Consider the following 112,788-nt stretch of genomic DNA (forward strand, 5'->3'; position numbering starts at 1 on the left):
GGACGCCGGACGCCGGACGCCAAAAAGATTGAAAACCGGCCCCGCCGACCTTGCAAGCGTTAAAAGCGCTTATTTAATATCCGCCGCGCTCCACGGCACGGTGTTCTAAAGCGTCCGGCGTCTAGCGTCCGGCTTCCGGCGTTTTCCTGATCAACCGCTCAACCGCGCCAGCGGCGGGCCGGTCCGATGGGGCAGCACCCGCTGCACCGCCAGCCATGGCAACACCACTGCCCAGGGCAGCAGCATCCATGGCGACAGCGGCAGGTCACCGTCAAACATGCGCTGCCCCAGGGGCCATAACGCCAGAAAATGCAGTACCAGTGCGAACACGGCGGCACCGCCCATCAGCCACAACTGCTCGATGACGGCCACCCGCCGCAACAGTGAGCGGCTGCCGCCGAGCACGCGCAACAGGGCATCGTCCTTCCGCCGCTGACCGCTGCCGGCGAGCCAGGCCGCGGCCATGACCAGGACACTGCTGGCCAGCAGCAACGCGGCGAGGGCGAGAGCGGCGCGGCTGGCCTGGGCAATCAGCGTCTGCGCCTGACCCAGCAGCGCGTTCACATCCAGCAAGGTGATCTGAGGAAAAGCGCGAATCAGATCGGGCAGGGCGCCACTGCCGGCTTCGTCCAGATAGAAGCTGGTCAGCCAGTAGCGGTCCTCGCCGTCCAGGGTGCCGGGGCTGAACATGAAGTAAAAATTAGGTTGGAAGCTTTCCCAATCCACCTCCCGCAGGCCAACGATGGTGGCGCTCAATTCGCCGGAGACACCGGTGAAGCGCAACTGGTCACCCACCCGCAGCCCCAGGGAGGCGGCCAGTTCCGATTCCACCGAGACTTCGCCGGGCCGCTCCGGATCGAGCCAGCGCCCGGAAGCGATCTGGTTGCTGGCGGGCAGCGTGTCGCCCTCGGTCAGGGACAGATCCCGGTTCAGCGCCCGCTCGCCTCGTTCCCGGTCATCGCTTTCCTTGGTCACCGCCTCGCTTACTGGTTGCCCGTTGACCTCCACCAGTCGGCCGCGCACCACCGGGTACAATTGCGGCGTTTCCGCGCCGTGACGATCCAGCCATTGGCGAAACGCAGGCAGGTCCGGTTCGAACAGGTTCAGCACGAAATAGTTGGGGGCTTTTTCCGGCAAGGTGGCGCGCCATTGGCTCAGTAATTGCTGACCCACGTGACTGGACATGGACATGATCGCCAGCGCCAACACCAACGCGGAGAGCATCGGAAGGGTAGTCAGCGGACGCCGGGACAGGCGCCGCAGCGCCAGTCTGGGCGCCAATGGCCAGCGGTCGCCAAGGCGGTCGGCCAGGCGTAGCGGTGCCCAGAGCAGCAATGGCAGCCCCACCGCCACCGCCACCATCAGCCCCAGCAACTGCAGCAACTCCATCAGCGAACCGGACAGCACCATGGCCACCAGCACCGGCGCCGCCAACGCGCCAACCAGATTGAGCCCGGTGCGGGCTACCGGCGCGGACGGTTCCGGTTGCAGGATCTGACGTGGAGGCAGATCCGCCAGCCGCCATAGACGGGGCAACGCGAACCCGGCCCAGATCACCAGCGGTGCCAGCGCCAGAAGCAACCAGCTACCTGGTCCGGGGCGCCAGCTCAGAGCATCACCGAGCCATTGTTGCAAGGCCAGAAACGCCGCTACCGCCAGCGCCAGCCCGGTAAGCATGGCCGGCAGCAGCGCGGTCAACTCGCGCGACAAGATCCAGCGCAGCACCTTGGCCCGGGAGGCGCCGAAGGTTTTCATCACCGCGCTGCGCCGGGCCTGCTCAAGGCTGCGCACGCCGGCGGCGAGATAGACCGCGCCGCCGCACAACAGCACCACCATCATCACCGCCAGTTGTCCCCACAGGGTCAGTTGGCGCAGTGGCCCCATGGAACGCAAGCCGGCGTTGTCGCGGGTTTCCAGTTCCTGGTTGGCGGCCAGTGTCGGCGTCAGTTGTTCGATCAGCGGCGCCATCGTCTCACCCGGCGCGCGCAGGTGCAGTTTGTAACGGGCGCGGGTGCCGGGGCCGATAATACCGGTACCCGGCACGTCGGCGAGATTCATCAGCACGCGCGGATTCATGCTGTAGAAACCGGCACCCTGGTCCGGCTCCTGTTCCAACACGGCGGTGACCCGCAATGGCAGGTCGCCAATGGTGACGGTATCACCGACCTGTTGTTCCAGCCGATCGAGAGCCGTACCGGCGAACCACACCTCACCGGGGGCGGGGCCATGATCGACCCTTCGCGGGTCACTGAAACGCTCTCCAGCCACCGCCACGGAACCATACAGAGGGTAGCCCTGGTCCACCGCCTTGACGCTGGCCAGAACGAAGGTGTCGTCACGCACCAGTACGCTGCTGAAGGTCAGGGTGTTGGCGCTGGCAAGATTACTGACCATGGCTTTTTGCCGGGCACTGGGCGGGGCACTGCCTTCCAGCACCAGATCGCCGCCAATGGCCTCGGCGGTGCGGGTGGCGAAGCGGTGTTCCAGCTCGCCCCGCAACAGCACCACGGTGGCGATGGCGAGCGTGGCCACCATCAGCGCCAGCGCCTGAATCCGGAACGCCGGGGAGCGCCAGGGACGCAGCAGTTGCTCAGTCACCGAGACGTCCCTCCACCAGTTGCCGGTGGCTGGCGCAATGGGCCGCCAGTTCCGGGTCGTGGGTGACCAGCACCAGGGCGGTGCCGTGATCGCGATTCAGACTGAACAGCAATTCGGCGATCTGGTCCCCGTTGGCCCGGTCCAGGCTGCCGGTGGGTTCGTCGGCGAACAATACCCGTGGCGCCATGGCGAAGGCCCGGGCCAGCGCCACCCGCTGTTGTTCACCGCCGGACAGTTGCGCGGGAAAATGATGTTGGCGTGCTTCCAGGCCGACCCGTTGCAACCAGTGGCGGGCTTTGTCGCGGGCCTCGCCGTCAGCGGCGATTTCCAGCGGCAGCATGACGTTTTCCACCGCACTGAGGTCGGCGACCAGATGAAAGGACTGAAACACGAAGCTGCAATACTGACCGCGCAGGGCCGCCCGGGTATCCTCGTCCTGGTCGCTGAAAGGTTGCCCGGCCAGCGTCACGGTGCCACCGGATGGCGTATCCAGGCCGGCCAGCAAAGAGAGCAGGGTGGATTTTCCGGAACCGGACGGGCCGGTGATGGCCAAACTGTCACCGGGGGCGATCTCCAGATCGATACTGTGCAGCAAGGTCAGGTCGCCTTCCGGGGCGGCTACTGTTTTGGTTAACCGTTGAGCCACGAGTACAGGGGAAGAAGCCATGTCGAGGTGCCTGTTGGTCATATTGTTGTTCCTCGCGCCTATAGTGGGCCGCGCGCAGGGCATTGTGGTGCTGGGCGACAGCATCAGCGCCGGCTACGGTCTGCAGGAAACGGAGGGTTGGGTGCACCTTCTCGGACAACGACTGGCAAGTCAATGTTCCGCGATGCCGGTGATCAACGCGTCGGTGAGTGGTGAGACCAGTGACGGTGGTGTCAGCCGCCTGCCGGCCTTGTTGGAGAGGCACCGGCCGGACGTCCTGGTGCTGGAGCTGGGCGGTAACGACGGCCTTCGTGGCCTGCCGCCGAGCCGTCTGGCCGGTAATCTGGAAAAAATGGTGTCCCTGGGGCAGCAGGCCGGGGCCCGGGTGGTGCTGCTAGGAATGCGTATTCCACCCAACTATGGCCGTGCCTATACCGAACGCTTCGAGGCGGTGTTCAAGCAGGTGGCGGAAGACAATGAGCTGCCCTGGGTGCCGTTTTTCCTCGACGGCGTGGTGGAAGCGGGCCAGATTCAAAGCGACGGCATTCACCCCACCGCCGAAGCCCAGCCAACCCTGCTGAATAACGCCTGGCCAATCTTGCAGGAAATATTACCGAAGGACTGCCGACAATGATGAACTTCGATGTGCCTTACAACGATATCCTGGACTTCTGGTTTGATGAACCGGATCAGAGCGGCTGGCCGCCAGGGGAGTGTGAACGGCGATGGTTCTCCGGCGATGTCGCTCTGGATGCACGCATTCGCGAGCAATTCAGTACTCGTTTGCGGGCGGCGTTGGACCGGGAACTGGTGGCCTGGGAACGCCATCCCCGCTCCCGGCTGGCGCTGATTCTGCTACTGGACCAGTTCAGTCGCAATGTTCATCGCGGTGAGGCGGCGGCTTTCGCCGGCGATCATCAGGCGGTCACGCTGACCCTGGAAGGCATCTCCACCGGCATGGAAATCAGTCTGCCCTGGGCCGGGCAGGTATTCTTTTACATGCCGTTGATGCATGCCGAGGATCTGGGCCTGCAAAACCAGGGCATCGCCTGCTTCCGCGCTCTGCTGGAGCGCGTTCCGGCACACCTGAAAAACAAGATTGAGAACAACCTGACCTTCGCCGAGGAACACCGTGACATCATCGCCCGTTTCGGACGCTTCCCCCACCGCAACGCGGTACTTGGCAGGGAAAACACGGCGGAAGAGAGCGTGTTCTTGGAGGGGGCTAAGCGATATGGACAATAAAAAGGCAGTGAATAGTTAATAGTGAACAGTGAAGAGAGGCGCGAATTAGGCAATTTCGTCCTCAGGCCATAGGGGCCGCGCTCAAAACCTAGCGAGCCCCCTCCGCTTTCAAAGGCAAATAAACCACAAACTAGTCAATTAAGATCGGGAATAGCGAATTTGCAAATAGCCTTTGCAGAATCGCATTTTTTTGCTGTTAACCATTCACTATTCCCTGCTTTTTATGGCTGCATCGCTTGCAAGGCGGCTTGCAAGCGGCGCGCCAGCTCGGTGTCCAGCGGGCCGTCGGGGCGGGTTTCCAGCAGTGTCAGGGCCTCGTCCAGGGGGGAGGTGTTGGCGCCTTTCATGGCCCGGGGCAATTGCTCCAGTTGCCAGCCCAGCCGCCGTTCGCGGGCGTGCTCGGGACTGTCAATGCCGGCCAGGGCTTCCAGCGCCACCGTCAGGGTCTGGTCTTCTTCGCTGGGCTCTCCGTCGGGGCTGGCCTCGACGCCCAGCACCGCCCGTTGCCAACGGCGCCAGCGTGGCAGGGCCGCCAGGCGCTCCTGAATCTGATCCCGCAGGCGCCGGAACTGACGCTGGCCGGGCCGGCCCAGAGTCGCTTCGTCCAGCTCATTGAGGGCCGCCGCCTGATCGCGCAGGGCGCTTTCGTCCTGGCTGGCGAGTGGTTCCTCGAGGGCCGCCGCCACTTGTTCCAGCACGGCCAGGCCCTCGCTCTGTTTCTCTTCAAGCTCGGTGCGGCGCTGTTCCATGCGCGCCTGCCGGGCGCCGAACAGGTCGTCCATGATGCGGCGGAAACGCTTCTGATGCGGACGATGCCGGCCCGGCGGCAGCCAGCCGGCCTGGCGCCAGCGTTTTTGCAACTGCTGCGCTTCCCGGGTGGCGCCGTCCAGGTCTTCCTGGGCGAGCAGAGCCTCGGCTTCGCCGATCATGTTCTGGCGCTGCTGCTCGGCCTCCCGCCAGGCGCCTTCCAGCTGCTGATCGATTGCGGAAAGCAGGGCGGAGAACCGTTTCTGTACATCCCGGGCGTCGGTGAACCGGACCGGTTGTATTGACTTCCACTCTTGCGGCGCCTGCCGGCGGATCTCCCAGACCGCCTGCCAGTTGGCCCGCTGCCAGTCCTGGGCGGCGACGAAGTCCGCCAGTTGGCGGCACAACTGTTCCCGGCGGCGCAGGTTTTCCGCCCGTTGTCCGTCGAGCTCACGGAAGTGGGCCCGGCAGGGTTCATAGGCCTGATCGGAGGCGGCTTTGAAGCGGTCCCATTGAGCTTGATCCTGGTCCTGGTCGGAGCTCATCAGCTCACGCCATTCATCGTGCAACGCCTGGATCGCGCTGGCTTGTTCCTCGGGGTCCAGATCGCCGCCGATCAAAGCCTCCATCTGTTCGCACAATTGGTCCTTCTTCGGCTGAGCGGCGAAGGCATGCCAATCGCGCAGTTCGTTGCGACGCTCTTCCAGGCGCTGCAGTTGTTTGCTTAGCCAGACGTCGCTTTCTTCTTCAAGTACTGCCTCAGCTTTCAGCCATAACCTATTGGCATGCTTTAAATTGCCTTTCTGAAGCTCCCGCCGTAACGCCACCACCAGACCCTGATGGGCGCTGCTGCCGGCTTTGGCGGCGGCGGGACGTGTCGGAGCCGGTTCCGGGTCAGGGACGGGGCGCTGTCGCAGGGTCCTGGGTGCCGGGATCTTGCGCGGCCACCGTTGGGAAAGGGTTTCCAGCAGCTCGCGGTCCTCGCTCTGGCTCTGCTCGGCCAGCGCGATCAGGCTCTGCCATTGCTCCAGCAACTGCTGGAAATGCTGACGTTCGCCTTCTTCCACCGGTAGCTCCTCGGCGGCGGCCAGCCAGCGACGTTCCTGGGTGCCGATGGCGGAACGCAGGGCGCCAAGCTGTGTGTCCCAGGTGTCCTCGGTCACGTCATCCAGTAATTGCCGCAGAGTGGCCAGGGCGGCACGGCGTTCGCCGAGGGCGGCCTCACGGGCCTGTTGCTCCCGCGCCTCGGCGGCTTGTCGCGCCAGACGCTGATGGGCTTGTTCCAGCGCTTGCGTGGCGGTGCGGGTGTGCTCCTCGCTGGCGTGCTCGGCCAATTCCGCCCAGCGCTGTTCCAGTTGCTGGAGGCGCGCCTGGTAAAGGCCATCGGCGGCCCGCTGCGCATGTTGTCGAAGGGCTTCCGCCACCGCCGCGCCGTCCTGCTCCCGTTTGCGGCGGTCCTGTTCGGCTTGCTGGTGGTCACGCAGCCAGTCACGGGCATGGCGCACCACGCGCTTGTCACGTCCTTCCTTGGCCAGACGTTTTAGGTGCTCCGCGCTTTCCAGGCGCTGGGCGGCGGCCAGGCGCAAGGCTTCATCGTGGCCGTGCAAGGCCACATCGCACAAGCTGTCCGCGTCGCTCAGTGAGGTCAGCGCGGTCCGCCGGCTTTCGCTGTCCACCCCGTTCTGGGTGACATGATAAAGCACCCTGGCGTTGCCGGTATGGCGCAACAGATGCAGCCGGGTATCGAGATCCGGGCCGTCCGACACCGCGCCGGCAAGCAAGGCCATCATCCGTTCGGAAGCTGCTTCGCGCACCACGTCGCTGTGGCTGTCGCGGGTCAAGGTATCGAGCGCGGTCAGGTCCAGCAGCCGCCGCGTGGCGCTGGCCCGCACCTCTTCATTGGTGTCCTCGCGCGCCAGACTGGCCAGGAGGTCGGCCTGTTGTTGAGGGTCGAGCGTATCTACGGCCGCCTTGCGAACAGCGGCGTCTCGGTGTTGCCACCGGGGTTTGAATAGTTTGCCGAACATGGGCGTCCCGTGGGAAAGAAGTCACCAGCATCGAAGGCGCCTGTTTGACGGGCGCCCTTCGTGATTATCGCGGCCAATGGAATCCGCTGGCCGCCTTTTGACGCATACTATAGGCAAAGACCGGGTCAGGCGGAAAGGTGGGATTGTATCAGCGCGTCTTTTTCCGCCCAAATATCGCTGATCCAGTTCTGAAAGCGCTGCCGGAACGCCTCGTCGTTCTCATAGTCGCCCTGGTTGGCCCAATCCGGAATCGGACGCTGGCGAACGATGACCTGGACCTTGTCCATGGCGCCACCGAGGAACGCCAGCAGGGAGCGGTCGGTTCCGGGCGGGTAGACGATGGTGATGTCGAGCAGGGTGTGCAACTGCCCCCCCATGGCGCTGAGGGTGAAAGCGGCACCGCCTGCCTTGGGTTTGAGCAGGTGACGGTAGGGCGATTGCTGCTGGTCGTGCTTGTCGCGGGTGAAGCGAGTGCCTTCGAAGAAGTTCATTACCGATACCGGATAATGAGCGTACTTCTCGCAGGCGCGCCGGGTGGTGTCCATGTCCTTGCCGCGCAGTTCCGGATTGCGGGCGATCTGTTCCTTGCTGTAGCGCTTCATGAACGGGAAATCGAGTCCCCACCAGGCCAGTCCCAGCAGCGGTACCCAGATCAGTTCCTGTTTGAGAAAGAACTTCAGTGATGGCACCCGCCGGTTGGTGACTTTCTGTAACACCAGGATGTCCGCCCAGGACTGGTGATTGGCGGTAACCAGGTACCAGTCGTCGCGGCGCAAGCCTTCAAGACCCTCTACCTCCCAGCGCAAACCGCTGCTGATGCCGATGATGAGGTTGTTGATCGTCATCCAGGTTTCCGCCACCACCACCAGGGCCCGGGACAGCCTGATCCGGACGTTCCGCCAGGGGAGAATCAGTTTGATCAGTGTCAGTAGATAGAACGGGCAAATGATCACCATGGTGCTCAGAACGATGCCAATCAGCGCCAATATGCCGCGAATTTTGTTGTATACGGTCATGAATAGGTTCGAATGGGAAAAACCGCGATGCTAACGGACTTGCTGGTCAAAGTCCCATGTCCATTTCGGCCACTTTGACGATCATCCTGGCCATTGGCGCCGCGCGACGAAGGCCGTACCCTCATGCCCGAAAACAAGGAGCAAACGTATGACCGGCCCCCTCAATTCTTTGAAAGTTCTGGATTTTTCCACGCTGTTGCCGGGCCCGTTCGGCACCCTGATGCTGGCCGACATGGGCGCCGATGTGTTGCGCATAGAGTCTCCCACGCGTCCGGATTTCGTGCGGCTGCTGCCGCCCTCGGTGAACGGTATGTCCGCCGCTCACGCCTACCTCAATCGTTCCAAACGGGCCATGGCGCTGGATCTGAAGCGGCCCGCGGGCATTGAAATTGTTCACCGGCTGGTGGGTGACTATGACATCGTGGTGGAGCAGTTCCGTCCCGGAGTGATGGACAAGCTGGGGCTGGGTTACGAGGCGCTCAAGGCGATCAATCCGGGGCTGATTTATTGCTCGATCACCGGCTACGGCCAAACCGGCCCTTATCGGGATCGGGCCGGTCATGACCTCAATTATCTGTCCATCGCCGGGATGACCGGCTACAACGGCCGGCGCGATAGCGGGCCGGCGCCAATGGCATGCCAGGTGGCGGATGTGGCGGGCGGTTCCTGTCACGCGGTAATGGCGATACTGGCGGCGGTGATCCATCGTCAGCAAACCGGCGAAGGGCAGTATCTGGACATCTCCATGACCGACGCCGCGTTCAGCCTGCATGCACTGACCGCGCCGGGCGCTCTGGTCGCCGGCGAGGATCCGGAACTGGAGAGAACCAAACTCAATGGTGGCAGCTTCTACGATTGCTATCGCACCGGCGATGGGCGCTATCTGTCCGTGGCCGGTCTGGAGCCGCAATTTTTCAGCCGTTTCTGCGAAGCGATCCAGCGTCCGGACCTCACCGCCAAGGGATTGAGTTTTTCACCGGAGGTGGTGGATGAAGTGAAGAGCGCCATCGCCGAAGTGATCGGTGCGCATCCTCTGGATCACTGGTTGCAGGTATTCGCCGATGTGGATTGTTGCGTGGAGCCGGTGCTGAGTTTTTCCGAGGCGCGTGAGCATCCGCAGTTGAAGGCCCGGAATATGGTGGTATCGGTGCCTGACGGGCACGGTGGCGAGCAGCCGCAGGTAGCTTCGCCGTTTCGTTTCTCCGCGACGCCGGTGGGGTATCGTTTCACCGGCGTTGCTCTGGGGCAACACAACGAGGACGTCCTGCGGGAGCAGGGCTTCACCGATGAGGATGTGGCCCGCTTGCGTGAGGCCGGTGCACTGGGCTGATTCAGGGGATCGGGTTGATTCCCGGCGCCGCGCGGCGGCGCTATGCTGGCCCCATGAGGCGAGTTTTGTGGCTGGGCGTGCTGGTGTTGAGTGGGGCGGTTCGCGCGGAGTCGTTGGATAGCTGTTACTCCGGCGCCAACGATACTCTGGTGGACCGCACCCACGGTTGGCTGTCGCGCACGCTGTGCTGGCCGAGCCGCTGGGTGGATGGCTTTTTCGACGATCCGGTGCGCGGCAGCAACGAGCCGGCCGCCAGCCGGGTGCGTGTTACCGCGGAGCAGGTGTGGCGCGACGATAACGACGATGCCAATGATGTGGACGTGGACGCACGGGTCTGGCTGCCCAGCGCCGAGCGCCGTTTCTCTCTTTTGTTTCGTAACCAGGACGATGAACGGGGCAGGGATGCGCCGGTGGCTCGGGAACTCCCCTCGGGTGAACGTGATGACGGCTTTCGCGGTGCACTGCGCTGGGTTATCGATCACTCCGACGCCATGGATCTGGATCTGGATGCGAGCGTGCATTCCGATCTGACTGCCTCCACCCGCTTGCGTTACCGGCGTCTGTACCCGTTGTTCAATGAAACCGCCTGGTTGCGCTACACCCAGCGTTTCTATTGGCGTGATCCGGAAGGTTGGGGCAGCCGCTCTCTGGTCGAAGTGGATCGTCCGCTGACGTCGACCACCAGCCTGCGTTTCTCCAGTGAGGTGAGTTATACCGAGGAACTCAATGAGGAGGGGCTGGGGATGGGGTTGTTTCAGGGCGTCAATCTGTTCAAGCGCTTCGATCATCGCTCGGCGCTGGATCTGGGGTTGGCGGTGGGTGGATACAGCAAACCGGGGGTGGTGGAGAATTACCGGATCTACGCACGCTATCGCCGCAATGTGTGGCGGCCCTGGTTATTCATCGAGGTGGAGCCTTTCGTGCTGTGGCCTCGGGAGTATGATTATGAGGGTATCAATGGCGTGGTGGTGCGCCTGGAGACGCTGTTTGGCAGGTTGAAGAGCTGAGGCCTTCGCTGCCAAGGCAGCTTCCCACAGAGGAAACTACAAAGCCACTGTGGGAAGCTGCCTTGGCAGCGAATGGTGGCGGTCCGATCACAAACCGTGATTGGTGTGCCAGCAGCGGATCAGTTGGCCCAAGTGCTCCGCTTGCGGCCGGACTTGGATTTCAGCAGCAGCCCGCCGATGGCACCGAGCAACAGGATGCCAACGCCGGTAATCCACTTGCGAGAAGTGTTGTCGTTGCGCAGAAGGGCATTCTCGGCCTTCACCTGGTCCAGTTCCGAGCGCAGCATGCTCAGCTCCTCGTTGAGGCGGCGGTTGGCCTGATCCAGACGGATCGGATCGGCGGCCACGTTGCGCAACTGGTCCAGCTCATTGCCGCGGGAGGTCAGAGAAGAACGCAGCTCTTCCACTTCACCACGCAGCGCGTCACGTTGACCTTCCAGTTCCGCCACTTGCCGGCGCAGATCACTGGCGGTGCTGGTGGCTTTCTCAGTGTCCTGGGTCAGCTTTTGCAGGCGCAGAGCCGCGGTGGGGGTGCGGCTGATGTACTGCTTTTCCACATAGCCCTCCCGGTCGCCGTAGCGGATGTGGATCCAGTCTCCCTCTTCGCCAAGCAGCTCCACCCGGGTACCGCTTTTGATCCCTCTGTGCACAATGCGGTAGCCAGTGCCGGCGCCGGCTCGCATGGGGACATAGATTTCATCGTCGATCCAGGCCGCGGCGGCGTACACGGGGGCTGGCAGGCACAGCGCCAGCAGCAGTAAGCCGCTTAACCATCGATTTTGCATTCACGGGTCTCCTTGTTGTGCGGCGTGAGTAGTACGGCGCCATGAAGAGCAAGCGCGGCGGCTATTCTTGCCGAAACAAGCGCGCTTCGCCGTAGTGCCGCGTACAGTATTTGTAAAAACGATCAGTGGTTCTCAGGGCAGAACCTTCTTGAAGGGTTTTACCTGAACATGACGGTATACGCCGGCATCCACATAAGGGTCGGCATCGGCCCAGGCCCGGGCTTGTTCCAGAGAGGGAAATTCCGCCACCACCAGGGAGCCGGTGAAACCGGCTTCCCCGGGGTTGTCGCTATCCACCGCCGGCAACGGCCCGGCCAGCACCAACCGGCCTTGGTCTCTGAGTGTTTCCAGACGCGCCAGATGCGCGGGGCGCGCGGGCGTTCTCAGGGGCAGGGAATCAGGCACGTCCTCACTGATGATCGCGTAAAGCATCGTTGTCCTTGTCGTCGGGCTTTTTGTCGTTGGCGTCGCCGTGAAACAGACTCTTGCGGTCGGCTTCCGGCATGCGCTTGTAGAAATAGGCAAAAGCGGCCAGATAGAACACCATCTGGATCGCGGTGAAACCGAACAGTTTGAAATTTACCCAGAAGTCGGTGCTGAAATTGAAGGCGATGTACAGGTTCAGCAGGCCGATGAAAATAAAATACAGCACGAAAGCCAGGTTCAGTCGTCGCCAGTCTTTCGCTTGCAGAGTGACGACTTTGCCAAAGGCGCTGCGCATCAGGCTTTCACAGAGACGTTGCAGGAGATTGCGGTGTTTCAGGAAATGCCCCACGGCCAGAATCGCCGCCAGCACGAAGCTGATGATGGAAGGGCGCCATTTAATGAAGACATCATTGTGCAGCGCCAGGGTCAGGCCGCCGAACACCAGAGTGATGGCCAGCACCACCAGATGCAGACGGTGCCAGCGCTTCCAGATCAGGCGACCGGCGATGACCTGGAAACTGGTGGCGCCAAGCAGCCCCCAGGTGGCCAGCATGATATCCCGGCCACTAATGAAGTAGAGACCGAAAAACACCACCACGGGCAAGTAATCAAATAGGGTTTTCATGGCGACATTACTTTCATAGCGACGTTGTCCTTCCGGAGGACGCATGTTATCGGGAAGCGCGGTACAAATCACCCGCCGTTGCCCGGGATGGGGATCGGTCGGCGGTTATGATAGTGTGCCACCACCATGAGCGCCCGTCTGGAGGGCTAATGTACCAGTGTCCGGATTTTCATTCCCACAGCCGTGCCTCCGATGGCCAGCTTACTCCGGCGGAGCTGGTGTCGCGGGCGGCGGAGTACGGTGTGGATGCGCTGGCGCTGACCGATCACGATACCCTGGCCGGCCTGCCGGAGGCGCGCGCCCGGGCCGCGGAAGTGGGGTTGGAGCTGGTGCCGGGTATTGAATTGTCGGTGCAGTGGGACAACCGCGAAATCCATGTGGTCGGACTGTGGCTCGATGAGGACAATCCCGTGCTCAAGGCCCGGGTGGCCAGCCAGATGGACGCTCGCCGTGAGCGCGCCCGCCGTATCGGTGCCCGCCTTGACCGTGCCGCCGGACTGACCGGCAGCTATGACAAGGCCTGCGCCCTGGCGGACAGTGATGCTCCCGGCCGGCCCTGGTTCGCGCGCATGCTGATCAGCGAAGGCAAGGCCCGGGACAACCAGCACGCCTTCAACCGCTTTCTCAAGAAAGGCCAGTCCGCTTACGTTTCCACGCCCTGGTGCACGCTGGAGCAGGGCGTGGCGGATTTGCTGGCCGCCGGCGCGGTGCCGGTGCTGGCCCATCCGCAGGCTTACAACATGACCCGCAAACGTTTGCGGCAGCTGGTCGGCGCCTTCCGTGATGCCGGTGGGCTGGCGCTGGAGGCGTTGATGCCGGGGCTGACGCCGGCGCAAGGCGCGCTGCTTGAAGAATGCTGGCGTCACTTCAGCCTGGCGGTGTCCGGTGGCAGCGATTTTCATTCCCCGGAGCAGAAATGGCTGCGGCTGGGCGGGTTGCCGCCATACCCGAAGGACGCGGTCCCGGTATGGGCGGCCCGGGACCTTGCGTCGGCGCGCCAAGCGGCGGACAATCCGCGCCCATGACCACCGTACTGCACATTCACCCGGAAGATCCGCAACCGCGCCTGATCAGCGAAGCCGCCAAGGTGCTGCGCCAGGGCGGGCTGATTGCCTATCCCACTGACACCACCTACGCACTGGGGTGTGGCATTGGAGAGAAGGCGGCGCTGGACAGGCTGATTCGCATCCGCCGACTGGACGATAAACACCAGTTCACTCTGTTGTGTCCGGACCTGTCGGTGCTGGCGCTGTACGCCAAGGTGGACAACCCGGACTATCGTTTGCTCAAGGCGCACACGCCGGGCGCCTACACCTTTATCCTTCAGGGCACCAGTGAGGTGCCACGGCGGCTGATGCATCCGAAGAAGCGCACCATCGGCATCCGGGTGCCGGACCATCCGATCTGCCAGGCGCTGTTGGCGGAATACGGTGAGCCGATCATGACCAGTACCGCCCATTTGCCGGACGATGAATTTCCGCTCACCGACCCTCAGGATGTTCGTGACTTCCTCAATAACCAGGTGGATCTGGTGATCGACGGCGGCTTCTGCGGTATTACCGAAACCACGGTAATCTCTCTGGTTGATGGCAGCGGGCCGGAAGTGATCCGTGAAGGGGCCGGGCCGCTGGACGCCATTTTCTGAACCCGGCGGGGTACACAATCCGTGCACCCTGTCCCTGGGCACCTTCTTCGCCTTATAATCGCTGGCTTTCACGCCTATACGACAGGAGTCGGTTTTGAGTTCCGTGGTTCCCGCCCAACGAGTGGTTTCCGGCATGCGCGCCACCGGCCGTCTGCACCTGGGTCACTATCATGGGGTACTGAAGAACTGGGCACGTCTGCAGCACGAGTACGAGTGTTTCTTTTTCGTCGCGGACTGGCATGGCCTGACCACCGAATATGAAAATCCGGGCAGCATCGAGCAGCACACCTGGGATCTGGTAGTGGATTGGCTGGCCGCCGGTGTCAACCCGGGTTCCGCCACGCTGTTCGTACAGAGCCAGGTGCCGGAGCACGCGGAGCTTCACCTGCTGCTGTCGATGATCACGCCGCTGTCCTGGCTGGAGCGGGTGCCGACCTACAAGGACCAGCAGGAAAAGCTCAGGGAAAAGGATCTGAGCACCTACGGCTTCCTCGGTTACCCCCTGCTGCAGGCCGCGGATATTCTGATTTATCGGGCCGGGCAGGTGCCGGTGGGGGCCGATCAGGTGGCCCATGTGGAGCTGACTCGGGAAGTGGCGCGCCGCTTCAACCACCTCTATGGCCGTGAGCCTGGGTTCGAGGAGGCGGTGGCCGCGGCGATCAAGAAGATGGGCAAGAAGCAGTCCCGCATCTACTTGAATCACCGCCGTCAGTATCAGGAACAGGGTGATGAGTCGGCGTTGGAAACCGCCAGGGCCTTGGTCCAGGACCAGCAGAACATTACTCTGGGTGACAAGGAGCGGCTCTACGGCGACCTGGAAGGCGGTGGCAAGGTGATCCTGCCCGAGCCCCAGGCGCTACTGACTCCGGCTTCGCGCATGCCGGGCCTGGATGGTCAGAAAATGTCCAAGTCCTACGGCAACTTCATCAGCCTGCGCGAGGAGCCCGGGGAAGTGGAGAGCAAGATTCGGCGCATGCCCACCGACCCGGCCAGGGGGCGCCGCAGCGACCCCGGGAACCCGGATAATTGTCCGGTGTGGGAGTTTCATAAAGTTTACAGCGACGACGCCACCCGCGATTGGGTGCGCGAGGGCTGCACCAGCGCGGGGATCGGCTGCCTGGACTGCAAAAAGCCGGTGATCGAGGCGGTGCAGGAGGAAGTGGAGCCGATCCGTAAGCGGGCGGAAGAACATTTGCGTAATCCGGACCTGGTGCGGTCGGTTCTCTCCGACGGCTGCGAAGAGGCCAGGGAACAGGCCCGCGCCACTCTGGAAGAGGTGCGGGCTGTGATGGGATTGCACTATCGATGAATCAAGCGTTGATGAACCAACCGACGATGAAGCGAACTTGGATGACCAGGTGCCGATGAGCGTGGTGCGATGAACAATCCGAACCCAGTGGACAATCCGCTGATGCCACCGCCTGCTCCGCAGCAGGCGGAGATGCCCTTTGGGTTGATCTATGGCAAGGCGATCACCAAGCTGCCGGATGATCTGTACATCCCGCCGGACGCTTTGGAAGTGTTCCTGGAGGCTTTTGAGGGGCCGCTGGATTTGTTGCTGTACCTGATCAAGCGGCAGAACCTGGACATCCTCGACATTCCGGTGGCGCAAATCACCAGCCAGTACATGGAATACGTCGAGCTGATGAAGGCGCTTAATCTGGAGCTGGCCGCTGAATATCTGGTGATGGCGGCGATGCTCGGTGAGATCAAATCCCGCTCGCTGTTGCCGCGCCCGGCCAGTGAGGGCGAGGATGAAGGCGAGGACCCCCGAGCCGAATTGATCCGCCGGTTGCAGGAATACGAGCGATTCAAGAAAGCGGCGGAAGATATCGAGGCGCTGCCCCGGCTGGAGCGCGATATCCATCTGGCCGCCGCCCGCCGTCCGGAGTATGTACGTGAGAAGTCGCAGCCGGACGTGGATATGCGCGAATTGCTACTGGCGCTCAAGGAAGTGCTGCACCGGGCCGACATGTTTGAGAGCCACCAGGTGTCGCGGGAAAAGCTGTCCACCCGCGAACGCATGGCGAATGTGCTGGATCGCCTGAAGGGGCGGGAATTCGTACCCTTCGTGGAATTGTTCGACGCCGAGGAGAGCAAGCTGGGCGTGGTGGTGACTTTCCTGGCGGTGCTGGAACTGGTCAAGGTGTCACTGGTGGAACTGGTCCAGAACTCGCCGTTTTCACCAATCCACATCAAGGCGAAAACGGTGACGGTGGAAGAGTCTGATGTGATCGCGCAACTGGAACTGGATGATGACATCCCGGACGCCGAACAAGGGAGCGAGGCATGAGCGAACTGTCGCCGGAGCGGATCAAAAGCATTCTGGAAGCGGCGATTCTGGCCGCCGACGGCCCGCTGGACCGGGATACCATGCTGACGCTGTTCGATGAACAGGATTGTCCCAGCAAGGCGGATCTGAGCCGCTTGCTGGAATCGCTGGGCGAGGATTATGCCGAGCGGGGCATTCAGCTGAAGGAAGTCGCCACCGGCTTCCGTTTCCAGGTGCGCACCGAACTGGGGCCCTGGGTCAGCCGCCTGTGGCAGGAAAAGCCGCCCCGCTACAGCCGGGCGGTATTGGAAACGCTGGCGTTGATGGCTTACCGCCAGCCGATCACCCGCGGCGAGATCGAAGAGATCCGTGGCGTTTCGGTGAGTTCTCATATTATTAAGAGCCTGATGGAACGCGGCTGGGTACGCGTGGTCGGACACCGGGATGTGCCGGGCCGGCCGGCGATGTTCGCCACTACCCGCCAGTTCCTCGATTACTTCGATTTGAAGAGTCTGGACGAGCTGCCGCCTTTGGCGGAGATCCGTGACCTCGACAAGCTCAACGAGGAGCTGGCGCTCAGTGATGCGCCGTCCGAGAACGAGCCTGTGGCGGAGGGGGAAGACGGAGACGAGGCCGGACCGGACAACGCCAACGTGCTGGCATTGAATATGCACGATGAGCCGGAGATCGACGAATCCACCCTGATGAGCATGGAAAAGGTGGATTCGGTGATCGCCAATTTTGAAGCGGAATTCCGCCGCCGGCCGGATTCGGGTGCATCGGAAGAGGAGGGCGCTTCTCCCGATGAGCAGGACCCGGAACCACCGGAGCAGGAGGCGGCCGACATGACGGCCGATGAAGAGCGTTCGCCCAATGAGTGAGAAGTTACAGAAGGTGCTGGCCCGCGCAGGGCTGGGTTCACGCCGGGAGCTGGAGGTCTGGATCGCCGACGGGCGAGTCTCCGTGAACGGCAAGGTGGCGACCCTGGGAGACCGGGTGGAGCCAGAAGATGCATTAAGAGTGGATGGCAGGATCATTCGAGTGAAGCCGGAAGAAGAGATTGTTCGACGCGTGATCATTTATCACAAGCCCGCGGGGGAGGTGTGCTCGCGAAATGATCCCGAAGGCCGGCCCACGGTGTTTGACAATCTGCCGCGTCTGCAGGGTATGCGCTGGGTGCAGGTGGGACGGCTGGATATCAATACCACCGGCCTGATGCTGTTCACCACCGACGGAGAGCTGGCGCACCGCCTGATGCACCCGTCCAACGGCTTTGTTCGCGAGTACGCGGTGCGTATCCGGGGCCAGCTCTCCGACGAGCAGCGCGGTGCGTTGCTGGAAGGGGTGATGCTGGAAGACGGTATCTCCAGGTTCGACAGCATCGAGGAAGCGGGTCATAACGAAGATGCCGCCAACCGCTGGTACAAGGTGTCACTCACTGGCGGTAAATACCGCGAAGTGCGTCGCCTGTTCCAGTCCCAGGGCCTGGATGTGTCGCGGTTGATGCGGATCCGCTTCGGTGACCTGACGCTGCCGTCCAGCTTGCGCATGGGGCGTTGGCAGGAACTCACCGAGGAAGAGATTCGACCGTTGCTGGACAGAGTGGACCTGAAAGGCAAGAAGTACACCGGGCTCTATGGTCGGGCGCGATTGCGTCATCAGCGTGGCGGTAACAAGCCACCGCGCAAGCCAAGGCGCAATCCTTACCGTCGCTGAGCACCGAGGAATATGGTGCCTTGCAAGCTCTGGCGCGCCATTCGCGGCAGGTTGGCTCCCACGGATCGTGCTACGAAGCCGCTGTGGGAAGCGGCCTTGGCCGCGAATGCCCCCCCCGTTGGCCATGCGCTTGCAAGCAAGCTTCCCACAGCGGCTTCTTAGTCCGGGTATTGAGTCGAAACTGTGATTCTGTCAGGGCAGGCGCATCAGACTCCCCACCAGGGCGGGCAGGGCGGTCTCCACGCGCAGAATACGGCTGCCGAAGCGGTGACAACGGAACCCGTGAGCTTCCAGCAGTTCCACCTCGAACGGGGTCCAGCCCCCTTCCGGGCCGATGGCCAGGGTCAACGGTCCCTCCTGCTGATGGGGCAGGTCCGCATGGTCGCCGGGGTGGGCCAGCAGCCGTTCTCCGGGGCCGGCCCAGGCATCCAGCTCATCTTCCACGAAAGGACGGAAGCGCGGCGCCAGGCGTAACTCCGGCAAGCGGGTGTCCATCGCCTGCTCCAGTCCCAGCAGCAGCTTTTCCCGCAGCAGGTCGGCCTTCAGATTGGGGGTGCGCCAGTAGCTCTTGTCCACCTTCCAGCTGTTGATCAACACGATCCGTTTGATGCCCAGGCTGGCGGCGTCCACCAGCAGCCGCTTGAGCATCTTGGGGCGGGGCAGAGCCAGCAGCAGGTTCAGGTCAAGCGGGGGAGGAGGGGGAGAAATAACTTTAAAAAAAATCGTTATCTCATTGTTTTTTATGGATTCCAGGCGGGCTGAACCTATGTCTCCGTTGAGCACGCCGGCACGGCATTGATCCCCCTCGCTCAATTTCAGCACCTGGCGCACGTGCTCGCCCTGGCGGGCGTCGAGCCGCCAAAACGGGCCTTGCAGATGTTGTTCCGGGTGTAGGAGGAGCAGATTCATGGTCGCGGATTATGACACAATCCTCCCGCTTCATGGCGGTTCTGGCCCTATGCGCTCTGTCCGTGGATTGCTAGAGTGTCCGGCCATGTTTCCGAAACGATGTGGAGATTCCTGCATGCAGTTCCAGGGTACCGACCAGTACGTCGCCACCGACGACCTGAAAATGGCGGTGAACGCCGCGATCGCGCTGCAGCGCCCCCTGTTGATCAAAGGGGAGCCCGGCACCGGCAAAACCTTGCTGGCCGAACAGGTGGCCGAGGCCCTGGGCAAGCCGCTGCTGGCCTGGCACATCAAGTCCACCACCAAGGCTCAGCAAGGCCTGTACGAGTACGACGCGGTATCCCGGCTGCGGGATTCCCAGCTCGGCGCCGAAGGCGTGGAGGACGTGTCCAACTACATCAAGAAGGGCAAGCTGTGGGAAGCCTTCGCCGCCGATGAGCAGGTGGTGTTGCTGATCGACGAGATCGACAAGGCCGATATCGAGTTCCCCAACGACCTGTTGCAGGAACTGGATCGCATGGAGTTCTTCGTCTATGAGACGGGCGAAACCGTGCGCGCCGCCAAGCGGCCCATCGTGATCATCACCTCCAACAACGAGAAGGAACTGCCGGACGCGTTCCTGCGCCGTTGTTTCTTCCACTACATCAATTTCCCCGATGCCCAGACCATGATGAAAATCGTGGACGTGCACTTCCCGGACATCAAACAGGAGCTGGTCTCCGAGGCGCTGGAAATCTTCTTCGATTTGCGCAAGGTGCCGGGCCTGAAGAAAAAGCCGTCCACCAGCGAGCTGATCGACTGGCTGAAGCTGCTGCTGGCTGACGATATCCCCGACGATGTGCTGCGCAATCGCGACACCAAGAAGGCGATTCCGCCGCTGTATGGTGCCCTGGTGAAGAACGAAGCGGACGTTCAACTGCTGGAACGCCTGGCGTTCATGAACCGGCGCGAGCGCTGATCGGCGGCTCGCGCCGATACGCTCATTCCGTTCACAGAGGTTGCTATGCTGATTGGCTTCTTTGAAAACCTGCGCACTCACCGGGTGCCGGTGAGCCTGCGGGAGCTGCTGGATCTGTGCGATGCACTCAAACACCACGTGGCCTTCGGCTCCGTGGAGGACTTCTACATGCTCTCGCGGGCGGTGATGGTCAAGGACGAGAAATACTACGATCGCTTTGACCGCGCCTTCGCCAGCTATTTCGAAGGGATCGAGAACATTGAGCCGGAATGGCTCAATCGGGTGATTCCAGACGAATGGCTGCGCAAACAACTGGAAAAGACCCTGTCTCCGGAAGAGCGGGAAAAGCTCAAGGGGCTGGGCAGCCTGGAGAAAATTCTCGAGGAACTGCGCAAGCGTCTGGAAGAGCAGGAGAAACGTCACCAGGGCGGCAACAAGTGGGTTGGCACCGGTGGCACCAGCCCGTTCGGCGGTTACGGCGAAAACCCGGAAGGGATTCGCATGACCGGCCCGTCCCGTAACAAGCGCGCGGTGAAAGTCTGGGAAAAACGCGAGTTCCGGAATCTGGATGACTCGGTGGAACTGGGCATCCGCAACATCAAGCTGGCGTTGCGTCGGTTGCGCAAGTTCGCCCGCACCGGCCGGGAGGAAGAACTGGATCTGGACGACACTATTTCCTCCACCGCCCGCAATGCTGGCCTGCTCGATATCAAGATGCGCCCGGAACGGGAAAACCGTGCCAAGGTACTGCTGTTCTTCGACGTGGGCGGTTCCATGGATCCCTACATCAAACTCTGCGAGGAGCTGTTCTCCGCCGCCCGGCTGGAGTTCAAGCACATGGAGTATTTCTACTTCCATAACTTCGTTTATGAGTACGTCTGGAAGGACAACCGCCGCCGCTGGGACGAGAAGACCGCCACCTGGGATGTCCTGCACAAATACGGCAATGATTACAAAGTGATCTTCATCGGCGATGCCGCCATGAGCCCGTATGAAATCAATTCCGCCGGCGGTTCGGTGGAGCATTGGAATGAAGAACCGGGATCGGTCTGGTTCCAGCGCATCAAGGACACTTACGAGAAGGTGGTGTGGCTGAACCCCGAACCGCAAAGGGCCTGGGAGATGACCACGTCCACTCAGTGGATCAAGCAGCTCACCGAGGACCACATGTACCCGTTGACCCTGGAAGGGCTGGAGCGGGCCATGAAACACCTCAGCAAATAACCTCCAGGAGCCCCTCTCTCCGTCGGGAGGGAGGGGCCGGGCTGGCTTCAGGCCACTTTCGGTTTCTTGTCGGATGTCAGCATGGCGATGCTGGCCAGGACCAGCGCCATGCCAAGGCACTGCACCGGCCCCAGCTGCTCATCCGGAAACACCGCTATAGCCGCCAATACCGTCACCACCGGTCCGAACATGGACACCACGCCGGCCCGGCTGGTATCGGTGCGGCGAATGCCCTCGAACATGAGGAAGAACGGAATCACGGTGGAGAACACCACCATGACCACCATCCAGCCAAGCGCCGGTGCCGGCAGCCACAAGCTCTCAAGCGGCACGCCCGGCAACAGGAATACCAGCATCGCCACCAGCGTGAAGCTGTTGGAAAGCTGGTTGAACCGCACCGATCCCAGCGGCTTCATCAGCGATTGACTGGCCCGCCAGAACAGGGCGTAGCACAGTGCCGCGCCGAAGCCGTAAGCAAGGCCGGCCGGGTTCACCGTACCGCCGTGCCAGCCGGGCATCAGTACCAGTGCGATACCGACCCAGGCGCCGGCGAAGATCAGCAGGGAGCGGCCCTCGGGCCAGCGCCGGTGTTCGATTGCCTGCAACACCATGACCATGGCCGGAAACAGATACAGCACCATGCGTGACAGGCTGGCGCCCAGGCTTTCGATGGCATGGAAGTCACACCAGGCGCTGATGAAGAACAGCAATCCGGTGCCGGCGCATAATCCCCACTGCCTCGGCGCCAGGCTGCCCGTCGGGGCGGGATTGCGACGCAGCAGCCACATGCCGCCCAGCCAGAACAGCGGCACGGCCAGGGCGAAGCGCCAGATCAGCAGCGCGTTCACGGAGACCCCGTGTTGATAGATCAGCCGGGCGAAAATGCCCTTGAAGGCCATGGCGAAAGTGGCCATTGCCACCAGAGTCAGGCCGGCTTGCCAGAAACCGCGACGAGTCATGGGAACTCCATCCGCAAAGAAGGCATGTTCCCGTCACGCCGCTGGGAAATCCAATGAAAAGCAGGATTGGCATCCATTCCCAGGTGGAATGGATGCCTTGAATATCGATAATAAAAAGTATTATCCGCCCGTTTCTCCGGGTTTCAAAAACCCTTTCAACAGATCCATGGGCAGCGGGAAGACAATGGTGCTGGAGCGATCGTTGGCCACTTCCGTCAGGGTTTGCAGATAGCGCAATTGCAGCGCCTGGGGCTGCTCCGACAGCGTGCGCGCCGCCTCCAGCAACACCTGGGCCGCCTCTTTTTCGCCGTTGGCGTGGATCACCTTGGCGCGGCGAATCCGTTCGGCTTCCGCCTGCCGTGCGATCACCCGTACCATGGCCTCATCCAGATCCACATGCTTGATCTCCACATTGGAGACCTTGATGCCCCAGGAGTCGGTCTGGTCGTCCAGGATTTCCTGGATGTCGCGGTTCAGTTCATCCCGGGAGGCCAGCATTTCATCCAGTTCATGCTTGCCGAGTACCGATCGCAGCGTGGTCTGTGACAGTTGGCTGGTGGCGGCAAAAAAATCCTCCACGTTGATCACCGCTTTCTGTGCGTCCACCACGCGGAAATACAACACCGCGTTGACCTTCACCGAAACATTGTCCCGGGAGATCACGTCCTGGGTAGGCACATCGAGCACGCGGATACGCAGGTCCACTTTCACCATTTGCTGCACGATGGGGATGATCACGATCAGCCCGGGTCCCTTGACCCGGTAGAAGCGGCCGAGCATGAACACCACGCCGCGTTCGTACTCGCGCAGAATTCGAAAGGCGCTGAGCAGAAAGGCGATCAAAAGGACCGCCAGTGAAATCCAGAAATAGTAGGTCGTCATGATGCGTCCTCCACATTCAGGGTCAGGCCATTCCGGCCGATGACTCGCAGTCGTTGGCCTTTGCGCACCGGAGTGGCGGTGCGGGCACGCCACAGCTCGCCATTGATGTGTACCATGCCGAGCATTTCGAAATCCTGGATGGCCACTGCCGACTGACCGAGCAGGGTGTCGGCGCCGCTGACCAGAGCCTGCCGCCGGGAACGGGTGATCAGACGGATAATGACGCCGACCAGAAGCAGGGATCCGGTGCCGACGGCGGCGATCACGGGCAATGCGATCTGGAACGCGGGCAGTTCGGTATCCATCAGCATCACCGAGCCAATCACGAAAGCGGCCACGCCGCCGATACCCAACACGCCGAACGAGGGCGACAGGGCTTCCGCCGCGATCAGCCCTATACCCAGCACAATCAACGCCAGGCCAACGTAGCTCACCGGCAACAGATGCAAGGCGTAGGCGGCCACCAACAGGCAAATGCCTCCAAGCACGCCCGCCACGCCGACGCCGGGACTGGAAAACTCCAGGATCAGGCCGTAGATGCCCACCAATAACAGCAGGTAGGCGACACTGGGGTTGGTGATGATCGCCAGAAAGCCGGTGCGCCAGTCCTGCTCGATGTTCCGTACCTGACTGCCGCTCAGCGTCAGGGTGTGTCGCTGCCCGCGAATTTCGATTTCCCAGCCTTCCAACCGCGATAACAAGGCCGGCAGGTCATCGGCGATCAGGTCGATGACGTTCTGTTCCAGCGCCTCCTCGGCGGGCAGGCTGGCGCCCTGGCGTACCGCTTGCTCGGCCCAGTCGGCATTGCGCCCGCGCAGTTCCGCCAGCCCGCGGATATACGCCACGGCGTCGTTGACCTGTTTATTGCGCAGGGCGGTGGCGCTGTCCGGCGCGGTGTTCTGATCTTCGCCATCGCTGCCGGCGGGCTTGGGGGCCGGGGCGCCGCCGCCCAACTCCACGGGGGTTGCCGCGCCAAGATTGGTGGCCGGCGCCATGGCCGCGATATGGGCGGCGTAGAGTAGATAGGTGCCGGCGCTTGCGGCACGGCTGCCGGAAGGGGCAACGTGGATGGCCACCGGCACCCGCGAGTCGAGAAGGGCGCGAATCATGGCGCGCATGGAGTGATCCAGGCCGCCGGGTGTGTTCAGTTGTAGCACGAACAAAGCCGCTGCCTCGTCGTTGGCGTCTTCCAGCGCGCGCACGAACCAGTCGCTGACCGCCGGGCCGATGGCGTCATCCAGGACCATCACGCGGACATCAGGTGGTGACGCGGATGCGGCGGAGTGTTGCGCGGAGGGCGATTGAGCGGAAACGGGGAGGGCGATCAGCACGGCCATGGCCAGCGCCAGAAGCAGGATCAGGAACAACGGCTTACGTGCCATGGTTCTCCTCCCGTTGAGGGCGAGGCCCGCCGGACTGGCGCGGCCCTGTATCCATGTAAACGCAAACCGTTGCCGAGTACCAGCGCTTTGCACGCTGGGCGATTTTGATCTCAGATTTCTTTTTAAATCAATTAATTACCATGGAAAATTAAAGTAAATATTTCACCGTTAGGCTGGTACGCTGACCGTCTTGTTCCAGTCAAACCCGGAGGTTTCACCACGGTAGCCGGACTGATTGGAGATCAAGCGCCCTTCGCCCACCGGTAAATCCAGGGACAGATGGGTATGACCGTGGATCCATAGATCCACCCGGCCGATACGGTCTTCAAGCCGGGAGAAGAACGCACCGTCCAGAGGTCCGGGAGAGAAGACCGGGTGGCAGCAGGCGCCGGCGGGGCCGTGATGACTGATTACCACGGTGGGGCCATCAAAAGGCTCGGCGATGCGCCGATCCAGCCATTCAATGGCGGCCTGGTGCAGGGCAAGCGCGTGTTCCGGTAGAAACGGCACCCCCTCGATGGTGATCAGTTGGTGATCGGGCATGCGCTGCGCGGCTATCGCCATTGGCTCATCCCGGCTTTCGCCGTCGTAGGCCAGATAATCGGTCCACAGGGTGCAGCCGAGGAAACGAACGCCGCCGATCACGGCCTGATCCTGGTCCAACACCTGGACCCGGGTCCCTTCCGCCCGCTTGCGCATGGCGGCCAGATTGTCCTGGATGTCGTGTCGGTAGTACTCGTGGTTCCCCGGCACATAAAGGACCGGCTTGTCATGCTTTTCGGACTGTTCCACGGCCCATTGCACACCACGGTCACCGGTGTCGATATCACCCGCGAGAACGATCAGGTCGGCGTCGGTTCCGGGGATATCGGGAATCGCCACCGACGGCTCGGCGTGGCGATACAGCTCGTTATGCAGATCACTGAGAGGATGGATGATCACGATGCTTCCTAGCTCCGGCAGGATGAGGTTGGGGACTTCAGGATAGCCCTTTCGACCCGGGAGTTCAGCTATCCAGGCCAACCGCGCCTTGCCGCTCGGCTCGCTCGCAGGGCGAGGAAACCGGTTTCCACGAGGATGGGGGATATTGACCTGGATCATCGGTGGGTCTCCCGGGCGGGACTATTTTGAATGAGCTCGCTACTGAGATCGTATGTAAGTCCAACAGGTCGGAGGTTCACCATGAACGGGAATACGCATTGGGTTTCCGCCGCCATCCTTTCCCGAAGTCTGGCCGTTACCGGCATGATGTTGTCCGGTGCGGTTGCGGCTTAACAAGGCCAGAGATGTACCCGTGCCCCTATGCTCAGGGCATGATGGGCGGACCGGGGATGGGGTACGGCAGAATGGCGCCGTCCCAGGACCTGGATGAGGATGATGTGCGCACTCTGATCGGCAGGCATCTGGAGTGGCGAGGCAATCCGCGCCTCAAGGTTGGCAACGTCAAGGATAAGGACAGCGACACCATTATCGCGGAGATCGTCACCGTCGACGGCTCTCTGGTCAGCGCATTGAAGTGGACCGGCATAGCGGGTGGATGAGACAGGTGCGGTGACGATGAGCGGTGCAATGGCGCGGGAACTGGCGACACCATTGTCGGATCGTCGGGGCTTCAGTGCGCCCGCAGTCGCGGGCGCACCAGGCTGAGATGAATGGTCAGGGCCAGCACCATCAGCCCCAGGGCATAGCAGGCGAAGGTGTCGCGGTGGCCGTCGTGCAGCCATGCCATACCCTGTGTCACCAGGGCGACCAAGGCGTAGTAGCTCAAACCCAGCAGGGCTCCGGCACTGCCGAGCGCATCGTGATAGTGTTCAAGAGCGCGGTGGAGGCAGACGGTGGTGGCCAGTGTCATCCCGGCGAACAGCAGGGCGGCGAAACTGATAAACAGCACCAATCCGGTCGGCGTGGGTGGCAGCGATGCCAACAGAACCAGGCCGGCGGACGCCGTTGTGATCACAGCCAGGCCCAGTGTAATCAAGGTTTCGCTGCGCCAGTTCCGGCTGCTCAATCCGCGTAGCAGCCAGGCCCCGGCTATGCTGCCGCAGGCCGCCACGGCGCCCAGGGCGCCGTAGTCGGCGGGGGAAAGCCCCCAACCGTCGATCAACAGCAGTGGCGCCTCGCCATGATAGCTGAACAGCACGCCGTTGCTGATGCCGATCAGCATCACCATTCCCCAGATGAACGGGTCCGTGGCCATGCGCCGGGCCACCGGCGCCAGCCGGGAGAGTGACGCCGAGGCGGCGCGGGTCTCGGGCCACTGTCGCTGGCTTGCCAGCCAGAGTAGGCTACCCAGCGTCAGCAGGACCGCCAGGGTGGCTCGCCATCCCCATACCGTGGTGACCGCACCGCCGATCAGGGGACCAAGCGCGGAGGACACCGGAATCAGCATGCCGACGACGGCGAATACCCGCAGCCGGGTGGTGCCGGCGAAGGCCTCCCGGCAAACCGCCTGGATCACCACCGAACAGGCGGCGGCACCGAAGGCCTGCACCGCGCGACCGGCCAGTAACGCGGTCATGCCGTCCGCCGTCAGACACAGCGCGCATCCCAGCAAGTAGACCGCCAATGCCGTCAACAGGACAGGGCGCCGCCCATGCAGATCGCTGACGCGCCCCCATACCAGGACGCCCAGGGAAAATCCGAGAAAGAACACGCTCAAACTGGTTTGGGCCTGATTGCGGGTGACTCCGAGGTCGCCGGCCAGATCGCCCAGCGCCGGGGTAAAGATGGTTTCGCCGATCTGCGGCAGCGCCACCAGGGCGACGATCAAGGCAATGGGCGGCGTGGTGGAGCGGACGGACATGGTGGGTGCCTCCTGGGGAAAAGGCGCGCACCTTAAAGCTCCGGGGCCATTGAATGAATATGTTTTAATGGAAGCCTTTATTAACGTTGAGTTACGGCTGATGCGGGCACGGCTTGATCACATGCGAACCTTTCTGGCTGTCTGCGACGGTGGCAGCATCGCTGCGGCGGGCCGCGCCCTGAGCGTTTCCGCGGCAGCGGTCAGCAAGCAGATCAGCGCCCTGGAGCGATCTTTGGAGACGACATTGCTGGAACGCACCACGCGACGCCTGGTGCTGACTCCGGCGGGAGTCCTGTTTCGTGATCACGCCATCCGTACCCTGAGATTATTGGAGACATCGGAAAGCGAATACCTGTCGCGGATACGCGGCGAACCGTCCGGAGTATTGCGGGTGGTAGCGGCGCGCTGGCTGGCCGAATACGCATTGGTCCCGAAGTTGGGGGCGTTCCTGGGCCGTTATCCGGGCATCGATCTGGAACTGGAACTGGCCGAACGATTCCCGGATATGGAACAGGAAAACGTGGATCTGATCTTTGGCATGTCGATGACCGGCAGCAACGGTCTGGTGCGGCGCTCGCTGGGCCGGACCGCTTACTGGTTGTGCGCCGCGCCGGATTATCTTGAGCGGCATGGTGTGCCGCGCACGCCTGATCAGCTTGGCGATCATCGGCTTATCACCCACCTGACGCGGCCCCAGCAGCAGTCTTTCCTGCGCGACGGACGCCGGCTGATGATGCGATCACCGCTGCGCCTCAATGATACCGGCGCCATTATCAGCGCCGTCCGGCAGGGATTGGGGCTGGCCTGGCTGCACCACTACATGGTGTGTGACCAGATCGAGACCGGGCGCCTGTGTCGCGTGATGCCGGAATGGGAGCGTCCGCCGATGACAGTGGATCTGTTTTACCGTTCCAGCGGCAGGGGGCTGCCGGCGCTGCGGCATTTCATCGATTTCGCCGTGGACGCCTGCCGGTTGCCACCGCTCTCGACAGCTCCGGCGGATGACGGCACTCTCTAGGTTCAAGCCTCACATGAGAGTCACTCATGCCTGTCCCGCTTCATCGTCTGCCGCCCATGGACGCCCTGCGCGGCTTTGTCGCCGTCGCCCGGCGCATGAGTATTACCGCGGCCGCGGAGGATCTGCATCTGACCCAATCGGCGGTCAGCCGTCAGATCCAGACCCTGGAAGCCCGCCTGGGTTGTCAATTACTGGTTCGGGAATATCGCGGCGTCAGGCTCACCGAAGAGGGCCGGCGGTTATTCCGGTCGGTGGATCCGATGATGCGGGAACTGCAGGAACTGGTGGAAACCCTTGGCGGCGGCGAACAGCGCAAACCGGTCACCATTACCGCCAGCATGGGCGTGGTGGGGTTGTGGCTGTTACCCCGACTGGGCGACTTCATTGCCCGGCACCCGGAAGTGGATGTGCGTGTGGCCGCCAACAACAGGGTGGTGGATCTGGATACCGAGGGCGTTGATCTGGCGATTCGCTATTGCGCGCGCCGGGCGGCCCCGGAAGGGGCGATCGAGCTGTTCGGCGATGAGATCATCGTGGTGGGCCATCCGGACTGGCAGGGCGTCGCCCTGGATCACCCGGACGTGTTCGCCGCTCAGGTGCTGCTGGAATTTGATGACCCGGACCACCCCTGGCTGCAATGGTCGTCCCATCTCGGCAGCGCCGGGCTGAACCATTTACACCCGGCCCGGCTGGTGCGCTTCAACCAGTATGATCAGCTGATTCAGGCGGCGGTGAATGGCCAGGGGCTGGCGCTGGGACGGCGGGCTTTGGTGGCGGATCTGCTCCGGGAAGGGCGGTTGCGGGAGTTTGATCTGGGCGAAGGCGTGCCGCCGGGCCGTTCGTTCAACCTCCCGGCCCAGAAGTACGCTCACTGGCTGGTCCAGGCGTCGCCATCACCCTCCGACGCGGTGCGGGCGCTGGCGCGATGGTTGGTTTCCCAGGCGACACCAAGCCATGAGTAAAACGCATGGCTTGTCTGCAAAATGATCGTTTGAGCGGTACCGCGCGGAGCTCTTGAATGGGGAATCCCCCAGACGGAGACACAGCGCATGAACTCTCTTTCATTGCCTTTTTCCCATCAGGAAGCGGCCATGCAAGCCCATCTCAGCTTTCATGTGCCGGGCACCAAACGCCCCCGCCACTACATGTATCCACCGGAGGATGGCTCCCCCCAGGACTCCGGCCAGTATGAAACCCGAGCCATGACCATTCTGGACGCGCGCCACGCGGACTTCGAACCGGGGCTGGACAGACAGGGGTTCCGATTACTGCGAACCGAAGTCGCGGTGCCCGATCGGGTGGACGATGATGCCTGGATCAGCGCGAGCTACTATCCGCCGATGGCGGAAATGGCCCGGCGCGCCACCGGCGCCGACCGTGCGCTGGTGTTCGATCATCAGGTCCGGCGCCGTGAGCCGGGACAGGTCACCGCCGGTTTCGGCCGGCATGGCGACGGCAGTCGCCCCGGGGCGGTGGGCCGGCTGCATAACGACTACAGCGAAGCCTCCGGGCGGGCCAGGGTGGCCGCCGTGCTGGCCCGCCAGGGGGAGCGCATGTCACCTCACAGCCGCTATGCCATCGTTAATCTGTGGCGGCCGCTAAGAGGACCGGTTCTGGATGCGCCGCTGGCGTTGTGTGACGCCTCGACCCTTTCGGTGCTGGACCTGAACCCGGCGGAAGTGCGCTACCGGGAGCGCACTGGCGAGATTTATCTGGCTCGCTACACCGCCCGCCAGCGGTGGTATTACTACCCGGCGATGACGCCGGATGAGGTACTGATTTTCAAGCAGTTTGACACCCAACTGAGCGGCACCGCCAGATTCACGCCGCATGGCGCTTTTGATCCGCCAGCTCTGCCCGACGGGGCATTGCCGCGTCACAGCATTGAACTACGCATATTGTTAATTCATCACTGATGGCTTGCGCCGGAAAGGAAGCAGCTATGGTTTCGAAACACGTCGCTCCCGTCATGGAGTTCTGGTACGACTTTGGCAGTAACTACAGTTACCTGAGCATCATGCGGGTGGAAGAGGAAGCGGAACGGCACGGCGTCGTCATCGCCTGGAAGCCGTTCCTGCTCGGCCCCGTATTCAAGGCGCTGGGATGGCAGGGATCGCCGTTCCTGGCGCAGCGGGAAAAACTGCGTTATGTGTGGCAGGACATGCTCCGTCAGTGCGAAAAATACCGGTTGCCATGGTCCCGGCCCTCCACCTTTCCCCGCAACGGACTGCTCTCCTCACGGGTGGCGCTGCTGGGGGCGGAGACCCCATGGATCGCGGAGTTCAACCGGCAGGTGATGCTCCACAACTTTCAGCGTGACCGGGATATCAACAGCGAGAAAGAGGTGGGAGGGATCCTGGCGGAGATGGGCCTGCCGGCGGAATCGTTGCTGAAGGCAGCCCAATCCGACCACAACAAACAGCGCCTGAAAGAGCAAACGCAGGAGGCTCTGGACCGCGGATTGTTTGGCGCGCCGACCTTTCTGATTGGTGACGCCATGTTCTGGGGCAACGACCGATTGGACGATGCCCTGCTGTACGCGGCGGCACAAGGAAATGAAACAACCGCCTATTAATTACCAGCCCCCGGGGCCAGACGGCCGTGTCACCAGCTCTGGCCCGGCGAGTTTCGCGCTGGCTTGATGATTTTTGTCGGGAATGGGGGCTCTCATACTGATACTTTTATGACTTTCGTGGCAGATACTCAAAATTTGCGATATTCCCCCGGCGTTTTCCCCGTCCAGCGCTTGAAGGCCCTCTGGAAGGCGCTTTGTTCTGAAAACCCGAGCAGGTAGGCGATATCAACCAGACTCAGGCTCGGGTCTCTGACATAGCCCAGTGCCAGAGCCTGCCTCAACTCATCAACAAATCCCCGGAAGCTGGTGCCACGTTGGGCCAGCTGGGATTTCAGCTCTTCTTCGCTCATGTTGGTAGCGTCGGCAACGGTGCCAATATCCGGCAGCCCTGCTTTGAAGGACTTCAATATCAACTGGCGGGCCTGTGCGACCCAGCCAGGTTCCAGCGCGGTACCCAGTTGCTTTACCAGGCCGGCGCAGACATCGTCCATCATCTGGCGAAGCTGGGGATTGGCGTGGGGCAGGGTGATAAACAGGTAAGAACCATCAACGCAGACCGCGGTTTCAGGCCGGGAGAAATGTACCGGGCAGTTAAAAAACGCGCAATACGGCGTGGTGTCTGAAGGCTCCGGGTGCTGGAACGAGACCCATTTGGGGGCCAGATCGTTGCGGTTGGTGAACCAGCGGGCCATGGCAACCGTGGTTGCCATATTCAGCTCGTCCTGCAACCGACCCAGTTGTGCCCTGTCCTGAAGACTGCTTCTCAGATAACGAATGTAGTCATTACCACTTTGTTCAATCACCACATGGGCGGCATCAATGGTGAGCATGGAATAACGCATATGCTGCTGCATCAACTCCGCGCCGGTGGAACAGCTCATGAGTGCAAAACCGTGGGATCCCAGATGGCCGGGCCGGATGCTTTGACCCAATTTCAGGCCCAGACAGGGTTCATCAAGGGTCTTTGCAGTGAGATTGAGCAGGTGATCGAACTTGGTGAAGGACACTCGGCCATTGGGATCATTCAAATCCTCCAGGGTCAGATCTGACTCACCGAGCAAGCCGGCAGCAGAAAGGCCCCTGGATTCAATAAAGTCGGTCACGAGTTTGACGAAGTGCACCGCTACGCTGTGGGTGTCTGCTGCCCCATGCGCCATTTTGTCTGACATCTTCTTATCTCATAGGTCCATCTGCTTTCGATAGAGCATATCAGCTCGAACAAGACTGCACCCGATGAATTGCTTGTTCTATGACGCCTCAATGGCTAAAAGGAAAAAGCAATTCCCTCGCTTTGTGAATCATCAGCTGGAGCGACATGGCCATGGCCAATGCGCCCCCGATGTTAACGCCGATTAGTATGCGGCTTCGTGCATCGCTTTTGCCGCCGCAATGGGATCATGGCTTTCCTCATACTTGCTAAGCCAAGCCTCGTAGTTATGCACGGCAGGCATATCTTCCGGGTGGAACCCAGGACGAAAATAGGTAAGCAACATGGGAAGCAGGCGGGCATAAATATCCAGCTGCCAGGGCAGGCCTTTCACAAACATTGCCAGGCATTGGCGGCGGCTAAAATCATCCGCCCTGAGCATGAAGAAAGGGGCGATCAGGGAGTACAACGAAAAGCCAACCGTGACATGGGTCATGGCCAGAGCACGACGAAAATAACCCACCCTGGCGACGCGTTTCATCACATCAAATGCCACCGCCCGGTGCTCCATCTCTTCAATAGCATGCCAGGCGAACATGGCACGAATTCGGTCATCCGCACCCTCGGTGGATGATTTATGCGCAAAGAACAGCTCAGCCATCATGGCAGTGTAGTGTTCGAACGCCGAAGTTAGCGCAATGTTGTATTCCGGCGAGTTATCCTGAAGTCGCTTGTCCATTACCCGCTTGATCCGAGACGTGAACTTCTCGATCGGGATCCCCTGTCGCTTCAGACGCTTGTTGTAATTGGCGTGAACAATGCCGTGCTGGCCTTCCTGCATGGTAAAATCACGGACTTCCTGCCTGAGCACACTGTCCTGAATCTTGTCCTTGAAGGCCCGTACAGAGGAAATAAAGAAACGTTCACCATCCGGAAACGTGGCCTGAATGGCATCAAACACGCGGGTTTTATAGGGATCCCCGTCTTGCCAATAGGTTGGGATATCCTCTGACGTCAACCCAAAATTCAGGTCCTTACGTACGACGATGGTTTCTTTGTGCGATGACATTATTCGCTCTCCTGGCAATTCAGCGGCTGGGCGCGGCATAGCGATCAAATTCAACCGGGTCATGGGAACTGAACAACGACACTTCATCTGCATGACTGAGTGCCAGTTCCCGTAACCGCTGCAGGTTCCTGACGCGCTCGGAAGGCAATGAGGCTATCCCTTTCTGGAACATCATTGAGCCAAAGGGGACTCTAGGATTCTCCGTAACCTGGCTATGGTGGTAATAGGCATCGCCGCAGTGCAGCAGCCAGCGCTCCCCCTGTTTGACAGCGACACCGGTATGTCCGCGTGTATGACCCACCAGAGGGATCAGCAGAATGTCCGGCGACAGGCCCGGAATGGCACGTATGCTGCTGAAGCCAAACCAGTTTTCCCCTTGCTCTTCATGGACGACCCAATCCGGCTGGTGATCAAACTGGATCGGGCGAAAGCGGTTCTTTTTACGAAAGCCGGGGTTCAGCAATTGCTCCAGTTCAGGCTTGAAGATATGAACCTGTGCCTGGGGAAAATCAGATAACCCGCCAGCATGATCAAGATCCACATGGGTGAGAGCGATGTGCCTCACATCGGAAGCCCTGAAGCCTAGTTGCTGAATCTGGTGCAGGGCGGTTTCCTGATAGTCCAGCCGAGGCTGGAAGATAGGCGGGTAGGCGAGGCCCAATCGCTTTCTTGGCTGATCGATGTCGTGGGTACCAAGGCCGGTATCGACAAGGATAAGCCCGCCCGGTGCTTCGATAAGAAGGCAATGGCAGACCAGTTTTCCCTTCTTGAAAATCTGCCCGTCCTGATTGTTCATCAGTCTGTCGCAGAGCGGGCACATGGTGCCGCAGTTCAGGTGATGAATACGGATGCTCATTGAGGCTCCTTGTTCCAATGGCCTTGAAGACCATCAAAATCCAATATCACGGAATAGTAACCCTGCAGGGCAACCGGGTATTGACCCAATCCCTGTTGCTATGACCCAACATGTCACAACGAGAGGTGGGTCAACACCACCGTGTTTGAGTCAATACGCCACACGCCAGACGATCAACAATAGTGAGGTGAATCATTGCCTAATTGACGACACTGGAGCAGGGCATGCCTATTGGATTCTTCGAAAAACCTACCAGCCTTATTGATCGGTTATACCGATGGGTCGCCATCAGGCTTTCGAAATTCTCTCATGGTGCCGATGCCGTGCCCCCGAAAGAGGCGCTGCAGGGATATCGTGATGCCCAAAGATTAGCCAATGACACGGTGTTGCATGTCGGGAAGCTGCTTAAAGTGGGCATGACAGAAAAGGAAGCCGCCGGGCTACTGGAAGGCTACCTGGAAGAGCACGGCAGTGAGCGTTACCTGCATCGGCCCTTTGCCTGGTTTGGTAACCACGCCAGGTTCGATGAATACACCAGTTACGATGATTACCATCCTGGAGAGAGGAAACTGGAATACGGTGCCACCGCCATTCTCGACGTTGCCCCCATTGTTAATGGTTACATTGGGGATGTGGGCTATACCTTGTCCATTGGGCCGAATCGGGAGCTGGACATTGCCCGCGAGTTCCTGCTCCAGCTGCGTTCTGAAATCCCCCGGCTATTCATGAGCGAGATGACCCCGGCTGAAATCTGGCTTGAGGTTGATCGGCGCATTGCCGCCGCGGGTTACGACAATATTCACTCCAAATACCCTTTTTGCACATTGGGGCACCGTGTCTTTCGGGTTAAGCCCAAAAAAGGCAAGGAGCGCCGCCTGGGTAGCAAATACTTTGGCTGGTTTTCGGTAGATGCCAATCTGGCCTTCCTGAAATTTGGCCCTTCCGTGACGATTAACGCAGAAAATGTGGGCAAGAAGCTCGGAGTGTGGGCGATTGAGCCACACATTGGTTGGAGCGGGGGAGGGGCCAAATTCGAAGAAATTCTGGTGGTGGAGCCGGATCGTTGTTACTGGATTGATAACGACGTTCCCCACCTGAAGCCCGATGATCAACTCTCTCACCCTGTCGCGGGATAGTGCTGGACAAATCTGGAGTTGAAAGATGGTAAATATTCCCGAATTCATGCAGTCGCTGCAGGCATTAGAACCCGCGCCAGCTGAAGCCTTTCCTGAAACCGGTCACCTGTCCAGATACCTGGCGGTGAATAAGGTCAAGGTACCGAAACCCGGCCATGGGGAAGTGCTGGTGAAAGTGTCACGCGGAACGATCAACCCGAATGATATTTATCACGTTCAGGGGATCTACACTGCAACAGAAGGGGAGCCTTTCCCGAGAAATCTGGGGTTTGAGGGGGCAGGCGTTGTTGTTGCCTCTGGTGGTGGCCTGATTGGCAGGGTCAGAATAGGGAGCCGCGTGGCGTTCTACGCCACGGGCATGTTTGCCGAGTATGTGATCTGCAATGCACTGGACCTGATCGATATTCCCTCGGATGTGGATTTCGCCACAGCAGCCTGTTCGGTTGCCAATCCCATGACCGCCCTGACAATGCTCGATGTGGCTCGTCGTGCTGGCGCCAGCACCATCGTGAATACCGCCGGGGCCAGCGCGCTGGGGAAACTGCTGATCCGGCTTGGCAAGCAGAAGGGTGTCGGCGTGATTTCTGTCGTCCGGCGAGACGAACAGGCCGATATTTGCCGCAATGCCGGCGCCCTCGAGGTCATTAATTCCAGCCGGGGCAACTTTGATGACGAGCTCAAGGAGGCCTGTGAATCAACGGGCTGCTTCATGGCCTTTGACTGCGTTGCGGGGGAGATGCCTCAGCATCTGCTCAACGCCCTTCCCAAGGAGGGTGGGGTCGTGAAGATGTATGGCTATATGACGCCAGGCACCGTTGAGATTACCCCGCAAAGCCTCTTTCCCGAGCGAAGAATTGAGACCTTCGAGATCAATGCCTATCTGGATCGCATGAGCCTGCTTAAAAAGGGCATGGTGGCCTGGTCTATCCGTAGTGGTATGGGCAAGGACCTTGTCACGGAGATTCAAAAGAGCTTCCCGTTGAGTGATGGTGTTGCCGCCTTCTCGTGGTATAGCCAGAACATGACGGGTGGGAAAGTGCAGATTGTTGCGGATGCTCACCTATGAAATTTAGTCGCAAGACATCCTTATTGGGTCTGGTCATTGTTGTTTCCGCGGTGTCTGGCTGGGTCGTGACTGAGCCCGCCTCTTATCATGAGGTTGGCGATATCCGTGTCTTTGGTAATACCCCAAAGGAGATTACCGAGATGGCCACAGGCGACGTTATTGCCAGCGAAGGCCGCACCCTGGCAGAAAAGCTTCCCGGACACGATGAAATCTTGCCACTTCATGATGGCAAACATGTCCTGGTAAGCGGTAGAGACGAGTGGATATGGAAGGTTAACCTCCATGACGGAAGCTCGGAAAAACTGGCTTACTCGCCGGTATCACCGACTGGAGCAAGAATTGACCCCAACAATCCCGGGCAGGTGTATTTCTGCATGGCCCGACTGGATTTCCATGACTATGAAAACGATCCGGGGCTGTACAAACTTGACCTGAAAAGTGGCACCTTTATCCCTGTTGTCACCCGCGTTCCAGTAACAGGGAATCTGCGCCCGGACGGCCTTGAGATTCCCAATCACGCTAATGACAATCAGGAAGTCGTTCATCTGCCACCCTACAAGCAGACCGACGTTACGAGCCTGGAGGCTTCCAACAGTCGCGTTCTCCAGTTCTGTAATGACCTGGACATTTCCCGCGATGGCCAACATATCTATATCACCGAGCCGTTTAGCCACCCAAAGGCGTCATCAGGCCTGGGGGCCTTTGCTGAAGGCATTACCCTGGCCCGCAACGGACGGGTATGGCGCTACGATACCGATACCCAGCAGGTTGGTCTGGTACTGGAAAACAACATTTTTTCCGATGGCATCCTCATCGAATATGACGCCAGTGGTAACGAAACCGGGCTGTTAATCAGTGAAACCGTGAATTCGAGAATAGGGCGTGTTCACCTGTCAGGAGAGAAAGCCGGGGAGTACGAGCTTCTTTGGGACGATCTGCCCGGCCTGCCGGATGGTATGGACCGTGATAGCGAAGGTCGAATCTGGGTTGGGTTGATCAAAGACCGAACCGCCTTGATGACCTGGATGCACCGTAATCCGTGGCTAAAGCCTTTGGTGCTGAGAATCCCGCCCCATTTGCTTCCCGCCTCTAAAGGCACCGCTGTGCTGGGCCTGTCACCGGATGCGAGCCGCGTCATCGCATACACCCATCATGATGGATCACGGCTGCTGGACATTTCTGTCGTCGTTCCTGTCGGTAAAGACCTGTATCTGTCCAGCTTCTATAAAAATAATGCCGGAATTCATTCTGTCCCGATAAAAGCCGTACTCGGTGGATCCTCACCTGAGTGAGTCGATCATGAGAAAAAGACTTCTGCTTGCAGCCGTTGTCATGGGGTTAACCCTCTGGTCAGTCATGACCTTTGATATGAGTGATTACCACGCTCACAGGAAATCACCGCTCTCATACACAGGGCTGGTGATCAACAGCCACCACCCTGAGCGGCTAGGGGGCTTTTACCTCAATACCTTTGGCGGGCAAAGGGTTGAGTCGGGTATGGGCACCTTTTCACTCCAAACGCCGGGTTATAACGGGGAGGGGCCTTTACTCATCATCGAGAAGCTGTCAGACCCAGCCTCAAATAATGCACACCAGGCGTTCGATCACGGTTATGTCCATCTCTGTTTTGAAGCCGATGATGTGTCACGGATAAAGGCATTATTCATCAAGAATGGTGGGGAGATAATCAGTCATTTTGATCCGACGGATCCTACGGTTGCGTTCTATGGCAAAGACCCGGAAGGCAACCTGGTGGAAGTGCACCAGCCTTTTCCGACGCCATTCATCCCACGTACGGTGGCGAGAACCTTTTTGTCCTATCTACAGATCAAAAGCGGTATGGGTGTGGCGCACTCCGATTCTGTCAGGTTTATTCATACCAATATCAACACATCGGACTGGGTCAAAACCGTCAGTTTCTACCAGGCTGCATTCGGGACCGAGCCCACCGGCCCGAAGCGGGATTATGACGGAGACTATATCGGGTTGCTGACTGGCGTGCCGGGCGCAGCCGTAAAGGGGCGGCATGTGGCATTACCTGGCTATTCGGCAGGCGGTCCCACCTTTGAAATATTTACCTATAACCTGACGGCAAATCACTTCCCACGAAAGCGCGACCAGCTGGGCTATGTGATGACCGAGTTCATTGCCGATGATCTGGATAACACGGTAAGACGCGTCATCAATGCGGGCGGCAAGATTGAGGCGCCCATGAATAACACCAGCGTATTAGTCAGTGATCCTGGTGGAAACCTGATACGTCTTATTCCTGATCGCTAGGGAGCCTCTGAATAACTCCTTGCATGCTCAGTCTTTCAGGCTGGTTCGCAATCTAGGCGCACTTTTTGATGGCATGCTGGTTGCCTGTCGAGAAAGTGCAACAACGAGTGCGGACCAGCCTGGAAGACCCGGAGGGCGCGGCCTGGAGCGCCCATCTGCTGCGCCTTGCCTCTCGGAAAGGGAGCCACCCTGACCATCGAGACAAGACACAACAGCTGCACGCTCCAGGCCACGCTGAGTACGCAAGGAGTTATTCAGAGGCTCCCTAGCATTCACCCGGAGAAACCCATGGTCCAAGCCATACCAAAGACCATGTTGGCATTGCGCCAGCATGCCCCAGTCCCGGAAGACGCGCTTTCTGATCCAGAGAAGATCAAGCAATACGTCTCTCTGGAAACCGTTCCTGTGCCGGAGCCAGGCCCAGGCCAGGTGCTCGTTAAGGTGAGTCGAGGATCCCTGAACCCCAATGACCTTTACCACATCAAGGGGGTGTACAGTTCAACGTTTGACTACCCCTATCCCCGAGGCATGGGATTCGAAGGGGCCGGAGTGGTCGTTGCCAGCGGGAAGGGATGGCTCGGCAAGCTACGCCAAGGCAAGGGGGTCTCGTTCTACAGCAAAAATGGTCTGTTTGCAGAATATGTTCTGGCTGACGCGATGCAGCTAATTGTATTGCCGGAGGCGGTGGGCTTTAAGGAAGCAGCCTCATCCGTAGCCAATCCTATTACCGGTACGGGCATGGCACGCTGGGCAAAACAGTCCGGTTCAGAGTACTTCTTCATTACCGCGGCAGCCGGCGTGGTGGCGACCATGACCATGCGAGTGGCTCGCTCCTACGGTCTGAAGCCTATCGCCATTGTACGGCGGGAGGAGCAGGCGGAAGTGTGTCGGCAAGAGGGCGCCAGTCATGTGCTCAACCAAACCGATCCGGATTTTCAGGAACAGCTGGCTAAACTCTGTGCGGAAGTGAACTGCACCTATGGTTTTGATTCCATAGGCGGACACATGCCCCTGACGCTGATGCGGGCCATGCCGCAAGGTTCGACCCTTTGCATGTACGGCTATTTCGACACAGGTCCAATGCAGTTTGAACCACAAAAGCTGTTTAATGGCTGGAAAGTCGATTATTTCGAAACCGAATACTATCTGGCGTCGCTGTCGTTGTTATCCCGCTACCGGCTTAGCCGGGAGGTCGTTAACAACATCAATGGCCTGTTTCAGCCAAGAATCCATAAAACGTTTGCTCTGAAAGACGCTCTACAGGCTTACACGTACTACAGCCAGAACATGACTGCAGGAAAAGTCCAGATTGTGGCCGATCCATCGCTGTAGCCGAGCAGGGTGAACGGAGGCTGGCTGTTACAGCGGATGGCAGAGAGTAGCCGGCGCCTTGGGCCGGCAATCCCGTCGGCGGGCCGCGGCCTTGCATTGATCTCTTTCATCTCAATCTGGGCATTTCGCAGCGAAATGACCATACTCGCTACCCCCAGGGATAATGAGTATGGTCGCGTGCCGTTGCTATATCGTGGTGGCGCATAAGGTGGTCTGGCTCCCGTAACAAGCCATGTTTTCGTTACCCTGAGCCTCTACCCCATGTGAAGTCTTAAGAAAGGCAGGATTTCCTCCATGGCGAGCCCGACCGGTTCCGGATTATCGTACAGGTCGTAATGTGACCAATCTTCCAGCTCCACGATTTTACGATCCTTTGATGCAGTGGAGCGTCCATAGATCTCTTTGCCATCACGGTAGGCACCAAAGGCGCCCACTTTTTGTCCGACGACGACCATGATGGGTTGAGTCATCAGCAGCTCAGCAAAACCGAAGGCATCCCAACCCAGCGTATTCTGAGCGTGTGAGAACAACATTCGGGTGGCACCACCAGGTTGCTGGCCTCTGGGGGTCTTGTAGTACTCCGTTGCCTCAAACACGTCCCGTTCAGTCAGGCCATTCTCTTTGGCAAACTCGACGCTGGGCGGGAGCAATTCATTCACCTGCAACTCGCCTCCGCGGGCCTCAAGGGTGCGTTGTGCCGCCATTGCCTCCAGGGCGCCAATGGGATCGAATTCGGTAAAGGCTTCGCGAAACAGGCGGCCAAGATTGACCGGTGTGATACCCACAACCGCCTTGATACGCTTTTCGGTCATGGCGGCATTGAGGACGTACCCACCACCGCCGCAGACACCAATAACGCCGATGTGGTCAGCATCCACGTAGGGCAGGGTGACCGCATAATCGATCACATGGCTGATGTCTTCTACCCGCTGAGTCGGGTCTTCAACCCAGCGGGGCGACCCGCCAGATTCGCCCTGATAGGACGCGTCGTAGGCAATGACCACATAACCTGCTTCCGCCAGTGCCTTGCCATACACCGCACTTGAGGTTTGCTCCTTGCAACTGCCGAAGGGATGAACGCTCACGATAGTGGGATACGACCCTGCCTTGTCGAAATCTGGCGGATAGAGAATCAGCGCTGAAATATCCCAGGCCATATCAGCGTTTCGAAAGTTGACCTTCTCCATGGTGTGCTCCTTTTCAATTCTGTTTGCAGGGGAGCCAGGTTGGCTTGTCTCCCCATTAAAATGACAACTCTCAGATTGTCGTGAGGGCTTACAAAGTGCGGGTAAAGAACGGCGCCAGCACCGATACCGCTTCATTCACATAGTTGTCCTTGTCATAGAGGGACATGTGATTCGCGCCTTCGACGACATGGAAACTCTTGTCGGTGCTGGCGACGCGGTTGAACAGGTCGTCACTCATCCACTTGCTGCCCGCCTGGCTACCGGCGACCACCTGCAGAGGTTGGGTGAAGAACGCTTCAGCCTTATGGAAGGCATCGTAGGTAATGATCTGGTTCAGGCTGCGGGCGGTAGCAAAGCCGGGGGCGGTCGGGTACTGGCACCGATCCGTGTGGTAGTACTCCCAGGCTTCACGGAGCTCCTCATTGGGCGCATCTTCTTCACGCAGTGGCGCCAGGGGAATAGTGGCAATATCCGCATCACTGGCATCGGAGGTACGGGCATCTGAGCCGCCCTGAATGACAGGCATGGCATCGGCGTCCTTGATGTCATTTTCCCAACCATTACGGAACATCTGGCCGATATTCACCAGGCTGACGGTCCCTACAGCTTTGATACGGCGATCATTAATGGCCGCATTCGCGGTATAGCCAGCACCGGCACAAATTCCCATGGCACCAATGCGATCATTGTCCACATAGGGCAGGGTAGTCAGATAGTCGATGACGGCACTGACGTCTTCAGTACGAATATGGGGGTTTTCCAGCTGACGAGGCTCGCCGGTGCTCTCACCTTGGTAAGACGCATCGTAGGCGATGGTCACAAATCCTTGTTCAGCCAGTTTTTTTGCATACAGGCCTGCTGTCTGCTCTTTAACCCCACCGCCAGGGTGGGATACGACCACCGCAGGATAGCTTTTGCTTTCATCAAAACCTTCCGGGAAGTTCAGGACGGCGGACATGCTGATGTTCTGACCGTTCAGATTAGGGAAATTAACCTTTTTCATCACAAGCCCCTCTTTTGGATTGGGTGGTGTTCATCTTCAGGACGATGTGTAGCGCATGAATTCAGTCTCCACTCATGCCGCCCTGATTTGTATCCACTATCCCGCATGGCCTGATTCGGCGCTTGTCCGAATTGACGCAATAATTGCCCATTTCAACAAAATCATGGCGTAGCTACTGGCGTCCCATCCGCTTCTGGTTACACTGAACCCATCACAACCAAGGGCAGGATGAGCATGACATCAGCGCCGGACAACGATCAGCCGTTGTTGGCTCGACTAGAGGCAAAGCTGCTGGCGATTGCCAAAACCGAAGGGGATTTCACTACCGCGATTCCCGCCCTGACGGTGCATCGTCGCAATTCGGTGACTGAGCCCATGCCGTGCATTTACTCATTGGGGCTGGCCATCACGGTTCGCGGCGGCAAGCAGGTAACCTTTGGTAACGAGGTGTTCAACTACGAACCCGGCGAGGCATTATTGGCCTCCGTGGATATGCCGGCCGTTTCCCGGGTTACACGTGGGTCGGCAGCAGAACCCTACATGGGCATCATGCTGTGCCTGGATACACGCATGGTGCTGGAGATGGCGGCCCAACTTCCATTGCGCAGAAACCGCAAAGGGGCCAGTCAAATCGGCATTCGCACCCACAAGCTGGATCCTGCGATATTGGACGCGATTACGCGGTTGGTGGATGTGAACGCCCAACCTGCACTTTGTCAGGCTGTGGCGCCGCTGATTCAGCGTGAGATTATCTGCCGCATTCTTGTCAGTGATTGTGGCCCCGCCTTTCTCTCACTGAATGAGGGCGCTAACCCCGGTCGGCAAATTGCATCCTGTATGGCATGGATGAAGCAGAACTATATGGAATCCGTGAGCATTGAATCCCTGGCCGAGCAGGCTTTCATGAGCCCCACCTCCTTCCGGCAGCATTTCAAGGCGGTCGCGGGCATGAGCCCCCTGCAGTATCTCAAAAATGTTCGTCTTCAGGAGGCGAGGGTGCTGATGCTCAATGAAGGGGCAGAGGCGGGGGCGGCCGGGCTGAAAGTCGGCTATGAGAGTGTGTCCCAGTTTAATCGTGAATACTCCCGTCTATTTGGTGCACCACCTTTAAGGGATGTAAAGCGCGTGCGCGAGCAGCAAGTTCTTGTCCAGCATAAACCGGAGGGAGAATAGCATGGGCTGATGCAAGGGAAGGCAGGGCTCAGCAAAGGCGGGTGATTTATCGCCCCCTGTTGGCTCTTTTTTATTCGTTGAATAGATCGGCGTGGGTGCCGGCGCGGGCGAGTTGCAGTTCGCTGCCGTCGATCCTGTAGATCAATATCCAATCGGGTTCGATGTGGGCGTCCCGGAAGCCCTCCCAGTTGCCTCTTAGGGAATGGTCTTTGTAGCGCTGGGGCAACGCCTTTTCCTCGATAAGCAACATCAGCAGGGCGCGGAGCTTGGTTCAGCATGTCAAAGCCCTGGATCGTCGAAAAGCTCGTCGGCGCTATCGAACCGCTTGCCTTTCCCGGAGTCCAGTTCCCGCATGGCGTTCTGTGTGGTTTTGTTGGGCACGGTCACGGCAAAGGGCAGGCGCTCTTCATCCGCCACGCGCAGCATCAACAGCCGAATCGCGTCGGAAACGCTGAGGCCCATGCGTTCCAGCGCGGCAGTGGCGCGTTCCTTGGTTTCCGTGGATATCCGGGCCCGTACATAGGTGTCGGCACGCATTGCTGGATCTCCTGTGGGTGTGTAGTCCAATTGTGGTCACATTCGACCGAGTGGCAAAGTCAGAGTTCCAGGGCGTGTCCTAGCTCCTATTTAACATAACATACATTACACCCAATTATAGATGGCATCATGCCACCCGGTGATTCTTGTCTAGTTCTGCTAATGATTGTGAGAAGCGTTATCATTATTGACCGTTGGGCGATCCCCACCGATAATCCCTACCCCTCTCGATAAAGAACCATGACGCGCCGGTTTGGCTCTCTTGGTACGCCATGGGTTCTTCACCTTCTGGGGTTCAAAAATGACTGACAGCAACAGCGCGGCCCGGGGCAAAGCAAATCGACTACGCTGCCAATGGACCACGACGGCCCTGCTATGCGGCACGACACTGGCTATTGTCCCCGTGATCGGGAACGCCCGGGAGGCCGGTGGGAACGAGGATGAAACGGTATATCGGCTCGCCCCCATTATCGTCAACACACAGGCAATAGCGCCGGATGATGACGCCAATTCCATTGTCGCCCGGGAGCTATGGGTCGGGGGCAAGGTAGCAACCAGCATCCTCGACACTCCCGCCTCGGTGTCAGTCATCACGGAGAAAGAGATTGAGCAGCGCAACGCCAGTACCACCGAGGAAGTCCTTCAATATACGCCCGGGGTCATCACCGATTACTACGGTACTGACGACCGTAACGATTATTTCAAAATCCGGGGATTCCAGGCCACTACCTACCGCGACGGGATGACACTGGGGTCGATGCGCGGTGTGCGCGAGGAACCCTACGCCTACGAGCGCATTGAAGTGTTGCGTGGGGCCAACTCCACCCTGTTCGGTCCGGCGGATCCCGGAGGTTCGGTCAACTTCGTGAGCAAACGGCCGAAATTTTACCGCTTTGGCGAAGGTTACCTGGGTTATGGCTCCTTTAACCACAAAGAGGCCGGCATCGATGTGGGGGATGCCCTGGATGCTGGCGAGACACTGGCCTATCGCTTCACCGGCAAATTCCAGGATGCCGATCGTGAATACGATCATTCGAAGGACAACAATCAGTTCTTCATGGGAGCGCTGACCTGGGAGCCCACCGCCTTTACCTCGGCCACATTGATTCTGGATTATCTGAAGCGTGATAACACGCCCAATAGTGGCGGTTATCCGCTGGACCGGGAATACGATCGCAGCGACTTCTTTGGGGAGCCGGATTTCAACTATCACGATGTCGAGCGTACCAGCATGACCGGACAGCTCACCCATGACTTCAGTAATGGACTCACCTTGCGAGGGAATCTGCGCTACAGCGATCTGACCGACGACTTTGGTTATGTCTATCTGACGGATTCCGCCGCCCGAACAGATACGATAGTGGATCGGGATTATTTCGGCACCAACAGCAAAGTGCATGAACTGATCGGCAACGTTATCTTGCAATACGATGTCAGCTTCGATTACATCGACAGCAGCACCTTGCTGGGCGTCGAATATCGGGACGCTTCGACGGACGATAGCTCCTTCTATGGGGACGCGGAACAAATCGATATTGCAAATCCGGTTTATTCCGGGGCTCCGAGTGATCTGGATATCTACAGCGTCAACAAACAGGATTACACCACCCGGTCCGTCTTTCTGACACAGAATCTGTCTTTCCATGACCGATTCGTTATCACAGCCGGGGTTCGCAACGACTCGATGGATCTTTCCAGCGAGGGCTCATCCTATGGCACCGTGTTCGATGACAGCGACGACTTTTCGGAGACGTCGATACGTGGAGCCCTGACCTATAAAGTCAATGATGAGTTTTCGACTTACGTCAGCTATGTGGAATCGGTCGCCCCACCCTCCATCGGCGTCAAGCCGGAGCGTGGTGAGCAGCACGAGATTGGCGTGAAATATGCTCCCGCGGGTCTGAACGCCTTGTTCTCGGCAGCGGTTTACGAGCTGAACAAAGACGACGTCACCATTGCGGTGGTACAGGACAACGGCACCATCGAGCGCGAAACCATTGGCGAATCCCGTGTGCGCGGTCTTGATCTGGAAGCGAAAGTCGAACTCACCGATAACCTGAGTCTGACCGGGGGTTACTCCTACATAGAACCGGAGGTGATCCGTGGCACGCTTCGGGATGGTTCCTCACTGGAAGGAAACGACTTCGCTATTGCTCCGAACCATACCGCTACGCTCTGGGGGCACTATACTTTCCCGGATACCGGAATGAGCTTTGGCCTCGGTGCTCGTCACACCGGTTCCTATTACTTTGATGCGGCCAATACCTCCAGGAGCGATTCTGAGACGCTCTTCGACGCGTCTCTTGGCTACCAGTTCATTAACAACATCAGTGTCGCCGTCAATGTCCACAACCTGCTTGATGAGCAACATGTGGTTGGATCAGGCACAGCGAACTACTACAACCCGGGCCGCCAAATCGCGGCGAAAGTAAGCTATCGATGGTAATGTCGACAGGCCGCCCTCACGGGGGCGCTGTCTGGCGGGTTTGCTGCGGCTAGCGCTTTGCACCGCTTCAGGGGCACCCTGGCCATTGGGGATCGCTTTCGGTCGGATAATCTTTGCAATGGTGCATCATGTCGTGGAATCGTCAATCGGATTGGACGCCTGCCTTTCGGGCTGGCTTTGTCGGGCTGTTGTTGTTGTCGCTGTGGGAGTCGGCCCGGGCAAGGGAGCCGGTATCACTGGTGACGGTGACCCCGCGGCATCTGGAGGAACGCCTGCCGTTGACCGGTACGCTCACCGCTGACCGGGCCGCCCGCCTGTCCACTTCCGTGGCCGGGCTGGTTATCGCTTTGCAGGCGGATGTTGGTGATCAGGTTAAACAGGGGCAGGTACTGCTGGAGCTGGACGGTGAGTTGAATCGTCTGGCTCTGGCCGGCGCGTCGGCGGCGGCCGAGGAAGCCGAAGCGCGGCTGGCGGATGCCCGGCGCCGTTTTCAGGAGGCGAGCACACTGGTGGCCAGGCGCAGCATTGCCGCCAGTGAGGTGCGTGGCCTGGAGGCCGAGGTGGCGATGTCCCAGGCGGCACTTGCCAGCGCGCGCGCCGAGCAACGGCGTCAACATGCCCTCCTCGCCCGCCATGTTCTCAAAGCACCGTTCGATGGCGTCATCAGCGCCAAGCAAAGCGAGATCGGCGAATGGGTGACGCCGGGTACCGCGGTGCTCGAGTTGGTCAGTCCGCAACAGGTGCACGCGGACCTGGCAGTGCCACAGGAGTATTATCCGCGCGTATCCGGCGAAAGCCGGGTGGAACTGCGGCTGGGCGGTGACGCCGGTCCCGCCTACCCGGCCACCATTGCCGCCATCGTGCCGGTCAATGATCCAAATGCCCGCACCTTCCTGATCCGCGCCACCCTGACCAGCACGGCAGAGGGGGCGAGCCTGCCGCCGGTGACGCCGGGTATGTCGGTGCGCGCCAGCCTGTTTCTGAGCGCTGCCGAACCACGATTGGCGGTACCCAGGGATGCACTGGTGCGTTATCCGGATGGCCGCGTTTCGGTCTGGGTGGCTGAGGACGGCGCGGACGGTGCTCTGGTCGCCCGAGAACAGCGCCTGCGCGTCGGTGACGGGCTGGGCGACTGGGTAGCGGTGCAGGAAGGTCTGAGCGACGGTGATCGAGTGGTAGTGCGCGGCAATGAGAGCCTGCGCGACGGCCGGGAACTGGACGTACGGGACTGAGGCGGCGCTGTGTTCGAGAAAATCGTCCGTAATGGCACTTTGATGACGGTGGTGGTGTTGATCATCACTCTTCTCGGGGTGCTGGCCGCGTTGCGCATTCCGGTGCAAATGATTCCGGATCTGGAAGTGCGCACGGTCACCGTGCTGACCCAGTGGCCCGGCGCCACGCCGCAGGACGTGGAAAAGGAAATTCTGATTGAGCAGGAGGAATACCTGCGCAATGTGCCGAATCTACGGCGGCTGACGTCGATGGCCAGTACCGGTATCGCCGAGGTCGAGCTGGAATTTCCGTTTGGCGTCGACATTACCGAAATCCTGATTCGGGTGAACAACGCGCTCAGCCAGGTGCCCTCCTACCCGGACAACGTGGATCAGCCGATCATTCTGTCCAGTTCGTTTTCCGCCAACGCCTTTATGTACTTTCGGGTTTCACCATTGCCGGGCAATCCGAAGGATCTTGACCTGGATTTGATGCGGGATTTCATCGACGACAATGTCCGTACCCGCATGGAAAGCGTGGCTGGTGTCTCTCAGGTGGAACTGCGCGGCGGCGCTGAGCGGCAGATCCGGGTGCTGCTCGATCCGCAAAAGCTGGCTGAACGCGGCCTCACCGTCACCGAGGTGCGGGAGGCCATGCGTCAGCGCAACCGGGATGTGTCCGGCGGTGAAGTGGACAGCGGCAAGCGCCGTTATCTGCTGCGGACAGTTGGCCGTTTCGAGCAGGTGCCGGAGATGCTGGATCTGGTGCTGGCGCGGCGCGGTGATGGTGTGATCCGGCTGCGCGATGTGGCCACCGTGGAGCTGGACCACTTCCCTATTGACGTCATCAGTTCGGTCAACGGCGAGCCGGTGATTGGTCTGGCGGTGCGTCGCGAGACCGGCTCCAACGTTATCGATATCAAGTACGCCATGTTCGATCAGATGGCACTGATCAACCAGGAAGTGCTGGAGCCCGCCGGCCTGCGCATGGCGTTGATTTCGGACGATGCCCGCTATGTCGAGGCGTCGGTCGCCAACGTCTGGTTCAATCTGGCCCTCGGCGCGATTCTGGCCACGGTGGTGATGTTTCTGTTTTTGCGCTCGGTGCGGATTACCGCGGTCGGCGTCATCGGTATTCCGATTTGTACCATCGCCGCGTTTCTGGGGTTGCTGTTGGCCGGACGTACCATCAATGTGATTTCCCTGGCCGGCGTGGCGTTCGCCATTGGCATGACGCTGGATAACTCCATCGTCGTGCTGGAGAGCATCGAGATTGAGCGGCGGCGCGGGCTGGATCGTTTCCGGGCATCGGTGGCTGGTGTCCGCAAGGTGTGGCCGGCGGTATTGGCCTCGACACTGACCACGGTGTTGGTGTTTTTGCCGGTAGTGTTCATTCAGCAGGAGGCCGGGCAGCTGTATTCCGACATCGCCATCGCCGTCTCCGCGTCGATTCTGGTGTCCATGCTGGTGGCGATGACGGTCATTCCTACCCTGGCGGCGCGTCTGGATTTTGGCGCGGTGTTCGAGCATCAGGGACAGGACAGCCGTTGGCTGCGCATCCTGCACCGTTGTTCGGACGGGCTCAGTGCCAGCCGTCCGCGCCGGATCGGTGTGATCGGCGGCACCGTGCTGCTCGGTGGTTTGATTCTGGCGCTGCTCACGCCACCGGCGGAGTATCTGCCGGAGGGCGAGGAAGCCAAGGTATTCGCCAACATGAACGCGCCGCCAGGGTATAACCTCAATGCCATGGCGGAAATCGGCGAGGAAGTGCAGGCGATTTTCCTGCCGCTGGTGGGCGAAGACCCGGCTCGCTGGGAGGCCGGGGAGTTGCCGGCGCCGCCGATTCAGTATCTCAACTTTTACGTGGAGCCCACCGGCCTGTTTCTGATCGCCGAGCCGATGAGCCCGGCGCATATGGAACCGTTGATGGACGCCATTACCGACGTTTACCAGCGCTACCCGGGAATGCGCGCCTTCGCCTCACGGGGCTCGATCATTTCCAGCAATGACGGCGGCACACGCAGCGTCAACCTGGATATCTCCGGCAATGATCTGGCCATGCTCTATGAAGTGGCCCTGGCGGCGTACCGGCGTGCCGAAGAAGTACTCGAGCAGCCGCGCATTCAGTCGCAACCCTCCAGTTTGTCGCTGGCGCAACCGATGCTGGAGGTACGCCCGGACTGGGAACGGGCGGCGGAACTGGGGATGAGCGCCGAAAGCCTGGGCTACACCGTTGCCGCGCTCACCGATGGTGCTTTCATGGATGAATTTTTCCTCGGCGACGACAAGGTCGATATCTATGCATACAGCAATGCCGGCATCGATCCGGCCCTGGATGCACTGCCCTCGCTGCCGGTGCATACCCCGCTGGGAGTGACGGTACCGTTGTCCTCGCTGGCGACGCTGGTGGAAACCGTGGACACCAGCCTGGTACGCCGCATCAATGGACGGCGAACGGTGACCCTGAACATTATCCCGCCCCGTGATGTGCCGCTGGAAACCGGGGTTGCCCTGGTGCGTGAGCGGGTGATCGGCGATCTGCGCGACGAAGGCCGGATTCCGGCCGGAGTCACCGTGGACATTTCCGGCGCCAGCGATCAGATGGACGCCACCCGTGAAGCGCTGGCCGGTAACTACATCGTGGCGCTGGCGCTGATCTACTTGCTGCTGGTGGCAATCTTCACCCATTGGGGTTACCCCCTGCTGATCATGACCACGATTCCGGTAGGTATTGCCAGCGGCATTCTCGGTCTGGCGTTACTGAACGGGTTTGGCGCGCTGTTGCCGTTGATCGGGCTGGCACCGGTGCGGCAATCCTTCGATATGATCTCCATGCTCGGCTTCCTGATTCTTATGGGCACCGTGGTCAACAACCCGATCCTGATCGTGCACGAGGCGCTGACCAATCGCCGTCTCGGGCTCGACGCCACTGAAGCGATCAGCAACGCGGTGCGCTCGCGCCTGCGTCCGATCGCGATGACCACGATCACCACGGTATGCGGTCTGGCACCGCTGGTGCTGCTGCCCGGTGAAGGCACCGAGCTGTACCGTGGCGTCGGTGCCATTGTACTGTTCGGTTTGCTTGGCACCGCTTTGGTTACCGTTACTTTCCTGCCAGCGTTGACCGTTTCGGTACTGCGCTTGACTCGCCCCGCCGGGACCAATGCCTGATTGCCCCCATCCCGGCCCGAAAAGGCCGGGATTTCAACCTCCCGCCAGCTTCTATTGATGTATATCAAGGGTAGCTTTGGCGCCGCCTGATACCTTGCACACGCCTCAATCTGCAAGGACAACACCATGCAAGACGCCGCTGCGCCGCCGGCGTACCACTACCATGTGGTTCGCCAATTCACTGTCATGACCGTGGTTTGGGGGGTCGTGGGCATGTTCGTGGGGGTTTGGATCGCCGCGCAACTGGCCTGGCCTGCCTTGAACTTTGATTTGCCCTGGCTGAGTTTCGGCCGCCTTCGCCCGTTGCACACCAACGCCGTGATCTTCGCTTTCGGCGGCTGTGCTCTGATCGGCACCTCCTTGTATGTGGTGCAGCGCACCTGCCAAACCTCGCTGGCATTGCCCCGACTGGCGTCCTTCGTGTTCTGGGGCTACCAGGCGGTCATCGTGCTGGCCGCGGTGAGTCTGCCTCTGGGATTCACCAGTGCCAAGGAATACGCGGAACTGGAGTGGCCCATCGATATTCTGCTGGCGCTGGTCTGGGTGGCCTACGCGGTGGTCTTTTTCGGTACCATCGCGAAACGGCGTACCGGGCACATTTACGTGGCCAACTGGTTCTATGGCGGCTTCATTCTGGCGGTGGCGCTGTTGCATATCGTTAACAGCGCCGCCGTGCCGATTTCCCTGACCAAGTCCTATTCGGCCTACGCCGGTGCCATCGATGCCATGGTGCAGTGGTGGTACGGCCACAACGCCGTGGGCTTTTTCCTCACCGCCGGCTTCCTCGGCATGATGTATTACTACGTGCCGATTCAGGCTGAACGTCCGGTCTATTCCTATCGTTTGTCCATCGTTCACTTCTGGGCGCTGATCGCGGTGTATATGTGGGCCGGGCCGCACCATCTGCACTATTCCTCCCTGCCGGATTGGGCCCAGTCCGTGGGCATGGTGTTCTCCATTGTCCTGCTGGCGCCCAGCTGGGGCGGCATGATCAACGGTGTCATGACGCTGTCCGGCGCCTGGCACAAGCTGCGTGACGATCCGATTATCCGCTTCCTGATCGTCGCCCTCTCCTTCTACGGCATGAGCACCTTCGAAGGGCCGCTGATGTCGATCAAAACGGTCAACGCGCTCAGCCACAATACCGACTGGACCATTGGTCACGTGCACGCCGGCGCCCTGGGCTGGGTGGCGATGATCTCCATCGGCGCGCTTTATGTCATGACGCCGCGTCTGTTTGGCCGCCAGCGCATGTATTCGGTGAGCTGGATCAACGTGCACTTCTGGCTTTCCACCATTGGCACGGTGCTTTACATCGCCGCCATGTGGGTGTCCGGGATCATGCAGGGTCTGATGTGGCGGGCGGTCAACGACGACGGCACCCTCACCTACAACTTCGTTCAGGAACTGGTGGAACGGCAGCCCTTCTACATCGTGCGCCTGCTTGGCGGCGTGGTGTTCCTGGTCGGCATGTTGCTGATGGCACTCAATGTCTATCTCACCATTCGCGGCACCCGTGATGACGCCGGTGAAGACAATCGTCTGGCCCTTGCCTACTAGGAGATCAACGATGGCAAACCGACACGCCGTAATCGAAAAGAACGTGGGCCTGCTGATCGTGCTGATTCTGGTGGCGGTGAGTTTTGGCGGGCTGGCCGAGATCGTGCCGCTGTTCTGGCAGAAATCCACCACCGAGCCGATGTCCACTTTGCGGCCCTACGATGCCTTGGAAATGGCCGGCCGCGACATCTATATCCGGGAAGGCTGCCATGTATGCCACACCCAGATGGTGCGGCCGCTGCGCGCGGAAACCGAGCGGTTCGGGCCGTACAGCGTGGCCGGAGAAGATGTTTGGGAGCATCCATTCCTGTGGGGGTCCAAGCGTACCGGTCCGGATCTGGCACGGGTGGGGCTGCGCCCGATCACCGAGCAATGGCATCGCGAGCACCTGCGTGATCCGCGCGCGGTGGTGCCTGAGTCCAATATGCCGGCCTACCCCTGGCTGCAAAACACGCCGGTGGATTGGAAGCACATGGAACGCACGCTGAGTGTGTTCAAGGACATTTTCGGCGTGCCCTACAGCGAGCAGGACGTGGCCGAGCAGATGGAAAAGGTAAACGGTGAATGGGCCGATGCCAGCGAGGAAGACGCGCTGGTGGCCTACCTGCTCTCCCTTGGGCAGGCCCGTAAGGAGGTCCGCGAATGACCTATCACAGCGTTCTGACCGTACTGTTTTTCCTGGCGTTCCTCGCGCTGGTGGCCTGGGTCTACCGGCCCGGCCGCAAACAGCAATATCAGGAACTGGCGCAACTGCCGGTACGTGATGATCAACAGGCCCGGGCCGGGAGCGACGGGGAGCAAGGCCATGAGTGATTTCTGGAGCGGTTACATCATTTTTATCGTGGTACTGAATCTGGTGGGGTGCGCGGTGCTCTTGTTCGCCAACTCCCGCCTGTCCGCCGAGGAGGCGCGCCAGGACACCACCGGTCACAAGTTCGACGGCATCGAGGAGCGAAACCAGCCGCTACCCCGCTGGTGGCTGTTTCTGTTCATCGGCACTTTGGTTTTCGCCGCGGGCTATCTGGTGCTCTACCCCGGCCTGGGCCGGTTCGGCGGCCTGCTGAACTGGACCAGTGTCACTCAGTGGGAACAGGAAGTGGCGCTGATGGAAAAAAGCAGCGAGCCGTTGTTCAAGGAATTCGCCAAGGTGCCGGTGGATGAGCTGGCCCACTACCCTGAAACCCGTGACGTTGGCGGCCGGCTGTTCGCGCAGAACTGCGCCATCTGCCACGGCTCCGATGCGCGCGGCGCGCGCGGCTATCCCAACCTCACCGATGGTGACTGGCTCTACGGTGGTTCGCCCGACGCCATCGTGCAGACCATTACCAGCGGACGCCGCGGCACCATGACGCCGATGGCGGCGGCCATTGGCAACACCGACGAAGCGGTGCGGGACATGGCCATGTATGTGCAAACCCTCAGCCGGCCCGACCTCAAGGACAAGCCCGAGTATCGTGACGCGGCCGAGCGAGCCGAGCCTCGATTCCAGGTGTGCGAGGCCTGTCATGGCGCCGACGCCACGGGCAACCAGATGATTGGCGCCCCCAACCTTACCGATGGTATCTGGCTCTATGGGGCCCGTCTGGAGGACATCGAGAGCACCATCCGGGAAGGCCGTCAGGGGCATATGCCCGCCCACGAAGGGGTTTTGACGCCGGAACGCATCCACGTGCTGGCCGCCTACGTCTACAGCCTCTCCATGGAGACCGAGGAGTAGTCAGAATGTCGAAAACGGAGCGCATCCCGGTTCATTCCGAAGACATCGGCGACGGTCGCTCGGTGGCGTTGTACGCCAAACGCGAACGGATTCAGGCCAAGCATGTGTCCGGCCATTACCAGCGCCTGCGCGACCTCGGGCTGAGTATGACCATGGGGCTGTATCTGATACTGCCCTGGGTGCAGTGGCAGGGGCGGCAGGCGGTGCTGTTCGACCTGCCCCATCGCAGTTTCCACATCTTCGGTATCACCTTCTGGCCGCAGGATTTCCTGTTCCTCGCCTGGGCGTTGATGCTGGCCGCGTTCGCTCTGTTCTTCTTTACCGTTCTGGCCGGGCGGGTCTACTGCGGTTATGTCTGTCCGCAGACCACCTGGACCCGTTTCTTCATGGGGATCGAGCGGATATTCGAGGGCGACCGGCATCAGCGTATGAAGCTCGACAAGGCGCCGTGGTCATTCAATAAACTCTGGCGCCGCACCGGCAAGCACCTGTGCTGGTTGCTGCTGGGGCTGATTACCGGCCTGACCTTTGTCGGTTACTTCACGCCGATACGTGAATTGGTGCCGGCTTTCCTCACCGCTCAGGTGGGCGGCTGGGCGCTGTTCTGGATTGGCTTCTTCACCATCGCCACCTACGGCAACGCCGGATTCCTGCGTGAGCAGGTATGCCTCTATATGTGCCCCTACGCCCGTTTCCAAAGCGTGATGTTTGATCGTGACACGCTTATCGTGTCCTACGACACCGCCCGGGGCGAACCCCGTGGCCGTGGCTCCCGCAAAAAGCAGGCCGCCCCCCTGGCCGGTGATTGCGTGGACTGCAGCCTGTGCGTGCAGGTCTGCCCCACCGGTATCGATATTCGCGATGGCCTGCAGTACGAATGCATCACCTGCGCTGCCTGTATCGACGCCTGCGATCAGGTGATGGATCGCGTCAACAAACCTCGCGGACTGATTCGTTACACCACTGAAAACGCTCTTGCCGGCGGCCGTCATCAAGTACTGAGGCCACGACTGATCGGTTATGGTGTGGTGATTTCCCTGTTGTCGCTGGCGTTTGTCTGGGCGTTGTATAGCCGGGTGCCGCTGCAGGTGGATGTATTGCGTGACCGTAACCAACTCTACCGCCTCACCAGCCTGGGCGAGGTGGAAAACAGCTACCGCCTGGAACTGCTGAACAAGGACCAGCACAGCCACCGCTATCGCGTCTCTCTGGAGGCGCCGGAAGGTCTGGAACTGGTCCATGGCGAAATGACCGTGACGCTGGAGGGCGGACAACACCGAAGCCTGCCCGTCACCGTCAGCTACGATCCCTATGTCACCGATCTGGACAGCCGGACCATCTGGTTCCGGGTGCGGGATCTGGATGTGCCTGATCTGGAGGTGCGCCATGAATCACGCTTCATCGCTCCATGATGTCCCCCTGCCCTGGTATCGCTACCCGTTGGTGTGGCTGGTTATTCTGATCCCGCTGTCCTCGGTGGTGGGGGGCATGGTCACCCTGACTCTGGCGATACGTCATGCCGACGCCACCGTGGCGGACGACTGGTATCAACAAGGCAAGGCCATCAACCGTTCCATGGCCGATCTGGATCAGGCCCGCCGGCTGGGTCTGGAACCGCGATTGTACGCCGGTGAACCGGCCCGTCTGCAACTGACCAGCAAAGTGCCCATGCCCTGGCCCGAACGGTTGCAAGTGGCGTTCCGTCATCCGACCTTCGCGGAGCGCGATTTTGCCATGATATTCCATCATCAGGGGGGAGGCCGTTATCGGGCCGACAGCGGCGTTCTGGCGGCGAACGATCACTGGGTGGTGACGGTGACGCCGGAACAGGGGCATTGGCGATTGCGTCAGCGGCTGCAGCCTCTGCGGGACGCGCCATGAGCACGGCCTGCTGGCACTGCGGTGAAGGCGTTGGTGTCTCGCCTTTCGTCGCCCGTACCCCGGATGGCGAAAAGCCCACCTGCTGTCCCGGTTGTGCCGCCGCGGTGGAAATGATTCATCGTCTAGGGCTGGAAGACTATTACGCTATCCGCAGCAAGAACGCGCCCTTGGTGGCCGGCGAGGAATCGGAGCGCACCCTGGCGCTGTTCGATATGCCGCAATTGCTGGCCGCCCACATCCAGGAACAGGATGATCGGCGCCGCCTGCGGCTGCGGGTCTCCGGGCTCACCTGCGCGGCTTGCTGCTGGTTGATTGAAAAGGTGGTGATGGGGCTCCCCGGGGCCCGTTCGGTTCAGGTCAATCTGGCCAGCATGCAATTGACCCTGGACTATGACGCCGCCGAACCCCGGTTCCCCAGCGCCGCCGTGCGGCGCATTCTGGAGTTGGGCTACCGGGTCGCCTTGCCGGGTGATCCCTCCTGGGAGGGCCATCTGCAGAGAGAACGGCGGTGCTTGCTGGGGCGGCTGGCATTGGCCGGCCTCGGGGCGATGCAGGCCATGATGTATTCCGCGGCCCTTTATATCGGTGTGTTTGAAGGCACGGACCGTATTTACCAGGATCTGTTCCGGCTGGCCGGCCTGCTGGTGGCCACCCCGGTAGTGTTCTACTCCGGCTGGCCCTTTTTCCAGGGCGCCTGGCGCGGCCTCAAAGCGCGCCGCCCGACCATGGATGTGCCAGTGGCCCTGGCGCTGTTGTTGGCCTGGGGCGGTTCGTTGGTGGTGATGGCCAGCGGTGGTGAGCATGTTTACTTCGATTCCGCCGCCATGTTCGTGTTCTTCCTGCTGCTCAGCCGCTGGCTGGAACTGCATCAGCGTCAGCGCATCCAGCGTTCCTGGCAGCAGTTGCAGGACACTCTGCCCTTGGTGGTCCGGCGGCTGGATGGCACCGGTAGTGGAGACTGGGTGGCCACCGCCCAGCTGTGCGCCGGCGATACCGTACGTGCCAGTCAGGGGGAAACCGTGCCGGTGGACGGGATTATTCGCGACGGCGAGGCCCGCCTTAACGAAGCGGCCCTGACCGGCGAATCCCTGCCACGCACCCGCGCCATTGGTGATTCGGTGCAAGCCGGGGGGCGAATTCTGGAAGGCAGTGTCGATATCGAAGCCACCAGCGCCGCCGACAGCAGCCTGGTGGCGCGCATTGGTGAACAAGTGGCGCGCGCACAGGAAGAGCGGGTAACCGTGGTACGCGACTGGCAGAGAGTGGCGCCCTGGTTCACCGTCGCGGTACTGGTATTGTCGGCAATCACCCTGATTTTGCATTGGCACCGCGGGCCGGCCCAGGCGTTCGAGCATATGCTGGCCTTGCTGGTGGTGACCTGCCCATGCGCCCTGGCTCTGGCCGTGCCGTTAACGCTTTCCGCCACGCTGGCCCGGGGACTGAAGCTGGGCTTGCTGATTGCTTCCCCCTCTCAGTTTTTATCCTTGCCGGGTATTCGCGGTGTCCTGCTTGATAAAACCGGCACGCTGACCACCGGCCGGTTCCAACGGGTGGAGTGGCGAGAACCGCAATGGCTCACCTCCCTGCCCCGAATCGCGGCCGGGTTGGAGCGGGATCACCCGCACCCGCTGGCGCGCGCTTTTGATGATCTGTCACCGGTGCCGATCGAGGATTTGCGTTTGAGCACTTCCGGAGCCAGCGGCCGTTTCCAGGGCCATCAGTGGGCCATTGGCGGGGCGCCGGAGCTGAGTCGTGGCAGCGAGACTTGTCTGGCCCTCACTCGTGATGGTCGGACGCAGGCGCTGTTCTGGTTGCGGGATCAACCGCGCGAGGAAGCTCCGATGGTACTTGATGAACTGCGTCGGCGGGGCTGGCGGCTGCGCATGGCCAGCGGTGATGCCGTCGAGCCAGTGGCCACGCTGGCTGATGAACTGGGTATTGGCGAAGCCCGCTCGAGATTGACACCTCATGACAAAGCGGCCTGGTTACAGAAACTGGAGCAGCAGGAAGGGCCGCAAATGATGGTGGGGGATGGCATTAACGACGCTCCGGCGTTGTTACGGGCCACGGTATCGGTGGCACCGGCGGCGGCTTCCAGTCTGGCCCGTCGCGCCGCCGGGGTCTATTTGCTCAACGAAGGCCTGCAGGGCGTGGCTGATCTGCCCCGGCTGGCGGATCGCTGCCGGGCGCTGATCCACCAGAACCTGAGCTGGGCTCTCGGCTACAACCTGGTGGCGATTCCTCTGGCCATGGCCGGCTGGATTCCGCCCTGGGCCGCGGCTCTGGGAATGTCCGCTTCGTCACTTCTGGTGACGCTCAACGCCAACAGGATAACCACATGGAAAGCCTGCTCTTGTTGATTCCAGTGGCCTTGCTGTTCCTCGCCGTAGCGGTGTGGGCGCTGTTCAAGGCCTTACGCCAGGGCCAGTTCGAGGATCTGGACCATGCCGCCTGGACGGTGATCTTCGAGGATCGCGAACAGCGCCGCAACGCTGGCAAGGAGGCGGATCATGATCGTTGACCCGCTTACCGTGGCGTTGACCGGTGCTCTCGCTCTCGGCGTCGGCGGAGCCCTCCACTGCGCCGGAATGTGCGGCGGCATCGCCGCCGCCCTGAGTTTCTCGATTCCCGAAGAACGGCGGTGTGGCAGCAGGCTGATCGCCTGGCAGGGACTGTTTGGCAGCGGTCGTCTGTTGACCTACGCGGGTCTGGGGGCGCTGGCCGGAGGTCTTGGCGGTCAATTGAGCAGAAGCTCGGCCGCCGGCGGCTGGCACTGGCCGGCATTGCTGTCGGCGCTGCTGATGGTGTTGCTGACCGCGCATTTCCTGGGGCGCAGCGCGCCAATCCGGGCTCTCGAACGTCTCGGCGCCAGGTTGTGGCGCCGGCTGTCCCCGCTGACCCGCCGCCTGATGCCGGTGGATCATCCGGTCAAGGCGCTGGCGCTGGGGGGGCTGTGGGGCTTCCTGCCATGCGGACTGCTGTATTCCGCCCTGGTGCTGGCCGCTGGCACCGGCGAATGGGGCGATGGCGCTCTGGTCATGGGCATGTTCGGCGCCACTACCCTGCTGCCGGTGGGGGCCGCCGGAGTATTTGGCGGGCAACTGTCGCGGTTGCGGCGGGGGGGCGGCGGCGATGACACTGGTGTTGGCGCTGGTATTTCTTCAACACGGACTGCCCGGAGACGTCCATGTCCATCACCACCCTTGATCTGCATCAAGGTCAACGATGCCAATAGTGGCATGATGCCGCCATTCCCCTTTGGAGCGCTGACATGACGCAATGGAATCCGGATCTGATCCGCCGATTCGGAGGTCCTGGGCCTCGCTACACTTCCTACCCACCGGCCACCCAGTTCCACGAGGAAGTCGGCGAGGAGGACTATCGGCGGGCCGTTGCTCGCGGCAATCAGGCCCGTCGGCCACTGTCGCTGTACTGCCACATCCCATTCTGCGCCACGGTGTGTTACTACTGTGCCTGTAACCGCATCATCACCGGCAACCGGGCCAAGGCCGAGGATTATCTGACCTTCCTGAAGCAGGAAATCAAAGACAAGGCGGCGCTGGTGGACCCGCAGCGGCCCGTGGTGCAGATGCACTGGGGCGGCGGCACCCCCACTTACCTCAGTGACGCGCAGATGACCGAGCTGGTCTATGACCTGGCCCGTCATTTCAACCTGCTCGAAGAGGACCGTGGCGAATACGCCATTGAAGTCGACCCGCGCACGGTGGATCGGGCCCGCCTCGGATTGCTGCGCGGACTGGGCTTCAACCGTCTCAGTATTGGTATTCAGGATCTCGATCCGGTGGTGCAGAAGGCGGTGAATCGGGAACAATCCCTGGAACTGATCACCAAGGTATTCGACGCGGCCCGGGACTTTGGTTTCCAATCCATCAATGCCGACATGATTTACGGTCTGCCCTGGCAGTCTTCTTCCAGTCTGGCCCGTTCCCTGGAACAATTGCTGGCGTTACGCCCGGAGCGCATCTCCCTTTACAACTACGCCCACATGCCGGCGCGGTTCAAGGTGCAGCGCCAGATCCAGGAAAGCGCTCTGCCGAGCCCGGAGGAGAAACTCGCCATGCTGAAACTGGCCGGCGAGACCCTGGAGGAAGCCGGCTATGTGTTGATCGGCATGGACCATTTTGCCTTGCCGGACGATCCCATGGCGGTGGCGCAAGTCAACGGCACTCTGCACCGTAATTTTCAGGGTTACTCACTGCATGGTGATGCGGACCTGCTAGGCATGGGCGTCAGTGCCATCAGCGCTTTCGACGATTTCTACGCGCAAAATCAGAAGATCCTGGGCGCTTGGCAGGAGGCCGTGCAAGAGGGCCGCATGCCGATCGAACGCGGTTTCCTGCTCGACTGGGACGATCGCCTGCGCCGTGACGTGATCATGGGGCTGCTGTGCGATCTGCGGCTGGATCTGGTCGCTTTCCGGCAGCGTTGGGAGGTGGATTTCGCCGATTATTTCAGGGATCAACTGGACGCACTGGAGCAATTCGAAAAATTGGGGCTGATCGATATGAACGGCCCCGTGCTGTTGGTCACCGATGCCGGGCGCCTGGTGGTGCGCGCTCTGGCGATGTTGTTCGACCGCTATGCCGGCACCCCCAACCCACAGCGATTCAGTCGCATTATTTAGCTCGCCGTTACCGATCCGGGAGACCATAATGTCTCAAGCCGTAATTGCAATACGCAGTGTATCCAATATGGAGGTGCGCAGCATGCCTCGTCACGTTTCATGCAACGACTGTAGTCTCAGCCCCATTTGCCTGCCGTTGGCGGTGGCGCCTTCCCAGCTCGACGAACTGGATGGCATCATTCGCCGTGGCCGCCCGCTGAAGCGCGGAGAGCACCTGTTTCGTGCCGCCGCCCCGTTCAGCGCCGTTTATGCCGTGCGCTCCGGCTCACTGAAGACCTATGTCCTCTCCGATGAGGGGGAGGAACAGGTTACCGGCTTCTACTTGCCTGGCGAGATCGTCGGCATGGACGGCATCAGTACCGCGCACCATGTTTCCAATGCCAAGGCGCTGGAAACCGCCACCGTGTGCGAGATTCCCTTCCATCGCCTGGAAGATCTGTCCCAACGCATCCCCTCCTTGCAGCATCACTTCTTCTCGCTGATGAGCAACGAGATCCGCGCGGACCGCGAACTGCACATGCTGTTGAGCAAGAAGAGCGCGGATGACAGAGTGGCTTCTCTACTGTTATCCCTGGCCGCGCGTCAACAGCGCAGGGGCTTGAGCAGCCGCCGCTTCCGCCTGCCCATGTCTCGCTATGACATCGCCAATTATCTGGGACTGGCGGTGGAGACGGTGAGCCGCATTTTCACCCGTTTTCAACAGCAGGATATGCTGCTGGTGGATGGCAGGGATGTGGAAATTGTGGACCGTGAGGCTCTCTGCGGCGGCGGCAGATTACATACGGAGGCACCATGACTATTCCGACCGATGGCATTCTCGTTGTCCTGGACCGCCAACTGATGGCCCCGCAGCCGGCGCTGAAGAAGGGGCGGCTGCTGGCCGCCGCACTGAACTGTCCACTGGTGGTAGCCGTCAATAGCGATTCCTCGGCCATGCGCCGGGCCGTGGGGCTTGACCAGAAACGTCGCCAAACGGCCGAGCAGCAAATCCGCAATGCCTGGGAACGGCGTATACAGGATTTGCTGGCCGACACCGAGGCCACTGTGCATATCACCACGAACAAGGACCAGGATGAGGATTTGCGGCAGACGGTGATCGCCGCCAAACCGCGCCTGGTGGTGGTGCATACCAGCGAGGAAGGCACGCTGCGACGCCATTTGTTCACGCCCCGGGACTGGCTGCTGATCCGCAGGGCGCCCTGCCCGGTGCTTTGCGTACAGGACCGCCCGTGGAGCGAACCGCCAGTGTTTAGCGCGGCGATTGAGCCCGAGGAAGAGGACGAAAGCGGCCTGGATGCCACGGTGTTGGCCGCTGCCCGGGAATGGTCGGCGCCGCTGCGGGCATCACTCAACGCCGTGCATGTGCTGGAACATCCGGATGAAACCTTGTTGTTGGTGGCTGGCGAAGCATTGCCGGAGTACGCCGCCAGTGCCGAGAGCATTCGCAAAAGCCACCGCGAAGCTCTGGACCGCTTCGCCGAACGTCACGGTTTGCCGCTGGAGCGCACGGAAATGCTGGAGGGGCCGATTGCCGGCACTCTGGCGGACTATTGTGAAAACAACGGCACCGATGTGTTGGTGGTGGGAACCGTTCGCCGCAATAAAGTGGAACGGCTGCTGCTGGGTGCCACCGCTGAATCGCTGCTGGTGCATGCCCGCAATGATGTTCTGGTGATCAAACCGGACGGCTTTAACACCGACTGGCGGTGATGGGGCATACAGCCCATCCGCTGCCAAGGCAGCTTCCCACAGCGACATCACTACGAAGCCACCGTGAGAAGTTGCCTTGGCAGCGAATACAACCTGAATCCATGCCTCCATGACCAATAGACTAGCCACAGCTATCGGTTCGGCGGTTAACCACCCTGCTCCGCTCTTCGGAACACCGGTTTGGTGTCCGTGGAAGAGGCTTTGTCATATCGATACCCGGCTTCCTTGAACCGCTTCAGATCCTCCGGCTTTTCAATCCCTTTACGCAGTATCCAGGCCGCCATCAGCCCTCGGGCTTTTTTGGCATGGAAACTGATGACCTTGTATGTGCCGTTTTTCTCATCCTGAAAGACCGGTTCGATGACCGGGCCCGGCAGCAGTTTGGTTCGCACGGATTTGAAATACTCATTGGAGGCGAGGTTCACCAGGGTGTCGGTACCCGCGGCGCGCATGTCCTTGATCAACTGCCGGCTAATGCGGTCGCCCCAGAAAGCGTACAGATCCTTGCCCTCCGGCGTATCCAGCCTGGTACCCATTTCCAGGCGATACGGTTGCATCAGATCCAGCGGCCGCAGGACCCCGTAAAGACCGCTCAGCATGCGCAGTCGCTGCTGCGCGGCGGCCAGGTCATCCTTACTGAAACGGCTGACGTCGAGCCCGGTATACACGTCCCCTTTGAAGGCGAAGAGTGCCGGGCGGGCGTTGTCCTTGTTGAAAGGGCGTTGCCACAGAGCAAAGCGTTCGACGTTGAGGTGGGCAATCTTGTCACTCACTCCCATCAGGCTGGACAGATCCGCCGGTGACAGTTTGCGGGCTCTTTCCACCAATGTTTCACTGTCATCGAGCATGCGCGGTTGAGTAGCGCGCAGCGCCGGCAACGGTGACTCGTAATCCAGGGTCTTGGCCGGCGAGACCACTATCAGCATGGGTTTTCCTCCGTGGCGTGAAATCGCGAATACCGCCATCATAATAGTCCGGTAACCGCTCTGTTGGGGCGGTGCGGTGGCGGCTCAGGATCAAGCAGCCGTAGATGGTAGCGCAAGCGGCCATGGTTTTGACCATTGGCAGATATAGGCAGGGCCGGTTCCAATCCCGGTGATGCTGGCGAAGGGCCGTGGTATCACCGGGAAAACAAGACAGAAGGATAAAGAGCATGCGGTATTTGTTGGTTCTGGCGGTGGTTACCGCGGTGGTGATATTGCTGTGGGGCAGCTGGCAGGCCGGACGGCGTCCCTTCTATCTGGTGCTCGCCGGGGTCGGCGCGGCCAGCGCGGTGATGCTGATTTCCTTTCTGTTCACTGACCAGGAACGATTGCTGCCTGGTGATCCCGCCTCGGTCACCGTTACGGTCACCGGCGTCAGTCAGATGGAAACCGGCGTGCGGGTAAGCGGCGAGATCAGCAATCGGGGGGGCCACGCCATCGCTCACGTAGTGCTGGATACCGTCGCCCTCTCCTGTCCGCCGGCGAAAGCCTGCGAAACACTGCATGAAGAGCGTATTCCGGTATCCATTCATGTGCCCGCTGGTGGCCGCTATCCGCTGGCGGTGGTGGCCGACCGTGACCGCGGCATGCCGCCCCCGGATCGCTGGGAGTTAAGGGTCCGGGAAGTACAAGTGTACGGTGAATAGCGCGGGCCGCCACCATACCGGGGGGTTTGCAAGCCGGGACTAAATGGTCACAATGCGCTTCCCGAACCAATGGAGTTACCATGGCGGCGCTGATCCCCGGCCAGTCCACGGCCATCGCTACCAACGCTTGGCGTGTGCTGGGCCGTAACCCCGGCATGATGACCGGCCCCGGCACCAACAGTTATCTGGTGGGTGGCCGAGCCCTGACGGTGATTGACCCCGGCCCCACGGATCCGGAACATACCCAGGCTCTGTTGGCCGCGGCCGAGGGGCTGGAGCGGCCAATCGAACGCATCATCGTCACCCACACCCATCGCGATCATTCCCCGGGCGCGCATGACCTGGCCGCCGCCACCGGTGCCGTGCTGGAAGGCCCCTGGGTGCCGGATGATGGTTTGCAAGACACCACCTGGGAACCGGCGCGGGAGCTCAAGGATGGTGATACCGTGGACTGCGGTGGTCTGACCCTCGAAGTGATCGCCACCCCGGGGCATGTCGGCAACCACCTGTGTTACCTGCTGAAGGAAGAGGCGCTGTTGTTCACCGGTGACCATCTGATTCAGGGCTCCACCGTGGTGATCGCCCCGCCTTCGGGATCCATGAATGCCTACCTGTCGTCCCTGGACAAGCTGCGGCAGTGGGATATCAAACGCATGGCGCCAGGGCATGGCGACGTCATCGATGAGCCGCTGGCGCTGGTGGACCACACCATCAAGCACCGGTTGGAACGGGAAAAGAAAGTCTTCGCCGCCCTTACCAACGACGCCACCAGCGTGCCGGATCTGGTGAAACGGGTTTACGACGATGTGCCTGAATTCCTGCACGGGGTGGCGTGTTTGTCACTGGAGGCGCATCTGATCAAGTTGCATGAAGACGGCCGCGCCCACCGTCAGAACGAACTCTGGTGCCTGCTTCCCTGAGACAGCCGGTCCGTGGTTGTGAGCGATCCCGTTTACACGCGGATTCGCTGCCAAGGGAGCTTCCCACAGCAGCTCTGTAGCTCTTCTGTGGGAAGCGTGTTTACACGCGAATCGGCGTGCCCGCGAATTTACAACCAACCTTTCCGCTTGAAATACCAGTACGGGGCGAAACCCGACAGGAACATCAGCCCGATCACCGCCGGGTAACCGAATTCCCAGTTCAACTCCGGCATCACCTGGAAGTTCATGCCATAGATACTGGCGATCATGGTCGGCGGCAGGAAGACCACGGCAGCGATGGAAAAGATCTTGATGATCTGGTTTTGCTCGATATTGATGAACCCCTGGGTGGAATCCATCAGGAAGTTGATCTTCTCGAACAGAAAAGTGGCGTGGGACATCAGCGTGTCCAGGTCATGCTGGATTTCCGAGCAGGTGCGGCGGCGCTCCTTGTCGGCCCGCACATAGCGCTGGATAAAGGAAATCGAGCGCTGGGTGTCCATCAGACACAGCCGGATTTTCCCGTTGCTGTCTTCCAGATGGGCCAGCTTCTCGATGCCGTCCTCCAGCTCCGCTTCCTCATCCTCCAGCACCAGGTAACTGACATCCTCCAGATCCCGGTGGATGTCCTCCAGCGTATCAGCCAGATTCTCGGTCTTCTGTTCAAGAATGCTCAGTAGAATGTCCAGCGGCTCCAGCGCCCGCACCCAGCCGCGCCGGATGCGCATACGCATGAGACGGAAATCCGGGGCGCGTGAGTCACGGAAGGTCAACAGCCGGCCTGGCTGCAGCACGAACGCCACGGTCGAGGTGCGATGCCGTCCCTCGCTCTGATGAACGAACAGGGAATGCACATGAAGGCCGTGCTCATCATGGAAGAAACGGGCGGAGGATTCGATTTCCTCCACATCGTCGGATTCCGGCAGCGCCTGACGGAACAGATGCTGCACCTCCTGCCGTTCCTCATCGGTGGCGTCCACCAGGTCGATCCAACTGGCTTCCCTGGCGGTGTCCGGGGTCAGCCCCGCCACATCCCGCTCGCGGAGCACTCCGTCTTCAATATCGTAAACGTACAGCATGCTAGACTCCTGGCGACGGACCTTCCACTAACCGCGCATAGCATCATCCACGCGTACATAGAGGGTCAAAGGCGCTTAGATAGAGCAGGTTGCTATGACTGTCAACCACACCCTTTCCCGGCTCGACTCCCTGCCCTCTCCTCTGGAACTGGGGCAAGGGGCGCGTATCTGGCTGATTGAGCGGCTTCTCGGCCCTTCGGCCACTGCCCTGTTCAACACGCTTTGTAACGAACTCCCCTGGGAGCAACCCCGTGTACAGGTGTTCGGCCGCTCTCATCCGGTGCCACGACTGGTCTGTTGGCTGGGTGACGCCGGGGTCACCTACCGTTATTCAGGGCTCACCCACCGGGCCGGGGGCTGGCCAGATCCGTTGATGGCGTTGCGGCGCGCGGTGACCTCACTGACCGGATTGACGCCCAACGGTGCTCTGGCTAATCTCTACCGTGACGGGGACGACACCATGGGGTGGCACCGGGACAATGAGCCGGAACTGGGATCGGCCCCCTGGATTATCTCCTATAATCTCGGTGCCACACGGGACTTCTGCCTGCGCCGCCACGGCGAGCACCGGCAGAGCCACCGACTGCCACTGTCCCACGACAGCCTGTTGATCATGTCACCTCAGGTGCAGCGTTTTTATGAACATGCCCTGCCCCGTCGCCGGAGAGTGCGCGAGCCCCGCGTCAATCTTACCTTCCGCCATATCGTGACCGGGACGATGGGCGTGCCAGGCCAGAAACCCGGCGCGTTCAACCGAAAAACAGGTAGCTCATCAGAATCGCCGTGATCAGGCCGGCCGCGTCGGCGGCCAGGCCGCACCACAACGCATAGCGGAAGTTTCGCACTCCCACACTGCCAAAGTAGACGGCGAGAACGTAAAAAGTCGTCTCGGTGGAGCCCTGCATCACTGCCGCCATGCGGCCCGCCAGCGAATCCACGCCTTGCGTGTGCATGACATCCAGCATGGCGGCGCGGGCGCCGGACCCGCTTAATGGTTTCAGTAAAGCCACGGGCAGGGCGTCAACGAAACGGGTATCCCAACCAAGCCAAAGGGCGGCATGCCGGATCGCCGATAACACGGCTTCGAGCACACCGCTGGCGCGCAGCATGGCGATGGCGGCCAGCATCGCCACCAGGTACGGAATCAGCCTCACCGCCAGGGTGAACCCTTCCTTGGCACCCTCGATGAAAGCGTCATAGCTGTCCACCCGGGCCCGCCAGGCCGCCACGAAGAAAGCGCCGATCACCGTCAGCAACAGGCCGTTGCCAAGCAGACTGGAAATCTGGGCGCTGGCCTCGGCCGGCACCCACCACACCGCCAGCCCGAGCAATCCGAGCACGCCCAACCAGACGCCGGCGACGGCCAGCAATACCGGATCCCGCAGTCGTATACCCTGCAGGCGGGCGGTCAGCGCCACGCCGACAAAAGTGGACGCGGTGGTGGCCATCAACATGGGCAAATAGATGTCGGCGGGATCCGCCGCGCCCTGCTGGGTGCGGTAGAGCAAGACGGTTACCGGCACCAGTGTCACCGCCGAGGTATTCAGCACCAGGAACATGATCTGGGCATCGCTGGCCGTTCGCGGCCGTGGATTGCTTTCCTGCAGCGAGTTCATCGCCTTCAGGCCCAACGGCGTGGCGGCGTTGTCCAGTCCAAGCATGTTGGCGGCCATGTTCATGGAAATGCCGGCGCCGGCTCGTGAACCTTCCGTCACCGATGGCATCAGACGATGGAGTATCGGTTGGACCAGAGCGGCAAGCCGGTCGGCGAGACGGCTCTGCTCGGCCAGACGGAACAGGCCGCTCCACAGCGCCAGCACGCCGATCAGCCCGAGACTGACCTGAACCGCCAGATCGGCCGCTTCCCACAGCGCGCCCACCACGCGGGCGGGAGCTCCGGTGTCACCGAGCAGCAGTTGCAGGATGGCGCCGGCGATGCCGATCAGGAAGAAGCCGGTAAACAGGCGATGCATGGTGTGCGGTGCTCTCCATGGTGGTGGATGGCATGGTGGCGGATGGCGTGGCGGTGGTCACACACAAATCAGGACCTCCCATACGAATTAATCAGAGGTTCCCGTATACTGCCAGTAAATGAATCATTGAGTGAGTCCATGAGCGTAATTCGCAAGCTGAGTGCCTTGATCGTCGCCGGGTTGCTGCTGGGCGGCGCCCTGCATATTGGAGACGGCCTGCAGGCGGCGGCGCCGGAGGTCCAGGGCAGCATCAAGCCGGATAAAGTGCATCGGGAAGCGGCGAAGGAAATCGTCGATCGCCTGAAATTGCATTACCGGCGGCTGGATTTCAATGATTCCCTGTCCGGGCAGATGCTGGACCAGTACATCAAGGATCTGGATCCGAGCCGCCTGTACTTCACCGCCGAGGATATCGGCGAATTCAACCGCTATCGCGATCAGCTCGACGATCAGTTGCGAAGAGGCACTCTGGAAGCGGGCTACACCATCTTCAACCGTTTTCAGCAGCGGGTGGAACACCGTTTGCAGAAAGCGCTGACGCAGTTGCGTGGTGATATCGATAAATGGCAGTTCAGCAGCGACCGCAAAGTGCTGGTGGACCGAACCAAAGCCGATTGGGCGCCGGATCAGCAGGCCCTGGATCAAATCTGGGATGACTATCTGCGTAATTCCGTACTGTCCATGCGCCTTAATGGCACTCCGGAGAGTGAAATCCAGGACCGCCTGGTGCGCCGCTACGAAGGTCAACTCAGCCGGGTGCAGCAAAACAGTTCCGAGGATGTGTTTCAGCTCTATATGAACGCGCTGGCGCAGACGTTCGACCCGCACACCAATTATTTCACCCCGCACAATTCAGAGAACTTCGACATCAGCATGAGCCGCTCCCTGGAAGGCATCGGCGCCGTGTTGCAGTACGAGGATGGCTACACCAAGGTGGTGCGGCTGGTGCCGGGCGGTCCCGCCGCGAAGGCCGGGCAATTGAAACCAGCGGATCGCGTCATCGGGGTTGGCCAGGGGGAAAAAGATGCCATCGTCGACGTGGTCGGCATGCGCCTGGATGAAGTGGTCGATATGATCCGTGGCCCCAAGGGCTCGGAGGTGCGACTGGAGATCATTCCGGCTGGTGGCGCGGGAGAGCACAGTACCCGCACGATCACCATAGTGCGGAACAAAGTGGTGCTGGAGGAACAGGCCGCCAAGAAGGAAGTGATTGAACTGAATCACGACGGCGAGAACATCAAGCTGGGCATCATCGAAATTCCGGCCTTCTACCTCGACTTCAATGCCTTTCACCGCGGCGACCCGAACTACACCAGTACTACCCGGGACGTGGCCAAGCTGTTGGTGGAATTGCGCAAGCAGAATCCGGACGGCCTGATCATTGACCTGCGCAACAATGGCGGCGGCTCGCTGCTGGAAGTCAACAAGCTGGTGAGCCTGTTCATCAATCGTGGTCCCACCGTGCAGGTGCGTGAATCATCCGGCCGGGTCAGTGTCGAGAACGACCAGTACCCGGGCATGCTCTACACCGGCCCGATGGCGGTTCTGGTGAACCGTTACAGCGCTTCCGCCTCGGAAATCTTCGCCGGCGCCATGCAGGACTATGGGCGTGCGTTGATCGTTGGCGAGCCCACCTATGGCAAGGGAACGGTGCAAACCCTGCTGGATCTGAATCACGGCAAACTGAAAATGACCAACGCCAAGTTCTATCGGGTGTCCGGTTCCAGCAATCAGAACCTGGGCATTGTGCCGGACCTGCTGATGCCGTCGCTGATCGATACCAACGAGGTGGGCGAAGGCGCTCTGCCCAATGCCCTGCCCTGGGACGAAATCGACTCCGCGGACTATCAGCAGGTGGCGGATCTGATGCCGTTCCTGCAAACCTTGCGTCAGCGTCATGAGCGGCGCATCGAGAAGGATCCGGAGTTCGTCTATGTGGAGGAGCTGCGGGCCTTGCTGGACGAGGCCCGGGAACGCAAGGAAGTGACGCTGAACGCGGCCAGCCGGGAGTCTTGGCAGGAGGGCTTCGATCAGCGCCGTCTGAATATTGAAAACGCCCGCCGCGAAGCCCGCCATGAGGAACCGCTGAAGGACATGGCGGAGCTGCGCACGCTGGAAGAGCAACGGGCACTGGATCCGGAAGCGGCGGAGGATCCGATGAAGAAAGACCCCTATCTGCGTGAGACCGGCCACATCCTGGCGGATATGATCGAGCTGGCGCAGGCCCAAAGAGTGGCTGACAAACGGGACTGAGGCCGCGCCGCTTCAGGCCCCCGGAGTCACCACCCAGCTCTTCAACTCTCGCGCCAGCCAGTCCGGCGCGTCCAGGGAGAGATCGTGACCGGCCGCCGGGTGGACGCTCAGTGGCCGGTTCCAGGCCCGGGCCAGTGCTTGCGAGCAGCATGGACTCACCAGACGGTCCCCTCCCCCATTCACGATAAGCACCGGGCTGCTCCCGGGCAGCCGCGCCGGAGCCTGGAAGCGGGCGGCGGCCCATAGCTGGCGAAGGCTGTTGGCCGTGGATACCGGCCGTCCGCCGGCAATCAAGGCCCATTCCCGGGCCACCTCCGTCAGGCGCTCCGGGGCCAGCAGATTAGTGGTGAGCTCAAGGATCGCCCGCTCCTTGTTTTCGGTGTCCCGGCTTAGCAACACATCGCGCAGCAGGCGTGGATAATTGCGCGCCCGCAGGCGCTGATGGAAAGGACTGAAACGTGCCGTGCTGCTATTAATCAGCGCGGCGCCACCAAGCTCACCTGGGAAACGCCGCAGCCAGTCCATTCCCACCATGCCGCCGAGGGACAGGGCCACCAGTCTGGGCCGCCGGCTCAGCACCTCATCGCCCAACTCGGCACGGGCGGCGTCCACCATCTCCGCCACCGTGGTGGGGCTACGCTCATGATAACGCTGGCCATTGCCGGGCAGATCGACACAGCGAACCTCGTGCTCTCCTCCCAGCACATCCGCCAGATGGCGGTCAAAGCCCTGCCAGTGGGCCTGCTCACGGATCAGCCCGCGTAGCAGAATCCAGGTTGTCGTCATAACGTTTCCGTTCTCCCGAGCCGGGGCGCCGCTGGCGGCGCCGGGTTGTTGTTTGCACCTGTTTCTGGCGATACCGGCGGCGCCTTGTTGTTGGCGCTGCCATACCACTAGGATCGGAGCCGGGCTACACTGCCCTCTATTAACCACGGTTGGTGGCGGGTGGTTCCGCGCCGCCGTCCGTGGCTGATGCCATCGCCTTAGCAGATCTTGGAGTGCGCGCAAATATGGCACGAAAAACCGTCAAGAGGGTTAAAACCGGTTCTTTGGAACGGCGATTTACCCTTGCCCGCGCCGGCTTTCTCGCTGGTGCCCGCTACGCCACCGCCAGTGCCGGTACCTTGTTCTCCTCCCCGGACAAGCGAGAGGAAAGACGGAAAGCCATTCTCTCTCAACGGGCCGAGGAATTGGTGGCTGAGTTGGGTGAATTGAAGGGCTCGGTGGTGAAAATCGGGCAAATGATGGCCCTGTTCGGCGAGCATTTCCTTCCCGAGGAAGTCACCGCCGCCTTGCACACACTGGAAAACGACACCGCCGCGCTTGAGTGGCCGGCCATGGAGCGCCACCTCAAACAACAGCTGGGTACTGTGAAACTGGCGGAACTGGACGTGGATCCGGAGCCGCTTGGTGCCGCCAGTCTGGGGCAGGTTCATCGCGCCCGGCGCAAAAAGGATGGCCGCGAGCTGGTGTTGAAAGTGCAATATCCCGGAGTCGCCGACGCCATAGACTCGGATATGCGCGCCCTGGTGCGGCTGCTAAAACTGAGCCGGCTGGTGCCGATCACCGACCAGTTCAATCAGTGGCTGGATGAGGTGCGCGCCATGCTTGGCCGGGAGGTGGACTATGATCTCGAGGCCCACACCACTCGCCATTTCCGTGAAGCATTGCGCGAGGACCCCCGCTTCATCGTTCCTGAAGTGTTTTCCGAGTACTCCTCCCATAACATTCTGTGCCTTTCCTTCGAGGAGGGACTGCACATCAGTGACCCCAAAGTGGTCGCCCTGAGCCAGGAACGGCGCAATTTTCTCGGCCGCGCGATCATGGAACTGTGCTGTCGGGAGGTGTTCGAGTGGAACAAGATGCAGACCGATCCGAACTTCGGCAATTATCTGTTGCAGATCGATGAGGAAGGCCACGACCGCATTGTGCTGCTGGACTTCGGAGCCATCCGTGATTTCGATGACCAGGTGCTTGGCCCCGGCCGGGAGATGATTCGCGGTGCCTGGTACCATGATACGGAGCGCCTGGTGCGGGCCATGAAGGCGCTGCATTTCCTTTCCGGCGACCCTCCTCGCCGGGTGCAAGAGGATTTTGCCGGTCTCTGTTTCGAGGCCATCGAGGCCTTGCAGGACCCGGACCGTTTTCCGCCGCCGGCGTCGGTGGTCAATGAGAAAGGGGAATATCTGTGGGGGGAAAGCAACCTGCCCAGCCGGGTGCTGAATCGCGCCAGTCGCAACGCTCTGTCCGTGCACTTCGACGTACCGCCGAAGGAATTTATCTTTCTGCTCAGGAAGTTACTGGGGGCTTACACTTTTTTGCATGTCATCAAGGCGCAGGTGCGTGGCGATACCATTCTGGGCCCTTTTATCCATATGCATGAAGATGATGACAAGGCCTGTGTTGATCAACAATTAAGCAAAAATGCGAAGAAATCATGATCTTTATGATCAAAATCTAGCCATCCATCCGTCAAACCACGATTTCTTGTTTGCCAAGCTCGCCACTCCACAATAAGGTTAGCAGCCTGCTCGACGGCCGGTTTTCTTAAACCGGCCTTTTTGTGAGGGCCCCTGTGCATTTCCGGCTATTGCCGTGGCATGGGGGCTGCCCAACAAACCATATAAAACGGGGGTAACGCAGGTGATTATCGGTGTTCCCAAGGAAATTCGCCCCGGCGAGGAGCGCGTCGCCCTGACGCCAGCCAATATCGCGGCTTTATTGAAAAAGCACGATATCCAATTCCTCGTTGAAACGGGTGCCGGCGTCGCCGCCGGTTTTACCGACGGCCAATATGAAGCCGCCGGTGCCAAGCTTGCTGACCGGGATCAAATCTTCTCCAGCGCCCAGGCTATCCTGCAGGTGCAGACGCCAGGCAGCAATACGACCAATGGTCAGGACGATTTGGACAAGATGAAGAGCGGACAGTTCCTCATCGGCATGACCGATCCCCTGGCCAACCCGGGTTTCGCCCAGCAACTGGCTCAGAGCAATGTCACCGGCATTGCGCTGGAACTGGTGCCGCGGATTACCCGGGCCCAGGCCATGGACGTGCTGTCCTCCATGGCAATGATCGCGGGCTACAAGTGCGTTCTGCTTGCGGCTGCCACCGCCAACCGTATGTTCCCCATGAACATGACCGCCGCCGGCACGCTGAACGCCTCGCGGGTGTTTGTCATGGGGGCGGGCGTCGCTGGTCTGCAGGCCTGTGCCACCGCCAAGCGCCTCGGCGCGGTGGTCGAAGCCTATGACGTCCGCCCCGCTGCCCGTGAGCAAATCCTGTCCGTTGGCGCCAAGCCGGTGGAGCTGGATCTGGACACCGGCGAAGCGGAAGGCAGTGGCGGTTACGCCAAAGCCCAGGGCGAGGACTTCCTCAAGCGTCAGCGCGAGCTGATGACCGACGTGATCAAGGAAATGGACGTGGTGATCACCACCGCGGCGGTGCCGGGCGCCAAGAGTCCTATCCTGGTCACCGCCGACATGGTCAAGGCGATGAAGCCGGGTTCGGTGATCGTTGATCTGGCCGCGGAACGGGGTGGTAACTGTGAACTGACCCAGTCCGGCAAAACCGTGGTCGAACACGGCGTGACCATCATCGGCCCGGAAAACGTTCCCTCTACCGTGCCGCACCATGCCAGCCAGATGTTCGGTAAGAACATGGAGAACCTGCTCAACCTGCTGCTCAATGATCAGGGCGAGCTGTCGCTGGACTTCGAGGACCAGATCGTGGCGGATACCGTTATCAGCCACAACGGCGACGTGCCGCACACACGCCTGCGTGAGCTGCTTGGCCTGCCCGCGCTGGAGAAACCGGAACCCGAGGCGGCGGACGCCGACAACGGGAAGGAGGAGAAGTAATGGACTTCGTAGCCGAACTAACGCTTTTCGTGCTGGCCATCTTTCTCGGCGTGGAGCTGATCACCAAAGTTCCCCCCACCCTGCACACCCCGCTGATGTCGGGCTCCAATGCCATCTCCGGTATTACGCTGGTGGGCGCGCTGATCGCCGCCGGTTCCGACGCCGGGCTGCTGGTGAAGGTGCTGGGTTTCATTGCCGTGGTACTGGCCACCATCAACGTGATTGGTGGCTTCATGGTGACCAATCGAATGCTGGCGATGTTCAAGAGGAAGTAAGCAATGCAGATTTCCCAGAACTGGATCGATATCGCCTATTTGATCGCCGCCGTGCTGTTCGTGCTCGGCATCAAGGGGCTGACCAAACCGAAAACCGCGGTGCGCGGCAATATGCTGGCTGGCGCCGGCATGGCGGTGGCCTGTGTGGTGACCTTGCTGCACCGGGACATTGTCAGCTATGAAATCATCATCGCCGGCATTCTGGTCGGCGGCATCATTGGTGTGCTGCTGGCGAAGAAAGTACAAATGACCGCCATGCCACAGCTGGTGGCGCTGCTTAACGGCTTTGGTGGCGGTGCTTCCTTCTCCGTGGCGGCGGCTGAGTTCTTCCGTGGCGGCCATCCGGACACGGTGGGCATCATCGCCACTGGTGCCGCGGTGCTGATCGGCGCGGTGACGTTCACCGGTTCCTTCGTGGCCTTCGCCAAACTGCAGGAACTGATCGACGGTAAGCCGATGGGTTTCCCGGGCATGAAAGCGGCCAATGCCGTGTTGCTGCTTGGCTCCATCGTGGCGATCGCCTACTTGGTCTCCAACCCCGGTTCACCGACGGTATTCTGGGGGCTGGCCATTGCCGCCGCTCTGCTGGGCATTTTGTTGGTCATGCCGATCGGCGGGGCCGACATGCCGGTGGTGATCGCGCTGCTGAACTCCTACTCCGGTGTGGCCGCTTCCGCCGCTGGTTTCGTCATGGGCAACAGCGCCCTGATCATTACCGGTTCCCTGGTGGGCGCCTCCGGCCTGATCCTGACCCAGATCATGTGTAAGGCGATGAACCGTTCTCTCACCAACGTGCTGTTTGGTGTGATGGCGGAAGGCGGCGAAACCATCGATCAGGATGAAGTCTACGCCGGCAAGATCAAATCCACCTCCGCGGACGAAGTGGCGATGCTGCTGGAAACCGCGCAGCGCGTGGTGATCGTGCCGGGCTTCGGTCTTGCCATGGCTCAGGCCCAGCACGCCGTACGCGAACTGGCCGATACCCTGGAAGCCAACGGGGTCGAGGTGGAGTACGCGATTCACCCGGTGGCGGGACGTATGCCAGGGCACATGAACGTGCTGTTGGCCGAGGCGGAAGTGTCCTATGACAAGCTCAAGGACATGGACACCATCAATCCGACCTTCGAGCAGACCGACGTGGCGATCGTACTGGGCGCCAACGACGTGACCAACCCGATGGCCCGCGAAGACAAAGGCAGCCCGATCTACGGCATGCCGATCCTCAACGTGGACAAGGCCAAGACCGTGGTGGTGGTGAAACGCTCCCTGAGCGCCGGTTTCGCCGGCCTGCCCAACCCGCTGTTCGCCAAGGACAACACTCTGATGTTGTTCGGCGATGGCAAGGGTGCGGTGGTGGACATTACCGCCGCTCTGAAGGAAGGTTGATCGACGCTTTTCTTCAAGTCCGCTTCAATGAAAAAGCCCGCTCAAGCGGGCTTTTTCGTGTCCGGCGATCACTCTCCAGCCTACATCTCGCTGATATCATCTCGCGGCGTCGCCGTACCGCCGGCTGACCCGGCGGGGCCGTGGGCGCCTTGCGGCGGAGTGGCGCCGGAGGTGGCGCGCGCCGTCCTGGACAGGGCATCGTGGATGCCCAGTGCCAGTTGCGCCACCTTCAATGGGTCGCTGTTGGCGGCCAGTACATAACCACGCCCGTTCTGGCTCCAGCGCACCAGGGTGACCGGTGACTGGGTCAGCACATGCAGCCAGCTATCTCCCGGGGCGCTCTGCCCTATCTCATACAGTGCCACGCGTCGTCCCTCGGCGTTCTCGAAGCGATACTCCTGAATATGCTGTCCGGAAACCAGTAGCGGCTGTTGACCGGACGCGCTCAGACCCAGGCGATCCAGCGGCAGCGCCGGGGCCGCGGCGGTATCGGGTATCACGGCGGGATTGCTGAAGGCATGGACGATGGCCTGGGTCAGGTCGATAGCGGGCTCCGTGGTGGCCGGAGACGTGGCCGGTGTTTGCCACCAAATCGCCATCATCACGCCCGCCGCCACCAGGGTGCCGGCAACTCCGACGATCTGCCGGCGGCGCCGGGAAACGGTGTTTGGGGCCTGTGTCGGAGACGACGACGGCGCGGCGGTGCTCTGCTCCCTGAAGGCGCGCCACAGCGTTTCGTCATGGCGCCAGTAATCGCGCAGCCGATCCGCGTAGGCCGGATGCCGCCGGATACCCGCCGCCACCCGGCGGGCCCGCCGGCGTGGTAATTCCCCGTCGGCGAAGGCGCTCAGTTCCTCCTCGCTAACCGCCTCGCGGGACAATAGCCCTCGTTCCCGCCAGCTCATTTTACTCTCCTCAACCGGGGGCGCCCGCCGTTCCGGGATGAATCGTCGAGCTCTTGGCGCAATGTCTCGCGGGCTCTGGAGAGGCGCGAGCGCAGCGTCCCCACTTTGATGCCCAGGATACGGGCGGCCTCGGTGTAACCAGGGTTTTCCAACACCATCAACAACAATGCCGCCCGTTGCTCCGAGGGCAAGGTCCTGATCGCTTCCATCGCCTCGTGACAGGCCAGGAACGGCTCTTGCCGCGCCGCTTGAGGCCTTTCCAGACCGGCATCCGGGGTCAGTGACTCCCTCCGGTGCCGGGCGCTGGCACGGTCATTCAGATACAGCCGGTACAGCATTCTGAACAGCCAGGGGCGTACCGAACGACCGGGCATCCACAAATGGCGCTTGCGCAGCGCTCGCTCCAGGCAATCCTGTACCAGATCCTCCGCCTGTCCCGGATTGTCACACAGCGCCCGGGCGTAGCGTTGCAGGTGCGGGATCTGGTCGCAGATCCGGCGTTCGAAATTCACTCCGGCGGTTCCTTTCCGGCTGACCGTGAGGTCCTTACTAGTACCTACAGCCAGATAGCCGGTTTGGTTCCCAAAAAAGAATGTTGCCATGGAACCAAACCCCATCCCGCCCTGTAGACAGGAATGAGGCGGCGGCAAAACCGGTTTTCCGGCGCGTCCCGCCCGCTGAAGTCACCGGATGGATCGGGAGGTAGCAATGAAGTTCCACACAACGCTGTTGCTGATCCTCGGGGTTGCTTGTCTCGGCGCCACGGTCGCCGCCACGGCGGTGGACGGTAATCGCCCGGCCCGGGACCAGCCCGACTACCAGCGCACCATGCCGGCCCCGCCCGGGCCGCCAGCTGATCCGGACCGACCCGGCCAGCCCGCTTACGGCAATCCTGGCGGCCTGGACGGTGGCGCCGGAGAGAGGGGGCAGCCCGACGACCGGGGCTGGCCCACCGGAGAGGACCGCGACGGCGGCGACGATACACGGGGTGACGACCCCGGCCGCCCATGATTTCCGGGCGGCCTGGAACCGCCGACGCACAATCACTTAAATCGGAGGAAAGACCATGAAAGATGGAAAAATGGAACCGCGGACCGGGTTGCGAAGAGGCGTGGCCGGCACACTCGCCCTGCTGGTGATGGGATCGGTACTGGCCGCCTGTGATCCGAAGCAGCCAGACTCACCGGCCCCTGGGGACCCGCAGCAGCCTTCTCAGCCCGGCATGCAAAGTGGTGGCGACCCCGCTGGTGGCGGCTCCGCCGGGGGCGCGGGTGGCTACGGTGACACTCGGCAATAAGCACTTCACCGGCTCTGGGTTTCGGGATTCCGTTCCGGGCTCAGAGCCGGCTTTTCAACGATTGCCGCCAGCGTACCTGATAGCCATGCCGACTCTCATAGAGGATCACTTCATGGACATCAAACTCAATATGGTCTTCAGGTGGACCTTTGGCTCTCTCGCCCGCCCTTGTCGTGGCAAGCCGGCCGCGGCCGCGAGCCAGCGTTACATGGGGTAAAAAGCCCCGCTCCTCGCGTTCCATCCCAAGATCCTCCAGAAGGCGCCAAACGCGCTCATGCAGTGCCATCAGCGCGGGGGATGGAAAGGCCCGTGCCGCCCACGGGCGGCCACCACTGGACGGGGCTCCTCTTGATGGGGAGCTTCTTTGTGGCGTCCCTCCCAGTGGCATTCCTCCCAGTGGCATTCCTCCCGGTGGAAAAAGGCCTCCACCAGAGAGCTTCAGGCTCAGGGGCTGTACGCCCTCCAGAGTCGCTTCCAGGCGTCGACAAAGCGTCTGTGTCCAGGAAAGCTCCCGTTCTCCGAGGAACGCCAGGGTCAGATGCAGATCCGCCAACGGCAGTCGCCGGCCGGCCCCATCCGGAACGCCCTGTAACAGAGCGCGACCCGCCTCCTTCGGCACCGGCAGTCCAATGAAACACCGCATATGGTTTTGTCTCCCGGGTCTGGCCGTCGCTGTCCCGGCCTCGTTACCAACCCAATAGGCATTCACACCGGGTTAATAGTAGAATGCCGCCCCGCTGACTGCGAGGTGGTTTATGTCCGGTAAGGTTGGATTTATCAGCCTGGGTTGCCCCAAGGCCCTGGTGGATTCCGAGCGCATTCTTACCCAGCTGCGCACCGAAGGGTACCAGGTGACGCCCAGCTACGATGACGCCGATGTGGTGGTGGTGAACACCTGCGGCTTCATTGACGATGCCAAGGCCGAGTCCCTGGAAGCCATTGGCGAGGCGCTGGCCGAGAACGGCAAGGTCATCGTCACCGGCTGCATGGGCGTGGAAGAAGACAACATTCGCAAAGCGCACCCGGCGGTGCTGTCGGTCACCGGACCTCAGCAGTACGAGCAGGTGGTCAGCGCCGTGCACCAGGCGGTGCCCCCTCGGGCCGACCATAACCCCTTCACCGATCTGGTGCCGCCCCAGGGCATCAAACTGACCCCGCGACACTACGCCTATCTGAAAATATCCGAGGGCTGTAACCACAAGTGCAGCTTCTGCATCATCCCCGGCATGCGCGGCAAGCTCGATTCCCGGCCGGTGGGCGATGTGCTCGACGAAGCGGAACGGCTGGTGAAGGCAGGGGTGCAGGAGCTGCTGGTGATCAGTCAGGACACCAGCGCCTACGGCGTGGACCGCAAGTACCAGACGGGTTTCTGGCAGGGCATGCCGATGAAAACCCGTATGCTGGAATTGTGTCAGGCGCTGGGGCAACTGGGAGCCTGGGTGCGGCTGCATTACGTCTACCCCTACCCCCACGTGGACGAGATCATTCCGATGATGGCCGCCGGCCATATCCTGCCGTACCTGGATATCCCGTTCCAGCACGCCAGCCCGTCGGTGCTCAAGGCGATGAAGCGCCCTGCTCACTCGGAAAACACGCTGGCGCGGATCCGCCGCTGGCGCGAAATCTGTCCGGACATCACCCTGCGCAGCACGTTCATTGTCGGCTTTCCCGGCGAAACCGACGACGATTTCGAGATGCTGCTGGATTGGCTGGAAGAGGCGCAACTGGATCGGGTCGGCTGCTTCACCTATTCGCCGGTGGACGGCGCTCCCGCCAACGCCCTGCCCGATCATGTCGACGAAGAGGTGGCACGCGAACGTCAGGAGCGCTTCATGAACGTCCAGGCGCGGATCAGCGCCGCCAAACTGCAACGCAAAATCGGTCAAACCCTGGAAGTCCTGGTGGACGAGGTTGGTGAGGACGGCGTGGTGGCCCGCTCCCAGGCGGACGCGCCGGAGATCGACGGCCTGGTGTATCTGCCCGACGATGCGGCGGTAAAACCCGGGCAACGCCTGCGGGTGACCGTCGAGGACGCCGACGACCACGATCTGTGGGCCTGGCCGGTCGCGTGAACAACGACCAGCCTCTGAAGGGCGCCTTATTGCTGATTCTGGGTGAAGGGTTGCTGGCGATCATGGCGGCCCTGATCAAGCATCTCTCCGACACGCTTTCCACAGAACTGATTGTCTTCGCGCGCAACTTCGTCGGGTTGCTGGTACTGATGCCGGTGTTGATGATCAGTGGCGGCATTCGCGACCTGGGTACTCGCCATCTCGGCCTGCATTTCATTCGTGGTTTCACCGGCGTCGCCGCCATGTTCTGTTTCTTTTACGCCATCGGGCATATCACTCTGGCGGAGGCGGTTCTGGTCAAGATGACGGTGCCATTCTTTCTGCCATTGGTGGCCTGGGCCTGGCTGGGCGATCGGGTATCGCTGCGGACCTGGATGGCTATCGCGCTGGGCTTTGTCGGCGTCGCGGTGATTCTGCGTGCCGACCAGGGCCAGGTGGATCCGGTGATGTGGGTGGCGCTCGGCGGCGCCGCCATCATGAGCGTGGCAAAGGTCAGTATCCGGCGCATGGCGGTAAGCGAGCCGGCACACCGGGTGGTGTTCTATTTCTCGCTGTTCGCCACCCTGCTCTCCGCTTTGCTGTTACCCAGCGTCGAGCAATGGCCCAACGGCGTGGAAATGCTCTGGATGCTGGGGATCGCCCTGTTCGCCATCGCCGGCCAGTTCGCCATGACCACCGCCTATCAGGTGGCCCGTCCCGGCCAGGTCGGCGTTTACAACTACTCCGCGGTGGTGTGGGCGGCGATTCTCGGCTGGTTGTTCTGGGGCGAGGCACTGGCGCTGAGCACCTATCTGGGGACCTTGCTGATTATCGGTGCCGGCATCTGGAACCTGAAATCACGCTGATCGCGCCATATTGACCTCTCCGGCGGTGCCATCCACCACGTCGATCCTCTACGGTGGCTTTTTCACGAGGAAAGAATAACAACCGGAGGGAACAAGGATGACATGGCGTCGTGTGGGGCTGATTCTGGCGGTAGCCGTTCTGGGTGCCGCGCTGCTTGGCGGGTGTGAAGACACCCGGCGCTGGGCCTACCATCAGGGCATTGCATTCGAACAATGGCGAGCGGGCCTCGAAAGCCTGCGAGTCTCCAGCGACAGCGGCCTCGACTGGCATTTGCTGCGCTCCAAAGATGGCGCGGAGGTGCCGGCGGTGCTGCTGATCCACGGTTTTGGCGCCGATGCGCGCAACTGGGTCCGTTTCGCCAATCAGCTGGAAGGCGAGTATCGTTTTATCATTCCCGATCTGCCCGGCCACGGCGCCACCCTGCCCCTGACCACGTCAATGGAGTACGGCATTGACAAGCAGGCCACCCGGCTGTTCGAACTGCTTGATCACTTGGGCGTCGAGCGCTTTCATGTGGCGGGCAATTCGATGGGGGGCGCCATCGCCATTGAAATGGCCCGGCGCCACCCGGACCGGCTGATCTCACTGGGGTTGGTGGACGCCGCCGGGGTTACCCTGCAAACACAGGAATTCCGCGATGTGCTGGCGCAATCACCGGGCAATCCTCTGATTCCCCGGCGGGCCAAGGACTTCCATACCACACTGGACTGGGCCGCCGAACGCTCGGTGGGCATGCCCGACTTCGCCATCACCCTGATGGGCGAGGAGAAAGCCGCCAATGCGGAAGTGGCGGAGAAAGTCTGGGCGGATATCAATTCGGATCCGGCGATGCGGTTGGGGCAAACCGGGGTGCTGGCTTCCATCAATACTCCCACGCTGGTCCTGTGGGGACGTGAAGACCGACTTCTTGGGGTCGACAACGTCGAGGTCTTCACCCAGACCCTGCCAAATGCCCGGGCGGTGATCCTTGATGGCGTGGGTCACGTGCCGATGGCGGAAGCGGCCGGACAAAGCGCCGATGCCTTTCGGGTTTTCTGGAACCGGATCCCGGCCCGTCCGCGCTGATCATCCCGGTCTTGAAACAGACCAGTCTTGAACAACATCGCCGGCGCCCGTAAGGTCTTTCCTTTTTCCAGGCGCCGGCCAGCCATGACCCAATCCGACAATCCCATTCCCAAAATCCGACGGGGCGAAGCCCATACCATTCATACCCGTGGCATTACCCTGCTGCGTTCCGGCCACCGCGAGGTGCGCCGCTTGAAACGTGCCAATCACGTGCCCTCGATCCACGGCAACAAAGTGTGGAACTCCAGCTTCCTGATCATGGATCAGTTGACCCGCGACCGCCGGGCGCTGTCCCTGGGAGCGGATATCCATTTGATGGACATCGGCTGTGGCTGGGGCCCGCTGTCGATATTCGCCGCCAAGCGTCTTGGTTGCCGGGTGACCGCGGTGGACGCGGACGAGGATGTCTTTCCCTATCTGGAACTGCATGCCGCCATCAACAAAACCTCGGTGACGACCCTGCAAAAACGCTTCGAGAATCTGACCAAAGCGCTGCTCGCCGATGTCGATGTCATTACCGGTGCCGACATCTGCTTCTGGGACGAGCTCACGCCAGTGCTGTTCAATCTGATACGCCGTGCGCTGAATCAGAAGGTGCGGCGGATCATTATCGCCGACCCCGGACGCTCCCCGTTCTATGCCCTGGCGGAACGATGTGAAGAAAAATTCGACGCCCGGCTGGTGGAACGGCGCACCCAGACCCCTCGTGAGCTCAGTGCCGATCTTTTGATCATCGACGGCCCGCGCTGAATCCGGCTATTGAAAACCGGTTCGGAGACTCCATTCAGATGACTGGTCGTGCGTCGCCTTCTTGTCGTAATGTCAACGGCGACGCTTCCCGTTTATGACGAGTGGATATCATGAACCAAGACGAGCAGGAAACCACCATCGAACAGCCCACCCCTCAGGGGGCCCTGGCCTTGCCGGATCATCATTTGCCACAACGGGTCTATCTGATACCAGTGCGTCATCGCCCGTTCATGCCCGGGTTGGTGCAGCCGATTCTTCTGAATCAGGAGCTGTGGCAGACCACCCTGGAGCGGGTTAGCCAGACCCCGCACCATGCCCTGGGCCTGATCTATGTGGGCGACCGTAACCCGGATGAGGTCTCGGTGGAGGATTTCCCGGAATACGGCTGTCTGGTGAAAATCCATGCCGTCAATCAGGAAGACGATCATCTGCAGGTGGTGGCCCAGGGGCTGGCGCGTTTCCGCGTTTCCGGCTACACCAATCGCAAACGCCCGTTCATGGCGGAAGTGGAATACCCTGAGCCCAAGGACGAGCTCTCCGATGCCCTGCGCGCCTATGCCATGGCGATCATCAACACCATCCGCGAGCTGCTGCCACTGAACCCGCTGTATAACGAAGGGCTCAAGCACTATCTGCAGAATTTCTCGCCGCGGGACCCCTCTCCTCTCACCGATTTCGCTGCCGCATTGACCAGCGCGAACGGGGACGATCTTCAGGACATTCTGGAGACCGTGCCGTTGAAGCCACGCATGGAGAAAGTGCTGACACTGGTGCGCAAGGAAGTGGAAGTCGCGCGCCTGCAGAACGAGATCAGCGAGGAGGTCAACGAAAAGATCTCCCGCCATCAGCGTGAATTTTTCCTCAAGGAACAGCTCAAGGTGATTCAGCGTGAGCTGGGTCTGGAAAAAGATGACCGCACCGCCGACGTGGACGAATTCCGCGCCCGCATGGAATCTCTGACGCCGCCGGAGGCGGTGGCCAAGCGCTTTGAAGAGGAAGTGCGCAAACTGGGCGTGCTGGAAAGCGGCTCGCCGGAATACGCGGTGACCCGCAACTATCTCGACTGGCTGACGTCCGTTCCCTGGGGGCGATTCTCCGAGGACAATCTGGACCTCAAGCACGCCCGCGATACCTTGAGTGCGCATCACAGTGGTCTGGACGACGTCAAGGATCGCATCGTCGAATTCCTCGCGGTGGGCGCCATGCGCGGCGAAGTCAAAGGCTCGATCCTGCTGCTGGTAGGACCTCCCGGGGTGGGCAAGACCAGTGTCGGGCGGGCCATCGCGGAAGCCCTGGATCGCCGTTTTTACCGGCTCAGCCTGGGCGGAATGCGGGACGAGGCGGAGATCAAAGGCCACCGGCGCACCTACATCGGCGCCATGCCCGGCAAGTTGATTCAGGCGCTGAAAGAGTCCGGCACCAGCAATCCTGTGATCATGCTCGACGAAATCGACAAGCTCGGCGCTTCGTTTCAGGGCGACCCGGCCTCCGCCCTGCTGGAAGTGCTGGACCCGGAGCAGAATCAGGACTTTCTCGATCACTATCTGGACGAACGTCTGGACCTCAGTCATTGCCTGTTTATCTGCACCGCCAATACCCTGGATTCGATCCCCGCTCCCCTGCTCGACCGCATGGAAATGATCCGCCTGAGCGGTTACATCACCGAGGAAAAGGTGGAAATCGCCAAACGCCATCTGTGGCCGCGCTCCCTGGAACGGGCCGGGGTCAAACCCGGGCAGCTCACCATCAATGCCAGCGCGTTGCGTCAGGTGGCGGAGGGCTATGCCCGTGAAGCCGGGGTGCGAAACCTGGAGAAACAGCTCAACAAGATCATTCGCAAGGCGGCGGTACGTTTGCTTTCCGGTGAGAAAAAGATCAGCGTCACCAGCAAGAACCTCGAGGAATTTCTCGGCCAGCCCTATTTCCAACGGGAGAAGACCCAGCGCGGTATCGGTGTCGTTACCGGTCTGGCCTGGACCTCCATGGGGGGCGCGACCTTATCCATCGAAGCCACCCAGGTGCATGTTCATCAACGTGGCTTCAAACAGACCGGGCAACTGGGCGATGTGATGAAGGAATCCGCTGAGATTGCGTACAGCTATGTCGCCAGCCATCTGCCGGCCTACGGTGGTGACAGCAGTTGGTTCGATCAGTCCTTTGTGCATTTGCATGTGCCGGAAGGCGCCACGCCAAAGGATGGGCCCAGTGCCGGCATTACCATGGCCACGGCCTTGATCTCACTGGCTACCGGCAAACGATTGCCGCGCAAATTGGCGATGACCGGCGAGCTGACGTTGACCGGTCAGGTGCTAGCCGTCGGTGGCATTCGCGAGAAGATCACCGCCGCTCGCCGTGTTGGTATTCGTGAAATCATTCTGCCAAAGGCCTGCGAGCGCGATTACAAGGAACTGCCGGAGCACCTTAAAAAGGGGCTGACGGTGCACTTCGCCGAGCGCTATCAGGATGTCCATGACGCCATCTGGGGATGACCCGATGCGCTTGCCGCGGGCCCGGCAGCCGGAGCACTACATCGTGCCCCGTTGCCATGAGGAGGTGGTCATCCTGCACCGGGACGATCACCTTCTGGTGGTAAACAAGCCCGCCTTCCTGCTCAGCGTGCCGGGCCGGGCGCCGGAGAACAAGGACTGCGTGATCCGGCGTCTGGCGGTGGACTTTCCGGAAATACGGCTGGTGCACCGGCTCGATCTGGATACCTCCGGAATCATGGTGTTCGCTCTGACTCGCGAAGCGCAGAGCCAGCTCAGCCGCGCCTTCCAGCAACGCCGGGTATTCAAGGAATATCAGGCCGTGGTGGACGGCCTGGTGGAATACGGAGACGGCGCGGTGGACTTGCCGCTGATCGCCGACTGGCCCAATCGGCCGCTGCAGAAAGTCTGTTTCGAAACCGGCAAGGTGGCGCTCACCCAATGGAAAGTGCTGGAGCGGGACACCGTCCGAGGCCGCACCCGGTTACGGCTGCGGCCGGCTGCGTATTCACTGCCGGGAGCTGGGGCATCCGATTCTCGGCTGCGATCTCTACGCGCCCGAAGCGGTGCTCGCCGCCAGCGAGCGGTTGCTGCTGCATGCCCACAAGCTGGCCTTCAATCATCCTCACACCGGACTGTGGAGCGAGTTCGTTTCGCCGGTCCCCTTTTAAAAGGGGCTCCCGGACTACGCCCAATCCTCACCGTAATCGTGCAACAGTTCCTGCCCTGCCTTCACCGCTTTCAGCGTCACCACGGTGAGGTCGTCATAGTAAGCCACATTGGCCGGCCGGCCGTGATTGATGTAACGCAGCTCGCATAAAACCCGGTGCCGCTCCTCGCCATCGTCATCCAGCCACAGCACATAGGGACCGTTGCGACGAGCGGGCTTGGTTTTCAGCACGCCGAGCACGGTGCCGGCGGGAAGACGTTGGCGGGCGAACAGCCCCTTGCCATGGATATCACTGGTCTGGACCAAAACCAGGTCGTGACGAACGTAGGGTTTCATGGGCATCGTGCTTGCAGTTGTTATCGTCAGCGTGGCATCTTGCCAGAAAAGCTATCAGGGCGCATGGCATGGGCTTCGCGGACTGCCCCTTCCGATCCCACTATGTATCGGTGCACGGGCAACGGCTGCATTATCTGGACGAAGGCTCCGGCCCCACCTTGTTGTTCGTGCATGGCAATCCCACCAGCAGTTATCTGTGGCGGAACGTGATCAAGCTTCTGCGTCACCGTTACCGCTGCGTCGCGTTGGACCTTCCCGGTTTCGGCCGCAGCGCCAAGCCGGATCTGGATTACCGGCTATGTACGCTCCATCACTTTCTGTCCGGTTTTGTTGAGCAACTGGCGCTTGAGCCGGTGATCCTGGTGCTGCACGACTGGGGTGGTCCGCTTGGTTTCAGACTGGCGCAGCAGCAGCCGAGCCAGGTCCGTGCCCTGGTCTTCATGGAGACCTTCCCTTTCACCTTTGACTGGCAAGAGTTTCCGCTGATCGCGCGTCCGCTGTATTTCGCTTTTCGTCAGCCAGCTCTGAGCCCCTGGTTGCTGCAACGCCACAATCTGTTCGTTAACACGGTATTGCCCATGGGCACCTTGCGGCGTTTGCCTCGCAGCGTCATGAACGTTTATCGTGCCGCGTTCCCCGATCGACACAGCCGCCGGGCGATCCGTGCCCTGCCCTCCGAGTTGCCAATCGATGATCGCCAGGGGGAAACCTGGCTGGCGGTTGAGGAAATCGAAAAGCGTCTGCCGGAGATGGACCAGCCGATGTTGCTGTTGCACTTCCGCCCGGGCGCGGTGCTGCCCGAACAACGTATCCCCTGGTTCAAACAACGGCTGAAATACCTGGATGTGGTCCATGCGGGGCCGGGGCTGCATTTCGTGCCGGAGGATAATCCGGCGGTGATCGCCGATTCTCTGGACCAATGGTTCCAGGTACGCTTGGCGAATCCGCGATGAGCGCGGTAAAGGTCTGTTCAAAGGAAGCACGGACATCATGAATCTGCTGCACACCGGCCAGGATCTGCGCCGCCTCAATGAGCTGGCGGCGATTCTGCTGAAATACGGATTTGCTGACATGCTGCGCCGGTTGGGCCTGGCGCCGATGATCGAACACGCCGGGCGTTTGTTGCGCAGCGGGCTGGATCCCCGCTTCCTGCATATGGGCAGTGCCGAGCGTCTGCGTCATGCCATGGAGGAAATGGGGCCTACCTTCGTCAAGCTCGGTCAGGTGCTGGCGACCCGGGTGGATTTGTTTTCACCGGAATGGATCGAACAGTTTGAAAGGCTGCAGGATCGAGCCCGGCCGGTATCCTTTGCCAGTCTGACCCCGGCGGTGGAGGCGGCACTGGGGCGGCCGCTGGATCAGGTGTTCGCTTCGGTGGATGAGCGTCCGCTGGGTGTGGCGTCCATCGGCCAGGTGCACGCCGCGGTGACCCGCTCCGGTGATCGGGTGGTGATCAAGGTGAGAAAGCCTGGCATCGAGGCCAAGATTCAATCCGACCTGCGGCTGCTGGATCAACTCGCCAAACTGGCCTCCGACAATTCCCAGGAGCTGCGCCGCTACCGCCCGGTGGAACTGGTGCGCGAGTTTCATCGCTCGCTCACCCGGGAGTTGGATTTCACCATTGAAGCGCGCAATGCCGAGCGCATTCGCCAGAACGTCAAGGGGCTGCGCTGGGTGATGGTTCCGAAAGTCCACACCCGTCTCAGTTCCGCCACCTTGCAGGTGCAGCAACGGCTCAACGGTACGCCGGCGCGGGATCTGGCCCGGCTTGACGCGCTCGGCGTGGATCGGCCGCTGGTGGCGAGACGTGGCGCCATGGTGGCCTGGAAAATGGCCCTGGAGGACGGTTTTTTCCACGCTGACCCTCACCCTGGCAACGTACTGATTCTGAGCAACAACCGCATCGGCCTGCTCGACTTCGGCATGGTCGGCAAGCTGACCGATGGGCGGCGCGAACAGATCGTGCAATTGGTGCGTGCCATCATAACCCGGGAGTCGGAGCATGCTGCGGCGGTCCTGACCGGTTGGTCCGACGGCCAACCGCTCAACTTTGATCAGTTGGTGGCGGATGTGGAGGACGTGGTGTCCCGTTACTATGGTTTGCCGCTGGCGGACCTGGACCTGCCCGCCCTGCTCGGCGACATCACCGCCCTGATCCGCAATCACGGGCTGATCCTGCCCAGCGATATCGCCTTGTTGATCAAGGCCCTGATTACCCTGGAAGGCTTTGGCCGTCTGCTGAACCCGCGTTTCGACCTGATCCGTGAGGCGGAACCCTTGATGCACCGGCTGCTGCGACAACGCTATGGGCCTAAACGGCTGGTACGCAGTCTCGGGCTGCGGGCCCTGGATGCGGTTGACCGGCTCTATGCTCCTCCCCCACCGGCGACGCTGGCTGGCGGGCGCGCTGATGGCGGTGTCGATCCGCGCCATCTGGAGCGTTTGGTGAGCCGTCTGGAGCGCGGTCAGTACCGGCAGATACAAACGCTTTTGGTCTGCGCATCGATGATTGCTGGCGCGCTGATGCTGGCCGGACGGGTGCCGCCGACAATTTGGGATCTTTCCGTGCCCGGAGTGCTGGTATTATTGGCGTGTGGACTGTGGTCCACATGGTTGCTATGGATAGCCCGCCGCCATTTGCGCGAGTGGGAATAAGGAGGAAAACATTGATGAAAAGAATCGCCCTGCCCGTACTGGCCGCCCTGACGCTGACCGCCTGTGCCACTTCACCGCTGGGCCGCAGCCAGTTCTTGCTGATGCCCGCGGACCAGATGAATGAAATGGGCATGGCCGCTTACGATCAAATGAAAACGGAACAGAAGATCAGTACCAACAGTAAGCAAAAACGGTATGTGCAATGCGTGGCCGACGCGGTTACCGCCGAGTCCGGCAGTGACCAGCAGTGGGAAGTGACATTGTTCGACGATCCTGCCGCCAACGCCTTCGCTTTGCCTGGCGGCAAAATCGGGGTCTATACCGGCTTGCTGAAAGTGGCCAAGACCCAGGATCAACTGGCCGCGGTGCTGGGTCATGAAGTGGGTCATGTGCTGGCCCAGCACTCCAATGAGCGCATGTCGATTCAATACGCCACGGATACCGGCACGCAATTGCTGGCGGCCCTGGCCGGGGACAGCGGCGGTGCGGCCCAGCAAGGCCTGATGGCGGCCCTGGGGCTGGGTACTCAGGTGGGCGTGACGCTGCCCTTCAGCCGAAAGCATGAATCCGAGGCCGACATCATTGGCTTGCGGATGATGGCCCGAGCCGGATTCGATCCGCGTCAAAGCGTGGAGTTGTGGAAAAACATGGCTGCGGCCAGCAATGGCAGCCCGCCGGAGCTGTTGTCCACTCACCCCTCCAGTGGCACCCGTATCGAAGATCTGGAGGCCAGCATGCCTGACGCCCTGCCGCTGTATCAGCAGGCCCGCGCTGCGGGCAAAAGGCCGAACTGCGGATAACCGGAGGCAAACGAATCGTGGTCCGTGGAGTGGTGGCGTCCGACAACTCGCTGGCACGCTAGACGCTATTCGCCGCTAAAGCGGCTTCCCACGGATCGGACTACGAAGCCGCTGTGGGAAGCTTGCTTGCAAGCGAAGTCGATAGTCGACCGGGAAATCAACTGTAGTAGGCGTTGTCGGTAACGCTGTGATCGGTCTTGTCCCGCACGCCGGTCAGTTCTGGCAGGCGCTCCTTGAGGGTACGCTCCACGCCATCACGCAAGGTGACATCCACCACCGAACACCCCTGACAGCCGCCGCCGAATTCCAGCACCGCCACATTGTCCTCGGTCAGTTCCAGCAGCTGCACGCTACCACCGTGAGCCGCCAGATTCGGGTTGATCTCCGCGTACAGGACATAGTTGATGCGTTCTTCCAGGCTGGCATCGGGGCTGATGTCGGGGACCCGGGATTTGGGGGCCCGGAAGGTCAGCTGGCCGCCCATGCTGTCCTTCTTGTAATCGATCACCGCGTCTTCCAGGTAGCGTACGCTCTTGCCCTCGATCCAGGCATGGAAGCCTTCATAGTCATAGCGCACATCCCCGTCTTCCTGCTCATCCGGCGGGCAATAGGCCATGCAGCACTCGGCATGGGGGGTGCCGGGGCGTTCGACGAAGATACGCACGCCCATACCCTCCTGGTCCTGCTTGGAAAGCAGGTCGCGGAGGTAATCCTGGGCGCTGTCGGTGATGCGGATCAGTTCTTCGCTCATTCCGGTTTCCGGTTGGGGTATTTCCTGACTATTTTAGTCAGGTACTGCGTGGTTGCAATGGGGCAGCGTTTTTCTCCGGGTTGATCCTGGGGGCCCGAGAGCCTGTTTATAGTCTTTACGCCGCCGCGCCGGAGCTCCCCTCTCCACCTAAAGAAAGTGGGCCCGGCCCTTCGGGTTGCGCTGGGGTAAAGACTATAAACAGGCTCTAGGACTTTCTGGTATGGTTGCCGCTTTCGTCAAAAAGCCGGAAATCACCTTGCCTCCACTGCATCGAAGCCGCCGCGTCCTCGCCCTGGGCCTGCCCATCATGGCGGCCATGATAAGCCAAAGCCTGCTCAATCTGGTCGACGCCGCTCTGGTCGGGCGGCTGGGCGGTGATGCTCTGGCCGGTGTTGGTCTGGGGGGCTATGCCGCCTTCCTGTCGATCAGCGTGGTGATCGGGCTCGGCGCCGGGGTGCAGGCCATGGTGGCGCGGCGCAAAGGAGAAGGCGACGAGCGTCAATATGCCCTGCCCCTGAATGCCGGATTGCTGGTGGGGCTGGTGCTGTCGCTGCCGTTGACCGCGCTGTTTCTGGCGCTCAGCGCACCGATGATGCATTTTCTTGCTCCCAATGCGCCGGTCGCCGGACTGGCCGAGGGCTACTTTGACATGCGTTTGCTGGGCATCTGGGCGGTGGCGATGAATTTTTGCTATCGCGGCTATTGGAACGGCATCAGCCGCCCCGCGGTGTACATGCGCACCCTGATCACCACCCATGTGGCCAATGTGGTACTCAGCTATGGTCTGATCTTTGGCCGTCTGGGCCTGCCGGAAATGGGCGCCGCGGGCGCAGGCCTCGGTACCACCTTGTCGCTTTATCTCGGCAGTCTGCTTTACCTGCTGCAAACCTGGAAGCTGGGGCGTGAGCACGGTTTCATGGCCGCCTGGCCTTCCACCGCCACCTTGGGCAGTATCGCCAGGGTCAGTATTCCCAACTCGGTGCAACAGTTCTTCTTCTCCGCCGGCCTTACCGTGCTGTTCTGGATTATCGGCATGGTCGGCGCCGATGAAGTGGCGGTGGCCCATGTACTGATCACCTTGATCCTCCTGCTGATTCTGCCGGCCATCGGGCTCGGGCTGGCGGCCGCGTCGCTGGTGGGCCAGGCGCTGGGCCGCCGGGATACCGCCGATGCCTACCGCTGGGGCTGGGATGTCACCTGGCTGGCGGTGCTGATGTTGTTCATCACCGCATTGCCCATGTGGCTGGCGCCGGAGTGGATTCTGGGGTTATTCCTGCACCAGCCGGATCTGGTGGCATTGGGACGGGTGCCGCTGATGATCACCGGGCTGGCGATTTGCCTGGACGGCGCGGCCATCATCTTTACCCAGGCTTTGCTGGGGGCCGGCGCATCGCGGTCGGTCATGATGGTCACCCTTGTAGTACAATGGTGTCTGTTCCTGCCGCTGGCCTATATCGTTGGCCCCTGGCTGGGATTCGGACTGCTTGGCATCTGGCTGGCACAGGCTCTGCAACGGCTGGTGACCTCTTCCCTGTTGGGAGGGCTGTGGGTGCGCCGAAGCTGGGCTCACATTCAATTATGACGAGGTCTTCATGAGCGATCAGAACAATTCCGGCTCGGACCGCCCCAACTCCCTGCAAGTATTGAAAAGTATTCTTGCCGGACTGTTTGGTGTGCAGAGCCACGCCAACCGCGAACGGGATTTTAACAAGGGCAATCCCGGCGATTATATCGGTGTTTATGTGGTCCTGGTGTTGGGTCTGGTGATCGGTGTTTTCGTGGTAGTGAAAATGGTTCTCAGTGCCGCCGGGTCATAGCGGAACACACTAGGGATATAGCGATATATTTCTTTTAAGTATAAAAACCCTTTGCTAAAGTTCGCGCCACTCGGAATTGTAAGCCGCCAAACGGCTTGCAAATCAACGAATTAACACGGCGCGACACAGCAATGTACGTATATCAGGACTATGACCAACGGCTTCTGGAAGAGCGGGTGGCACAGTACCGCGACCAGACCCGACGTTACCTGGCGGGCCAACTGAGCGAGGACGAATTTCTCGCTCTGCGGCTGCAGAACGGGCTCTACATCCAGCGCTATGCGCCGATGATGCGTATCTCCGTACCTTACGGCATGCTCAACACCACCCAGGTGCGCAAGCTGGCGTCCATCAGCCGCGATTACGACAAGGGCTTCTGCCACGTCAGTACCCGTCAGAATATCCAGTTGAACTGGCCGGAAGTGGCGGACACTCCCGACATTCTCGCCGAGCTGGCCAGCGTGCAAATGCACGCCATTCAAACCAGCGGTAACTGTATTCGCAACATCACCACCGACGAATACGCCGGCGTTAATCCGCGTGAAATCGAAGACCCGCGCCCCTGGTGTGAAGTGATCCGCCAGTGGGCCACCTTCAACCCGGAATTCGCTTATCTGCCGCGCAAATTCAAAATCGCCGTGAACGCGGTACCGGACGCCGATCCTGCTTTGATCGGCGTGCACGATATCGGCGTACAGATCGTCCATGACCACGATGGCGAAACCGGCTTTCAGGTCTGGGCCGGCGGTGGTCTCGGCCGCACCCCGATGACCGGTGAGGTGATCGGCGAGTTTGTCCCCTGGCCGGATCTGCTTGCCTATCTGGAAGCGATTCTGCGGGTGTACAACAAATACGGAAATCGCGACAACAAGTACAAGGCCCGCATCAAGATTCTGGTGAAGGCTTTGGGCGCGGATAAGTTCCGCGAGTTGGCGGAAGCGGAATTCGCCGAGCTGAAAGGCGGCGCCATGACGCTGACCCGGGAGGAAGTGGCCCGCATCAAGGCCTGCTTCGTGGATCCGGATTATCGCGTTGATGTGGACAGCGCCGCGCTGCACAGTGCTCTGGATCAGCACCGTGCCTTCAACCGCTGGTACCACACCAACACCCGCGCCCATAAGAGGGGCGGCTACCGGGCGGTGACCCTGACGCTGAAGAAGACCGGCCGCATCCCCGGTGACATTACCGACGAACAACTGGAAGCAGTGGCCGATCTGGCGGACCGTTATGCGTTCTCCGAAGTGCGCACCACGCACCAGCAGAACATGGTTCTGGCTGATGTCGCCGAGGACGAGTTGTATGATCTCTGGCGACAGCTGGACGCGCTCGGGTTCGCCACACCGAATCTGGGACTGATCACCGACATCGTGTCCTGCCCCGGCGGTGACCTTTGCGCACTGGCCAACGCTAAGTCCGTGCCGATCGCGGAGGGTATCCAGCGCCAGTTCGACGACCTGGATTTTGTTCATGATCTGGGACCGCTGGATGTCAATATTTCCGGTTGCATGAACGCCTGCGGTCACCACCATATTGGCCACATCGGTATTCTCGGCGTGGACAAAAAGGGCAAGGAGTTCTACCAGATCACCCTGGGTGGTCGCGGTGACCGCCAATCCCGCATTGGCGAAAAAATGGGGCCGTCCTTCGAGTCCCATGAGGTCAACGGCGTGATCGGCAAGATCGTCCGCGTGTATCTGGACAATCGTCTGGAAAACGAGCCTTTCATCAGTACGTACGAGCGCATTGGCATGGACCCGTTCAAGGAGGTGGTATATGGCTAAGGTAATCGTCAACGGCGACATCGTAGACAATGCCTGGCAGCGGCTGACCTCCGAGGAATTGGAGCAACAAGGAGTTCCGGAGGCAGGCGCGGTGATCGTGCCGCTGGCGTACTGGCTGTCTCATCGTGAGGCCCTGCTGGAGCGCTCGGCGCCGGTGGGAGTGTGCCTGGAACCCGGTGAAGAGCCCGCGGATCTGGCCGCGGACTTGCCCACCCTGCCCCTGGTGGCGGTGAACTTTCCCGCTTTCAAGGACGGCCGGGGTTATTCCTATGCCCGTGAGTTGCGCACCCGCTATGGTTTTGAAGGTGAGGTGCGAGCGGTGGGGGATGTGCTGCAGGATCAGCTGTTCTACATGCACCGGGTCGGCTTCAATGCCTTCGAGGTGCGTGCCGACCGTGATATCGAGGAAGCCCTGAATGGCCTGCGCCCGTTCTCGGTTACCTATCAGGGCGACGTTCACGACGAGCGCCCGATCTATCGCCGTCAATCCGCCTGATCATCAATCCGCCCCGTCCGGGGCGGACCTTCCTTTGGCAAGCGCCGGTGCCGAACCGTGTTTCACACCCAGCGTCGCCGGATCATCCACAGCAGGATGCCGGTGCTGGTAATCGCGAGCATTCCACTGAACCACCAGAATCCGTTGGGGTCCTCCAGCCACGGCAAGCCCCCCACATTGATACCAAACAGACCGGTCAGGAAGCCCAGCGGCAGAAAAATGGCGCTGATGATGGCCAGCAGATACATGCGGTCATTGATGGTCTCGTTCTGCGCGGAAAAGACCTCTTCTTGCAGCAGCGTGGCATGTTCGCGGGCCGCGTCCAGATCCTCCAGCAGGCGTTGCAGGCGATCGGTGGCTTCACGAATGGTCTCCGCGTCGCCACTGCGAATACGGCTGTCGCCATGCAGTTTGATCAGTGCGTCCCGTTGTGGGGCCATGTAGCGACGCAGTGTGATGGCCCGGCGGCGCAAGGCGCCGATGCGCCGTGTCTGCTCGCGGCTGCCCGGCCGGCTTTCCAACTGTTCGGAAAAAGCCGCCACCTGGTCCTCGATCTGTTCAATTGCGTCTTCCATGCGCCAGACCAGCCCGTCCACCAGCCCGGCGAGCAGCTCGGACGGCGTCGCCGGCCCCTCGCCCGCGTACAGGGCCTCGACCAGCTCGGTGAGTGATTTAAGGGTACGCTTTTGGGTGCTGATCACCAGGCCGTCCCGGACCCACAGCCGTACCGCGATCATGTCCTCGGGGCGGGCATCGGGGGACAGATTGACCCCACGGAGATAAACCAGAAGCCCCCCGCCCACCTCGCTGACCCGCGGCCGGGTTTCCGGCGTCAGCAGGGCCTCGCTGACCACCATCGGAATATCCGCTCTGGCTTCCAGCCAGTCCCGGCTTTCCGGACGAGTGTAATCCAGATGAATCCAACGGGTGGCATGGTCACCGGCGGACAGCTGTGGCTCGAAGGGCGTCGCTCCGCCCTTGCCGTCCAGACGCAGTGCGAATTTAAGCCAGCCGGGGTCAGTCATGGTGCCTCCCGTATCAGTGGTCTGCCAGCGATCAACCGCCTATCTTGACCACCACGCGGCCGCGCACGCCGCCGGCGAGGATACGCTCGAACCATTCCGGCAGTTGTTCCCGAGTGATTTCCGCCGCTTCCAACGCGGCCAGATCCGGGGTCCAGTCCGAGGCCAGCAACTGCCAGATCTGCTGCTTCACTTCGCGCGGCAGTTCCACGCTGTCCACGCCGAGCAGATTGACGCCACGCAGGATGAACGGAAGCACCGTGGCACTATTGAGTTGCGGTGATCCCACCAGGCCGCAGCAGGCGGCGCTGGCGCCGTATTGCAGGCTTTTCAGGGCGTTCACCAGCATGTCGCCGCCGACGCAGTCCACCACCCCGGCCCAGCGTGGCTTCAACATCGGCTTATTGGCATCCGTCAGGGCGTCCTCGCGGGAAATGATGTCCGCTGCTCCCAGGGCTTTCAGCCAGTCGTGGGCGTCGCTTTTACCGGTAACGGCGACCACGCGAAAGCCCAGCCGGGACAGGATCGAGACCGCCACGCAACCAACACCGCCGGTGGCGCCGGTAACCAGCACGTCACCCTGGTCCTCCTGCAGGCCGGTATCCAGCAATGCCTCCACGCACAAGGCGGCGGTGAGGCCGGCGGTGCCCAGCATCATGGCGGAGCGTGGGTCCATGCCATCCGGCAGCGGCACCAGCCAATCCGCTGGCACGCGAATGTAATCGCCGTAGCCGCCGACGGTGTTCATGCCCAGGTCATAGCCGGTGCAGATGACCTGGTCACCGGGGCTGAATGGGCCCTGCTCCGCTTCTTCCACCACACCAACGGCGTCGATGCCCGGTGTATGTGGATAATGGCGGGTGACGCCCTTGTTGCCGCTGGCGCTGAGCGCGTCCTTGTAGTTCAGAGAAGACCAGCTCACCTTAACCAGAACCTCGCCTTCCGGCAGATCACTCAGCTCACGCTCCCCTACCCGGCTTTGGTAGCCATTGTCGGTGCTTTCGGTGATCAGGGCCTTGAATGTCATTACCAGCTCCGTTTGCTGTTGTCCGTCGGGTATTTATTGGAAGGGCCGCTGCGAGCCACGCTGCCAGAAGCGATCCGCCAGGCGCTGGGCCGCGGACGCCAGGGACAGGCTCAGCCGATCCGCGAGTTTACGCTTCTGTTCCCAGGTAACCTGGTAGATGTCGACCTGGGCTTTGCGCCCCTGCAAGTATTCATCACTGGTCATGATGTCGTCCACCAGCCCCAGTTCCTTGGCCCGGCTGCCGAACCAGTGCTCACCGGTGGCCACCGTGTCGATGTCCAGACCACGGCGGTGCTCACGGACAAAACTCTTGAACAGCTGGTGGGTCTCTTCCAGCTCTTGCTGGAACTTGGCGCGAGCCTTGTCGGTATTTTCGCCAAGCATGGTCAGGGTGCGTTTGTATTCGCCGGCCGTCATCAATTCCACATCCACGTCGTGCTTTTTCAGCAGACGATGGACATTGGGAATCTGTGCCACCACGCCGATGGAACCGATCACCGCGAAAGGAGCGCTGAGAATGCGGTCGCCGATACAAGCCATCATATAGCCGCCGCTGGCGGCCACCTGGTCCACCGCCACGGTGAGTTTCAAACCGCGCCCGCGCAGACGTTTCAGTTGCGAGGCGGCCAGGCCATAGCTGTGCACCAGTCCACCCGGGCTTTCCAGTCGCAGCAGGACTTCATCATCCGCCTCGGCCACTTCCAGGATGGCGCTGATTTCGTGGCGCAGGGTTTCCACATCACTGGCTTGAAGGTCACCATCGAAATCCAGCACGAACAGGCGCGGCGGCAATTTGTCTTCACCGCCGGCTTTCTTGCGCTGCTTGGCCCGCGCCTTTTCTTCCTTGCGTTTTTTCTTGGCCTCGCTCTTGCGGCGCTGTTCCGGCCACACTTCGTCGATGATGCTCTCGCGCAGGTCGTCGAACTCCTCGTTGAGGTACTTGACGTGTAATTCGCCGTCGCGGCCACTGCGCTGGCGATTGCGCGCCGCCGCCGTGGCGATCCCGCCGATCACAAACAAAATCGCCACCACGAGGGTGGCGACCTTGGCGAGAAACATGCCGTATTCGGATACTAAATCGATGATCACCGTGTCTTGCTCACCTGTATGTATGGGTTAAATCGCCCGTCCCGCTCACTGGCACCGCATCCCGCTTATTGCCAGCCGGAAACCGCCTGCTGCGCACTGCCGTTGAGCGGCCGCCCCACCAGACCGGTGGGGGCAACCGTCACTTCAAAGATCGCCCCGTCCGCCATCGGCAGATAGGCGGCGCTACCATAGCGCGCATCGACAAGAAAACTCCAGCCCTCCCGGGCCTGGCGCCAGACGTCCAGCAGCGGTGGCGCGTCGTGGAAACTATACACGGTACGTTCCCGGGAGCGCTCGTCCTCCAGTGCGAAGTAACGCCCCTGGATGCGATCCAACTGATAGGCCGGCTTCAGTCCCAGCAAGGCGAAGGGGGTTTTCCACTTGATGATTCTGGCGTCCAGTTGCCACTGGTCTCCGGCCAGCCGGAAATCACGGGTGCGGCCATCACGGCCGGTGACCGTGGCGATGTAGGCCTGATTGTCGGTGGCACGGAAGCTGATCGTGGCCACCGGCGATTCCGCGTTCAGTTCGTGGTAGCTGTACAGACTGACCGCCACCAACACCAGATAGATGGCCCCGGCCACCAACAGCAGCCCCGCCGTGCCCTTGAGCCACTGCCACAGCCATTTCTGGCGCAACAGAATCCAGGCCCCGATCAGCACCAGAACCAAGCCAATGACCATAATCAAAAGCGGGGCGAACGAAAAGCTCATCGGGACTCCATCATCATGGCGGGCTGGGGGCGGCGCGTTAGCGGTAAGGCGCGCGCCATTGCTCGATCAGCGTGTGGGCGATGCTGCCCGGCGGTGGTGTGCGCGGCAACTGATCATGGCGGAACCAGCCGGCATCGACGATCTCGTCGTCATCGATAACGATGTCACCGCCGGCATAGTCGCCATGGAAACCGAGCATCAGGGAATGAGGAAAGGGCCAGGACTGGCTGCGTGTGTAGTGCAGATCGCCAACCTGAATGCCGGTTTCCTCCATGACTTCCCGGCGTACCGCCTGCTCGGCGGTCTCCCCGGCTTCCATGAAGCCGGCCAGGCAGGAATAGAATCCGGAGGGAAAACGCGCGGAACGACCCAGCAAAGCGTATTCGCCATCACTGATCAGGGCGATCACGCAGGGAGTGATGCGGGGGTACTGGCGATAGTCACAGGCCGGGCAGATCATCGCCAGCTCACGTTCATGGGGCATCGTGGGAGAGCCACAGCGGCTGCAGAAACGGTGATTCTGTCGCCAGCTCATCACCTGCAGCGCCCGCGCCACCATGGTGAAAGTGTCGTCGTCCAGTTGGCCGAGGATCTGCCGCAACGGGGTCGGGTGAAGACGCTGGTCGGCCAGTTCGTGTTCTCCCTCGTCACACACATAGCAGGGCTGGCCATGCAGCACGCCGATGTAGCGGTAATTGGGGTGCTGGCGCAGCAGGAAGGCCGGCAACCTGGGAATGCTGGGCGAAATCGATGTACAGGTTTTGTTCATGGACCACGAAGCACCAGGCTTCGTCCGCGTCTCTCGGTTCCACCGAGGACAAGTCCAGGGAAAAGAAATGGTTCACGATGTCGCTCCGCCTGTGGGATAGCCAAGGGCACCCACGGCCTGCTCCGCCACATCCAGAACGCCTTCTCCAATCGGTTTCTGTTCTTCCATGCTCTCGAGGTAGTAATCGATGGCGGTCAGGGCATCCGCCAGGGTCTCCATGGCGGTGACCGTGGGTGCCTCGCTGCCACCGATCAACTCCTTCTCGATATAACACCGACAGGCGTTGGTTACGGCGCAGGCCCGCTCCAGGTCGAGGAAGGTCATCCCCCCCACCACCGAAGCGAAAGTGCCCGGAAGATTACTGAGATGCATGGTATCCCACTGTTGCTCCATATAGGAGGCCAACGACCGCTTTGCCAGCGCCAGGCCGGCGCGGCACTCGCCCACCACCGTCATGCGCGCCTCGTCCAGCTGATAGCGGGAGATGCGCTCATTGTTAACTTCGCGACGCACATCATCCGCCGGCGCCAGACTGCGCTCCAGGGTGGCGATGGTGTTCTCCGCGGCAAGCAGATCGTCCACCAGGGCGTGAAAGGCGCCGCTATCCACCTCGCCATCAGAGCGCCAGCCGGCCACATTCTCGGCGCGCTGGCGCAATCCCCCGGCGCTTTGATTCTCGCCGATCATCTCCAGAGTGCTGGCGATGCGCCCGAGCCCTTCGGCGATAGCGCCATAATCGGTATCCGCCACGCCCTGGGCGGCCATGTCCAGGGTGTCCTTGATCTGGTTGATTTCCTCCTTCAGGGCGCCGGCCACGGAGCGGATCACGGAGCCCTTGGAACCGGTCATCAACGCCAATTCACGCTGCAGATCGGCGTCGGCGGGACGTTCCCGCAGCCCGAACGCGGAGCGTACCTCGGTGGCGGCGCCCCCTTTTCCGCTGCCCAAAGCCGTGAGGTACAGGCATTCGCGCAACAGCTCCCCCGGCGGCTCCTGCTCAAGAGCATCGCGCCCCTGGTACACCAGAGCCTTCAATTGCCGGTCATAGCGGGCCAGCAAGGCGCGCCGGGCCGCGGTGAGCGCCATGTCGTCGTGCAGCAGGGACTCCAGCGCCGCTCGCGCCAGCCACCAGCGTTTGCCGCCGGCAAGCCGGTCAATACGTTCCATGGCCCGCAGCATCAGGCGCAGGTGGGTCTGTCGGTCCTGCCCCTGCAGCAGGCCCAGCAGCCCCACCTGGTACATGTGGCGTAGCCGGCGGCTTTGCCGGGCCAGGCCATCCCCATCAGTAGGCGGCCCCGGCGGCATGCGCGGCAGGCCCTCATCCACCTTAAAAAAGCGGCTTTCCGGCAGCGGCGCGCGGCCGGCGGCCTGGCGCAATTCATTGATGCCAGCCACCAGAACCTCCGGCAGCGGACTGCCGCTGAGCTGGACGTATTCCAAATAGTGGCCGAGCAACACGATGGCGTTACCCAGTGCCTGGATCAGGGGCGCTTCCGGTCGCCTCTGAATCTCCCTGGCGGTCAGCACCATGTCCTCCGCCATTACAGTGGCGGCATCCAGTTCCAGCATCTGGCAGATGCCACGTAATTGCTGGAAGGCATCGATGCACCGCTCCAGAGCCGCCCCCTCGGCCTGGTTCTCGGCGAAGGCTTCCAGGCTGGATTCCGATTCGCCAAGGGTGGTGTCGATGGCTTCCTTGAGAAAGGTCAAGGAGGTGGTATTGGTGATCGCGACCATGGGTAGCCCACTCGCTTGTTTTGGTTTGAACTTGATGCCACGGGCCCGGCGGGCAACCCGACCCAAGATGAGCCCGGTGGCGAGAGCGAAATAATTTTCACTTTGTCACTGCTCAAACGGTGCGTCAACTTTCGCCTCTAAGCAACTGATTTGTCTGCGCATTGTTAACCAGGGCACAGCCGAAATCAGTACCTCCCTCTCATCGTACTTTAGTTGACCGTATCGTAAGAATTGAACGGCTTATGATTACCGCCTGGTTTTCGCAGCGGGATCGTGGACCGTTGGAGCGGATCATGGAACTATTTTGGCGGGAACGCGCCCGGCTCGCCTCGGTCCCTGGCGGTGGACACAAAGTAAGCTCCGCGCGGGGGATTTCCCCCGGCACGGCATGCCAACTCAGGAGGTCAGAGCGGGAGTTCGCGGTTGCTGGCTTTGACGATTTCTTTTTTCAGATCTTCGTAACTGTGTACCGCCGGGAACTGGGGAAATTCCGCGATCACGTTGTCCGGAGCGTGGAACAGAATGCCCTGCTCCGCTTCCGACAGCATGGTGGTATCGTTGTAGGAGTCGCCCGCGGCGATGACCCGGTAGTTCAGGCTGTGCAGCGCCTTGACCGAGGCTCGCTTGGGGTCCTGCTGACGCAGTACGTAGTCGGTGATACGGCCACTATCGTCCACTTCCAGACGGTGGCAGAACAGGGTCGGCTGGCCCAGCTTACGCATCAACGGCAGTGCGAACTCATAGAAGGTGTCGGAGAGAATGATCAGTTGGAAGTGCTCCCGCGCCCAATCGACAAAGGCCGGGGCACCTTCCAACGGCTCCAGGGTATCGATCACCGCCTGGATATCCGACAGACCGTAGCCGTGTTGGTCGAGCAGCCCCAACCGCATTCGCATCAGTTCGTCGTAATCGGGGATATCCCGGGTGGTGGCCCGCAGTTCCTCGATCCCGGTGCGCTCGGCGAAGTTGATCCAGATTTCGGGGATCAGCACCCCTTCCAGATCAAGACATAACAATTCCACGTTGATCCCCCTTGGGATTGAATAAAGATGGACGGTGTCCTTGGCCGCGAACGGCGGTCCCGGCGGCTCCGAGCCGGCACACTCCCAGGCCGGCACAATGTAGCCGCGCCCCGGCCGCTTTGCAACGCGCTCACCGGGATCGGAGCCCCTGAACCGGCGCTCACAGCATGGGCAGTTCGATGTTCTGAAACAGCGCTTCGCGTTCCTCACGGGTGCTGGCCCGTACCGCCGCATCAATGACCTCACGGGTCAGGTGCGGAGCGAACAGTTGGATGAATTCGTACATGAAACCACGCAAGAAAGTCCCCTTGCGGAAACCGATCCGGGTGGTGCTGGGCTCGAACAGATGGCCTGCTTCCAGATTGACCAGCCCTTTGTCCTGAACCGGGTCCACCGCCATATGGGCCACGATGCCCACCCCCATGCCAAGGCGCACATAGGTCTTGATCACGTCCGCATCGGCGGCGGTGAACACCACTTTCGGTTCCAGGCCCTGCCGGGCGAAGGCATCGTCCAACTTGCTGCGGCCGGTGAAGCCGAATACATAGGTGACGATCGGGTACTCGGCCAGGGCCTCCAGGGTCAGCGGCTTGATCTTGGTCAGCGGGTGGCCTTCGGGAACCACCACGGTCCGGTTCCAGCGGTAGCAAGGCATCATCACCAGGTCGGTGAACAGCTCCAGAGCCTCGGTGGCGATGGCGAAATCGACGCTGCCGTCCGCCGCCATTTCCGAAATCTGCATCGGCGTGCCCTGATTCATATGCAGGGAGACATCCGGAAAGCGCTGGGTGAACTTCTGAATCACCGGTGGCAGAGCATAACGGGCCTGGGTGTGGGTGGTGGCGATGCTAAGGTCACCCTTGGTCTCGTCCCGGAATTCCTGGGCCACCCGCTTGATGGCCTCGGTTTGCTGGAGGATATCGCCGGCGATGCGCAGGATGGCCTCCCCCGCCGGGGTGACGTGGGTCAGGTGCTTGCCGCTGCGGGCGAATACCTCCACCCCCAGCTCATCCTCGAGCATGCGGATCTGCTTGCTGATGCCGGGTTGCGAGGTGTACAGAGCCTGGGCGGTGGCTGAGACATTCAGATCGTGGCGGGCCACTTCCCAGATATAACGAAGCTGCTGGAGTTTCATGGGCGCTCCCGGCCTATGCGCTGAACAGGTTATAAAAATATAAAGAACTATTCAGAGAAAGCATAGGGGGCAGCGTTTTTTCCGTTCAATGCGTGCGCCCGGTCTACGGTTCCGTCCGTGGCGCATTGGCGATGCCGTGTGGCACATGCCCGGCGGCCACGTGTTCACGGGCGGATTCGCAGTGGCCCTGCTGGTCGTCGAAGAAGACGTCGGCGCCGAAGGCGCGCAGGAACGGCCCCTTTGGCAACCCGCCCAGGAACAGGCTTTCGTCCAAACGGATCCCCCAGGCCCGGAGAGTCCGCACGACCCTTTCATGGGCCGGCGCCGAGCGCGCGGTGACCAGAGCGGTGCGAATCGGACACTGCTCCATGGGGAACGCCATCTGGATCTGGTGCAGCGCTTCCAGAAACGGCTTGAACGGCCCGTCACTGAGCGGCTGCCAGGCGGCTGCCTTCTCGCTCTCGGCGAACGCCTCCAGACCGCTGCTCTGGAACACCCGCTCGGATTCGTCGGAAAACAACACGGCGTCACCGTCGAAAGCAATCCGGAGGAGATCATCCTGTTGTTCCAGCGATCCGCCGGAAAGAATGTTGGCGGCGGCGAATCCGGCATCCAGCACCTGACGAACGTCATCCGGACTGGTGGACAGGAACAGGTGCGCACCAAATGCGGAGACGTAACGGTGTGGGCTTTGGCCGCCGGCAAAAGCCGCCCGGGTGATGGGGAGGCCGTAATGCTCTATGGAGTTGAAGACGCGCAAGCCGGTATCCGAACTGTTGCGCGACAGCAGAATCACCTCCACCCGGTCGCGGCCCTGCTCCAGCTTGTTGATGGCCAGCAGCTTGGTCACCAGAGGAAAGGCGTCGCCGGGCTTGAGGATGTCGTCCTCATGGGCGGTCTGGTACTCCTGAAAAGCGTCCAATCCTTCCTCTTCGTACACTTTGTGGCTGTCGCTGAGGTCGAACAATGCCCGGGAACTGATCGCCACCACCAGCTTGCCGTCAAAGGAAATCGCCATATTCATTTATCCTGTTGCGCTGCGGGCAGTATCCCCGCTGGCCTGGCAAAGCTCAATGGCGTTGCCGGAATGACGCGAATCGGCGGCGCTACGCTGTTGTCCAGCCCCAGGATGTGACATAAAGTTTCAGTGGCACCGCGGGGGATTCCGACCCGGTGCGCACTCAAAGCCCTCACACACATCCATCCGGGGAAAGGGAGTCATCCATGGCCGCGAATACAGTACGAAGCCGCCTTGACGATTTGCAGGCGCAGATTCGCAAGTTGGCGGAACGTTTCGATAACGAAAGGGATAAGCAGATCGCGCAGTTGGAAAAACAACTGGAGAAGGCTCGCCAGCGACTTAACCAGGAGGTCGAGCGCCGCCGCGACACGCTCAATCGACTCGAGAAGCTGCAGGCGGAATACCGGGAGAAAGCCAATGCCACGGTCAAGCGTCAACTGGACCGCGCCCGCAAAGCGGTGGACGAAGCGCGTTCCCGGGTGGACGAATCGGAAGCTCGCAAGCGGTTCCTGGAAACCGAGGTAAAGGTACTCAAAGCCACCGCCAAACAGGCCAACAGCCTGGCCAAAGTAATCGGCCAGTACCAAAAGGATCTGGAAAAGCGGGCCAAGGAGATTGAAAAGAGAGTCGGCGGCGATGCGCCGAAAGCGGCCCCTAAACGGAAGAAAGCCGCGGTGAGGAAGAAAGCCCCCGCGCCTCGGAAGAAAGCAGCCGCCAAGAAAAAAGCCGCGATAAAAGCCGCACCGGCGAAGAAAAAGGCCGCCACGCGTAAGAAAGCCGCGACCCGGGCGTCCCCGACACCAGGCGACGCTTCCTGAATCGCTCCGCGCCGGCGGCCCTGCCGTCGGCGCGGTCTTGCCTTTAGGCGCTCAGAACCGGTGCAGCAGACTCTGATAGTAGGCCACCACCGGCTTGCGATGGCTGCGCTCCATGGCCGGTAATCCCTTGTCCACGACTGAGGTGGAGGCCTTGTTGATGGTGGCGCGGGCAGTGGAGACGAGGCCGCGATTGATGGCGCCGAGCTTCAGACTGCCGAGGGTCTTGTCCAAATAGTTTTCAATAGCCCCATCGGTGATGCCATGCATCACTTCCACCAGGTGGGCCATCTCCCCTTCCCCGTTGGCGAACGATTCAAAAACCTGATTGGCGCGCTCGGCCAGATCCGGCGGCAATGGATAGCCGACAAAAATGTCGCCGCCCTTTTCCAGTCGCAGGGAACGGAAATGGTCCGCAAGAGCGTGTTGCTCCTCGACGCTGGCTTTGCGCATCAGGCGTCCCGCCAGCCCATGGGCTGCCTTACGGATCACTTTCATGGCCCCCATGATCATGTTCACCGCGGTACCGCGGGCGTTGACGGCTTCGATCGGCCCGGTGAAGTAGGTATGCAGGACTTCGTCGATGAAAGGATCGGTGATGCCATCCAGATCCGCGGCATGGTTGCCAGACGGGTTCTCCCGCATCTTGGCGAGAAAAGCGTCGATCCGCTGGCGCAGTGTTTCGCTGGCGGGAAAGGCCACGTACAGGGTGTCACTCATAATCTGAACTCGGCTTCCAATAACGGGTAAAAGTTTCAAACAATGGAAAGCGCCGATCATACCCAATGGTATACAAGGCGCCCGCAGCCGTGACGCCTGAACAGAATGTCTTTTCAGTCAGTCCGACGGCGCGGACAAAGCTGCCGCCGCCATTGCACCAGCACCCTCGCAAGCCGCTCGGTGGCCTGCATGAACGCCTCCGATTGCTCGTCCTCCAAGCGCAGTCGATCAAAGTCCTCCCGATTGCGCTGGGCCGGAGTAAGTGCCTTGCGAGCGTCGCCCCGGTGAAAATTTTCGCAGTCGTTGGCCAGTTGATGAATCGCCGCCAGATCCACTTTCGGTGCCACCCGCGCCGGCAGGCAATCCAATAACGCCGCCATTCTCAGACTGGCCTCGCCGGCATCGACCTGCCCTTGCATATAAGCCCGGCTGAGCACTTCCAGGCTCTCCAGAACCTGGGCATGGCGGTGCCGCTCAAGTTCCTCTTCACGGCGGCGGGACATCCAGCGCCAGATCAACAGCCCCAACACCACGCCGATCAGCAAGCCGATCGCGATTGCCAGGGCCAATTGCATGCCCATCCCCATAAAGTTCTCCTGGTTCACCGTGTCTTGATTGATTGGCCGCGCCGCCGGTCCGATGTTGTATGAAGGCGTATTGAAAATCATCATCGCCGGTCTCATATTGCGCCGGGAGGGCCGTCGATTCAGCCCTCCAGCCAGCACCATCGGCGCGCAGCGCAACATACCGGTTCCATCCGTCGGACGTCCAACCCGCCGGCCAGCGGACCACGCCAGGATTATGCACAGGCTCCAAGGAAACTTGAGAGGATTGCGAGAATTGTGAGGAGAGCCAAGCAGTGACGCCGAGCCTGCCCCCCTGGTTGCACCAACTGGGACAGACCCTGGAACCCTGGTTTCCCGCGCTCACTTTGATCGGGCTGCTGATGGCGGTCATTTCGACCCTGGCCATCCCCTGGCTGGTGATTCGCATGCCGGCGGATTACTTCACCGCCGAACGGCGCCCCACCCGCTATCGTCACCCCGGCCATTGGCTGCTGTGGGCATTGCGCAATGCCCTTGCAATAGTGCTGCTGGCCGCCGGCCTGCTGATGCTGGTATTGCCCGGGCAGGGCCTGCTGACCATGCTGATCGCGGTGATGGTCAGCACTTTTCCCGGCAAATACCGGCTGGAAAGGGCTATTGTCCGCCATCGCGGTGTGTTCCGGGCCGTCAACTGGATTCGCCGGCGCCGACGACGGGAACCGCTTCACTATCCTCCATGACAATCACGAGAATGCTGATTCGCTGGCAAGCCGACTTCCCAAAGCGGTTTCGCGGCTCCTTGTGTGATGCCAGCGAATATAGCAATAGACGTCGCCATGAGATGCCGTCGTGACGGAGGACTGTTGTAGAATATCCGTCCCGGCCGGCGCCGGGTGACGCTTTCGCTACTTTCACGGAGATATTGATGGCCCTGGCGAGTCTCGCGATCCGCTGGCACGACACCGCGTTTGATCTGCTCGATCAGCGCGCCCTGCCCGCCGACACCATCTGGCTGCGCATCACCAACGCTCGGGAGGCCGCCCAGGCCATCCGCGACATGGTGGTGCGTGGCGCCCCCGCTATCGGTATCACCGCTGGCTATGGCCTGGCCATGGAAGCCCAGCGGCTTGGCGATCAGGCTTCCCTGGCGGCGCTGGCACCGGCCTTCGAAGTGCTGGCGGCGAGCCGCCCTACCGCGGTGAACCTGTTTTGGGCGTTGGACCGGCTGCGTGAGGCCGCCGGTGATCTCGCTGGCACTGCTCTGGTGCGGCGCTTGAGTGAACAGGCCGAGAGTCTGCACCGTGATGATCTGGCCGCTAACCGGCGTCTGGGCGAGACTGGACTCGCTCTGCTGCCACGGCAGGCCAGGATCTACACCCATTGCAACACTGGCGCTCTCGCCACTGGCGGCCACGGCACCGCCCTCGGCATCATCCGTTCCGCCTGGGAAACAGGCCGGTTGCGGTCTGTGTACGCCGGGGAAACCCGGCCCTGGCAGCAGGGTGCCCGGCTGACCAGCTGGGAACTGATGCAGGATGGCATCCCCGTCACCCTGGTGGCGGACAGCTGCGCCGCTATGTTGATGGCCCAGGGTGAGGTGGATGTGGTGATCGTTGGCGCCGACCGGATCGCCGCCAACGGTGACACCGCCAACAAGATCGGCACCTATTCCCTTGCCGTGCTGGCCCGCCACCACGGCATTCCCTTTATCGTCGCGGCGCCGGAATCCACCCTGGATCCGGCCATGCGGGATGGTGCCGGCATCGTGATTGAGCAGCGCCCGCCCGAGGAAGTGCGACAAGTGGCGGGGCACCCCTGCGCGCCGGTGGATTGCCCGGTCTATAACCCCGCCTTCGACGTCACTCCAGCGGCGTTGATCAACGCCATTGTCACCGAAAGCGGGATTATCCGGTCTCCGGATCCGGTCGCCATGGCGGCGCACTTCGCCCGGAGGGCCTCATGAGCCAGCGCCCGTACTCCACTGCCGTTTTCCGCGAAGCCGCCCGCACACTGGCGGCCACTGGCCAGCGTCTGTATCGGCATGGTTGGTCCCCCGCCACCAGCAGTAATTATTCGATACGACTGAATGCCGGCCACGCCGCCATCACCCGCTCAGGCAAGGACAAAGGCTTGCTTGATGAAACCGACATCATGGTGGTGGATATGCAGGGGCAGCCGGTGGGTGACGGCAAACCCTCGGCGGAAACCTTGCTGCACACTCAGCTCTACCGGCGTCACGAGCACGTCGGCGCGGTACTGCACACCCACAGCCACGCCTCCACTGTGTTGACCATGCACTGGCCGGCGGATCACCTTACCCTGGAAGGGTATGAACTGTTGAAGGCCCTGGAGGGCATCACCACCCATGAAACCCGGGTGACTCTGCCGGTGTTCGACAATACTCAGGATATCGCCGCTCTGTCGGCGCGTGTGGATCAGGCCATGGACCAGGGCCTGGCGCGCCACGCTTACCTGATCCGTGGCCACGGCCTGTATACCTGGGCTGGGGATATGGCCACCTGTTACCGCCAGTTGGAAGCGCTGGAAACGCTGCTGGCCATTGAACTGGACCGTCGCCGGCTGGGTTAACCCCACCCCGCCGCGACTTTGAACGAGGATCATCCCATGAGCAATCTGAAAATATTCCGTGATGGCGAGCCCGAAAACCCGCTACTGGTGGTGGACAGCAAGGCCGCCATGGTGGTGGAACTGGCCAAGGCCGGCATCCGCTACGAGCAATGGGAAGCCGGCCAGGAACTCAGTGCCAGCCCATCCCAGGAAGAAGTGCTAGCGGCCTATGCCCGGGACATTGATCGGCTGAAGCGTGAGGAAGGTTACCAGACCGTGGATGTGGTCAGTATGCAACCGGACCATCCCGACAAAGCCGTATTCCGGGAGAAATTCCTCGACGAGCATCGCCACTCGGAAGACGAGGTTCGTTTTTTTGTCGAGGGCCAGGGGTTGTTCACGCTGCACATCGGTAATCAGGTTTATGAGGTGTTGTGCACCAAGGGCGACCTGCTCTCCGTACCGGCCAACACCCCGCACTGGTTCGACATGGGGCCGAACCCGCGCTTCGTGGCGATCCGCCTGTTCAACAACCCGGAAGGCTGGGTGGCCAACTTCACCGGCAGCGACATCGCCGGCCGGTTCAGTCGTCTGGAGAACTGAACCGATGACGATCGATGCTATTGTTACCGACATCGAAGGAACCACCAGCAGCATTTCCTTCGTCAAGGAGGTGCTGTTCCCCTATGCCCACCGGGAAATGGAAACCTTTCTGCGGACCCATTGGGAACAGCCCGCCGTAGCGGAATGCGTGACCCGGGCCCGTGCCGAAAGTGGCCACCCCCTGGCGTCGCCGGAACAGGCCGCGGCCCTGTTCCGGGACTGGATCGCCGAGGATCGCAAGATCACTCCCTTGAAAACATTGCAAGGCATGATCTGGCAAACAGGCTACGAGAGCGGTGATTACCAGGCCCACATGTACTCCGACGCCGTGGAGCGGCTGCGGGAGTGGCAGGCCCGGGGGCTGAAGTTGTATGTGTATTCGTCCGGTTCCGTTGCCGCCCAGAAACTGTTCTTCGGCTACAGCGAGGCCGGTGACCTGACGCCCTTGTTCAGTGGCTATTACGACACCACTAGCGGCGGCAAGAAAGAGGCTGACAGCTACCGGCGCATCACCGCCGACATTGGCGTGCCCGCCGGGCGGGTGCTGTTTCTCTCCGACGTGGAAGCGGAACTGGACGCGGCCCGGGACGCCGGTTTGAACACCACCTTGCTGGATCGCGAAAAGGTGGTTCGAAACACAGCGCATGCCCGCGCCGAAACCTTTTACGACGTCGCGATCTGACCGCACCGGTAGAGGATGAATTTGGCGTTGCCGGCCACCACATCCACGTGCGCGAATGCCCGCCGCAACGGCGGGCGGTAAGGCAGATGTCGATTGGCCACCACCCACAGCGCTCCGGTCTCCGCTAAATGCCGGCGGGCATGGCGGAACAGCGTCAACGCGACCCGGTCGTCGACGGCGTGGCCCCGATGGAACGGTGGGTTCAGCACGATCAGGTCAAATCGTTGCTCCAGGCCATCCAATCCGTTACCCAGATGGAACCGGCAGCGCTCGGGTTCGGGAGCGTGGAGCATGACGTTACGGCGCGCGCTTTCCACCGCCAGAAAGGATTCATCGCAGAAGGTCACCCGCGCCCCGGGATTGTCCACCGCCAGCGCCAGACCAAGCACGCCGTTACCGCAGCCGAGGTCCGCCACTTCTCCCTCCACCTGCCGGGGCAGATGTTCCAGCAGGAAGCGCGCGCCGATGTCCAGGTGCTGGCGACCGAAAACTCCGGCCCCGGTATGCAGCCGCCAGTCTCGTCCCGGCACGCTGACCAGTGCCTCTTCCGGCTGAGGCCGAAGGACCTTGCCCGGAGCGAGCGCCGAGAACCGGCGCGCCCTTTTCCAACCCAACCCGGCCTGGCCGTTACCCAGATAGGCCTCCATCAAAGGCACCAGGTTTGGCGGCAGGTGCTTGTCCATCCCCGCCAGCCAGATTGGCGTCCCCCGCGGAAGAAAACGGGCCAGCCAGTCCAGTTGCGCCTCCAGCAGCGACGACTCCTTGGGAACCCGCATCAACACCTGGTCGGGATGGACCGACGGTGTTTGCCACGGCCAGCACCAGCCGTCCTTCGGCAGTGCCATGTCATTGTCGGCGGCGTTGGCCTCCGCCGCGCGCCAGGCCAACCAGGAATCCCCCTGACTGCAGGCAGGCCCACGCCGCAGTGCCGTCAACCACAGAGCTCCGCACTGGTCGTTCACCACCAGGGTGACCGGCCCGGCGCCCTGCTCTTGCAGCGTTCTGAGTAAGTATCGATCCGCCGCGTCCCAGGCTTGCAGCCGCTCGTCGCGCCGGCGGGGCCAGCGCCGCAGGCGCAGATCATCCAGTTGTTCAGGTATTTCAGGCATCAAAACTGCTGTCAGAGTGGCTGGGAAAGGCGCATTGTACGGCCAATTGAGCAGAATATGGACAACCAGAAAGATTCCCGTTGCAAAACAGTAGCATTCTGAAAATTCGCTGCTAGAATACGCCCCCACATTCGGAGTATAGCTCAGCCTGGTAGAGCACTACGTTCGGGACGTAGGGGTCGCAGGTTCGAATCCTGCTACTCCGACCAAATTAAAAAGCCGGCCTCAGGGCCGGCTTTTTAATGCCCGTTTGCCAACGCCACAACCAGGACACCAACACCCCATCTCTGCCCGATTCCGCGGCCTTGACCACGAATGAGCCGTATCAGTGTGTTCCGTGTAAGCGGCCCGCTCCACCACAGTGATCCGCGGACCGCGGTAACCGTCAGAACGTGTACACGACCGAGACCCGGGTTTCCTGGTCGCTGCGGTGACTGCCGTCATCCGGCACCTTGGAGTTGCGTTTCAGCAGGTGGCTCAGACGCAGTGAGAAATGATCGTTGATCTTGGATGTCAGTGAGGTTTCCGCCCGCACCACGGTATTTTCATCGCCCACCTCAGTGGTGAAATCTTCCTTGAACGAAGCGGTTTCGGAGATTTTCCACTCGTACTTGGCGGCAAAGCGGCCGATTAAGCTTTCTTCCTTATCCTGACAGCTGGTGTAGGAATCGGAGGGGTCGAGACAGTCCACGCGATAACCGGGGCCAGCTTCCAGGTCCAGGGTATGGGTTTCGGTATCCAGGAAACGGCGACCGAGACCGACGGCGTAACTGGCCTGATAGTGGTAGCCGGAGAAGTTGTCTTTATCGTAGGTGACGATGTTGAAGATGTAATTCCGGCCCTCATAGCCGAATTTGCGATCCAGTTTATACGAGCCGTAATAGCGTTCGGCGGTGCGCTCGTCCTCGCGGGTTTCATCGTTGCGGGACATCTCATTGACCGCTTCCATCTTGCCGGTATGACGCCACAGCCGGCCGTCGTGGGTCAGATTGGCCACGGCAGCCAGGTTCTGGGAACGCGTATTCCCTGATTTCAGAAGATAGGACCCTTCCAGTTCGATATCCCAACCTCGCGGTTTCGCTGTTTCTTCCGCTTCCTGGGCGTAACTCAGGGCCGGCCCCGCCGCCAGGGCGCATGCCAGGACCAAGCATTGTTTGCGCATCATGCCTCCTACGCTATGTTTGTGGTTCAAGGCCCGTTCCAGGGCCACTAAAAGGGCGCATTATGCGCAAACGCGCGCGCCCGCCCCACCATCTGCGACGCTTTGGTGGGTATTTTTACAATAGGACTGTCTACCGGTCACGATCCGGCACCCGCGAAGGTGCCATGAACAAGGCACCATGAACAGAGCCACGGCAACGACGCTCAGTATAGCGGGCACTCAGGTGCGTTGGGCAACACCGCCCCAACCGCTATAATGCGCCCCCGGTCACCCAACGGAGCAGTTCATGTCCAACCAACGCCGCGCACAGCTCAGTTCTCTCATGCAGGAACGCATTGTCATCCTGGATGGAGGCATGGGCACCATGATTCAGCGCCTCAAGCTCAGCGAAGACGACTTTCGGGGCACTCAGTACGCGGACTGGCACTGCGATCTGAAGGGCAATAACGACCTTCTGTCCATTACTCAGCCGGACAAAATCGAAGCGTTGCATCGTGCTTATCTGGAAGCCGGCGCCGATATCATCGAAACCAACTCCTTCAACAGCACCGCCATCGCCATGGCGGACTACGACATGCAGGCGCTGGCCCACCAGTTGAACAAGGCCTCCGCGGAGGTGGCACGTCGCGCCGCCGATGCGGTGGCCACGCCGGAGCGTCCGCGTTTTGTCGCCGGGGTGCTCGGCCCGACCAACCGGACCGCCAGTATCAGCCCGGACGTCAATGATCCCGGTTACCGGAACGTCAATTTCGACACTCTGGTGGGAGCGTACCTGGAGGCTGTGGACGGTCTGGTTCAGGGCGGCTCCGATCTGATTCTGATCGAAACCATCTTCGATACCCTGAACGCCAAGGCGGCGGTGTTCGCGGTGGATCAGTATTGTTACGAGCGGGGACTGGATCTGCCGGTAATGATCTCCGGCACCATAACCGATGCCTCGGGCCGCACACTCACCGGACAGACCACGGAGGCCTTCTACAACTCGTTGCGCCACGCCCGGCCGATTTCCATTGGCCTGAACTGCGC

The 112,788-nt window shown here is 61.0% G+C and carries 109 protein-coding genes, 1 tRNA gene and 2 pseudogenes (1 of these 112 only partly in view); 69 read left to right on the forward strand and 43 right to left on the reverse strand.

Annotated elements, in window-relative coordinates:
• Positions 1–150 precede the first annotated feature (150 nt).
• Positions 151–2,598 (reverse strand): ABC transporter permease, encoded by a 2,448-nt coding sequence (locus tag A6D6_RS08005; RefSeq protein WP_236564034.1) that lies wholly within the window; start codon positions 2,596–2,598, stop codon positions 151–153.
• The gene (locus tag A6D6_RS08010; protein WP_201303730.1) at positions 2,591–3,265 is read right to left on the reverse strand and encodes an ABC transporter ATP-binding protein; all 675 of its coding nucleotides are present in this window, start codon (positions 3,263–3,265) and stop codon (positions 2,591–2,593) included. The genes A6D6_RS08005 and A6D6_RS08010 overlap by 8 nt, the downstream gene beginning before the upstream one ends.
• Between A6D6_RS08010 and A6D6_RS08015 the strand changes: the two genes are divergently transcribed.
• The gene (locus A6D6_RS08015; protein ID WP_166643013.1) at positions 3,264–3,878 is read left to right on the forward strand and encodes an arylesterase; all 615 of its coding nucleotides are present in this window, start codon (positions 3,264–3,266) and stop codon (positions 3,876–3,878) included. The genes A6D6_RS08010 and A6D6_RS08015 overlap by 2 nt on opposite strands.
• On the forward strand, positions 3,875–4,489 hold the full coding sequence (locus tag A6D6_RS08020) for a DUF924 family protein (protein ID WP_133490887.1): 615 nt from the start codon (positions 3,875–3,877) through the stop codon (positions 4,487–4,489). Before A6D6_RS08015 ends, A6D6_RS08020 begins: the two co-directional genes overlap by 4 nt.
• Before the next feature lie 221 nt (positions 4,490–4,710).
• On the opposite strand, the gene A6D6_RS08025 is transcribed toward A6D6_RS08020, so the two are convergent.
• Both A6D6_RS08025 and yihG read right to left on the reverse strand, forming a co-directional pair.
• On the reverse strand, positions 4,711–7,263 hold the full coding sequence (locus A6D6_RS08025) for a DUF349 domain-containing protein (RefSeq protein ID WP_159660429.1): 2,553 nt from the start codon (positions 7,261–7,263) through the stop codon (positions 4,711–4,713).
• 125 nt (positions 7,264–7,388) lie between these two features.
• A complete protein-coding gene (gene yihG / locus A6D6_RS08030; protein ID WP_159660430.1) occupies positions 7,389–8,279 on the reverse strand; it encodes a 1-acylglycerol-3-phosphate O-acyltransferase, YihG family in 891 nt (296 codons plus the stop codon).
• 148 nt (positions 8,280–8,427) lie between these two features.
• Here yihG and A6D6_RS08035 point away from each other — a divergent pair, with 148 nt between their 5' ends.
• Together A6D6_RS08035 and A6D6_RS08040 are read left to right on the forward strand one after the other, a co-directional pair.
• The gene (locus tag A6D6_RS08035) at positions 8,428–9,609 is read left to right on the forward strand and encodes a CaiB/BaiF CoA transferase family protein (protein ID WP_133490884.1); all 1,182 of its coding nucleotides are present in this window, start codon (positions 8,428–8,430) and stop codon (positions 9,607–9,609) included.
• 53 nt (positions 9,610–9,662) lie between these two features.
• Positions 9,663–10,616, forward strand: a complete 954-nt coding sequence (locus A6D6_RS08040) for a hypothetical protein (RefSeq protein WP_159660431.1) — start codon at positions 9,663–9,665, stop codon at positions 10,614–10,616.
• Positions 10,617–10,735: 119 nt separating this feature from the next.
• Here A6D6_RS08040 and A6D6_RS08045 read toward each other — a convergent pair whose 3' ends face one another.
• From A6D6_RS08045 to A6D6_RS08055, 3 genes are all read right to left on the reverse strand, one after another.
• Entirely contained in the window at positions 10,736–11,401 is a 666-nt protein-coding gene (locus tag A6D6_RS08045; RefSeq protein WP_201303731.1) for a TIGR04211 family SH3 domain-containing protein, read from the reverse strand.
• Between the two features lie 132 nt (positions 11,402–11,533).
• Positions 11,534–11,833 (reverse strand): YciI family protein, encoded by a 300-nt coding sequence (locus tag A6D6_RS08050; protein WP_133490882.1) that lies wholly within the window; start codon positions 11,831–11,833, stop codon positions 11,534–11,536.
• On the reverse strand, positions 11,811–12,452 hold the full coding sequence (locus A6D6_RS08055; RefSeq protein ID WP_133490881.1) for an inner membrane-spanning protein YciB: 642 nt from the start codon (positions 12,450–12,452) through the stop codon (positions 11,811–11,813). The genes A6D6_RS08050 and A6D6_RS08055 overlap by 23 nt, the downstream gene beginning before the upstream one ends.
• 149 nt (positions 12,453–12,601) lie before the next feature.
• Between A6D6_RS08055 and A6D6_RS08060 the strand changes: the two genes are divergently transcribed.
• The 6 genes from A6D6_RS08060 to rluB all read left to right on the forward strand — a co-directional run bounded on the left by A6D6_RS08060 (position 12,602) and on the right by rluB (position 18,085).
• Positions 12,602–13,477: a PHP domain-containing protein gene (locus A6D6_RS08060; RefSeq protein ID WP_133490880.1), complete on the forward strand. Its 876-nt coding sequence runs from the start codon at positions 12,602–12,604 to the stop codon at positions 13,475–13,477.
• Positions 13,474–14,097 (forward strand): L-threonylcarbamoyladenylate synthase, encoded by a 624-nt coding sequence (locus A6D6_RS08065; protein ID WP_133490879.1) that lies wholly within the window; start codon positions 13,474–13,476, stop codon positions 14,095–14,097. Before A6D6_RS08060 ends, A6D6_RS08065 begins: the two co-directional genes overlap by 4 nt.
• A gap of 94 nt (positions 14,098–14,191) precedes the next feature.
• The gene (locus A6D6_RS08070; protein WP_133490878.1) at positions 14,192–15,406 is read left to right on the forward strand and encodes a tryptophan--tRNA ligase; all 1,215 of its coding nucleotides are present in this window, start codon (positions 14,192–14,194) and stop codon (positions 15,404–15,406) included.
• A 69-nt stretch (positions 15,407–15,475) separates the two neighbouring features.
• Positions 15,476–16,390 carry a segregation and condensation protein A gene (locus tag A6D6_RS08075; RefSeq protein ID WP_133490877.1) on the forward strand — a complete coding sequence of 305 codons (915 nt, stop codon included), beginning with the start codon at positions 15,476–15,478 and terminating at the stop codon, positions 16,388–16,390.
• Complete coding sequence (scpB, locus tag A6D6_RS08080; RefSeq protein WP_133490876.1) at positions 16,387–17,250, forward strand: SMC-Scp complex subunit ScpB; 864 nt, start codon at positions 16,387–16,389, stop codon at positions 17,248–17,250. The genes A6D6_RS08075 and scpB overlap by 4 nt, the downstream gene beginning before the upstream one ends.
• Complete coding sequence (gene rluB / locus A6D6_RS08085; RefSeq protein WP_133490875.1) at positions 17,243–18,085, forward strand: 23S rRNA pseudouridine(2605) synthase RluB; 843 nt, start codon at positions 17,243–17,245, stop codon at positions 18,083–18,085. The genes scpB and rluB overlap by 8 nt, the downstream gene beginning before the upstream one ends.
• A 192-nt stretch (positions 18,086–18,277) precedes the next feature.
• Here the strand turns inward: rluB and A6D6_RS08090 are convergent, their stop codons facing one another.
• Entirely contained in the window at positions 18,278–18,994 is a 717-nt protein-coding gene (locus A6D6_RS08090) for a 16S rRNA (uracil(1498)-N(3))-methyltransferase (protein WP_133490874.1), read from the reverse strand.
• Positions 18,995–19,109: 115 nt separating this feature from the next.
• Between A6D6_RS08090 and A6D6_RS08095 the strand changes: the two genes are divergently transcribed.
• Together A6D6_RS08095 and A6D6_RS08100 are read left to right on the forward strand one after the other, a co-directional pair.
• On the forward strand, positions 19,110–19,952 hold the full coding sequence (locus A6D6_RS08095) for an AAA family ATPase (protein ID WP_022995030.1): 843 nt from the start codon (positions 19,110–19,112) through the stop codon (positions 19,950–19,952).
• 45 nt (positions 19,953–19,997) lie between these two features.
• Positions 19,998–21,176, forward strand: a complete 1,179-nt coding sequence (locus tag A6D6_RS08100) for a vWA domain-containing protein (protein ID WP_159660432.1) — start codon at positions 19,998–20,000, stop codon at positions 21,174–21,176.
• Between the two features lie 47 nt (positions 21,177–21,223).
• On the opposite strand, the gene A6D6_RS08105 is transcribed toward A6D6_RS08100, so the two are convergent.
• The 4 genes from A6D6_RS08105 to A6D6_RS08120 form a co-directional block, all read right to left on the reverse strand.
• A complete protein-coding gene (locus A6D6_RS08105) occupies positions 21,224–22,135 on the reverse strand; it encodes a DMT family transporter (RefSeq protein WP_159660433.1) in 912 nt (303 codons plus the stop codon).
• Positions 22,136–22,255: 120 nt separating this feature from the next.
• Positions 22,256–23,017, reverse strand: a complete 762-nt coding sequence (locus A6D6_RS08110; RefSeq protein WP_159660434.1) for a slipin family protein — start codon at positions 23,015–23,017, stop codon at positions 22,256–22,258.
• Complete coding sequence (locus A6D6_RS08115; RefSeq protein WP_159660435.1) at positions 23,014–24,399, reverse strand: NfeD family protein; 1,386 nt, start codon at positions 24,397–24,399, stop codon at positions 23,014–23,016. The genes A6D6_RS08110 and A6D6_RS08115 overlap by 4 nt, the downstream gene beginning before the upstream one ends.
• Positions 24,400–24,567: 168 nt before the next feature.
• Positions 24,568–25,341, reverse strand: coding sequence for a metallophosphoesterase (locus tag A6D6_RS08120; RefSeq protein WP_159660436.1), 774 nt, complete (start codon positions 25,339–25,341; stop codon positions 24,568–24,570).
• Positions 25,342–25,730: 389 nt separating this feature from the next.
• On the opposite strand from A6D6_RS08120, the gene A6D6_RS08125 reads away from it, so the two are divergent.
• Positions 25,731–25,940, forward strand: coding sequence for a hypothetical protein (locus A6D6_RS08125; protein ID WP_159660437.1), 210 nt, complete (start codon positions 25,731–25,733; stop codon positions 25,938–25,940).
• Positions 25,941–26,011: 71 nt separating this feature from the next.
• Here A6D6_RS08125 and A6D6_RS08130 read toward each other — a convergent pair whose 3' ends face one another.
• On the reverse strand, positions 26,012–27,202 hold the full coding sequence (locus tag A6D6_RS08130) for a multidrug effflux MFS transporter (protein WP_159660438.1): 1,191 nt from the start codon (positions 27,200–27,202) through the stop codon (positions 26,012–26,014).
• A 67-nt stretch (positions 27,203–27,269) separates the two neighbouring features.
• Between A6D6_RS08130 and A6D6_RS08135 the strand changes: the two genes are divergently transcribed.
• The 4 genes from A6D6_RS08135 to A6D6_RS08150 all read left to right on the forward strand — a co-directional run bounded on the left by A6D6_RS08135 (position 27,270) and on the right by A6D6_RS08150 (position 30,795).
• The gene (locus A6D6_RS08135; RefSeq protein ID WP_159660439.1) at positions 27,270–28,220 is read left to right on the forward strand and encodes a LysR family transcriptional regulator; all 951 of its coding nucleotides are present in this window, start codon (positions 27,270–27,272) and stop codon (positions 28,218–28,220) included.
• A 26-nt stretch (positions 28,221–28,246) separates the two neighbouring features.
• Positions 28,247–29,182 carry a LysR substrate-binding domain-containing protein gene (locus A6D6_RS08140; protein WP_159660440.1) on the forward strand — a complete coding sequence of 312 codons (936 nt, stop codon included), beginning with the start codon at positions 28,247–28,249 and terminating at the stop codon, positions 29,180–29,182.
• Positions 29,183–29,269: 87 nt separating this feature from the next.
• Entirely contained in the window at positions 29,270–30,136 is an 867-nt protein-coding gene (locus A6D6_RS08145) for a CmcJ/NvfI family oxidoreductase (RefSeq protein WP_201303732.1), read from the forward strand.
• 26 nt (positions 30,137–30,162) lie between these two features.
• Positions 30,163–30,795, forward strand: coding sequence for a 2-hydroxychromene-2-carboxylate isomerase (locus A6D6_RS08150; RefSeq protein WP_159660441.1), 633 nt, complete (start codon positions 30,163–30,165; stop codon positions 30,793–30,795).
• 128 nt (positions 30,796–30,923) lie between these two features.
• Here the strand turns inward: A6D6_RS08150 and A6D6_RS08155 are convergent, their stop codons facing one another.
• The 3 genes from A6D6_RS08155 to A6D6_RS08165 form a co-directional block, all read right to left on the reverse strand.
• Positions 30,924–31,964 carry an AraC family transcriptional regulator gene (locus tag A6D6_RS08155; protein WP_159660442.1) on the reverse strand — a complete coding sequence of 347 codons (1,041 nt, stop codon included), beginning with the start codon at positions 31,962–31,964 and terminating at the stop codon, positions 30,924–30,926.
• Between the two features lie 183 nt (positions 31,965–32,147).
• Complete coding sequence (locus A6D6_RS08160) at positions 32,148–33,011, reverse strand: metal-dependent hydrolase (RefSeq protein ID WP_159660443.1); 864 nt, start codon at positions 33,009–33,011, stop codon at positions 32,148–32,150.
• A 19-nt stretch (positions 33,012–33,030) separates the two neighbouring features.
• The gene (locus tag A6D6_RS08165) at positions 33,031–33,867 is read right to left on the reverse strand and encodes an MBL fold metallo-hydrolase (RefSeq protein ID WP_201303733.1); all 837 of its coding nucleotides are present in this window, start codon (positions 33,865–33,867) and stop codon (positions 33,031–33,033) included.
• A 224-nt stretch (positions 33,868–34,091) separates the two neighbouring features.
• Here A6D6_RS08165 and A6D6_RS08170 point away from each other — a divergent pair, with 224 nt between their 5' ends.
• The 5 genes from A6D6_RS08170 to A6D6_RS08190 all read left to right on the forward strand — a co-directional run bounded on the left by A6D6_RS08170 (position 34,092) and on the right by A6D6_RS08190 (position 39,681).
• Positions 34,092–35,003 (forward strand): M24 family metallopeptidase, encoded by a 912-nt coding sequence (locus tag A6D6_RS08170; RefSeq protein ID WP_159660444.1) that lies wholly within the window; start codon positions 34,092–34,094, stop codon positions 35,001–35,003.
• Positions 35,004–35,028: 25 nt separating this feature from the next.
• Positions 35,029–36,069 carry an alcohol dehydrogenase catalytic domain-containing protein gene (locus A6D6_RS08175; RefSeq protein WP_159660445.1) on the forward strand — a complete coding sequence of 347 codons (1,041 nt, stop codon included), beginning with the start codon at positions 35,029–35,031 and terminating at the stop codon, positions 36,067–36,069.
• Complete coding sequence (locus A6D6_RS08180) at positions 36,066–37,361, forward strand: SMP-30/gluconolactonase/LRE family protein (RefSeq protein ID WP_159660446.1); 1,296 nt, start codon at positions 36,066–36,068, stop codon at positions 37,359–37,361. Before A6D6_RS08175 ends, A6D6_RS08180 begins: the two co-directional genes overlap by 4 nt.
• Positions 37,362–37,368: 7 nt before the next feature.
• A complete protein-coding gene (locus A6D6_RS08185) occupies positions 37,369–38,349 on the forward strand; it encodes a VOC family protein (protein ID WP_159660447.1) in 981 nt (326 codons plus the stop codon).
• Between the two features lie 288 nt (positions 38,350–38,637).
• Positions 38,638–39,681, forward strand: a complete 1,044-nt coding sequence (locus A6D6_RS08190) for a zinc-binding dehydrogenase (RefSeq protein WP_159660448.1) — start codon at positions 38,638–38,640, stop codon at positions 39,679–39,681.
• A 254-nt stretch (positions 39,682–39,935) separates the two neighbouring features.
• Here A6D6_RS08190 and A6D6_RS08195 read toward each other — a convergent pair whose 3' ends face one another.
• Together A6D6_RS08195 and A6D6_RS08200 are read right to left on the reverse strand one after the other, a co-directional pair.
• On the reverse strand, positions 39,936–40,868 hold the full coding sequence (locus A6D6_RS08195; protein WP_159660449.1) for an alpha/beta hydrolase: 933 nt from the start codon (positions 40,866–40,868) through the stop codon (positions 39,936–39,938).
• Between the two features lie 88 nt (positions 40,869–40,956).
• A complete protein-coding gene (locus A6D6_RS08200) occupies positions 40,957–41,871 on the reverse strand; it encodes an alpha/beta hydrolase (RefSeq protein ID WP_159660450.1) in 915 nt (304 codons plus the stop codon).
• Positions 41,872–42,105: 234 nt separating this feature from the next.
• Between A6D6_RS08200 and A6D6_RS08205 the strand changes: the two genes are divergently transcribed.
• Positions 42,106–43,044, forward strand: coding sequence for an AraC family transcriptional regulator (locus tag A6D6_RS08205; RefSeq protein WP_159660451.1), 939 nt, complete (start codon positions 42,106–42,108; stop codon positions 43,042–43,044).
• A 70-nt stretch (positions 43,045–43,114) separates the two neighbouring features.
• Here the strand turns inward: A6D6_RS08205 and A6D6_RS08210 are convergent, their stop codons facing one another.
• Together A6D6_RS08210 and A6D6_RS08215 are read right to left on the reverse strand one after the other, a co-directional pair.
• Positions 43,115–43,300, reverse strand: a complete 186-nt coding sequence (locus A6D6_RS08210; protein WP_255461649.1) for a type II toxin-antitoxin system YafQ family toxin — start codon at positions 43,298–43,300, stop codon at positions 43,115–43,117.
• Positions 43,301–43,323: 23 nt separating this feature from the next.
• Positions 43,324–43,581, reverse strand: a complete 258-nt coding sequence (locus A6D6_RS08215) for a type II toxin-antitoxin system RelB/DinJ family antitoxin (RefSeq protein ID WP_159660453.1) — start codon at positions 43,579–43,581, stop codon at positions 43,324–43,326.
• Between the two features lie 301 nt (positions 43,582–43,882).
• On the opposite strand from A6D6_RS08215, the gene A6D6_RS08220 reads away from it, so the two are divergent.
• From A6D6_RS08220 to A6D6_RS08290, 15 genes are all read left to right on the forward strand, one after another.
• Positions 43,883–46,027, forward strand: a complete 2,145-nt coding sequence (locus A6D6_RS08220; protein WP_159660454.1) for a TonB-dependent siderophore receptor — start codon at positions 43,883–43,885, stop codon at positions 46,025–46,027.
• Between the two features lie 128 nt (positions 46,028–46,155).
• On the forward strand, positions 46,156–47,259 hold the full coding sequence (locus A6D6_RS08225; RefSeq protein ID WP_133490859.1) for an efflux RND transporter periplasmic adaptor subunit: 1,104 nt from the start codon (positions 46,156–46,158) through the stop codon (positions 47,257–47,259).
• A gap of 9 nt (positions 47,260–47,268) precedes the next feature.
• On the forward strand, positions 47,269–50,409 hold the full coding sequence (locus A6D6_RS08230; RefSeq protein ID WP_159660455.1) for an efflux RND transporter permease subunit: 3,141 nt from the start codon (positions 47,269–47,271) through the stop codon (positions 50,407–50,409).
• A 126-nt stretch (positions 50,410–50,535) separates the two neighbouring features.
• Positions 50,536–51,969, forward strand: a complete 1,434-nt coding sequence (gene ccoN, locus A6D6_RS08235) for a cytochrome-c oxidase, cbb3-type subunit I (protein WP_133490857.1) — start codon at positions 50,536–50,538, stop codon at positions 51,967–51,969.
• Positions 51,970–51,979: 10 nt separating this feature from the next.
• Positions 51,980–52,615, forward strand: a complete 636-nt coding sequence (gene ccoO / locus A6D6_RS08240) for a cytochrome-c oxidase, cbb3-type subunit II (RefSeq protein ID WP_133490856.1) — start codon at positions 51,980–51,982, stop codon at positions 52,613–52,615.
• Positions 52,612–52,782, forward strand: a complete 171-nt coding sequence (locus A6D6_RS08245) for a cbb3-type cytochrome oxidase subunit 3 (protein WP_133490855.1) — start codon at positions 52,612–52,614, stop codon at positions 52,780–52,782. Before ccoO ends, A6D6_RS08245 begins: the two co-directional genes overlap by 4 nt.
• Positions 52,775–53,686: a cytochrome-c oxidase, cbb3-type subunit III gene (gene ccoP, locus A6D6_RS08250; RefSeq protein WP_159660456.1), complete on the forward strand. Its 912-nt coding sequence runs from the start codon at positions 52,775–52,777 to the stop codon at positions 53,684–53,686. Before A6D6_RS08245 ends, ccoP begins: the two co-directional genes overlap by 8 nt.
• 5 nt (positions 53,687–53,691) lie before the next feature.
• On the forward strand, positions 53,692–55,098 hold the full coding sequence (gene ccoG, locus A6D6_RS08255; protein WP_133490853.1) for a cytochrome c oxidase accessory protein CcoG: 1,407 nt from the start codon (positions 53,692–53,694) through the stop codon (positions 55,096–55,098).
• The gene (locus A6D6_RS08260) at positions 55,073–55,567 is read left to right on the forward strand and encodes a FixH family protein (RefSeq protein WP_159660457.1); all 495 of its coding nucleotides are present in this window, start codon (positions 55,073–55,075) and stop codon (positions 55,565–55,567) included. Before ccoG ends, A6D6_RS08260 begins: the two co-directional genes overlap by 26 nt.
• On the forward strand, positions 55,564–57,927 hold the full coding sequence (locus A6D6_RS08265) for a heavy metal translocating P-type ATPase (protein ID WP_159660458.1): 2,364 nt from the start codon (positions 55,564–55,566) through the stop codon (positions 57,925–57,927). Before A6D6_RS08260 ends, A6D6_RS08265 begins: the two co-directional genes overlap by 4 nt.
• Complete coding sequence (gene ccoS / locus A6D6_RS08270) at positions 57,906–58,088, forward strand: cbb3-type cytochrome oxidase assembly protein CcoS (protein ID WP_159660459.1); 183 nt, start codon at positions 57,906–57,908, stop codon at positions 58,086–58,088. Before A6D6_RS08265 ends, ccoS begins: the two co-directional genes overlap by 22 nt.
• A complete protein-coding gene (locus A6D6_RS08275; protein ID WP_236564036.1) occupies positions 58,078–58,842 on the forward strand; it encodes a sulfite exporter TauE/SafE family protein in 765 nt (254 codons plus the stop codon). The genes ccoS and A6D6_RS08275 overlap by 11 nt, the downstream gene beginning before the upstream one ends.
• A complete protein-coding gene (gene hemN / locus A6D6_RS08280; protein WP_133490848.1) occupies positions 58,839–60,212 on the forward strand; it encodes an oxygen-independent coproporphyrinogen III oxidase in 1,374 nt (457 codons plus the stop codon). The genes A6D6_RS08275 and hemN overlap by 4 nt, the downstream gene beginning before the upstream one ends.
• Positions 60,213–60,294: 82 nt before the next feature.
• The gene (fnr, locus tag A6D6_RS08285) at positions 60,295–61,008 is read left to right on the forward strand and encodes a fumarate/nitrate reduction transcriptional regulator Fnr (protein WP_133491010.1); all 714 of its coding nucleotides are present in this window, start codon (positions 60,295–60,297) and stop codon (positions 61,006–61,008) included.
• A complete protein-coding gene (locus A6D6_RS08290; protein ID WP_159660460.1) occupies positions 61,005–61,922 on the forward strand; it encodes a universal stress protein in 918 nt (305 codons plus the stop codon). Before fnr ends, A6D6_RS08290 begins: the two co-directional genes overlap by 4 nt.
• Before the next feature lie 146 nt (positions 61,923–62,068).
• Here A6D6_RS08290 and yaaA read toward each other — a convergent pair whose 3' ends face one another.
• The gene (gene yaaA, locus A6D6_RS08295; protein ID WP_159660461.1) at positions 62,069–62,848 is read right to left on the reverse strand and encodes a peroxide stress protein YaaA; all 780 of its coding nucleotides are present in this window, start codon (positions 62,846–62,848) and stop codon (positions 62,069–62,071) included.
• Between the two features lie 227 nt (positions 62,849–63,075).
• On the opposite strand from yaaA, the gene A6D6_RS08300 reads away from it, so the two are divergent.
• Both A6D6_RS08300 and A6D6_RS08305 read left to right on the forward strand, forming a co-directional pair.
• Positions 63,076–63,552 carry a hypothetical protein gene (locus A6D6_RS08300; RefSeq protein WP_159660462.1) on the forward strand — a complete coding sequence of 159 codons (477 nt, stop codon included), beginning with the start codon at positions 63,076–63,078 and terminating at the stop codon, positions 63,550–63,552.
• Positions 63,553–63,632: 80 nt separating this feature from the next.
• Complete coding sequence (locus A6D6_RS08305; protein ID WP_133490844.1) at positions 63,633–64,472, forward strand: MBL fold metallo-hydrolase; 840 nt, start codon at positions 63,633–63,635, stop codon at positions 64,470–64,472.
• Positions 64,473–64,600: 128 nt separating this feature from the next.
• Here the strand turns inward: A6D6_RS08305 and corA are convergent, their stop codons facing one another.
• Positions 64,601–65,551, reverse strand: a complete 951-nt coding sequence (corA, locus tag A6D6_RS08310; protein WP_133490843.1) for a magnesium/cobalt transporter CorA — start codon at positions 65,549–65,551, stop codon at positions 64,601–64,603.
• Positions 65,552–65,645: 94 nt separating this feature from the next.
• On the opposite strand from corA, the gene A6D6_RS08315 reads away from it, so the two are divergent.
• On the forward strand, positions 65,646–66,338 hold the full coding sequence (locus tag A6D6_RS08315) for an alpha-ketoglutarate-dependent dioxygenase AlkB family protein (protein ID WP_236564037.1): 693 nt from the start codon (positions 65,646–65,648) through the stop codon (positions 66,336–66,338).
• Here the strand turns inward: A6D6_RS08315 and A6D6_RS08320 are convergent.
• The gene (locus tag A6D6_RS08320; RefSeq protein ID WP_159660463.1) at positions 66,301–67,524 is read right to left on the reverse strand and encodes a nucleoside recognition domain-containing protein; all 1,224 of its coding nucleotides are present in this window, start codon (positions 67,522–67,524) and stop codon (positions 66,301–66,303) included. The two genes, A6D6_RS08315 and A6D6_RS08320, sit on opposite strands and share 38 nt — an antisense overlap.
• Positions 67,525–67,662: 138 nt before the next feature.
• Between A6D6_RS08320 and A6D6_RS08325 the strand changes: the two genes are divergently transcribed.
• Positions 67,663–69,777: a carboxy terminal-processing peptidase gene (locus tag A6D6_RS08325; protein WP_133490841.1), complete on the forward strand. Its 2,115-nt coding sequence runs from the start codon at positions 67,663–67,665 to the stop codon at positions 69,775–69,777.
• Positions 69,778–69,789: 12 nt separating this feature from the next.
• Here A6D6_RS08325 and A6D6_RS08330 read toward each other — a convergent pair whose 3' ends face one another.
• Positions 69,790–70,563, reverse strand: a complete 774-nt coding sequence (locus A6D6_RS08330) for an alpha/beta fold hydrolase (protein WP_159660464.1) — start codon at positions 70,561–70,563, stop codon at positions 69,790–69,792.
• A 224-nt stretch (positions 70,564–70,787) separates the two neighbouring features.
• On the opposite strand from A6D6_RS08330, the gene A6D6_RS08335 reads away from it, so the two are divergent.
• The 4 genes from A6D6_RS08335 (at position 70,788) to A6D6_RS08350 (ending at position 75,296) form a co-directional block, all read left to right on the forward strand.
• A complete protein-coding gene (locus tag A6D6_RS08335) occupies positions 70,788–72,218 on the forward strand; it encodes an ABC1 kinase family protein (protein ID WP_159660465.1) in 1,431 nt (476 codons plus the stop codon).
• Positions 72,219–72,420: 202 nt separating this feature from the next.
• Positions 72,421–73,635: a Re/Si-specific NAD(P)(+) transhydrogenase subunit alpha gene (locus A6D6_RS08340; protein WP_159660466.1), complete on the forward strand. Its 1,215-nt coding sequence runs from the start codon at positions 72,421–72,423 to the stop codon at positions 73,633–73,635.
• Positions 73,635–73,910 (forward strand): NAD(P) transhydrogenase subunit alpha part 2, encoded by a 276-nt coding sequence (locus A6D6_RS08345; protein WP_133490837.1) that lies wholly within the window; start codon positions 73,635–73,637, stop codon positions 73,908–73,910. The genes A6D6_RS08340 and A6D6_RS08345 overlap by 1 nt, the downstream gene beginning before the upstream one ends.
• A gap of 3 nt (positions 73,911–73,913) precedes the next feature.
• Positions 73,914–75,296, forward strand: coding sequence for an NAD(P)(+) transhydrogenase (Re/Si-specific) subunit beta (locus A6D6_RS08350; RefSeq protein WP_236564038.1), 1,383 nt, complete (start codon positions 73,914–73,916; stop codon positions 75,294–75,296).
• 80 nt (positions 75,297–75,376) lie between these two features.
• On the opposite strand, the gene A6D6_RS08355 is transcribed toward A6D6_RS08350, so the two are convergent.
• Positions 75,377–76,201 carry a hypothetical protein gene (locus A6D6_RS08355; RefSeq protein WP_159660467.1) on the reverse strand — a complete coding sequence of 275 codons (825 nt, stop codon included), beginning with the start codon at positions 76,199–76,201 and terminating at the stop codon, positions 75,377–75,379.
• On the reverse strand, positions 76,198–76,713 hold the full coding sequence (locus A6D6_RS08360) for an RNA polymerase sigma factor (RefSeq protein ID WP_201303734.1): 516 nt from the start codon (positions 76,711–76,713) through the stop codon (positions 76,198–76,200). Before A6D6_RS08360 ends, A6D6_RS08355 begins: the two co-directional genes overlap by 4 nt.
• Before the next feature lie 196 nt (positions 76,714–76,909).
• Here A6D6_RS08360 and A6D6_RS08365 point away from each other — a divergent pair, with 196 nt between their 5' ends.
• Together A6D6_RS08365 and A6D6_RS08370 are read left to right on the forward strand one after the other, a co-directional pair.
• Positions 76,910–77,212 (forward strand): hypothetical protein, encoded by a 303-nt coding sequence (locus A6D6_RS08365; RefSeq protein ID WP_133490834.1) that lies wholly within the window; start codon positions 76,910–76,912, stop codon positions 77,210–77,212.
• Positions 77,213–77,267: 55 nt separating this feature from the next.
• Positions 77,268–77,498, forward strand: coding sequence for a hypothetical protein (locus tag A6D6_RS08370; RefSeq protein ID WP_133490833.1), 231 nt, complete (start codon positions 77,268–77,270; stop codon positions 77,496–77,498).
• Positions 77,499–77,538: 40 nt separating this feature from the next.
• Here A6D6_RS08370 and A6D6_RS22140 read toward each other — a convergent pair whose 3' ends face one another.
• Both A6D6_RS22140 and A6D6_RS22145 read right to left on the reverse strand, forming a co-directional pair.
• Positions 77,539–77,739: a hypothetical protein gene (locus tag A6D6_RS22140; protein ID WP_369412850.1), complete on the reverse strand. Its 201-nt coding sequence runs from the start codon at positions 77,737–77,739 to the stop codon at positions 77,539–77,541.
• 180 nt (positions 77,740–77,919) lie between these two features.
• Positions 77,920–78,141 (reverse strand): annotated as a pseudogene (locus A6D6_RS22145) (2'-5' RNA ligase family protein); the annotation flags it as partial.
• Between the two features lie 112 nt (positions 78,142–78,253).
• Here A6D6_RS22145 and rimO point away from each other — a divergent pair.
• From rimO to A6D6_RS21860, 6 genes and pseudogenes are all read left to right on the forward strand, one after another.
• Entirely contained in the window at positions 78,254–79,570 is a 1,317-nt protein-coding gene (gene rimO, locus A6D6_RS08380) for a 30S ribosomal protein S12 methylthiotransferase RimO (protein ID WP_159660470.1), read from the forward strand.
• Complete coding sequence (locus A6D6_RS08385) at positions 79,567–80,415, forward strand: DMT family transporter (RefSeq protein WP_133490830.1); 849 nt, start codon at positions 79,567–79,569, stop codon at positions 80,413–80,415. Before rimO ends, A6D6_RS08385 begins: the two co-directional genes overlap by 4 nt.
• 97 nt (positions 80,416–80,512) lie before the next feature.
• Positions 80,513–81,481, forward strand: coding sequence for an alpha/beta fold hydrolase (locus A6D6_RS08390; protein ID WP_159660471.1), 969 nt, complete (start codon positions 80,513–80,515; stop codon positions 81,479–81,481).
• A gap of 84 nt (positions 81,482–81,565) precedes the next feature.
• Entirely contained in the window at positions 81,566–82,231 is a 666-nt protein-coding gene (locus tag A6D6_RS08395) for a class I SAM-dependent methyltransferase (protein WP_133490828.1), read from the forward strand.
• A gap of 110 nt (positions 82,232–82,341) precedes the next feature.
• Positions 82,342–84,720 (forward strand): endopeptidase La, encoded by a 2,379-nt coding sequence (lon, locus tag A6D6_RS08400; protein ID WP_133490827.1) that lies wholly within the window; start codon positions 82,342–82,344, stop codon positions 84,718–84,720.
• A 4-nt stretch (positions 84,721–84,724) separates the two neighbouring features.
• Positions 84,725–85,153: pseudogene (locus A6D6_RS21860) on the forward strand (pseudouridine synthase); the annotation flags it as partial.
• A gap of 249 nt (positions 85,154–85,402) precedes the next feature.
• On the opposite strand, the gene A6D6_RS08410 reads toward A6D6_RS21860, so the two are convergent.
• Positions 85,403–85,723, reverse strand: a complete 321-nt coding sequence (locus A6D6_RS08410) for an SET domain-containing protein (RefSeq protein ID WP_133490826.1) — start codon at positions 85,721–85,723, stop codon at positions 85,403–85,405.
• A 68-nt stretch (positions 85,724–85,791) separates the two neighbouring features.
• On the opposite strand from A6D6_RS08410, the gene A6D6_RS08415 reads away from it, so the two are divergent.
• The 3 genes from A6D6_RS08415 to A6D6_RS08425 are packed head-to-tail and all read left to right on the forward strand — an operon-like array spanning position 85,792 to position 89,178.
• Positions 85,792–86,676, forward strand: coding sequence for a haloalkane dehalogenase (locus A6D6_RS08415; RefSeq protein WP_159660472.1), 885 nt, complete (start codon positions 85,792–85,794; stop codon positions 86,674–86,676).
• A gap of 37 nt (positions 86,677–86,713) precedes the next feature.
• On the forward strand, positions 86,714–88,378 hold the full coding sequence (locus A6D6_RS08420; RefSeq protein WP_159660473.1) for an ABC1 kinase family protein: 1,665 nt from the start codon (positions 86,714–86,716) through the stop codon (positions 88,376–88,378).
• Between the two features lie 14 nt (positions 88,379–88,392).
• Positions 88,393–89,178, forward strand: a complete 786-nt coding sequence (locus A6D6_RS08425; protein ID WP_159660474.1) for a M48 family metallopeptidase — start codon at positions 88,393–88,395, stop codon at positions 89,176–89,178.
• 157 nt (positions 89,179–89,335) lie between these two features.
• On the opposite strand, the gene nfuA is transcribed toward A6D6_RS08425, so the two are convergent.
• A complete protein-coding gene (gene nfuA / locus A6D6_RS08430) occupies positions 89,336–89,929 on the reverse strand; it encodes a Fe-S biogenesis protein NfuA (RefSeq protein WP_022995099.1) in 594 nt (197 codons plus the stop codon).
• Positions 89,930–90,149: 220 nt separating this feature from the next.
• Here nfuA and A6D6_RS08435 point away from each other — a divergent pair, with 220 nt between their 5' ends.
• The 4 genes from A6D6_RS08435 to A6D6_RS08450 all read left to right on the forward strand — a co-directional run bounded on the left by A6D6_RS08435 (position 90,150) and on the right by A6D6_RS08450 (position 94,023).
• Positions 90,150–91,511 carry an MATE family efflux transporter gene (locus tag A6D6_RS08435; protein ID WP_133490822.1) on the forward strand — a complete coding sequence of 454 codons (1,362 nt, stop codon included), beginning with the start codon at positions 90,150–90,152 and terminating at the stop codon, positions 91,509–91,511.
• 10 nt (positions 91,512–91,521) lie between these two features.
• A complete protein-coding gene (locus A6D6_RS08440) occupies positions 91,522–91,746 on the forward strand; it encodes a DUF2970 domain-containing protein (RefSeq protein WP_133490821.1) in 225 nt (74 codons plus the stop codon).
• A 131-nt stretch (positions 91,747–91,877) separates the two neighbouring features.
• The gene (locus tag A6D6_RS08445; protein WP_133490820.1) at positions 91,878–93,527 is read left to right on the forward strand and encodes a nitrite/sulfite reductase; all 1,650 of its coding nucleotides are present in this window, start codon (positions 91,878–91,880) and stop codon (positions 93,525–93,527) included.
• A complete protein-coding gene (locus tag A6D6_RS08450) occupies positions 93,520–94,023 on the forward strand; it encodes a DUF934 domain-containing protein (RefSeq protein ID WP_159660475.1) in 504 nt (167 codons plus the stop codon). Before A6D6_RS08445 ends, A6D6_RS08450 begins: the two co-directional genes overlap by 8 nt.
• A gap of 62 nt (positions 94,024–94,085) precedes the next feature.
• Here A6D6_RS08450 and A6D6_RS08455 read toward each other — a convergent pair whose 3' ends face one another.
• The 9 genes from A6D6_RS08455 to A6D6_RS08495 all read right to left on the reverse strand — a co-directional run bounded on the left by A6D6_RS08455 (position 94,086) and on the right by A6D6_RS08495 (position 103,555).
• Positions 94,086–95,048: a zinc transporter ZntB gene (locus A6D6_RS08455; RefSeq protein WP_159660476.1), complete on the reverse strand. Its 963-nt coding sequence runs from the start codon at positions 95,046–95,048 to the stop codon at positions 94,086–94,088.
• Between the two features lie 31 nt (positions 95,049–95,079).
• Entirely contained in the window at positions 95,080–96,072 is a 993-nt protein-coding gene (locus A6D6_RS08460) for a YhdH/YhfP family quinone oxidoreductase (RefSeq protein WP_159660477.1), read from the reverse strand.
• Between the two features lie 33 nt (positions 96,073–96,105).
• Positions 96,106–97,158: a protease SohB gene (gene sohB, locus A6D6_RS08465; RefSeq protein ID WP_201303737.1), complete on the reverse strand. Its 1,053-nt coding sequence runs from the start codon at positions 97,156–97,158 to the stop codon at positions 96,106–96,108.
• A 68-nt stretch (positions 97,159–97,226) separates the two neighbouring features.
• Positions 97,227–97,874, reverse strand: a complete 648-nt coding sequence (locus tag A6D6_RS08470) for a hypothetical protein (protein ID WP_133490815.1) — start codon at positions 97,872–97,874, stop codon at positions 97,227–97,229.
• 37 nt (positions 97,875–97,911) lie between these two features.
• Positions 97,912–98,643: an NAD(+) diphosphatase gene (gene nudC, locus A6D6_RS08475; protein WP_236564039.1), complete on the reverse strand. Its 732-nt coding sequence runs from the start codon at positions 98,641–98,643 to the stop codon at positions 97,912–97,914.
• Between the two features lie 72 nt (positions 98,644–98,715).
• Positions 98,716–100,380: a FimL-related protein gene (locus tag A6D6_RS08480; RefSeq protein WP_159660478.1), complete on the reverse strand. Its 1,665-nt coding sequence runs from the start codon at positions 100,378–100,380 to the stop codon at positions 98,716–98,718.
• Between the two features lie 404 nt (positions 100,381–100,784).
• Complete coding sequence (thrH, locus tag A6D6_RS08485) at positions 100,785–101,402, reverse strand: bifunctional phosphoserine phosphatase/homoserine phosphotransferase ThrH (protein ID WP_159660479.1); 618 nt, start codon at positions 101,400–101,402, stop codon at positions 100,785–100,787.
• A 160-nt stretch (positions 101,403–101,562) separates the two neighbouring features.
• Complete coding sequence (gene cysB / locus A6D6_RS08490) at positions 101,563–102,537, reverse strand: HTH-type transcriptional regulator CysB (RefSeq protein WP_133490811.1); 975 nt, start codon at positions 102,535–102,537, stop codon at positions 101,563–101,565.
• A gap of 103 nt (positions 102,538–102,640) precedes the next feature.
• Entirely contained in the window at positions 102,641–103,555 is a 915-nt protein-coding gene (locus A6D6_RS08495; RefSeq protein WP_133490810.1) for a 5'-nucleotidase, read from the reverse strand.
• Positions 103,556–103,761: 206 nt separating this feature from the next.
• Here A6D6_RS08495 and A6D6_RS08500 point away from each other — a divergent pair, with 206 nt between their 5' ends.
• Entirely contained in the window at positions 103,762–104,376 is a 615-nt protein-coding gene (locus A6D6_RS08500) for a hypothetical protein (RefSeq protein WP_159660480.1), read from the forward strand.
• A gap of 51 nt (positions 104,377–104,427) precedes the next feature.
• Here A6D6_RS08500 and A6D6_RS08505 read toward each other — a convergent pair whose 3' ends face one another.
• Together A6D6_RS08505 and A6D6_RS08510 are read right to left on the reverse strand one after the other, a co-directional pair.
• Positions 104,428–105,093 (reverse strand): hypothetical protein, encoded by a 666-nt coding sequence (locus A6D6_RS08505; protein ID WP_159660481.1) that lies wholly within the window; start codon positions 105,091–105,093, stop codon positions 104,428–104,430.
• 113 nt (positions 105,094–105,206) lie between these two features.
• The gene (locus A6D6_RS08510) at positions 105,207–105,764 is read right to left on the reverse strand and encodes a DUF2489 domain-containing protein (protein WP_236564040.1); all 558 of its coding nucleotides are present in this window, start codon (positions 105,762–105,764) and stop codon (positions 105,207–105,209) included.
• Between the two features lie 188 nt (positions 105,765–105,952).
• Between A6D6_RS08510 and A6D6_RS08515 the strand changes: the two genes are divergently transcribed.
• The 5 genes from A6D6_RS08515 to mtnC all read left to right on the forward strand — a co-directional run bounded on the left by A6D6_RS08515 (position 105,953) and on the right by mtnC (position 109,491).
• Entirely contained in the window at positions 105,953–106,378 is a 426-nt protein-coding gene (locus A6D6_RS08515; RefSeq protein WP_133490807.1) for a hypothetical protein, read from the forward strand.
• Positions 106,379–106,563: 185 nt separating this feature from the next.
• Positions 106,564–107,601, forward strand: coding sequence for an S-methyl-5-thioribose-1-phosphate isomerase (mtnA, locus tag A6D6_RS08520; RefSeq protein ID WP_159660482.1), 1,038 nt, complete (start codon positions 106,564–106,566; stop codon positions 107,599–107,601).
• Positions 107,598–108,227 carry a methylthioribulose 1-phosphate dehydratase gene (locus A6D6_RS08525; protein ID WP_133490805.1) on the forward strand — a complete coding sequence of 210 codons (630 nt, stop codon included), beginning with the start codon at positions 107,598–107,600 and terminating at the stop codon, positions 108,225–108,227. The genes mtnA and A6D6_RS08525 overlap by 4 nt, the downstream gene beginning before the upstream one ends.
• A gap of 36 nt (positions 108,228–108,263) precedes the next feature.
• Positions 108,264–108,809, forward strand: a complete 546-nt coding sequence (locus tag A6D6_RS08530) for a 1,2-dihydroxy-3-keto-5-methylthiopentene dioxygenase (protein ID WP_133490804.1) — start codon at positions 108,264–108,266, stop codon at positions 108,807–108,809.
• Positions 108,810–108,813: 4 nt separating this feature from the next.
• The gene (mtnC, locus tag A6D6_RS08535; RefSeq protein WP_133490803.1) at positions 108,814–109,491 is read left to right on the forward strand and encodes an acireductone synthase; all 678 of its coding nucleotides are present in this window, start codon (positions 108,814–108,816) and stop codon (positions 109,489–109,491) included.
• Here mtnC and A6D6_RS08540 read toward each other — a convergent pair.
• Positions 109,473–110,600 carry a methyltransferase gene (locus A6D6_RS08540; RefSeq protein WP_159660483.1) on the reverse strand — a complete coding sequence of 376 codons (1,128 nt, stop codon included), beginning with the start codon at positions 110,598–110,600 and terminating at the stop codon, positions 109,473–109,475. The two genes, mtnC and A6D6_RS08540, sit on opposite strands and share 19 nt — an antisense overlap.
• Positions 110,601–110,732: 132 nt before the next feature.
• On the opposite strand from A6D6_RS08540, the gene A6D6_RS08545 reads away from it, so the two are divergent.
• Positions 110,733–110,809, forward strand: a tRNA-Pro gene (locus tag A6D6_RS08545).
• 176 nt (positions 110,810–110,985) lie between these two features.
• Here A6D6_RS08545 and A6D6_RS08550 read toward each other — a convergent pair.
• On the reverse strand, positions 110,986–111,762 hold the full coding sequence (locus A6D6_RS08550) for a DUF481 domain-containing protein (RefSeq protein WP_133490801.1): 777 nt from the start codon (positions 111,760–111,762) through the stop codon (positions 110,986–110,988).
• A gap of 286 nt (positions 111,763–112,048) precedes the next feature.
• Here A6D6_RS08550 and metH point away from each other — a divergent pair, with 286 nt between their 5' ends.
• Positions 112,049–112,788: the 5' portion of a methionine synthase gene (gene metH / locus A6D6_RS08555; RefSeq protein ID WP_159660484.1), read on the forward strand. 2,962 nt of this gene lie beyond the right edge of the window; the window shows 740 of its 3,702 coding nt (coding positions 1–740); it begins with the start codon at positions 112,049–112,051; the stop codon falls past the right edge of the window.

It is taken from the genome of Alcanivorax xiamenensis, from assembly GCF_009846745.1.
Taxonomy (GTDB): domain Bacteria; phylum Pseudomonadota; class Gammaproteobacteria; order Pseudomonadales; family Alcanivoracaceae; genus Alloalcanivorax; species Alloalcanivorax xiamenensis.

Bases quoted from the DNA above. Each gene is read 5' to 3' on its own strand.
- A6D6_RS08260 (WP_159660457.1), top strand. From the start codon at position 55,073: ATGAATCACGCTTCATCGCTCCATGATGTCCCCCTGCCCTGGTATCGC.
- A6D6_RS08345 (WP_133490837.1), top strand. From the start codon at position 73,635: ATGGACTTCGTAGCCGAACTAACGCTTTTCGTGCTGGCCATCTTTCTC.
- A6D6_RS08130 (WP_159660438.1), bottom strand. From the start codon at position 27,202: ATGTCCGTCCGCTCCACCACGCCGCCCATTGCCTTGATCGTCGCCCTG.
- A6D6_RS08480 (WP_159660478.1), bottom strand. From the start codon at position 100,380: ATGGTCGCGATCACCAATACCACCTCCTTGACCTTTCTCAAGGAAGCC.
- A6D6_RS08040 (WP_159660431.1), top strand. From the start codon at position 9,663: ATGAGGCGAGTTTTGTGGCTGGGCGTGCTGGTGTTGAGTGGGGCGGTT.
- A6D6_RS08540 (WP_159660483.1), bottom strand. From the start codon at position 110,600: ATGCCTGAAATACCTGAACAACTGGATGATCTGCGCCTGCGGCGCTGG.
- A6D6_RS08065 (WP_133490879.1), top strand. From the start codon at position 13,474: ATGACCACCGTACTGCACATTCACCCGGAAGATCCGCAACCGCGCCTG.
- A6D6_RS08175 (WP_159660445.1), top strand. From the start codon at position 35,029: ATGGTAAATATTCCCGAATTCATGCAGTCGCTGCAGGCATTAGAACCC.
- A6D6_RS08290 (WP_159660460.1), top strand. From the start codon at position 61,005: ATGACTATTCCGACCGATGGCATTCTCGTTGTCCTGGACCGCCAACTG.
- A6D6_RS08145 (WP_201303732.1), top strand. From the start codon at position 29,270: ATGAACTCTCTTTCATTGCCTTTTTCCCATCAGGAAGCGGCCATGCAA.
- A6D6_RS08470 (WP_133490815.1), bottom strand. From the start codon at position 97,874: ATGAGCTTTTCGTTCGCCCCGCTTTTGATTATGGTCATTGGCTTGGTT.
- A6D6_RS08105 (WP_159660433.1), bottom strand. From the start codon at position 22,135: ATGACTCGTCGCGGTTTCTGGCAAGCCGGCCTGACTCTGGTGGCAATG.
- ccoO (WP_133490856.1), top strand. From the start codon at position 51,980: ATGGCAAACCGACACGCCGTAATCGAAAAGAACGTGGGCCTGCTGATC.
- A6D6_RS08550 (WP_133490801.1), bottom strand. From the start codon at position 111,762: ATGCGCAAACAATGCTTGGTCCTGGCATGCGCCCTGGCGGCGGGGCCG.
- cysB (WP_133490811.1), bottom strand. From the start codon at position 102,537: ATGAAACTCCAGCAGCTTCGTTATATCTGGGAAGTGGCCCGCCACGAT.
- A6D6_RS08305 (WP_133490844.1), top strand. From the start codon at position 63,633: ATGGCGGCGCTGATCCCCGGCCAGTCCACGGCCATCGCTACCAACGCT.
- A6D6_RS08435 (WP_133490822.1), top strand. From the start codon at position 90,150: ATGGTTGCCGCTTTCGTCAAAAAGCCGGAAATCACCTTGCCTCCACTG.
- A6D6_RS08220 (WP_159660454.1), top strand. From the start codon at position 43,883: ATGACTGACAGCAACAGCGCGGCCCGGGGCAAAGCAAATCGACTACGC.
- A6D6_RS08460 (WP_159660477.1), bottom strand. From the start codon at position 96,072: ATGACATTCAAGGCCCTGATCACCGAAAGCACCGACAATGGCTACCAA.
- A6D6_RS08160 (WP_159660443.1), bottom strand. From the start codon at position 33,011: ATGTCATCGCACAAAGAAACCATCGTCGTACGTAAGGACCTGAATTTT.
- A6D6_RS08495 (WP_133490810.1), bottom strand. From the start codon at position 103,555: ATGGCGATTTCCTTTGACGGCAAGCTGGTGGTGGCGATCAGTTCCCGG.
- yihG (WP_159660430.1), bottom strand. From the start codon at position 8,279: ATGACCGTATACAACAAAATTCGCGGCATATTGGCGCTGATTGGCATC.
- A6D6_RS08315 (WP_236564037.1), top strand. From the start codon at position 65,646: ATGACTGTCAACCACACCCTTTCCCGGCTCGACTCCCTGCCCTCTCCT.
- A6D6_RS08525 (WP_133490805.1), top strand. From the start codon at position 107,598: ATGAGCCAGCGCCCGTACTCCACTGCCGTTTTCCGCGAAGCCGCCCGC.
- A6D6_RS08015 (WP_166643013.1), top strand. From the start codon at position 3,264: ATGTCGAGGTGCCTGTTGGTCATATTGTTGTTCCTCGCGCCTATAGTG.
- A6D6_RS08325 (WP_133490841.1), top strand. From the start codon at position 67,663: ATGAGCGTAATTCGCAAGCTGAGTGCCTTGATCGTCGCCGGGTTGCTG.
- A6D6_RS08215 (WP_159660453.1), bottom strand. From the start codon at position 43,581: ATGCGTGCCGACACCTATGTACGGGCCCGGATATCCACGGAAACCAAG.
- A6D6_RS08020 (WP_133490887.1), top strand. From the start codon at position 3,875: ATGATGAACTTCGATGTGCCTTACAACGATATCCTGGACTTCTGGTTT.
- A6D6_RS08395 (WP_133490828.1), top strand. From the start codon at position 81,566: ATGACCCAATCCGACAATCCCATTCCCAAAATCCGACGGGGCGAAGCC.
- A6D6_RS08165 (WP_201303733.1), bottom strand. From the start codon at position 33,867: ATGAGCATCCGTATTCATCACCTGAACTGCGGCACCATGTGCCCGCTC.
- nudC (WP_236564039.1), bottom strand. From the start codon at position 98,643: ATGAACAAAACCTGTACATCGATTTCGCCCAGCATTCCCAGGTTGCCG.
- A6D6_RS08370 (WP_133490833.1), top strand. From the start codon at position 77,268: ATGAAAGATGGAAAAATGGAACCGCGGACCGGGTTGCGAAGAGGCGTG.
- A6D6_RS08050 (WP_133490882.1), bottom strand. From the start codon at position 11,833: ATGCTTTACGCGATCATCAGTGAGGACGTGCCTGATTCCCTGCCCCTG.
- A6D6_RS08115 (WP_159660435.1), bottom strand. From the start codon at position 24,399: ATGGCACGTAAGCCGTTGTTCCTGATCCTGCTTCTGGCGCTGGCCATG.
- A6D6_RS08350 (WP_236564038.1), top strand. From the start codon at position 73,914: ATGCAGATTTCCCAGAACTGGATCGATATCGCCTATTTGATCGCCGCC.
- hemN (WP_133490848.1), top strand. From the start codon at position 58,839: ATGACGCAATGGAATCCGGATCTGATCCGCCGATTCGGAGGTCCTGGG.
- A6D6_RS08365 (WP_133490834.1), top strand. From the start codon at position 76,910: ATGAAGTTCCACACAACGCTGTTGCTGATCCTCGGGGTTGCTTGTCTC.
- yaaA (WP_159660461.1), bottom strand. From the start codon at position 62,848: ATGCTGATAGTGGTCTCGCCGGCCAAGACCCTGGATTACGAGTCACCG.
- A6D6_RS08150 (WP_159660441.1), top strand. From the start codon at position 30,163: ATGGTTTCGAAACACGTCGCTCCCGTCATGGAGTTCTGGTACGACTTT.
- A6D6_RS08205 (WP_159660451.1), top strand. From the start codon at position 42,106: ATGACATCAGCGCCGGACAACGATCAGCCGTTGTTGGCTCGACTAGAG.
- A6D6_RS08245 (WP_133490855.1), top strand. From the start codon at position 52,612: ATGACCTATCACAGCGTTCTGACCGTACTGTTTTTCCTGGCGTTCCTC.
- A6D6_RS08330 (WP_159660464.1), bottom strand. From the start codon at position 70,563: ATGACGACAACCTGGATTCTGCTACGCGGGCTGATCCGTGAGCAGGCC.
- A6D6_RS08110 (WP_159660434.1), bottom strand. From the start codon at position 23,017: ATGACGACCTACTATTTCTGGATTTCACTGGCGGTCCTTTTGATCGCC.
- rimO (WP_159660470.1), top strand. From the start codon at position 78,254: ATGTCCGGTAAGGTTGGATTTATCAGCCTGGGTTGCCCCAAGGCCCTG.
- scpB (WP_133490876.1), top strand. From the start codon at position 16,387: ATGAGCGAACTGTCGCCGGAGCGGATCAAAAGCATTCTGGAAGCGGCG.
- A6D6_RS08300 (WP_159660462.1), top strand. From the start codon at position 63,076: ATGCGGTATTTGTTGGTTCTGGCGGTGGTTACCGCGGTGGTGATATTG.
- A6D6_RS08505 (WP_159660481.1), bottom strand. From the start codon at position 105,093: ATGAGTGACACCCTGTACGTGGCCTTTCCCGCCAGCGAAACACTGCGC.
- A6D6_RS08095 (WP_022995030.1), top strand. From the start codon at position 19,110: ATGCAGTTCCAGGGTACCGACCAGTACGTCGCCACCGACGACCTGAAA.
- A6D6_RS08100 (WP_159660432.1), top strand. From the start codon at position 19,998: ATGCTGATTGGCTTCTTTGAAAACCTGCGCACTCACCGGGTGCCGGTG.
- A6D6_RS08075 (WP_133490877.1), top strand. From the start codon at position 15,476: ATGAACAATCCGAACCCAGTGGACAATCCGCTGATGCCACCGCCTGCT.
- A6D6_RS08410 (WP_133490826.1), bottom strand. From the start codon at position 85,723: ATGAAACCCTACGTTCGTCACGACCTGGTTTTGGTCCAGACCAGTGAT.
- mtnA (WP_159660482.1), top strand. From the start codon at position 106,564: ATGGCCCTGGCGAGTCTCGCGATCCGCTGGCACGACACCGCGTTTGAT.
- A6D6_RS08390 (WP_159660471.1), top strand. From the start codon at position 80,513: ATGACATGGCGTCGTGTGGGGCTGATTCTGGCGGTAGCCGTTCTGGGT.
- A6D6_RS08125 (WP_159660437.1), top strand. From the start codon at position 25,731: ATGGGGTACGGCAGAATGGCGCCGTCCCAGGACCTGGATGAGGATGAT.
- A6D6_RS08425 (WP_159660474.1), top strand. From the start codon at position 88,393: ATGAAAAGAATCGCCCTGCCCGTACTGGCCGCCCTGACGCTGACCGCC.
- A6D6_RS08455 (WP_159660476.1), bottom strand. From the start codon at position 95,048: ATGACTGACCCCGGCTGGCTTAAATTCGCACTGCGTCTGGACGGCAAG.
- A6D6_RS08420 (WP_159660473.1), top strand. From the start codon at position 86,714: ATGAATCTGCTGCACACCGGCCAGGATCTGCGCCGCCTCAATGAGCTG.
- mtnC (WP_133490803.1), top strand. From the start codon at position 108,814: ATGACGATCGATGCTATTGTTACCGACATCGAAGGAACCACCAGCAGC.
- ccoS (WP_159660459.1), top strand. From the start codon at position 57,906: ATGGAAAGCCTGCTCTTGTTGATTCCAGTGGCCTTGCTGTTCCTCGCC.
- A6D6_RS08035 (WP_133490884.1), top strand. From the start codon at position 8,428: ATGACCGGCCCCCTCAATTCTTTGAAAGTTCTGGATTTTTCCACGCTG.
- A6D6_RS08195 (WP_159660449.1), bottom strand. From the start codon at position 40,868: ATGGAGAAGGTCAACTTTCGAAACGCTGATATGGCCTGGGATATTTCA.
- A6D6_RS08190 (WP_159660448.1), top strand. From the start codon at position 38,638: ATGGTCCAAGCCATACCAAAGACCATGTTGGCATTGCGCCAGCATGCC.
- A6D6_RS22140 (WP_369412850.1), bottom strand. From the start codon at position 77,739: ATGGAACGCGAGGAGCGGGGCTTTTTACCCCATGTAACGCTGGCTCGC.
- rluB (WP_133490875.1), top strand. From the start codon at position 17,243: ATGAGTGAGAAGTTACAGAAGGTGCTGGCCCGCGCAGGGCTGGGTTCA.
- ccoG (WP_133490853.1), top strand. From the start codon at position 53,692: ATGTCGAAAACGGAGCGCATCCCGGTTCATTCCGAAGACATCGGCGAC.
- A6D6_RS08155 (WP_159660442.1), bottom strand. From the start codon at position 31,964: ATGTCAGACAAAATGGCGCATGGGGCAGCAGACACCCACAGCGTAGCG.
- A6D6_RS08450 (WP_159660475.1), top strand. From the start codon at position 93,520: ATGGCTAAGGTAATCGTCAACGGCGACATCGTAGACAATGCCTGGCAG.
- A6D6_RS08045 (WP_201303731.1), bottom strand. From the start codon at position 11,401: ATGCAAAATCGATGGTTAAGCGGCTTACTGCTGCTGGCGCTGTGCCTG.
- A6D6_RS08415 (WP_159660472.1), top strand. From the start codon at position 85,792: ATGGGCTTCGCGGACTGCCCCTTCCGATCCCACTATGTATCGGTGCAC.
- A6D6_RS08090 (WP_133490874.1), bottom strand. From the start codon at position 18,994: ATGAATCTGCTCCTCCTACACCCGGAACAACATCTGCAAGGCCCGTTT.
- nfuA (WP_022995099.1), bottom strand. From the start codon at position 89,929: ATGAGCGAAGAACTGATCCGCATCACCGACAGCGCCCAGGATTACCTC.
- A6D6_RS08265 (WP_159660458.1), top strand. From the start codon at position 55,564: ATGAGCACGGCCTGCTGGCACTGCGGTGAAGGCGTTGGTGTCTCGCCT.
- A6D6_RS08170 (WP_159660444.1), top strand. From the start codon at position 34,092: ATGCCTATTGGATTCTTCGAAAAACCTACCAGCCTTATTGATCGGTTA.
- A6D6_RS08225 (WP_133490859.1), top strand. From the start codon at position 46,156: ATGTCGTGGAATCGTCAATCGGATTGGACGCCTGCCTTTCGGGCTGGC.
- A6D6_RS08185 (WP_159660447.1), top strand. From the start codon at position 37,369: ATGAGAAAAAGACTTCTGCTTGCAGCCGTTGTCATGGGGTTAACCCTC.
- A6D6_RS08025 (WP_159660429.1), bottom strand. From the start codon at position 7,263: ATGTTCGGCAAACTATTCAAACCCCGGTGGCAACACCGAGACGCCGCT.
- A6D6_RS08200 (WP_159660450.1), bottom strand. From the start codon at position 41,871: ATGAAAAAGGTTAATTTCCCTAATCTGAACGGTCAGAACATCAGCATG.
- A6D6_RS08180 (WP_159660446.1), top strand. From the start codon at position 36,066: ATGAAATTTAGTCGCAAGACATCCTTATTGGGTCTGGTCATTGTTGTT.
- A6D6_RS08010 (WP_201303730.1), bottom strand. From the start codon at position 3,265: ATGGCTTCTTCCCCTGTACTCGTGGCTCAACGGTTAACCAAAACAGTA.
- corA (WP_133490843.1), bottom strand. From the start codon at position 65,551: ATGCTGTACGTTTACGATATTGAAGACGGAGTGCTCCGCGAGCGGGAT.
- A6D6_RS08140 (WP_159660440.1), top strand. From the start codon at position 28,247: ATGCCTGTCCCGCTTCATCGTCTGCCGCCCATGGACGCCCTGCGCGGC.
- A6D6_RS08275 (WP_236564036.1), top strand. From the start codon at position 58,078: ATGATCGTTGACCCGCTTACCGTGGCGTTGACCGGTGCTCTCGCTCTC.
- ccoN (WP_133490857.1), top strand. From the start codon at position 50,536: ATGCAAGACGCCGCTGCGCCGCCGGCGTACCACTACCATGTGGTTCGC.
- A6D6_RS08445 (WP_133490820.1), top strand. From the start codon at position 91,878: ATGTACGTATATCAGGACTATGACCAACGGCTTCTGGAAGAGCGGGTG.
- ccoP (WP_159660456.1), top strand. From the start codon at position 52,775: ATGAGTGATTTCTGGAGCGGTTACATCATTTTTATCGTGGTACTGAAT.
- A6D6_RS08530 (WP_133490804.1), top strand. From the start codon at position 108,264: ATGAGCAATCTGAAAATATTCCGTGATGGCGAGCCCGAAAACCCGCTA.
- A6D6_RS08135 (WP_159660439.1), top strand. From the start codon at position 27,270: ATGGAAGCCTTTATTAACGTTGAGTTACGGCTGATGCGGGCACGGCTT.
- A6D6_RS08320 (WP_159660463.1), bottom strand. From the start codon at position 67,524: ATGCATCGCCTGTTTACCGGCTTCTTCCTGATCGGCATCGCCGGCGCC.
- lon (WP_133490827.1), top strand. From the start codon at position 82,342: ATGAACCAAGACGAGCAGGAAACCACCATCGAACAGCCCACCCCTCAG.
- A6D6_RS08055 (WP_133490881.1), bottom strand. From the start codon at position 12,452: ATGAAAACCCTATTTGATTACTTGCCCGTGGTGGTGTTTTTCGGTCTC.
- fnr (WP_133491010.1), top strand. From the start codon at position 60,295: ATGCCTCGTCACGTTTCATGCAACGACTGTAGTCTCAGCCCCATTTGC.
- A6D6_RS08440 (WP_133490821.1), top strand. From the start codon at position 91,522: ATGAGCGATCAGAACAATTCCGGCTCGGACCGCCCCAACTCCCTGCAA.
- A6D6_RS08335 (WP_159660465.1), top strand. From the start codon at position 70,788: ATGGCACGAAAAACCGTCAAGAGGGTTAAAACCGGTTCTTTGGAACGG.
- A6D6_RS08500 (WP_159660480.1), top strand. From the start codon at position 103,762: ATGGCCGCGAATACAGTACGAAGCCGCCTTGACGATTTGCAGGCGCAG.
- A6D6_RS08060 (WP_133490880.1), top strand. From the start codon at position 12,602: ATGTACCAGTGTCCGGATTTTCATTCCCACAGCCGTGCCTCCGATGGC.
- A6D6_RS08510 (WP_236564040.1), bottom strand. From the start codon at position 105,764: ATGATGATTTTCAATACGCCTTCATACAACATCGGACCGGCGGCGCGG.
- A6D6_RS08355 (WP_159660467.1), bottom strand. From the start codon at position 76,201: ATGAGCTGGCGGGAACGAGGGCTATTGTCCCGCGAGGCGGTTAGCGAG.